Here is a 112,824-nt window from a genome sequence, read left to right on the forward strand (position 1 = left end):
ACTCAAGATGGCCATGGGCATGCCCGGTTTCGCCCTCGGCTGTGGCCCGAAACAACGCGGAAACATCGTTGTGTCCCTCAATATCGGCTTTCTGGGCAAAATACAGATAGCGGCGGTTCGCCTGTGACTCGGCGGCAAAAGCTGCCTTGAGATTCTGTTCCGTTTTTGAATCTTTTAATGACATCGCTGGATCTCCGGGGTCTGGCGGCAAGGCAAAAACATATAACGCCTGAACATATCTCAGATATTGACGTCATTCTAATGGTTTTTTTCGTCATCTGGCGGGCGCTTAGTCAAACTAAGCGGGGAGACGTATTTCTTCGCCGGAGCAATCTGCTAGAATCGATCATCCTGACAGAGAGAGATCGGTATGACTGACACCAAAACCAAAGCATCACGCACTAAAAAAGCCGACACAAGCGCTGACAAACCTGTTAAAAAAGCCACGCCTGCGGCAAAGGCATCAACGACAAAAACGAGCGCGGCTAAAGCATCGGCAGCAAAAACCAAGAAAGCCGCTGCCGGAAAAGCTGCGCCCGCCGCTTCTGCTGCCAAGAGCGCGACCAAAACCACTGCCAAAGCGGCCGCGCCGGCAAAGAAAGCAGCCCCCAAAACAGCAGCAAAAGCCAAAGCGGCGCCGAAAGCGCCTGCAGCTCCAAAAAAGGCCGCAGCTCCCAAAAAGCCTGCAGCTTCCAAAAAGGCCGCAGCTCCGAAAAAGGCCGCAGCTCCGAAAAAGCCCGCAGCAGCCAAGGCCGCGAAAACGACCAAAGCATCAACGACGGCAGCTAAACCAGCGCCTGCGACCAAGAAAGCGCCTGCTGCCCAAAAAGCACCTGCAGCAAAGAAAGCGCCCGCGGCCAAAGCAGCTCCTGCTGCAAAAAAAGCCCCTGCGGCCAAAGCAGCTCCTGCTGCGAAAAAAGCACCTGCTGCCAAAAAAGCCCCAGCTGCAAAGAAAACTCCGGCGGCCGAGGCCACGAAACCCGCCGAGCAAGCCCCCCGGCAACGAGTTGAAGGCGCCTCCGTCAATTACTCCAGCGTACAGGAACCACCAGCGCACCTGACCATGCGCGTGGACACAAATCGGGTTGTCGCCTTCCATTATCGTTTGTGCGAAGTGCGCCCCGATGGCAACCGCTCGCAATGGCTGGAAGCGTCCTTTGGTCGCCAGCCCTTGCTGTATCTGCACGGCCACGGCAATGTTGTGCCAGGTCTGGAACAGGCCATGGTGGGCAAAAAAGCCGGCGATCGTATCGAAATTACGCTGTCTCCGGAGCAGGCCTATGGGCCACGCACCTCTAACGAGTTGCTGCGTGTTCCCATCAAACATCTGCAGAACGCACCTGAACGCAAACATCTGGTGCCAGGTGCCATTGTCTCGGTTAAAACCAATCGCGGCTTAAAAAATGCGCTGGTGATCAAGGCCGGCAAGTTCAATGTTGACCTGGATACCAATCACCCTTATGCAGGCCGAACGCTTCACTATCAGATTGAAGTGCTGGGTGTGCGTCAGGCAACCGCGGAAGAGGTGGCTCATCGCCACGTACACGGTCCGGGCGGGCATCAGCATTAAGTGTTTAATAAACCAGTATAATGAAAAATAATGAAAAAGGTGGGTTTATGAAAATCAGGAATGAGACAGCAGCCTTGAGTGGAGAAACAGCCTTGAGCGGAGAAACAGCCCTGAGCGGAGAAACAGCCAAGAGCGAGAAAGCAGCCGTCAATGAAGGCCGCAGAACCATGCTGAAAGCCGGCCTGGGCGCGGGTGTCATGGCGGCCAGCGCCGGCTTCCCGTGGCTGGCACTGGCCCAGGGCGAAGAGGTAATACCCTTTCTTGACGTGCCCGAAGGTTACGACCCTGGTCCGCGCCGCCCCGGCATGACCCACATTATTGATACCCGGCAGATCGACAACTTCTACAGTGATGACTTTTACGTGGTGCAACACTACGGTCAGCCCGAGCTTGATGTCAGCAACTACCGCCTGACCATCACCGGTCTGGTGGATCGTCCACTGAGCTTCACCCTGGATGAACTGATGGCGCTGCCTGATCAGTCACTGGACGTCGGCTTTGAGTGCGGTGGAAATGGCAACCGTATGTATCACGGGCTGGTGGGCAATGCACGCTGGCGCGGTATCAATCTGAAAGCGCTGCTGGAGCGCGCTGGCGTTCAGGAGAACGGACGCGAGGTGGTCTTTTTTGGTGGCGATATCGGCCAGGAAGAAATTCGTGGACGCGAGGTCGACAAGGCCTTTGCCCGCAGCCTGTCGTTGGAAGATGCCATGCGCGAAGACAATATGCTGGCCTTTGAAATGAACGGAGAGCCGCTGGCAGTGCATCATGGGCGACCACTGCGACTGCTGGTACCCGGCTTCTATGGTGTCGCCAACGTCAAATGGTTAACCCAGATTCATGTCCAGGACACACGCTACATGGGCCGCTTCATGGGACGTGATTACGTGACCCTGAAAAAAACCATGGTCGGCGATCAGGAGCGCTGGGTGGAAAACTCGGTGGCACGCATGAACCTGAAGTCGGTCATTGCCCGCGTTACCCGCCTTGGTAACAGTCACCGTATCAGTGGTTTTGCCCTGAATGACGGCACACCGTTGCGCAGCATTGAGGTTCGTGTTGATGATGGCCCCTGGCAGCAGGCGCAGATAGATCCACAGGCGTCGACCTATAGCTGGAAGCCGTTTCATTTCGATTGGCAGGGTGCCACCCCGGGTGAACATACGGTGGTCTCACGGGTCACCGACATTAACGGCAATACGCAGGCAGTGACTGCCGATCTGCCCGAGCGGGTCAGTTACTGGGAAGAGTTTGGGCAGTTCCCGCGCCGCATCATGATTGGTGCCTGATAAGAGTAGTGGTCTATGAAAACATATCTGGTACTGACGCTGATCGGCAACGATCAACCCGGGCTGGTTGAGTCGCTGGCACAGATTGTTGCTCAGCATCAGGGCAATTGGCTGGAAAGCAATATGTCCCGGCTGGCCGGCAAATTCGCCGGCATTCTGCGCGTCAGCGTGGACGAGGATAAATCGGACGCTCTGGTCTCGGCACTGGATGCCCTGTCACCGCGATTGAAGCTGATCGTTGAGCACTCAGCGCAGCCCGAAGCGGATCAGCCCCAGCGCAGCCTGCGTCTGAGTCTGGTGGGCAACGACCGGCCGGGTATCATTCGTGATATTTCAGGTGCGCTGGCGCGTCAGAAGGTGAATGTAGACGACCTGGATACCGAGTGTGTGCCGGCACCCATGTCGTCGGATATTCTGTTCCGCGCCGAGGCGGTGCTGCATATCCCCGCCGATCTGGATATCGAGGCGTTGCGCGCCGAGCTGGAGCGACTGGCCGACGACCTGATCGTGGATCTCAACCTGATCGCAGACTGATAATGCGCCAGCCCTGTTCTCGGGCATGCTGGCGCAAGCGCTCATCGGGATCAACTGCCACGGCCTCGCCCACGACTTCCAACAACGGAATATCATTAAACGAATCACTGTAAAAAACCGCGTTCTGCATGGACAGCGAGGCGTCATTGTGGGTGTCCAGCCAAGATTGGAGTTTGCCTATTTTACCGGCCTGAAAGCAGGGTTTGCCGTCGATTTTGCCTGTCAGGACGCCTGCGGTGTGAGCCAGGTCCGTGGCTATCAGGTGCTCTATGCCCAGCCTGTCGGCGATCGGTCCGGTAATGAAGCGGTTGGTCGCGGTAACGATCAGGCAGATGTCCCCTGCCGCTTTATGGTCATCAATCAGTTTCTGCGCGCTGGCCTGCAGCATCGGTTCAACAAATTCGGTCATGAAAGCGGCGTGCAGCTCCGTCAGACGGGTGACCGGCAGGCCCACGACCGGCGCGATGGCAAATTCACAGTACTCATTCATGTCCAGCACGCCCTGCTTGTATTGCTGATAAAAGGCGTCGTTGCGTTGTCGGTGCGCCTCGGCATCAACCAGGCCGGCATGGCACAGATATTCCCCCCAGGCGTGGTCGCTGTCGCCTGCCAGCAGCGTGTTGTCGAGGTCAAAAATCGCCAGTTTTGTCATGAAGTCAGTCCCTGCTATCGGCATTGGTGGGGTAAGCGGGTCGGCATTATAACCTGAGACGGGCGCTTTTTTGCCGAACGAAATTGTGAAACAATGCAGAGTGGACATCGCGCGACTGTTCTGTCACTGGGTAATACGGGAATCAATGAGACACCAACATGATTGATGCTGAAGGCTTCAGACCCAATGTCGGTATCATCATCTGTAATCCCAGAGGGCAGGTGTTATGGGCCAAGCGTATCGGACAGGATGCCTGGCAGTTTCCGCAAGGCGGGATTCGTCAGGGTGAACGTTTGCAGCAGGCGATGTACAGGGAATTAAAAGAAGAAGTCGGGCTTGAGGCCAGGGACGTGGAAATTCTCTCCAGCACACGGGACTGGCTGTACTACCAGTTACCCCGGCACTATATCCGGCAGAACTCCAACCCGGTGTGTATCGGTCAAAAACAGAAATGGTTTTTGCTGAGGCTGCGAGGAGAAGAGTCGCGTATTTGTCTGGCCAATCAGAACATGACGCCGGAGTTCGATGACTGGCAGTGGGTCAGTTTCTGGTATCCACTTAGTCAGGTGATTGATTTTAAAAGAGAAGTCTATCGCCAGGCATTAAAACAGCTGGTCAAGCCCCTGAACCGGTACATTAACTCGTGAGATGCTGCCAGTCAGCCCCATATGCTAGATAGATTGCGTGACATCGTTCAGGCGGTGAATTCTGCCCGGGACCTTCAATCCGCGCTCGACGTTATTGTGTCGAGCGTGCGCGATGCCATGGCCACGCAGGTCTGCTCGGTGTACCTGCTGGATACTGACATCGGCAGTCATGTGCTGATGGCCTCCGAAGGCCTGCGCAAGGAATCAGTTGGTCATGTCAGCTTGCAGCTGGACGAAGGTCTGGTGGGTCTGGTGGCCCGCAATGCGGAACCGGTCAACCTGGAAGACGCGCAATCCCACCCAAATTATCACTACCTGTTGGAAACCGGTGAAGAAGCCTTCAGTTCCTTTCTGGGCGTGCCCATCATTCACCATCGTAAAGTGTTGGGCGTGCTGGTTGTACAGCACCGGGAAAAACGATCATTTGATGCCGGTGAAGAAGCCTTTCTGATTACCCTGTCGGCTCAACTGGCCGGCGTTATCGCCGCCGCCGAAGCCACCGGCGCAATTCAGGGCGTCAGCCCCTCCGGTCAGCGGCGTGCCGACAGCAGTTTTTCGGGTATCTCGGGAGCCTCTGGCGTGGCCATCGGCCATGCCGTGGTGGTATTTCCACATGCCGACCTGAGCATCATTCCCAGTCGCCAGATCAGTGACATCGATGCCGAGCTGAGTGCATTTGCCACCGCATTGTCCTCGGTACGTGACGACATACGCGCGCTCAGTGAAAGCGTCGGTCAGCAGTTGCGACCGGAAGAGCGCGAACTGTTCGATGTCTATCTTCGCATGCTGGATGACGATGCGCTGGGCCGTGAGGTCAATGAACTGATCCGCCAGGGTAATTGGGCGCAGGGCTCACTGGCCGATGTCGCCACCGACCACGTCAAATCCTTTGAACAAATGAAAGACCCGTATCTGCGCGAACGTGCCGCGGACATCAAGGATCTGTGCAGCCGTGTACTGGCCTACCTGCAGGAAACCGAAAGCACCAAGCAACGCGAGTATCCCGAGAACACCATTCTGGTCGGCGAGGAGCTGGCGCCGTCCATGTTGATGGAAGTACCCCGGGAAAAACTGGTAGGCATGATTTCCGTGAAGGGGTCAGGTAACTCTCACGTTGCCATTCTGGCGCGCACCATGGGTATTCCGACCGTGATGGGCGTGATTGATCTGCCCTATCGCAAGCTCGACGGTCGGCCACTGATTGTTGATGGCTACAACGGCACGGTGTTGACCAGTCCATCGGAAGCGACGCTGGCGCGCTACGGCGAAGTGCTGAAGGAAGAAGAACAGTTTGTTCGTGGCCTGGAAGCGCTGATCGACCTGCCGTGTATCACGCCCGACCATCATCGTGTCAGCCTGTGGGTGAATACCGGTCTGATGACCGATGTGGTGCGATCGCTGGATCATGGTGCCGAAGGCATCGGGCTGTTCCGAACCGAAGTGCCCTTCCTGCTCAGCGAGCGATTCCCCAGTGAGCGCGAACAGGCCGACATTTATCGTGAACAGTTGCAGGCGTTCTCGCCCAAGCCAGTGACCATGCGGACCCTGGATATCGGTGGCGACAAATCGCTGCCGTATTTTCCGATTGAAGAAGCCAACCCCTTTCTGGGCTGGCGCGGGATTCGTGTGACACTTGACCACCCGGAGATTTTTATTGCCCAGACACGGGCGATGATCCGTGCCAGTGAAGGGCTTGATAACCTGCAGATCATGTTGCCTATGGTGTCCAACCTGCAGGAAGTCACCAGCGCCATCCAGATTATCAAGCGCGCCCTGCGCGAGCTTCAGGAAGAGGGACTGGACGTCAGCATGCCACCTATCGGTGTCATGATTGAATTGCCGGCGGCAGTATACCTCACCCGTGCCCTGTGCCAGATTGTTGATTTTGTGTCGGTGGGCAGCAATGACCTGACCCAGTACCTGCTGGCGGTCGACCGCAACAATCCCCGGGTGGCAGACCTGTACTCAGCGTTTCATCCGGCGGTGCTGAATGCCTTGCAGCATGTGGTGACAGCTGCACATGCCGAAAACCGGCCGGTCAGTATCTGTGGCGAAATGGCCGGAGATCCGGGCGCGGCCGTCCTGTTGATGGCCATGGGCTTTGATACCCTGTCGATGAACGCCTCTACCCTGCTCAAAGTGAAAGCCGTGATCAGGGCAATGACATTGAGTTCGGCCAAAGCCCTGCTCAACGATGTCATGCAAATGAACGATGCCGAAAGTATTCGCAGCTGTGTCGACCTGGCGCTGTACAATGCCGGCGTTGATCGCCTGCTGCGTTCTTCACGAACCAACTGACCCTGCCTGAGGACACTCGATGCTGACTTACCCTGATATTGATCCCGTAGCGTTCTCTCTGGGACCATTGACGGTGCACTGGTACGGTATCATGTACATCGTCGCGTTTACCGGCGCCTGGTATCTGGCCCGCGTTAGGGCAAGGCGTGCTGCCGCCGGCGGCCCCGGCCATGACAAATTCCGGTTCACGGATGAACAGCTGGCGGACCTGGTATTTTATGGTGCCCTGGGTGCCGTGCTGGGTGGTCGTTTCGGGTCGGTCGTGTTCTACAATTTTGACCGCTTCATTTCTGACCCGTTATGGTTGCTTCGCATCTGGGAGGGCGGCATGTCCTTCCACGGTGGTTTCCTGGGCGTGATGCTGGCGTTTTATATCTATTCGCGGCGTATCAACAAACACTATTTTGATGTGCTGGACTTTATTGCCCCGCTGGCGCCCTTCGGCCTTGGTGTTGGTCGTCTAGGCAACTTTATTGGCGGCGAACTCTGGGGCCGCCCGACCGATGTACCCTGGGGCATGGTGTTCCCGCATGTGGACCAGATGGCGCGTCACGCCTCACAGCTTTACCAGGCAGTGCTGGAAGGCGTGGTGCTGTTCGGCCTGATGTGGTGGTTCTCGTCCAAACCACGTCCCCGCTACGCCGTTTCCGGGCTGTTTGCAGTCGGTTACGGTGTGCAGCGATTCTTTGTTGAGTTCTATCGCGAGCCCGACTCCTGGTTGGGTTTTGTTGCGCTGGACTGGCTGACCATGGGGCAGGTTTTGTCAGTGCCCATGATAGTTGCCGGTGCCATATTGCTGGTTATTGCGTACCGAAATCCAACTAAGGCATGAAACGAGCAGTGTACTAACAGCCTTCATCCAATTCCAGGGAAGCAAAAAGCCCCAAAGCAAGAGGGGTTCTCACCTTGGGACTCGATAGCGGGGGTGTTACAGACTCAGGTCAAGGCGCAGATAGACGCTGCGGCCGTCTGTGTCATACGGTGCGTTGCGTGAATAGATCAGTCCGCGGTTGGCCTGGAACTCAGCCTCGTCGGGATACTGGTCGAACACATTCTCGGCGCCCAGGCGAACAGACAGTTGCTGCGTAGCCTGCCAGGTAGCTGAGACATCGGTGAAGGATTCGGCACCGAACTTCTGGTGAATATCGCCATCGGCGTTAAAAGAAAAGTCAGTCCATGAGCCGTAGTAGCGAACGCGACCCATGAAATCAAAATTCCCCACCAGGTAGTTCGCCGACAGATTCAGCGTTTGCTGCGGCAGGTTCTCTTCAAAACGGATTCGGTTGGTTTCATTGTTTTCGAAAGATCCGCCCACCACCTCTGTCTGGTTGTAGTTAAACGAGGAAGACAGAGCCAATTGCCCGGCCCCTGCTTCCATGGCATAGCCAACGACCAGGTCAACGCCGCTTGAGCGTGTGTCGAAATCATTCTGGAAGAAGTTGACCCGGGTGATACCTTCGCCCCCCGGGACGCCCAGTGCAGACAGTTCGGCGCGCTCGGCGTCAGTCAGCGTGTAACCTGCCGACGTACCAAAACGGTTGTCGACTTCGATGCGATAGACGTCCAGTGAGGAATTGAAGCCGGCATCATTCCGGAAAACGATACCGGCACTGATGTTTGTGGACTCTTCTGCATCCAGCGGTTTGATATCCACCCCTGCCCGGTTGGAAACAATGCGTGCCACGTCACCCGTTGGCGAGAAACGGCCGTTTGTGAAGATATTCAAGGTCACCGTATCCAGGCCCTGCGAGGTACGTTCGCTGAACAGTTGACCTGGCGTCGGAGCCCGGAAGCCATTGGACAGTGTGGCGCGCATGGCCAGATTGTCGTTGATGGCATAACGGCCAGTCAGTTTACCCGTGAAGATGCGATCGTCGTGCTCGGAATAATCTTCATAACGGCCTGCAACGCCGACAGTAAGGGCATCGTTCAACGGCATCTCAAGATCGACGTAGGCAGAAAGACTGGACTGGCTGGACTCGCCTGCCTGCTCGGGGCTGAAACCCGGGAAACCATTTGAGCCTGAAGGCAGTCCGGCGTTGGCGCCTGGCCCGATAGCATAGGACGCTACGTCACCCGTCTGAACCTCATAGGTTTCTTTTCTGCGCTCCAGACCAAATGCCAGGTTGCCGATAGCGATTACATAGTTGAAGTCCAGATTCAGGTTCAACTCGCTCTGCTTTAAGGCGCCGATGTCAAATGTCGTCGGGCTTTGTGGGCCCAGAGACGCATTGATGCTGTTGGCCATGTTGTAATCGATGCGGTTGCTGCCAAGGCCAGCGCTCAGGTCCCAGCTTAGATCAGGATTGATGTCGCCGCGTATACCCACAGTCAGCGAACGGTCCTCATCTTCCTGGCCAAACTGAGGGGAAAAACCGGCCGGATAAAGGGTGCGCAGGTCGAAGCCAGGGAAGACATCAGTGATGTTGAAGGCACTGGTTGAATCCGGGTTACGCCAGTTGAAATCCGACAGACCTTCGCCACTGCCTATGGAGCCGAAGCCATACAATTCCAGATCTGAACTCAGTGAGTAGGCGCTGTTGAACATGAAGCGCAGACTCTCAGTCTCGGGCTGTCCCCAATTCTGTACCGGGTTGGGTACGACCACATTCGGGTTCTCTGCCTGAAACTGGATGGCATCTGGGCGTTGGCGGCTGCGTGAGGTTTTTTCGGCGTCGGCATACTCCATGGTGGCAGTCAGGAAGCCCGCGGTACCAAGAGGAAGGCCCGACTTCAGTCCGAAACGGGTGTTTTCACCATCACCCTCGCTGTACTCGGAATATTGAACAAAACTTCTGAATTCAGTGCTGTTGTCCAGAATGATGTTGATCACGCCGGCAATGGCGTCTGAGCCGTACTGGGCGGACGCGCCATCACGCAATACCTCGACACGCCCGATGGCGAACGTGGGAATCTGCGCCAGATCGGGTGACTGGGCCCCATTGCCACCAAGCAGGGCCGAGCGGTGACGGCGCTTGCCATTGACCAGTACCAGTGTATGGTCAGGAGAAAGCGCGCGCAATGTAGCAGGGCGAACAAACACCTGGCCATCGGCCATGGGCAGGCGTTGCACCTTGTAAGATGGAACCAGTTGCGCCATGACATCGGACAGATCTTCCGACATTGCGCTGTTGATTTCGCTGGACGACACAACATCAATGGGTGCTGTGGATTCAAAGATCGTTCTTTGCGAGCGCCGTGTGCCCGTCACAATGACGCTTTCGATGGCAGGATCACTGACGTCGCGTGATGTGGCAGGCTGTGAGAATGCGACACTGGACTGGGTGAGCAGGATCGCAGCACCCAGGCAGATGGCCGGCACTGCAGGTTTCTGGTTTGACATTATTTTACCCCTGTTCTTTGTTATTCAGATAGAAAGTCGTCGCGAGTATAGGAGCAGGCCGTGACATATTCGTGAAAAATGCTAAGTCAATAAATCTTCATGTTTCTGTCTTATTAGGTGAAATACTACCGTCACACAGATGCGCTAGACTGAATCTCTAATATCCGGAGGCGTTATTGTCATGAAAAAGACATCAGGAACCTTTACGAGACGACAGGTGCTTGGCGGCCTTGCCGTCGGGGCTGGCAGCTTGGTATTGCCAGGTGTACGAGCACAACAGTTCATGGGGGGATCTGAGTCGACCGCGAATTCCGACAGGCTTGCTATGGATGAGGCATTCTGGCGTGATGTGGGCAGCCACTATGAACGCGCTGATGGCATCATCAACCTTGAGCACGGTTATTGGGGAAAGATGGCAAGGCCCGTGCTGGAGCGATATATTGCTGCCACTCAAATGGTAAACAAGCAGTTGTCTGTCTATGCCCGCAAGCATTACGGGCGTGATATGGCGGAGAGTGTAGAGCGCGTTGCCGGCGCACTGAACGTGTCTGCCGACGAAATCGTATTGACCCGCAATGCGACCGAATCCATCCAGAACCTGATTCGTCAGTATCAGGGACTCACGGCCGATGACACAGTACTTTTTGCCGATATTGATTACCCCAGTTTTCAACAGACCATGCAATGGCTTGCTGACACGGAGGGCACAACAGCGGTTGTGGTGAATCTGCCGGGCCGTGCCTCGCAGCAGATGATCTTTGATGCCTACATCAGTGCATTTGATGCCAATCCGAACCTCAAGCTAATTCTGCTGACGCACGTCAGCAATCAGCATGGGCTGGTGGTGCCCGTGGCCCGCATTGCTGCGGAGGCCCGGACACGTGGCATCGACGTCATCTGCGACAATGCGCAATCATGGGGGTTGCTGGACTACACTATGCCAGAGCTTCAGGTCGACTGGGCGGGCTTTAATCTGCACAAGTGGATAGGCGCACCCGTGGGTGTGGGCGCTTTGTATATGCGTCGGGGGACTCTGGAGAAAGTACTGCCGTATCCGGGGGAAACGGATCACGACAATACGCGCATCGGCGCGCGTGTGCACACCGCCACGTCCAATTTTGCTGCCATTCTGGCGGTGCCCGCAGCGCTTGATTTTCACGAGTCAGTGGGCGGAGCCAACAAGGAGGCGCGACTGCGCTACCTGCGCGGCTTGTGGACCACCGAGGCGGACACCCTGCCACATATTGAAGTGCTGGGTGGCGCTGATGAAACGTCGTGGACGGGCATGGCTTCCTTTCGCCTGCGTGGACAATCCAGTCCGGCTGAGGTCAGGGCACTGCAGCAGCGTCTGGAACAGGAGTATGGCATCTTTACCGTTGCCCGTTACGAACTCAGCAGTGGTGCCTGCATCCGTGTGACGCCTCAGGTGTTCACAACGCCGGATGAACTGGCGCAACTGGTGGCTGCGCTGAAGACGTTGCAATAAAGCGGAATAAAGAGTTCACCGTTCTGCAATTGAGTCAGCTTCTGATCGTGGCAGGCACATTGAGCAAATCCGTGTCGGCGTTGACGCATTAGATTGCGACCGGCGCCTTGATGTGGGAAGCAGGGTCGTAGCCAACAATCTCAAAATCTTCAAACCGGTAATCATAAATCGATTCAGGTTTCCGGTTGATTTTCAGTTTCGGCAGTGCTTTTGGTGAGCGTTGCCGTTGTTCCGCGATCTGCTCTTCATGATTAGAGTAGGCATGAAGGTCGCCAATCGAGACAACTATCTCAAAGGGTTCGAGATCGCACTGCTGTGCCAGCATATGTGTCAGTAGCGCTAAAGACGCAATGTTGTATGGCAGCCCCAGGAAGCTGTCGCTGCTCCTGATGTACAGGTGCGCTGACAACCTGTTTTCAGCCACGTAGAACTGGTACAGCAGATGGCATGGAGGCAGGGCCATGCGGCCGTTTCTGGCATTCTCCTGCGGCGAAATCGTTTCGTCAGGCAGGTATTCCACGTTCCAGCCGTGAAATAAAATTCGCCGGCTGTTTGGGTTATTCTTGAGAGTATCAACAACGTAGTCGATCTGGTTTATTGTTGAGCCGTCTTTTGTCGGCCAGGCTGTCCATTGTTTACCGTAGACTGGGCCAAGATCACCGTTCTCGGTCGCCCACTCGTCCCAGATGGAGACGCCATTCTGCTTGAGCCACTGAGTGTTGGTGCTGCCACTCAAAAACCAGATAAGTTCATTTGCAATGCTTTTGAAATGAAGCTTTTTTGTTGTGAGTAGAGGAAAGCCTTTCTGAAGGTTATGCCTGAATTGTCGGCCAAACACGGAGGTGGTACCGGTGCCCGTTCTATCACCTTTTTTTACACCGTTCTCTTGGATGTCTCGTAAGAGCTCCAGATACTCTTTCATAAGGTAGTTCCCTGGCCATTCTGTTCGACTGATTCAGCTGATATTTGCAGCCCTGTCAGTGTACGCTGTTTGCCCCGCCTAGCTCAACGAGTTTGGCACCTGACACGGGCTTCCCAATCAGGCGCTCGACCTGATTAGAACCGACCGGGGAAACAGGGTAGAATCCCCTGTGCTCCAACAGGCGACGCTCGACAATGATCTGCAGCGGTCGCCGCTTAATACGAATAACTGGAACGACTATGAGACTGGCATTAATCTGGGCCATGGCCCGCAACCGTGTGATTGGCCGTAATAACGCCCTGCCCTGGTATCTGCCCGAGGACCTGCGCTACTTCAAGCAGGTGACCATGGGCAAACCCATCATCATGGGGCGAAAAACCTGGGAGTCTATCGGTCGGCCGCTGCCCGGTCGCACCAATATCGTGATCAGCCGGGATCCGGAGTTCAGTGCCGACGGCATCAAGGTGGTGCAATCGCTGGAGGCCGCGATTACGCTGGCTGAGCATGTCACCACCATAGACGGCGGGGATGAGGCAGTGGTGATGGGTGGTGCGCAGATCTACGAAATGGCGCTGCCCATGGCCGACCGACTGTACATGACGCAGGTTCATGCCGATGTCGAGGGTGATGTGCTGTTCCCCGAATTTGAACTGTCGGCATGGCATGAGCTGGGCCGTGAAGACTTTTCAGCGTCCGATCCCAATCCCTACGACTACAGTTTTGTGGTGCTGGAGCGCTAGTATTTAACTCAGGATTTTGCGGAATGCCTTGGAGTTGCGCTGATAGTTATACATCTCCTGCTTCTTGATAGGCAGGTCAGCAATCTCGATGTGTGTGAACCCACGTTCCATAAACCAGTGTGCGGTCTGGGTGGTAAGTACAATGACATTGCTCATGCCCTGCTTGCGTGCTTCTTTCTCCAGCGCGCGCATCAGATGATCACCGCGCCCGGTTTCCTGATAATCCTTGTGAATGGCGATGCAGGCGATTTCGCCGCTGTCTTCATCCAGCGGATAAATGGCTGCACAGGCGATGATGGTGCCTTCCATTTCGATCACTTTGAAGTAATCGATTTCCGCCTCCAGCAGTTCGCGTGAACGATGCACCAGCACGCCCGCTGCTTCCAGCGGGGCGATCAATTCCAGAATGCCGCCAACATCTTCAATGCTGGCCTGCCGCAGCAACTCAAAGTTGTCGCGCGACACCAGCGTGCCGTTGCCGTCACGGGTGAACAGCTCTTCAATGAGGGCGCCGTTGTCGGCAAAATTGATCAGATGACAACGGTGCACGGTTTTACTACTGGCCTTGATTGCCGCCGCCAGTGACTCGCGCACGCCGTTTTTGGCCTGATCATTGGCGTCGTCAATACTCTCATGCAGCGCACCAGCGGCCACCGGGCTCAGTGTGCTGACCAGGTTGTTGTTCGCATCCATGACGCCGCGTTGGGGTCCGAACAGAACCAGTTTATCGGCGTGCATGGCAATCGCGACCTCGGTGGCCACTTCTTCTGCCGACAGGTTAAAGACCTCACCGGTGGGCGAGTAGCCGAGATTGGACAGCAGCACAATATTGTTTTTGTCCAGATGTTGCTGAATCGCCGTGGCATTCACTTTCCTGACCACACCGGTCAATGAAAAATCGACACCGTCGATAATGCCCAGCGGCCTGGCGGTGATGAAATTGCCCCGGCTCACCTTGATATCGGCACCGTGCATCGGCGAGTTGGCCAGGCCCATGGAGAACTGCGCTTCCATATCAATGGACATGCCGCCAACCACGTGTTTGATCGCGTGCAGGCATTCGGCATCGGTGACGCGCAGGCCGTTGTGATAGTGCACGGCGAGTCCGGTCTGATCCAGCGCCTGGCTGATCTGCGGGCGGGCGCCGTGCACCAGCACCAGTTTTACACCCAGGCTGTGCAGCAGCGTGATGTCATGCACTATATTGCTGAAATTATCGTGCGCGATGGCCTCGCCGGTGAGCAATACCACAAACACCTTTTTGCGATGTGCATTGATGTAACTGGATGAGTGCCTGAACCAGTCGATGTATTGCGTCAGATTTTCCATGCCGTTATTTCCTGCCGGGCGGTTCCTTGGGTATCAGTGCCTGATTTGGCGAATCAGCGATTGTAACGCGATTTTACGCCGCCGTGGCGTTGCCTTTGACACAATAGTGAGTGATCAGCTCTTGCAACAGGTCGAGGCAGGGCTGAATGCGGTCGAGTCCCAGGTATTCGTCAGGTTGATGGGCCTGCTCAATGTCGCCGGGTCCCAGCACGATGGTGTCCATGCCGATTTTCTGCAGCCAGGGTGCCTCGGTGCCAAAAGCGACCGTGCCAACGCTGTGCCCGGTCAGTCGTTCTGCCGTTTTAACCAGATCACTTTCCGCCGGGCACAGAAACGCGGGCGCGCCGGGGAACAGGGGTGTTAATTCAAAACCGACCTGCCAGCGCCGGGCCAGCGGCTGCAGGCGTTCATCAATCAGGCTGCGCATGGTCTCAACTTCCATGCCCGGCAGCAGGCGTATATCAAACTCCAGTTCACAATGCCCACAAATGCGGTTGGGGTTATCGCCACCGTGAATACAACCCAGGTTCATGGTGGGCAGCTCGATGGCGAATAACGGATTACGGTACTTTTCCTGTAACTCGGCACGAAATTTCAGCAGTTCGCCAATCACATCATGCATCGCTTCCATAGCGTTGATGCCCAGACTGGGGTCAGAGGAATGGCCACTGCGACCCTGAAGCCGAATGGATTCCATCATCACACCCTTGTGGGCATGGATGGGTTTCATGCCCGTGGGTTCGCCGATAACGGCGTAACGTGCCTTGGGTCGCCCCAGTTCGGCAAGCTTGCGGGCACCAAACATGGAAGTCTCTTCGTCCGACGTGGCCAGCACGATCAAGGGCTGCTGCATGGGGGTGTCAACAAAGGCGCGCACCGCCTCCAGTATCAGGGCAAAAAACCCTTTCATGTCGGTGCTGCCGAGGCCGTAGATGCGATTGTCCCGCTCCGTCATCTGCAGCGGATTGACTGACCACAGGGCTTCATCCATGGGGACGGTATCGGTATGGCCGGCCAGCACAAGACCGCCGGGACCACTCCCCAGCGTTGCGATCAGGTTGGCCTTGCCCTGCTCGCTGCTGGATTCACAGGGCATGATTTCGCATTCAAAACCCAGCGCCGTGAACTGCTCCGCCAGATAATTGATAACCGGCAGGTTGCTCATGTCGATGCTGCTGTTGGTAGAACTGATGCTGGGCAATCGCAGCACTGCATCCATGTGTTGCATCAGCGAGCGTGTGTTGCGCATTGGCCATCCCCAAGGTGTTCTAAACGAATGCTTCCAGTACAGTGTTGAGGAACTGGTAGCCGGTGTCAGTGGTACTGATATGGTTGCCGTCTACGCTCAACAATTGTCGTTGTTGCAACGAGTCTACCTGCTTTCCGATCACGCTGAAAGGCAGGCCGGTGCGTTGCTCAAACTGTTCGTGGGTAAAGCCTTCGCGCAGGCGCAGTGCATTAAGGACAAACTCCAGAGCGAGCTGATCCGTCTCGATGGGGCCGGCATCCGCCAGGTAGGGGTAGCGGTTCAGCAAATTGCCCGGGTTCTGATTCTGTGCCTGCTTCTTTGCTGCTGCAGCTGCCTGCAGGTAGTGGCCGGGTTGTCGGCGCTTGTGCATGCGCAGGATACGTTGACGTGAGCGCTGGGTGATTTTGCCGTGGGCACCGGCGCCAATGCCAAGGTAATCGCCAAAACGCCAGTAATTGACATTGTGGCGGGCCTGTCCGCCCGGGCGGGCAAAGGCCGATACCTCGTAACGCGCAAAGCCATGCTGTGACAGCAATGCCAGACCACTGTCCTGAATCTCGATCAAAGTGTCTTCAGGCGGCAATGGCGGTGGCTGCTTATAGAATACGGTATTGGGTTCAATGGTCAGCTGGTACCAGGAGATATGTTCGGGCTCGGCGGCTATCGCCTGCTGCAGGTCTGACATTGCCGCTTCGGTTGCCTGCGCCTGCAGGCCATACATGATGTCCAGATTGAGTCGCCTGAAGCCGGCGTTATGCGCGTATTCGATGGCGCGCGCGGCATCGTGTTCATCATGGATGCGGCCGAGCTGCTGCAACTGTTGCGGGTCGAAACTCTGAATACCCAGGGACAGGCGGTTGATGCCGGCGTGAGCGTAGTCGGCAAATTTCTCCCGCTCTGCTGTGCCGGGGTTCGCTTCCAGTGTGATTTCAATATCGCTGGCAAAGGCTGCCATTGCGTCCAGGCCCGTCAGCAGTCGCTGGTAGGCGCCTGCTGACAATAGGCTGGGCGTACCGCCACCTATAAAAATGGTGCTGATGTCACGCTTTTGCACGTAAGGCAGATCATGGCGAAAGTCATCCAGCAGCGCGTCGACATATTCATCTTCGGGAAGCGGCCCTTTCTGCTCATGCGAGTTAAAGTCACAGTAGGGGCACTTGCGCACACACCACGGTACATGAATGTACAGGCTCAACGGTGGCAGTTCCAGCTTGGGTGCTGGCGATGGAGGTGTCATGTCACTCACAAGCGTGACGACAACTGTTGCATCAGTGACTTCATGGCAATGGCACGATGACTGATGGCATTCTTCTGTTCTGCACGTAGCTGTGCCGAGCTGCAGTTCATGTCAGACACATAAAACAGCGGGTCGTAACCGAAGCCGCCCTCGCCTGCTGGCGTGACCAGAATCCGGCCATGCCAGATGCCATGCGCAACCAGTGGTGTCGGATCCTGAGCGTGGCGCAGAAAAACGACAACGCAATGAAACTGTGCGTTTCGTTCGCTGTCACTCAAGCCCTCAAGTGACTGCAACAGTTTCTGGTTGTTTGCTGAGTCGCGGGCCGCGCGATCAGCACCGGCTGGCGACTGAGCGAAGCGGGCCGAATAAATGCCCGGTGCGCCGCCCAGGGCATCAACCGCCAGGCCGGAGTCATCTGCCAGCGCCGGCAGGCCGCTGGCTTCACTGGCATGGCGCGCCTTCAGGATGGCATTCTCGATAAATGTCAGACCGGTCTCGTCTGCATCGGCAATGCCCAGACTTTTCTGGGTCACCAACTCGACATCAAGCTTGCTCAGCAACTGTTGCAGTTCGCGGAGCTTGCCTTCGTTGCCCGAGGCCAGGACAATTTTTTTAGTCGTACTATTCATATTTCTCATGCCCACAGATGGGCCGGATCAGGGCCCCGGCGCGCGTGAAAAATGGTAAATGGCAATTTCACTGAGCAGGTTGGGTGCGGCCCGGATGAACCAGCTATCGCGGTGTTTGTAATCCACCACCGTGCGGCTGATCACGTCGATGTTTTTGTCTGCACAGAACACATCAAAGTCACGCACGGTACAGAAATGGATATTGGGTGTGTTATACCATTCATAGGGTATGTACTCCGACACCGGCATGCGGCCCTTCACCACCAGGTGCAGGCGAGCACGCCAGTTGCCAAAGTTGGGAAACGTCACGATGCAGTTTTTACCGATGCGCAGCATTTCTTCCACCAGCAGGTCGGGGAAATGCACCGCCTGTAGCGTCTGTGTCAGCAGCACGGTATCAAAACTCTGTGATTCAAAATTCTGCAGGCCTTCGTTGAGGTCCTGTTGAATAACGCTGATGCCTTTGGCAAGGCAGGCGTCGATTCTGTCTTCATCTATTTCCAGGCCTGTGCCAACGGTCTGCAGATTGTCCTGCAGATAGCGCAGCAGACTGCCATCGCCACAGCCCAGGTCCAGCACCCGACTGCCTGGTGCGATCCAGCTTTGAATAATGTCCAGATCCGCTCGCATCAGGCGGCCACCTCGTGCTTGATGACATTAAAATACGTAGTCATCGCCTGCATGTAACGCGGCACCGGCAACAGGAAGGCATCATGGCCCTGGTCTGCTTCGATTTCCAGGTAGCTGACCTGCTTGCCGGCTTTCAGCAGCGCGGTGACAATTTCCCGGGTGCGCTCGGGGGGAAAGCGCCAGTCAGTACTGAATGACATCAGCAGGAAGCGACAGTTGCTGTTGGCAAAGGCTTTGCTCAGGTCACCGTCATAGTCGACTGTTGGGTCAAAATAGTCCAGCGCTTTGGTCATCAGCAGATAGGTGTTGGCGTCGAAGGTTTCCGAGAAACGTTCGCCCTGATAGTGCAGGTAACTCTCTACCTGAAAATCGACATCAAATCCGAAGCTGAGTTTGCCTGCGCGCAGGTCCCGGCCCAGATTCATTGAAGCCTGTTTTAACTCATCGGACACCTTGCCGAATTTTTCACGCATGGCACTGTCGGAAAGATAGGTGATATGGCCCACCATACGCGCCAGCATCAGGCCTTTTTTGGGCAGCACTTCATGCTCACGATAACGCCCGGCATGAAACTCAGGGTCCGCTGTGATGGACTGGCGCGCGACCTCGTTAAAGGCGATGTTCTGCGCCGACAGCTTGGGGGCGACCGCAAGCATGACGGCGTGGCGCACACGCTCCGGATAACTGATGGCCCAGCGCATGACCTGCATGCCACCGAGGCTGCCGCCGACCACTGCTGCCCATTGTTGAATGCCCAGCCGATCCGCCAGCCGGGCCTGACTTTTCACCCAATCGCGCACGGTAACCACAGGAAAGTCGGGGCCGTACCAGGTGCCGGTATCGGGATTGATGGAAGCCGGGCCGGTACTGCCGGCGCAGCCACCCAGATTGTTCAGGCAAACCACAAAAAAGTGATTGGTGTCGATGGGTTTTCCGGGCCCGATGCATGAATCCCACCAGCCCGGTTTGCGGTCGTCCATGCTGTGAAAGCCGGCGGCATGATGATCACCGCTCAGGGCATGGCAGATCAGCACGGCATTGGACGCGTCGGCGTTCAGTGTGCCGTAAGTTTCCACCATCAGGTCGTAAGCTTTTAGCGATTTGCCGCTGCGCAGCGGCAACGGCTCCTCGAAGCGATAAAGCTCGGGAGTGACCAGGCCAACAGAATTGTCCGGCAGGGTGTCGGGCATATTACAGACCCGGCACAAACACGGGGTTGGCGTTAACCGGCGCTATCAGCACGATGCGGATGATCTGCAGGCTCAGGAAAACAAAAATCGGCGACAGGTCCAGTCCACCCATGGACGGCAGCAAACGTCGGAAAGGAGCCATCACCGGTTCCACCAACTGGCGGACCAGCACCAGCGCCGGGTGGGCACTGTAGGGGGCAATAAAGCTGGACACGATGGAGATCAACAGGCCCCAGAAATAAATATTGAGGACAAAACTGAGCAGTCCCACCAGCGCCCAGGTCAATATCAGTCCGGGGTCCGGCAGGGCAATGCCGGCAAAGAAGATCAGCGCCGTTATCAGCAGACACTGCACCAATATGGCAAAGACCAGCGAGGAGAAATCGATACCGCGAAAGCCGGGTATGAATTTGCGGAATATCTGTACCCCGGGGTCAGTGGCGCGCACAATCATCTGTGTGATCGGGTTGTAAAAGTCAGCGCGTGACAGCTGCAGCAGAAAGCGCAACAGGATGGCCAGCAAATACAGCGAGCCCAGCGTGGTAACCAATAAGGAGCCGATACTGCCAAGTGAGTTCATAATGTGGTCTCTTGCTGTCGAATTATTTGGCCAGCTCGGCGGCGCGGTGTTGTGCCGCCAGCATGGCGTTGGCTACGGTGGATTCAAAACCCTGATTGGCAAATGACAGCAGGGCCTGCTCAGTGGTGCCGCCGGGTGAGGTGACCCGACGTCGCAGTTCATCCGGTGCAACATCGCTGGCGGCGGCGAGTTTGCCGGCGCCCAGGGCGGTCTGTATGCTCAGTTGCCTTGCCACATCCGGTGCCAGGCCCATGGCAACGGCGGCTTTTTCCATGGCTTCAATCATCAGGAAGTAGTAGGCCGGTCCGCTGCCTGACAGCGCGGTCACCGTATCAATGTCTTTTTCGGCCTGCAACCAGCAGGCAATACCGACTGCGCTCATGATAGCGCCGGCCAGGGTTTTGTGGTCGTCGTTGCAATTGGCGTTGGCGTACAGGCCGGTAGCACCGGCGCCGACCAGAGACGGTGTATTGGGCATGCAGCGAACAATCGCCCGTTCCTCACCCAGCCACTGCGCCAGTGATGCCACCGGAATGCCGGCAGCAATGGAGATGACCAGGCAGTCAGGTTTGGCGATGAGCGGTTTTAATGCGGCGCATACCTGCGCCATCACCTGGGGCTTCACGGCCAGAATGATGACGTCCGCTACCGCAGCAACAGCCGCAGTGTCGCCGGTCTGGATGCCACATTCGGTCTGCAGCGACTGCAGTTTATCGCTGTCAATATCGCTGGCGTGAATGTGACTGGCGGCAACATCTTTGGCCAGCAGTCCGCGTATCAGGCTGTTGGCCATATTGCCGGCACCGATAAATGCGATCTGGCGATTGTTCAAGGTCTGCTCCTGCATCGGGTAGTGGCGGTGGCGTTATGGGGCCACGGCGCCGCAAAACCCGTATTCTAACTCACGCGGCGGCGCCTTGCAGCTAACACCTCAGCGATTGAGGTCCTGACTGAAGGTGGCCCAGAAGCTGATAAACAGGGCAGCGATCAAGGGGCCAATGACAAAACCGTTGATGCCGAGCAGGCTGATGCCGCCCAGGGTGGAAAACAGCACGACATAATCGGGCAGTTTGGTGTCGCGGCCCACCAGGATGGGGCGCAGTACATTGTCCGCGAGACCAATGATGATGGCGCCGTATGCCACCAGAATCGAGCCCTGTACGACCTCGCCGGTGGCAAACAGGTAGATGGCCACCGGCACCCAGACCAGGGCGGCGCCAACAGCGGGAACCAGTGACAGGAAGGCCATCACCACGGCCCACAGAACCGGCGCCGTGATACCCAGCAACCAGAAAATCAGGCCGCCCAGAGCACCCTGCACCATCGCCACCACCAGATTGCCTTTGACGGTGGCGCGCACAACCTCGGTAAATTTGCTGAACAGCAGTTGCCGCCGGTCGTTCTCCAGCGGCACCGCTGTGCTCAGCCAACCCATCATTTTGTCGCCGTCGCGCAACAGAAAAAACGTCAGATACAGCATCAGAACCAGCCCGACGGTAAAGCTGACGGTATTACGACCAAAACTGAGCGCCTCCTGTGACAACTGGCGGCTCAGGGAGACGGCTGAATCTGACAGGTAGGAGCGGACATTGGACATGTCGATGTCCAGGCGGTCGAGCACATCCGGGATGATGGGGACGGCGCTGCCGATGCGCTCGAGAAGCTGGTCGGGTTCGATTTCCTGATTTTCAATCAACTCGTATAGCTGGGCACCCTCGGAAACAAAGGCAAAGGCGATCATGGTTACCGGTATGACGACCAGGAACACGCCGGCCAGCAAGGTTGCCAAAGCCGCCAGCGTATCTCTGCCGTTGAATTTCTTCCGTAAACGACGTTGCAGCGGGTAAAACAGCAGCGTCATGACGCAAGCCCAGAAGATGGAACTCCAGAATGGCAGCAGAATGGTCAGAAATGCCAGGGTGATCAGCCCAAGTACAATGATGAACGCTTTGCTTTGAACCGTCTGACGTGACATTCGCCTCTCCTGGCTATCGCTTGGTTCTGGTTCTGGTTCTGGTTCTGGCTCTGGTGTAAGTCCTGATACCGGGTCAATCGGTTGAGCGACGCAGCATGCGCCAAAGCTCGATGATACGGGGTGGCTGACCCGAACGCAGGATTCCCTGCCGGAACACCCGACCAGACAACCACAGCACCGCCGCGGTTGTCAGCACCAGCACGATGGTGGTTCCTACAATATCAATCATGGGCGGTTGTGCCGCCGCCCGGTTCATCATGGTAAACGGTGTGAACAATGGAATCCATGACATCACGCGTGCCAGCGTGCCATTGGGGTCCTGGGCGATGAAACTCATGGTAAGGATGGGGACCACCAGCACCGCCATCAGCGGCATCATCAGGCTCTGGGCTTCCTTGAGGGTGTTGCACAGACTGCCGATCGCGAGAAAAATGCCGGCATACAGGGCATAACAACTCAGGTAGTAAAATATGAAATAGGGAATCAGGTCCGAGCTCAACAGAACATCAAGCACCTGCACAATCATCGCGGTTTCAACCGTCTGATACAGCCGGATAAAGACAAAGAACGCAACGATCCAGGCCAGTATGGTGGTAATGCCGGTAATGCCGATGCCGAGCAGTTTGCCCATCATCAGTTCACCGGGGGTCACCGAGGCCAGTAGTACTTCGATAATGCGGTTGGATTTTTCCTCGATGGTATTGCTGAGCAAGTATTGCACGCTCTGCATCAGGGAAATAAAGATCAGGTACACAAAACCCATGGGCGCCCATTGCCGGAAAGTGTCGGCCAGGCTCACAGCTTCGTCGCCCTCTGCCTTGCCCGGATCGAGACGACTCAGCGGCAGGCGGGTACGCTGGACATTGCGTACGGCAGCGACATCGATGCCCTGACTGGCGTACTCCTGCTGGCGAATAGCACTGTTGATGCTGCTCTGGATGGCACCCGAGAGTCGGGTGTCGGTCAGATTGCCGGCCCAGTACTGCACGCCGCGCGGTCCGCTATCGGGTGTCATCAGCCCGGGAAGAGTGGCGGGTCGCACAATATCCTGGTCAACATTCTCCGGAATCAGAATCAGGGCAAACAGGCTGGCGCTATCATCACCCACATTGATGCGGCGTTCGCCATTGAGATAGGGCCGCAATTGCTCGACGACCAACTCTGCATCGGCGTCCGGGTCCACTTCGGGCGGTACGCTGGCTTCAACAAATTGTGGTCGTGGTTCAGTAAAGCCGGGGGCATCATCGCGCAGGTAAGGCTGTGCCATGGTCAGTGCATAATCCAGGCCGCCATTGTTGAGCCAGGAGTCAAGCGCGGCCACTTCGTCATTGTCATAGTCATCCAGCAACTGGTTAAGTTGCGCTGCGGGTTCTGCGCTGAAGCTGGCGGTTTCGGTATCACGGCGGTGCTCCTGCAGGTAGCGCATGAAGTCCAGCATGACACGACGCTGATGCTCGCGACGGATCGCGGTTTCCACGGCGGCGGCGTAATCGCCGGACTGATCAATCAGCAGGTAATAACGTGTGGGTGTTGCGGTTGCCAGGCGGCTGGAGACGTGGAATATCAAAAAGAACACGATGGGCACCAGCAGGACACCAATCCAGAACCCCTTGGTTTTGACATTCTCCATGTATTCGCGCCAGGCGATCAGCAGCGTGACTCTCATGAACAAGCTCTCATGAATAAACTCTCATCGGAAATTGTGCTCCCTGGCTTCCTGCCCGACCAGATGCACAAACACGTCATGCAACGTGGCCTGGGTAAAATCAAACCGGCTCAGCGACACGCCGCTTTCAAAACAGTGTTGCAGAATCAGTTGCGGGTCGGTCTGTTCCTTGACGTAGAGTTCCCATTGCCGCGTGCCGGGCAGGCGAGTCTCGTCATCAACCTGATGTTCCTGTACTGAGAGAACACCATTGAGTGAACGAATCGGGGAGATGTCGTCGCGGGTCTCCAGCACAATTCGGCGGGGAATGATGGCGCGGGCTTCATCAACGGTGCCATCAAAAACCTTGCTGCCCTGCGTGATCAGCAGCAGTCGCTCGCACAGGCGTTCGGCGTGCTGCATGACATGGGTGGAAAAAATCACGGTCTGGCCATTGCCTGCCAGATCACGTATCAACTGTTCCAATACTTCCTGGTTGACCGGGTCGAGGCCGGAAAACGGCTCATCCAGAATGACCAGCTCCGGGTCATGTACAATCGATGACAGCACCTGAACTTTCTGGCCCATGCCCTTGGACAGAGACTCCACGCTGGAATTGGCAAAGTCGCTGAGACCGTATGTTTCCAGCAATGAGCAGGCTTTTTCTTTCGCCTGCCGTCGACTCAGCCCTTTCAGGGTGCCGAAGTAGGCAATGATGGCCCACACCTTCATTTTTTTATACAGGCCTTTTTCTTCTGGCAGATAGCCGATGCGGTCACGTACTTTCATGGCCGAGCTGGCGCCCAGCACTTGAACCTGGCCGGCGTCGGGGCGCAGAATATCCAGAATCATGCGGATGGTGGTGGTTTTGCCGGCGCCATTGGGGCCCAGAAAGCCGTAGACAGAGCCTTGGGGAATACTGATATTGATTTTGTTAACGGCAGTGAAATCGCCGTAACGTTTGGTGACCTCGGTCAGTTCCAGTACTGGTGTGCTCATCCTGCAAGTCCGCCGTCAGGGATCCGGCAATCATGCTGGATCCGATGTTTCTGGGAGTGTAGCACAGGGTTTGTGGCAGTGTTCTAACGTTGTTGACAACAACGTTCACTGAACCGTGACACGCTGCGGGATGTGCGGTCGGCCTGATTGGCCCGGCCGCACATCGTCACAGGAAAGCGGGATCAGGCACCCAGGTATGAATTGATGGCGTCAGCCACCAGACGCCCTTCGTCGATGGCACGAACCACCAGCGACTGACCGCGTCGGCAATCGCCGGCGGCAAAGACTTTCGGGTTGTTGGTGCGGAAGTCCTTGTACTCGGCTTTGTAGTTGGAGCGTTGATCCAGTTCCAGTCCGAGCGGGTTGCTGACATAGTGTTCTGGCCCCAGGAAACCCATGGACAGCAGAATCAGCTCAGCTTCCCAGAACTTGGTAGACCCGGGTACTTCCTTGAAATTGCCATCAACTTCAACGGTGTTGATGCCCAGCAGTTTGCCGTGCTCGTCGCGGACAAACTCTTTGCCGCTGATGGAGTATTCGCGCGGGTCATTGCCATCGCGATGTGCTGCTTCTTCGTGGCCGTAATCGACACGATGAATTTTTGGCCACAGCGGCCAGGGGTTGTCGGCGGGCCGCTCGCGTGAGGGCTTGGGCATGATCTCGAAGTTGACCAGAGATTTGCAGCCGTGGCGCAGCGAGGTGGCGATACAGTCAGTCCCGGTGTCACCGCCACCAATCACAATCACGTTTTTGTCTTTGGCCGTGATGTACTGGCCGTCTTTCAGCTCGGAGTCCAGCAGGCTCTTGGTGTTGGCGGTCAGGAATTCCATGGCGTAATGCACGCCCGGGCCTTCGCGGCCGGGGATGCCCAGATCGCGCGCGGTGGTGGCGCCGGTGGCGAGACACATGGCGTCAACATTGCCCAGCAGTTCGTCGGCCGGAATGGCGTTGTCGCCTTTGCCGCCGATATCTGCACCGGTGACAAACTTGACGCCTTCTTCTTCGAGCAATTTGACACGGCGGTCAACAACGTCTTTTTCCAGCTTCATGTTCGGGATACCGTACATCAGCAGGCCACCGATGCGGTCAGCGCGCTCGTAAACGGTGACTTCGTGACCGGCCTGATTCAGTTGCGCGGCGGCGGCCAGACCGGCAGGGCCTGATCCGATGACAGCCACTTTTTTGCCGGTGCGCAGTGTTGGCACATGGGCGCGCACCCAGCCGTTTTCGAAACCTTTGTCGATGATGGCGTTTTCAATGTTCTTGATGGTCACGGCCGGTTCGTTGATGCCCAGTACACAGGAGCCTTCACACGGTGCCGGACAGACACGGCCGGTAAACTCGGGGAAGTTATTGGTTTTGTGCAGGCGGTCCAGGGCATCGCGCCACTGACCTTTATAAACCAGGTCATTCCATTCCGGAATCAGGTTGTAAACCGGGCAGCCATTGTCAGACTGGCAAAATGGTACACCACAATCCATGCAGCGAGCGCCCTGGGTCGCCAGGTGCTGTTCGTCGTGCTCGGTGTAGATTTCCTTATAATCAAGGAGTCGTTCCGCTGGCGCACGATACGGTTCAGTCTTGCGCTCAAATTCTTTAAAACCTGTTGGCTTACCCATGTTTTAACCTATTCTTCGAAATTTATATCCTGGCAGGCTGTTCACAAACGGCCACACCCAATGGTCTTGTTCGCCTGTTCTGCGAACCGTCTGTTGTACCCAGACTAAGTTGTACCCAGACTAAACTGCGACCGCCTGTTCTTTTGCTGCCATTTCCGCCAGTACGCGCTTGTAATCGCTGGGCATGACTTTGACAAACTGTTGTACGGCCTGATCCCAGTTATCCAGAATCTGCTTTGCCACTGCTGAGTCGGTATAGTGCAGGTGGTTGCTGATCAGTGTCTTCAGCTCCTCCAGGTCGGCAGCATCGCTGACGCCTTCCAACTCGTAGGACTCGGTGTTGCACTGGCGGGCGAAGCTCTTGTCCTGATCCCAGACATACGCCACGCCGCCACTCATGCCGGCGCCGAAGTTGCGGCCGGTCTGACCCAGAATGACCACGCGGCCCCCGGTCATGTACTCGCAGCCGTGATCACCGATGCCTTCAACAACGGCAGATGCGCCGGAGTTACGCACCGCAAAACGTTCGGCGGCGATGCCGCGGAAGTAGGCTTCGCCACCGGTGGCGCCGTACAGATTGACGTTACCGGCGATGATGTTTTCTTCAGCCTTGAAGCTGCTGTTTTTGGGCGGGTACACCACGATGCGGCCGCCAGACAGACCCTTGCCGACAAAGTCGTTGCAGTCGCCTTCTACGGTGATGGTGATGCCCTTGGCCAGCCATGCACCCAGGCTCTGTCCGGCCGAGCCGTTCAGTTTGATATTGATGGTGCCGTCGGGCAGCATCTGCTCGCCCCAGCGCTTGGCCACTTCGTTGGACAGCATGGTGCCGACCACGCGATTGATATTGATCACCGGCAGTTCGATGTCGACTTTCTCGCCTTTCTCCAGCGCCGGTGCGGCCAGTTCGATCAACTGATTGTCCAGCGCCTTGTCCAGGCCGTGGTCCTGAGTCAGCGTCTGGTAAGTGCCGGTGTCGGGGAACACTGCCTTGGCTGGTGCCAGTATCCTGCTCAGATCCAGGCCTTTGGCTTTCCAGTGATCAATGGCGATGTTGCTTTCCAGCAGATCAACACGGCCGACCATTTCGTTCAGCGTGCGAACACCAAGACGCGCCATGATCTCGCGCAACTCTTCGGCCACCATGAACAGGTAGTTGACCACGTGTTCAGGTTGACCCTTGAATTTCTTGCGCAGGGCCGGGTCCTGTGTGGCAATGCCGACCGGACAGGTATTGAGGTGACACTTACGCATCATGATGCAGCCCAGTGTGACCAGCGGTGCAGTGGCAAAACCAAATTCTTCCGCGCCCAAAAGTGCAGCAATGGCAACGTCGCGACCGGTCTTGAGCTGACCGTCAGTCTGCAGCACCACGCGTGAGCGCAGGTTGTTCATCACCAGTGTCTGGTGGGTCTCGGCGACGCCCAGCTCCCACGGCAGACCAGCGTGCTTGATCGAGGTCAGCGGCGAGGCACCGGTACCGCCATCATGGCCGGCAATCACCAGGTGATCGGTCTTGGCTTTGGTGACACCCGCAGCAACCGTACCCACGCCGATTTCGGAGACCAGCTTGACACTGATGCGAGCCTGACGGTTGGCATTTTTCAGGTCATGGATCAACTGCGCCATGTCCTCAATGGAATAGATGTCATGGTGTGGCGGTGGTGAGATCAGACCCACGCCCGGGGTTGAGTGCCGGATACGGGCAATCTGCTCGTCCACTTTGCCGCCGGGCAACTCACCGCCCTCGCCTGGCTTGGCGCCCTGGGAAATCTTGATCTGAATTTCGTCAGCGTTGCTCAGGTACCAGATGGTGACACCAAACCGACCGGACGCCACCTGCTTGATGGCAGAACGCTTGGAGTCGCCATTAGCCATGGGCTGGAAACGAATCGGGTCTTCACCACCTTCACCGGTGTTGGACTTGCCGCCCAGTCGGTTCATGGCAACGGCCAGCGCTTCGTGGCTTTCCTCGGAAATGGAACCAAAGCTCATGGCGCCAGTGGCGAAGCGTTTGACGATGTCCTTGGCTGATTCGACCTCTTCCAGCGCGATTGCCGCCGTATCCTGACGGAAGTTCAGCAGGCCACGCAATGTGCAGGCGCGGGTTGTCTGTTCGTTGGTGTACTTGGCGAACACCTTGTACGCGTCCGGGCTGTTGGTGCGCGCTGCATTCTGCAGGTTAAAGATCGCGCTGGGATCCCACATGTGGCTGTCGCCACCGTTACGCCAGTGGAAATCACCCGGGTTATTCAGCACCGGAATGCGGTTTTCGTCCTTGGCCGGGAAGCCGAGACGGTGACGGCGTTCGGTTTCTTCAATCAGGGTGGCAAAATCCACGCCCTGAACGCGGCTGGCGGTGCCCACAAAACAACGGGCAACGATGTCATCGGCCAGACCCACGGCTTCAAAAATCTGCGCGCCTTTATATGAATGCAGGGTGGAAATGCCCATTTTGGCCATGACCTTGAGCATGCCCTTGGCCACTGCCTTTTTATAGGCATACACAACTTTGTCTTCGGTGTCGTAGTCGGTGCCGATCAGGCCATCAAGCTGCGCCTGCCACACTGCCTCGAATGCGAGGTAAGGATTCACTGCGTCTGCACCGTAGCCGGTGAGCAGGCAGAAGTGATGCACTTCACGGGCCTCGCCGGTTTCCACAATCAGACCGATGCGAGTGCGCTCGTGAGTCTTGATCAGGTGGTGGTGAACCGCGCCACAGGCGATCAGTGCGCTGATGGCAGCCCGGTTTTTGCTGATATTGCGGTCAGACAGGATGACAAAGGCATAACCGTCGGCAATGGCCTGGCTGGACTCGGTGCAGATACGTGCCAGGGCGCCCTTGAAAGAATCATCGGCAGTGACGTCATAAGTGATATCGATGACTTTGGTGCGCAGGCCGTTGTAGTCCATGTTGGCAATGGTCTGCAGCTGCTTGTTGGACAGGATCGGGTGCTTCAGGCTGAGTCGGTGTGCCTGTGCTTCAGTGGTTTCCAGCAGGTTGCCTTCCGGGCCGATGAAACATTCCAGCGACATGACAACTTCTTCGCGGATGGAGTCGATAGCGGGGTTGGTTACCTGTGCAAACAGTTGCTTGAAGTAGTCATAGATCATGCGTGGCTTGTCGGACAGACATGCCAGTGCGGAGTCGTTACCCATGGAGCCGAGCGGGTCACGGGCCTGGGTGATCATCGGCAGCAGCATGAACTGCATGGTCTCAGTGGTGTAACCAAAGGCCTGCATGCGTGCCAGCACATTCTCCGAATCCAGCGAATGCGCTTCATTGCCGTCCGAGAGTTTGTCCAGGGTGACTTTCTGGTTCGACAGCCACTCGCCGTAAGGGCGCTTGGCAGCAATGCTCTGCTTCAGTTCGGCGTCGGGAATCAGGCGACCCTGTTCAAAGTCGAGCAGGAACATGCGGCCCGGTTTCAGGCGACCCTTCTCCTTGACGTTGGCTGGATCCACTTTTACCACGCCTACTTCTGACGCCATGATGACCTTGTCGTCATGTGTCACATAATAACGGCTTGGGCGCAGGCCGTTGCGATCGAGTACGGCGCCGATGTAATGGCCGTCAGAGAACACAATGGAGGCAGGGCCGTCCCAGGGTTCCATCAAGGCGGAATGGAATTCGTAGAAATCCTTTTTGTCCTGCGTCATGTTGACGTCGGACTGCCAGGCTTCCGGAATCATCATCATCACCGCTTCCTGCAGTGAGCGGCCGGACAGCAGCATGAACTCAAGAACGGCGTCAAATGAGCCGGAGTCCGAGCAGTCGGAGTCGATGATAGGGAACAGGTCTTTTAATTTGTCATCAAACAGATCGGTGTTCAGCGTGCCTTCTCGTGCCACCATCTGGTTGACGTTGCCGCGCAGTGTATTGATTTCACCGTTATGGCTCATGAAACGGTTAGGCTGAGCACGATCCCATGACGGGAAGGTATTGGTGCTGAAACGTGAATGCACCATTGCCATGTGGGTTTCACAGGTAGGGTTGGTCAGATCTTTGTAGAACGGGAACAACTGACCCGGTGTCAGCATGCCTTTATAGACGATGACTTTGGTGGACAGGCTGCAGGCGTAGACCATTTTGGCCTCGCTCAGTGATTTGTCACCGCGCAGCTTGTGGGTAAATCGCTTGCGAATAATGTACAGCTTGCGCTCAAAGGCTTCTTTATCGAGGCCGTCAGCGGCGCCTATAAACAGTTGCTCGATCTGTGGCTGTGCCATGCGCGCAGCCGGGCCGACATCGGCGCCGTCTGCATCAACCGGTACTTCGCGCCAGCCCAGCAGGGTCTGACCTTCTTCGGCGATGATCTGATTGATGGCATCGCGGCAGAATTCACGCTCTTTGCTGATCTGGGGTAAAAAGATGTTGCCCACGGCGTACTGGCCGGCGGCGGGCAGCTCGGTGCCCAGCTCGTTTTTGGTGACATCGGCAAAGAAGGAGTGCGGCAATGCCATCAGGATGCCGGCGCCGTCACCGGTGTTGGCTTCAAAGCCACAACCACCGCGGTGATCCATGCGCGAGTTCAGATGGTAGGCATCCAGCATGATCTGGTGACTGGGGCGACCCTTGATATCTGCCACAAAACCTACGCCGCAGGAGTCTTTTTCACTTGCCGGATCATAAAGTCCGGTTTGTTCGGGGAAACCAAACTTGTAGGGGTGTTGGGCTTGTTCAGTCATAGGTCGCTAAGTCTCGTTAATTCGTTATAGTGTATCCGCTTCGGCAATCGTTAACGTTCCTGGCCGACACGATCGATCTTCAAGCACTGCAGGCAGGGAGATGCGTGGGTTTTGGGTTTTGGTTTGACGCGGCTCGGTGAAGCTGCCTGCACCCCGGTCGGCGTATCCGGCATAGTCTGAACAATAGTCCGGACGGTAGTACCACCACAGTACGCTGTAATACGGGGGCTGGACACAATACCACCGAACGAAAATATGTCAAGCTGTGACGATACCGGTCCGGGGCGTATCTTGGCTTGATAAATGTTCATGTCTGGATTAACCTTCTTCTCCTGTATGCCCCCTGAATCCCTAGGCTGTACAAGCATTTTACAGGGTACTGACGCACTTGCTTAACGTCAGTGGAGGCGACCGGCGTCAGCGTGGTTACTGCGAGGCGGCCCGGAAAGCGTCAAGCAGGCTCGGCGGATTGAGCACCGTCGCGTGCATGTAGGTCACATGGTGTCTGGAAAACGCCTTAAAAAACAATATATTACAATTGAGGGGAAATCGCGTGGAAATCGTACGTTATAGACGGGATGTATGGGGTGATGAGGTCATTCTGGGTGTGTCCTGGGATCTGCTGTGGGTCGTCGCCGTTGCAATACTGGTGCTTCTCGCTGCCCATGCCATTTTTATGGCTGCACTGGCCAAGAAAAAAGCCAAGCCCTCACCCGAAGGTCGCAAAGTCAGCCGTCACGACGTCATCGACCGCGCCTTTCACTGGATAATGGCCGGCTGTGTGCTGGTTCTGATCGTCACCGGTGTCATGCCCATTATTGGTCTGCGCTTTGCGTGGCTGGATATTCACTGGATTGCCGGCCTGCTGCTGACATTCGTGGTGATCTTTCACATCATCCGTGCCTCGTTCTGGCAGGACTTCAAGTCCATGCTGATGACGCCCTCAGATTTTGCCGAGCCGTTTGATGAAAACCGCAAGCCGGGCAAATACTCGTTTGAGCAGAAAGGTATGCACTGGGCGATGACCGTGCTGGTACTGCTGGTGATTGTGACCGGCATCATCCTGTTCATGAACATCCGCACCCCGTTCTGGGAGCGTCCGTCGGTGGCTGATGAAGCGCAACTCGGCCTGATGTTCTTGCTGCACGGCCTGGCGACACTGGCGCTGGTGGCCTTTACGGCGATACACATCTACTTTGCGGTGCGTCCGGAGAAGATCTTCTATACCCGTTCAATGGTGAAGGGCTGGATCTCCGAAGATGAAATGCGCGCGAATCACGACACAAGCAAATGGAAGGTGAAAGATTGACCGACGTAAAGAACCTGGAAAAAGATATTGAGGTAGTCGAGTCCGGCTACGAGTTTCTGCTGGCGTATGCTGCTCAAGGGCGTCCGCCGCATGACGAGTCGACGTATCCGACACCTCACGCCCGGCCGACGCTGGAAGAGATGCTGGCGTCCATGCAGAATGTGCTGGCCGCGCTGGGAGATACCGAGGACGAGTATGAGCAGGTGGTTGCGGAAGATATTCGCAAGGCCAGCGCTACGCTTCGTTTTGTGCTGGCGCAGCCGTTGATGAGCTCGGAGCTGGTGGACAACCTGAATGCGTCCATCCACCTGCGCGCGGTGTTAACCGATTTCTTCCTGTACAGTGAGATTTTTAAACCGTCTGCGCAGAGCAAGCCCACTGCCCAGGAAGAGCCGCTGTTCAAGAAAGCCTGAACGTGCAGTTGAGACGCAGTAAAAAAGCCACCTAAACCCGGTGGCTTTTTTTTGCCTGTGTCTTCTTTCTCGGCGAATTTTGTGCGCGCGGTTTTATCCGTGCGATCAGGCTCTGGTTGATGGTGGCCTGATCAATGGTGTCCTGATTAAGCATTCACCATGGTGATGAAAACGCCCGCCGCCAGAGTCAGGGTGAGCAGGAACATGAACACCTTAAATCCTTTTCCGCGCTTATTTCCCCAGTTGTAGCCCTCGTCCTCAATGAAGATGGGATTGATGCTGCGTTTGAATAACCTCATTGGCATACCTCGTGTCTACTGCTAACTACTGACGAATGACATCGGCCGTGCTGAGCTGTCGTCACCGGCCTTCATTTAATAGGACAACAATATGAGCAAAAAATTTGCGATGAAATATGGCAATGTCATGTCCAATTCTGACAATCGCGCAATTATGGCGCATTGTGACAAAGTGAAACGCGCCCGCGTTTCTGGCAGGTGGCGGCTGGTGGCCGTCAGGCAAGCTGATATAATCGCGCCAAACTAAAAATAAGGTAGCAGACCATCATGCCGGTTCTCTCTGTCAGAGCACTCCATCACGCCCCACTGTTCCGAATCGCGGGTGCGCTACGCACACTTTCTATCGCCCTGTTCTCTGTGTCTGCTGTTGTGACTGCGCCCATGGCCTCTGCCCAGAGTGCGGCCGATGTTCTGCAGATGCCCAAGATTGCAGATGACGTTGCTGATATCGAACTGGATGGTTTCCTGACTGAATCGGTGTGGCGGGACCTGACCCCGTTCGATGGTATGCGGGTCATCAATCCCGATACGCTGGAACCGGCTTCGTTGCCTACCGATAGCCGCATTTTCTACAACGATCGCGGCATCTATGTCGGTGTCATGAATTTCCAGCCGCCCGAAACACTGGTCGCGCGCATGAGCTCGCGTGACGACGGTGTGCAGCGTGATGGTTATGTGATTTCCGTAGATGCTTCCGGCGAAGGCCTGTACGGCTACTATATGCGCATCAATCTGGGCGGCACCATGTCGGACGGCACCATTCTGCCGGAAAAGCAGATCAGCCGGGATTGGGATGGTCCCTGGCAGGCCGTGACCCAGGAGCTGGACAATGGCTGGTCCGCCGAGATCTTTATCCCCTGGAGCATGATGGCGCTGCCGGATGCCGGCGACACCCGTCAGATCGGTATTTACACCGAGCGTATGCTGGCCTCGGAAAACGAGACCTGGTCATGGCCCGCTCTGCCCAACACCAACCCTGAGTACCTGTCGGCGTTCCAGAAATTCGAATTGCAGGGTGTCACGCCCAGTACCCAGTTCACCTTTTATCCCTATGCGTCGGCGACCTATAACAATATCACCGGTGACAGTGAAGGTCGGGTCGGTGCTGACGTGTACTGGCGGCCAAATTCCAACACGCAGCTATCAGCCACGCTAAACCCGGATTTTGGCACCGTTGAATCCGACGACATCGTCGTCAATCTGGGCGCATTTGAGACCTTTTTCTCGGAAAAGCGCACCTTTTTCCTGGAAGGCCAGGAAGTGTTCACCGCGTCGCCGCGTGCCAGTGGCGGTCCGTTTGGGCCCACCACCGTGCTCAACACCCGGCGAATCGGCGCCGCGCCTGATTTCGACATTCCGGCCGGCGTTGAAACACGCACCACCGAACGCAACACGCCCACTGAGTTGCTGGGCGCCGTCAAGATCACTGGTTCCCAGGGCAACTGGCGTTACGGCTCGCTGCTGGCCAGCGAAGACGATACCGTGATTCGTGGCACCGCCGCTGATGGCTCGCGGGTCAACGTGCAGGCGCAGGGGCGTGATTTTGCCATTGGCCGGTTGTTATACGAAGACACCAGCGGCGGCGGCCGTCGTGGCATCGGCTGGATTGGCACGCGTCTGCAGCACGCGGACCGTGATGCCACGGTCAACGGCGTTGATGTGGCCTGGTTCTCGCGCGACACGCGCTGGGTGTTTGATGGTCAGCTTCTGCATAGTGATGTTGATGACGAAACTGGCAAAGGCGGCTTTTTTGACCTCAACTACCGGCCCTCGCGCGGTATTGATCACTCCATCACCGGCACATTTCTGGATGACAAACTGAACATCAATGATGTCGGTTATGTACAGCGTAACGATCATTACGTGCTGGATTACCGCCTGAGCGTCACTGAATCCGGGTTGACCCGCTACCGCAGCCGCCAGCGCAGCATGAGTGTCATCAACCAATGGAACGGTGACGGCAGGCCTGTGCGGCTGGGGTTGTTCTTTGGTCAGAACGTCACCTATCAGAACAACACCTCGCTGAACCTGAACTTTCGTTACTTCCCACCTCGCGTGGATGACCGTTTGAGTCGTGGCAATGGCACCTTCAAGATTCCTCACCGCGTGGCCTATGATTTTACCTGGCGCAGTGACCGCTCGTTGCCGCTGAGCTACAGCGTCGGCATCAGCAATTCCGAAGAAGACCTGGGTTCCAACAACATCAACTACAGCCTGGGTCTGGAGTGGCAGCCCAATGACCGCTTCTCGACCGGGCTCGAAGTCGATTACCGGGTGCGCGATTCATGGCTGGTGCATCAGGGCGACAATCGCCTGACCGCATTCACCGCCGTGGGCTGGTTCCCGGAACTGAACGCCAGTTACTTTATCAATGCCCGTCAGCAGTTCCGCGTGTCCATGCAATGGACCGGCATCAAGGCGCAGGAAGATGAGTTTTACCTGATCGACCAGACCGATGTCCGGCATCTGAATCAGGTGGCACGACCGGGCTGGGCATCGGGTGATTTCAACGTCAGCCAGATGAGCTTCCAGGCTCGTTATCGCTGGGAGATTGCACCGCTGTCGGATCTGTTTGTTGTCTATACCCGAGGCAGCAACCTGCCCCGCAATGCAACGGGGGATTATCAGGACCTACTGTTTGATGCCTGGAGTGAGCGGATAACAGATACCGTGGTTATTAAGCTCCGCTACCGCCTGGGAAGCTAGGGAAGCTACCGTCGTTGCCATTGCTTCGTTAAAAACAGGCTTAAGATGCTCACTTACTTACAGTAAGCTCCGCGCTTACGCCTGTTTTTGCCTTGCACTGGCGGCCTCGCTTACGCTGCCCTTAATGTGGCAAGCGTCAGTGAATTGTCATAAAAGTGTTGTAGACTGGATTGTCGGCGGCACCAACATTTATGGTTAAAAAGGGATACACTGATGGCAACTGCAGCAATCAAGCGAATTCTGAGCGGAGTCCTGGTCATGGGTCTGGTCACGGGAAATGTAGTGCCGATTGAGCCTGCTTACGCCCAGCGCGAGGCGGCGGACAAGATTGTGGTGGCGCACCGTGGGGCCAGCGGTTATCTGCCCGAGCACACCCTGCCGGCCGTTGCCATGGCCTACGCCATGGGCGCCGACTTCATGGAACAGGATGTGGTGATGACCCGCGACGATCAGCTGATCGTGTGGCATGACCTGACGCTGGATCGCAACACCGATGTCCGTCACCAGTTCCCGGGCCGTGCCCGCGACGATGGCCGCCACTATGTGGTGGATTTTGATCTGGCCGAGCTACGTCAGCTCAAGGTCACCGAAGGCTATCGCCTGGACGACAACGGTGTCGAACAGCCCATCTACCCGCAGCGCTTCCCGTTGTGGCAAGGCAGCTTTCAGGTGCATACCTTTGCCGAGCAGCTGGAGATGGTGCAGGGCATGAATCGTGCCTCCGGCCAGGACATCGGCATCTACCCGGAAATCAAATCACCGGCCTTTCATCACGAAAACGGCAAAGACCTCAGCACCGCCATGATCCGTGAGCTGAAGCGCTTCGGTTACACCAGCAAAGACAGCAATGTGTATGTGCAGACCTTTGAGTTTGATGAGCTTAAACGCGTACATGATGAGGTGCTGCCAGCGCTGGACGTCGAGCTGAAACTGGTACAACTGATGGGTGACGACGAGTCCTATCAATGGATGCTCAGTGCCAGCGGCATGCGCGAGCTGTCTCATTACGCCGATGGCGTGGGGCCGGAAAAAGGCATGATCATCAGTTACGACTCTGCTCCTGATGGGCTGATGATCAGTTCGCTGGTCAGTGATGCCCATCAGGCCGGCATGCAGGTGCACCCCTACACCTTCCGTCAGGATGATGGCCAGGTGCCGCCTTATGCCGACAGTTTTGAGCACATGCTGGAACTGTTTCTGTTTGAAGCCAATGTTGATGGTGTGTTTACCGATTTTCCGGACCGCGCCGTCGACTTTTTACGCGACCACGACTGACAGCGCGGCCAGGGCGCGGTTCGCAACAGGGTGACTGCTGTACGTCAGAGTGCTTCTGGCGTATAATCGCCGCCCTTTTATTGAATTCCCCGCGCCTGCAGGCACCATTATGTCGACGACACCCGTTCAGGATCTCAGCTTTGCTGAGCTTGATCTTCCCGCATTTCTGTTAGAAACACTCAACAAAGTGGGTTACGAAAAACCCTCGCCGATCCAACAGGCGACCATTCCGGCCTTGCTTCAAGGCAACGACATTGTGGGCATGGCACAGACCGGCACCGGCAAAACCGCTGCCTTCGCGCTGCCCGTGCTGGCGCATATTGACGTCACCAATCCCAAAACCCAGGCGCTGGTGCTGTGTCCCACGCGCGAGCTAGCCATCCAGGTGGCGGAAGCGTTCCAGACCTACGCCCAGAACATGCGCGGTTTCCATGTGCTGCCCGTTTACGGTGGCCAGGAAATGGGCCGGCAGTTACAGGCCTTGCGCCGTGGTGTGCACGTTGTGGTGGCCACGCCGGGTCGTCTGCTCGACCACCTGAACCGAAAATCGCTGGATCTGGGTGATATCAAGACCCTGGTGCTGGACGAAGCCGATGAAATGCTGCGCATGGGTTTTATCGACGACGTCGAGCTGATCCTGCAGAAAACCCCGCCCAGCCGTCAGGTGGCGCTGTTCTCTGCCACCATGCCGCCAGTGATTCGCCGCGTTGCGGAAAAGTACCTGAGCAGCCCGGTTGAAGTCAGCATCAAGACCGCCACCAGCACCAATGCCAACATCGAACAGTTTTACTGGCTGGTGCAGGGCACCAACAAGCTGGACGCTCTGACGCGCATGCTGGAAGTGGAAGAGTTCGACGGCATGATCATTTTTGTGCGCACCAAGAACAGCACTCAGGAACTGGCCGACAAACTCAATGCGCGCGGTTTTTCAGCCGCCGCTCTCAACGGTGACATGAACCAGCAGTTGCGTACGCGCACCGTCGAACAGCTAAAGAACGGTCAGTTGGATATTGTGGTAGCCACCGACGTTGCTGCCCGCGGCCTCGACGTTGAGCGTATCAGCCACGTCATGAACTATGACATCCCCTACGACAACGAAACCTACGTGCACCGTATCGGCCGTACCGGTCGTGCCGGGCGCAGCGGCAAAGCCATTCTGTTTGTGGCGCCGCGCGAACAACGCATGCTGCAGTCCATTGAACGCACCACGCGCAAAAAAGTCACGCGCATGGAGCTGCCAACCCGTGGCGAACTGATTCTGCATCGCAGCCAGCAGTTCAAGGAAACCATTGCCGCCGCGCTGGCCAATGACAACCTGGACTTCTTCCAAGGCCTGATCGCCGATCTGTGCAGCGAACACAATTGCAGCATCGAAGAGGCCGCTGCCGCCATGGCCTGGTTGCTGCAGAAAGACCGTCCACTGGAGCCTTCGTTCAAAGATGTCGGTTCGGCCAAATCCGGCTACGGCAAAACGCCAGCCGTGAAAGCCGGCAAGTCTGCGGCCAACACGCCCGATGTTGACGCGTTTGTGGCCAGCGCACGCGACTCAGCAAAAAGCGCGCCGGCGGAAAAACCAGCGCGTAAAGTCAAAAGCAAACCGCCTATGCAGGATCTGTTTGGTGCCCTCAATGACGACGAGTTTACCGGTGATCCTGTGTCTGATCGTCCCGCTCGCAAGCGTCGTGAAGCACGCGAGTTCGACGACGGTGAAGACGTGGCCATGGAGCGCTTTCGCATCAAGGTCGGTCATGATCATGGCGTGACGCCACGCGAGATTGTTGGTGCCGTTGCCAACGAAGGCGGCATTGAAGGCCGTTACATCGGTCGCATCCAGATTTATGACGACCACACCACCATTGATCTGCCGCACGGCATGCCCGATGACGTGTTCCAGACGCTGCAGCGCACACGTGTCTGCAATCAGGCGCTGGATCTGGAGCGCATGAGCGCCGCCGAAGCCGCCGCTGAAAAAGACACCCGGCCCGAGCGCAAGCGCCCGGCCTTTAACAAGGAACGCCGCGACAGTGCTGGCGGCGACTTCAAGAAGCCCGGCTTCAAGAAAGACGGGTTTAAGAAAGAGGGTTTCAGGAAGGAAGGCTTCAAGAAAGAAGGCTTCAAAAAGGACGGTGCAAAGCCGGAAGGTTTCCGCAAGAATCGCCCCGACCGTTCTGACGGTGCCCCGGCGGCTGCCAGCGAACGCCCAGCGCGACGCCCGCGTGAGGATTTCAGTGAACCTACCACCGCACCTACCACCGCGCCTGCCGGCGCGCCCGGTGAAAAGCGCTTTACGCCCAAACCCAAAAGCAAGAAGCGCGGTGGCCCCAAAGTACGCATGGACAAAAACAAGGGCAAACGCCGGGCGCCCAGCAAGAAGCCCTGAGGGTAGGCAACAACCGTGAGCCTGACACTCGCCAGCCTGATCGCATTGTCCGGCGCCATGCTGGTGCTGGCCGCGATGCCCAGCATCAGTGTACTGGCAGTGACTTCACGCGCACTCAGTGGCGGTTTCCGCCACGGTGCCGCCGTCAGCGCTGGTGTGGTTAGCGGCGACATCCTCTTCATATTGATCGCCCTGGTCGGGCTGGCTCTGGTTCAGGATACTGTCCGTGACTGGAGCATCAATCCCGAATTCCTCAGCTACCTGAAGTACGTCGCAGCCGCCTATCTGCTATGGATGGCACAGGCACTCTGGTGCTCGCGTAACAACACCGGCGCGTCCGACGCTGCATCACAAAACTCGCCACCGGCCGTGTCACTGATGTCCAGTTTCGGCAGCGGCCTGATGCTGACACTGGGTGACCAGAAGGCCATCTTCTTCTACCTCGGCTTTTTCCCAGCCTTCGTCGACCTCGACGCGGTTACGCTGACGGATATTCTGGTTATTTGCCTGATTACGTTGGTCACGGTTGGCGGCGTCAAACTGCTGTATGCCTGGCTGGTAAGCCGGGCGGGGCGGGCGCTGGCGCAATCCTCAAAGGCACAAGAGCTGACACGGCTGTTGAACGTGCTGGCGGCGCTGATACTGGTGCTGGCCGCAGCCATGGTGATTCTGCGATACTGAGGTCTCATCATCAGGAGGCCCCGTGAAAATCGTCTACCGAGCCAGTGACATCATCGAAGCCCATATCGTGGCTGGCATGCTGCGCGCCCATGACATTGAGCCCCATGTTGGTGGTCACTATCTGCAAGGCGCGGTGGGCGATCTGGCCATGGACGGATTCGCCAATGTGCTTGTTGCCGAAGATGATTACGACAATGCCATTGATCTGGTGCGCGAGTATGACAACAGCGCCGAACAGGCCGATGCTAACGAGGCGGGTGCCGACAAAGTCGCAGACTACAAACCCTGGTTGGCTTGAGTGGTCGGAAGCAAAGCGGGCACCACAACAATAACGCACAAACGGAGAGCTCCTGCATGATCAAACGCATCGGCGACACTGATATACAGGAATTTCACCCGCTCAGCTGCCACTGCGGTGCTGTGCAGATGGAGATGCACTTGCCCAAAGGCGTGGTTGATCCCAAACGCTGCGACTGTTCCTACTGCCGTCGCCGCGGTGCCATCATGGGCACAACCACTCTGGCCCAGATCCGGATTAAACAGGGTGAAGATAAACTGGGCTGCTACCAGTTCAACACTCAGGTCGCGAAACACTACTTCTGCCAGGTCTGCGGCATCTACACACACCACCAGCGCCGCTCCAATCCCGCCGAATACGGCTTCAACATTGCCTGTCTGGAGGGCGTGAACCCGTTTGCGCTCGACGACGTCATTGTCATGGACGGCGTCAACCACCCGTCCGACCGGCCTAAACCAGTATGATTGGACCAACATGATTCGATTCACCACACTACGAGGGACGTTTATGTCACGCCTGATCAAAGCCTTGCCCCTGCTGCTTGTTGCCCTGTTCACTCTGGGTGCAACTGCCCAGTCCTGGCAATGGGCGCCAGACTTTTCCGAAGGCAGCAAGCTGCCACCAATCTCCGCGCAAGACCAGAACGGTAGCGTGCACACACTGGCCGACCTGACGGGTGAGAAAGGTCTGGTGCTGGTGCTCAGCCGTTCTTTTGACTGGTGCCCCTACTGCATCAGCCAGCTGCAACAACTGGTGGAAGTAGCGCCCGAGTTTGAAGCCATGGGCTTCAATGTCGCCACCATGACCTACGACGCACTGGAAACCCTTAAAAACGCCGAGATAGACTACGGCATCGACTTCCCGCTGCTGCGCGATGAAGAAACCCGGCATTTCAGCGCGCTCGGAATCCTGAACGACCAGTACGAACCCGGCGAGCGAGCCTACGGTATTCCATACCCCGGCATCTTCCTGCTCAACGCAGATGGCACCATTGAAGCCAAGTTTGCCGAGGTCGATTACCGCGACCGTCCCGACTTCAGTCTGGTGCTCGACGTGGCAGAGGCGCTGTAGGCCGCACTCAATGCCTCGAGCTATATCCTGCCACGGCAGAATATGCTATCAACCTGTCTGGTGCGTGTTTTTGGTACAAGCGCACCAGAACCTGACGCAGAGCCCCAATAAGGTGTCATGCACCTTACTGGCGGTAGCGTGCCTGAAGGTCTGAGCCCTGAGCTCAAATCAGCCGGTCCAAAGGACTGGCGATTCTTACGCCCTTTGCCGTCGCGCACTGTTATGGAGAGGCGATCAAAGTCAACGTCCTGAACTCACAGCCGCAGACATTCGTTGATACGCAGCCCGCTTCCGTAGAGGACCCCAATGATCAGACGGTTGCGGCCGGTCAGCCGGTTCAGGATGCTTCGCACCTCATTCAACGACATGACAGTTGGCAGTTGACGTTGTTTGGTAGCCAGCGTGAAGCCCAGTTCGCCGAGTTCTTGGTCAAGAAACTTGTGGTAAAGATAAACCAACGCGTTGAGCGCCACCTTTTGAGTATTTATCGCAACTTTGCGGTCGGCTGCGAGAAAAGTCAGAAAAGCGCGAACATCATCAGCGCCCGCGTCTGTCGGATGACGGCGATCAATAAAGTAGATGTAGCGTCGGATCCAGTGCAGATAGGTTTTCTGTGTACGCAGGGCGTAGCCACGAAGCCGCATGTCGCGGACGAGCTCCTGAAGAAACGGGCTTGGCATTGAGCCTCCATGTTCAGACAAGTCTTGAGATAGTGTTATAGCACAGTTATCCAGATATACGAGGGCACGCTGAACAGGGGTAATTGGGGACATAAAGTCAGAGTTACTTTTGTGTTCAGATAGTTGAAAGTGGGTTTTGAAGTATGACTGTATTGAGATTACGTGCAGGAACGTCTATTAATCGTGCGTGCGCACGATACAAATAATGATATGGACGCCCCTCTTAACCTTGTAGTCTGAAGTACCGTTCAACTACAAAAAGAGGGCATCAACGATGGAGATCAGTGCGATAGGCATAGATTTGGCGAAGAATGTTTTCCAGGTGCACGGTGCAGACAAATTTGGAAAGCCTGTACTTCGACGAACTCTTTCTCGCGGAAAAGTGATTGGGTATTTTTCAAGGCTGAAGCCATGCCTTGTTGGAATGGAGGCTTGCAGCAGTTCACATTACTGGGCGCGCGAGTTAATAGCGCTAGGGCACGAAGTGAAACTTATGCCTCCACAGTATGTGAAGCCATATGTTAAGACGAATAAGAATGACGCGGCAGACGCCGAAGCGATTTGCGAAGCGCTGGTCCGACCGACAATGAGATTTGTTGAAGTAAAGAGCCCGGATCAGCAGGTGCTCATGCTCGTTCACCGCGAGAGAGAAGGTGCGATAAAAGAGCGCACCGCACTAATAAACAGGCTGCGAGCAACGCTCGCTGAGTTCGGGATAACTATTCCGGCCGGCCCCTCGCGAATGAAGCGCTGGTTTAGTCAGGAATACGGGTCGGTCGAGCACAATTGCTCTGAGTTGCTGAGGCGTCACGTGCGTAAGATGCAGGATCGACTTGAGTCATTGGAGCAGTACATCGCATCGTTAGACCTAGAGATTGATCAGTGCAGCCGTGAAAACGAAGCGTGTAAGCGGCTCGAAAGCGTTCCAGGGATCGGCCGGCTAACGGCGTCGGCGCTTGTTGCATCAGTTGGTCAGGGTCACGCATTTAGGTCTGGTCGCCAGTTTGCAGCATGGCTAGGGCTTGTCCCTAAACAGTATTCGAGTGGCGGCAAGCAGCGCCTGCAGGGTATAAGCAAACGAGGTGATTCATATTTGAGGCGAATGTTGATCCACGGCGCTAGAGCGGTCATCAGGCATATGAACCCGAAGCGGGCCACGACAGATTGGCTAGTCAGCCTTTCACTGCGGGCACACAAGAATGTGGTCATTGTAGCATTAGCGAATAAGTTGGCACGGATTGCCTGGGCGCTACTGAGCAAGGGAAGTCGATATCAGGAGATGACGGCTTAAACCGAAAATTTACGATTTTGACGTCAAGGTTTGCGTAGGCATTATAAAAGACGACGAAACAGGTAGGACCGTGGACCGGGAAAGCTGTCCCTAACATCGTGACTTCAAGCACGACCAAATGATTAGCACCAGTCCAGCGAAGCTCATCCGGGATCGGGCCGAGGCCTTAAAATGAATCCGAATAGATGGCTGCAATACCAGATTCGTTGTAGAAATAGTGCTTGCACAAAATGGGGCGTCCATAGATGTTACATGCCTTATGGAATCTGAGATTATTGCGTTTGTATCCGAGTTTACTGGCGTAAAGGCGGAGAAAATATCACCCGACACGTTGATCAACTTTGATCTCGGTGTCGACGGAGATGATGGGACTGAGCTACTTGAGGAGTTCTCAGCTCGGTTTGGTGTGGACCTTAGCCCAATTCCTGAAACCTATTTTGGTCCTGAGGGGGTTTCGGTAGGTTTTCTGGTTCTTTGGCCGTACTATTTATACCGGCGAATCAAAGGTTATAAGCCTAAAGGCATCGCTCCGCTATCGGTAGGGCTGCTCGTAAAGTCAGCGGAATCTGGAAAATGGGCCAGCATGTAATAAACGGCATCAGTCGGACACCCTACACTACGCAGTTTTGTGTTACTCGCTGGCGCTCAAACATTAACACAATACCGCTACGTTACGGCTGCCGCTGTGCCGGGCGTTAGGTGTAGTAACATGGAAAACGTGAGATGAGCATAAGATCATTAGTTCTATTTCTATTAGTCGCCAGTTTTTCTAATAAAGTACTCGCATACTGTAGTTCACCAAATATATATTCCGATGCTCCAGATCCACCTAGTTCCTATCTGAAGCCTAATCCTCCGTATTGTCTTTCGGGCTATCAGTTCAGTGGGTCCCACACTTGTAGTGAATGGGAAATAAATTCGTATATTGATCAGATCAATACGTATCTTTCAAAACTATCGAGCTTTGTAGAAGACGCAGAAAAGTTTGCTAATGAAGCGCAAGATTTCGTAAGCGAAGCTATTCGCTACGCAAATTGTGAAGCCAAAGAAGTAAAGAGCAACATTGAGTGAGTAGATTAACTAGCATCAGAATAAAATGGCTTTCACACCTAACAAATCAATCAACTTCGCGCCTATGGCGCCGGACGCAGCAAAGCTGCGCCGGTTATTGAGGCGTTAACAAGCGTATCTAAAGAGAGGTAAATTTGAAGTGAAGAAGCTTTTTCTTGTTATCTGTCTAATCTTTCCAGTTTCTACACTGGCAGACGGGTTCGAAACGAAAGAAAGGCTCAGGGATTTTTCAGATAATCTGATCAGTATGTTTGTTGCTTTAGAGTTTCAGAAGGGTCTGGATTCCATAAAGCCGTACTGGCCAATCCCGCCGGCAGAGATTGATTCGATGGCGGCGCAAGTAAAGGCGCAGTGGCCAACTTTGGAAAGCCGTTTTGGTGCCTCGGTAGGTACTGAGTTTGTTAAAGAAGTTGGTGTCGGTCAATCTCTTACCCGCTACTACTACCTTCAAAAATTTGAGAATCACGCTATCTATTGGCAAATCGATGCATATCGCCCGAATGACCTTTGGCAAATCAATAGCGTGTCCTTTAATAATTCACTTGAATCCCTATTCGAGTAGCGCTCGCTAACAATCAGTTCAATCGCCCGCAAAGCGGCCTTTAGGACAAGTGGCTATGCCACTTGCCTATTAACAAGAGCGTTATACGACAAGGAACATGAAATGACTTTCCCAACATATGATCTAACTCTCCACAAGACATACTACGAAAAAGGGTTTTTCAATCTCGGCGTATCTGTCGATAAGTATGTAAGGCCTCAGAGCGGAGAGGTGAAGCTGTTTCTCGGTTCGTCTAAGCGCATATTAACTGGAAAGGTGAATCGAGAGGCTAACCTGAACGGAACACCCAGGATTCATGGTGGTTCAGAACTGCGAGATTGGTTCTTCAAAAACTTCAAGATGAAGGATCAGGTTGTTGTAACAGTCTTAGCACCAACCGAAATTCAGATCGGCTAGAGCGAGGGGGATGACCTTTTTCGGGCTGAGGCATAACAAATAATTCCTGAGCATCGTTCGGCTTTGCCTATTAAAGGAGCATTGTGTCTAGTATAGAAGCAGAGGACTTCTCCCAACGAATGAGAGCAGCAATCTCCCTCAGCTGGGTGATGTTTTCCAGAAAAGTGGGGAACGGTCTGATTTCGATCAACAAAGAAGCGTCAATGCAACTTCAATATGCATATGTCTTGCAACAGCTTCTTCCTTTGATCACCTTTCATGATGCAGAGAAGTTTGAAATTGAGCTCGAAACAGGTGTACGGGTAAAAGACCGCAGTCGGGAAATCGATCTCCTGTTCAGCGGCGAGTTTGAGAGCCAGCGACATATCATAGCGATTGAAATGAAGTGCTATCGTACATTGGCGGCTTCTGGAGGTAAACGTGGGGCAACAGATATCTTTATGAAGGACGTCTATGAGGATCTACACCTCCTTGAGCAATACGAATCAGAAGGCATTGTTCAAGAAGGAGTGGCTCTGGTCATGAATGATATGAAAAGGCTTATACACCCACCACGAAAGGATGCGAAATGCTGGGATTATGATATTTCACACGGCTCATCATTTGGACCGATCCAGTTGTCGACTCCGATCGGAGGACGGGAGATAAGCATCAATCTTGAGAAGACGTACTCGTTGGATTGGATAAATTACGGTAAATTTTGGTTTCTTGAAGCGCAAGGGAGAAACGTATAACAATGCGATGCAGACGGACAAGACCAAGCCGGCACACCTTTGGCTGACGCAAAAGCTGCGCCAGCTCGATCTTGCCGCTGATCTGCGGCGTTAGCTTACACGGAGAATTATGTGCTTGAATTTAAGGAACAAATAAAGGGAATCTCTGCTATTAAGGAAGTTATCTTTAGCCTTATGGGTGTCGGCGAAGCATATAAAGGTGCAATGGAAGACCTACGTGTATCCGCTGAAGTGGGTGGAAAGTTGATAATCGATAGCGAAATTATCAAGTGCCAGTTTGCGATTCACCACAATAGAGCTGAAGTGCATATTATGTGGGAAGATTATGGGTACAAGGCATACAAAGCTCTTGGGCTATTTGGCAGCATGAATACCGATTGGCAATACTTAAGCACTCTAAGAGATGGCGTGCTAGAAATTAAGGACAAAGAGGGCACCTACAAAATCACAGTCAAGTATGCAAGCTAACAAGGTGTTGTTGTCGCAGCGAGAAAAAGGCCGCACTGCTCGGACGCCTTCGCTGGCGCTCCGGCGCCCCAAAACACGGCGTTAGGTCACCAGGTCGAAATCAATGCGAGTGTTCCATTTCAGAGATGCAGAATTTGGGTTGAAATCGATTAAAGAGCGTCGCCTTAAAGTAGCGAGGATACTGGAGCTTAATGACCCGTTTGAATTTCTAGGCGCAAATCTCAAGGACCGAGAGTTCCGCAGAGCAATGAATAATATTAAGGAAAAGCTATCTGAAACTAAAGGGTTGCTCTGCTTCAGCAAAACATGGAACAACCCTGTCTTGTGGTCTCACTATGCTGACCATCATAGAGGGGTTTGCTTGGAATTCGAAATACCTGAAAAGAACCTCTCCAAAGTAGATTATGTGGAGGAGAGAATTCAATACTCCGGGGATATAGATACTTCTTTGATGAGGAGATTTCTGACAACGAAATTTGAACATTGGTCTTACGAGCAGGAATACAGAGCATTTATAGGATTAGATCTAGAATCTGCAGAGGATGGTCTATATTTCATGGATTTTGATGACAATCTGGTTCTAAAGAGTGTGATTATTGGTCATTCTTCATTAGTAACACGGCTTGATGTATCTACGGCTCTGGGAAGCATCAAAGGCGAAGTTGAAACATTTAAAGCCAGAGCTGCATTTACAAGATTTGAAGTGATAAGAAACGAAAATGAGAATAGGTGGACCTAACAAATAAATCAATCAGGGACAGGGCTTCCGCCCTGTCCATTATTAAAGGCGTTATAAGGCATAGCAGAGCATCGTGGTACTCGAAGTCGCAATACTCAACGTAAGGCGTACCCAAGAAGCTGACTTCGAGCACGCTTTCGGCAAGGCGCAGCGCATTATTTCCGCAATGCTTGGTTATGTATCTCACCAACTCCAGCGGTGCATTGAGCAGCGCAACCGCTACATTCTCCTGGTGAACTGGGAAACGCTAGAACATTATACGGCTGGCTTCCGGCAGTCCAAGCCGTACGAAGAGTGGAAGGAGCTTCTTCATCACTTCTATGATCCGTTCCCCGAGGTAGAGCACGACGAAAAGGTATACGATAGTGCCAATGCCTTATAACCATTACATCAAGTGCGCTCCCTTAGGTCGCCGGATGCAGCCTGCGGCTGCACCGCTTATGAAAGGGCGTTATGTTGCAGGATATGGGCATGCATAAGAGAAATGCCAAATTTGGCTTCGGCGCAACAGGCGTAATTTTTGGCGCCCTATGCGTGGCTCTCATATGGGCTATCGAAGTCTATGGGCCAGGATCCAATACTGCGACAGGCTCTGGCGCCTTATATGCTGACGGCGCAGTTGTAATGGAAGTTGAACGTCCACTCCTACCTCTAATCGCACGCGCCGCATTCTACACTTGCTTGGTATCCACGCTGTTCGGAACTGCTAGCATTATGAGGAGGGAAGCACTAAGTGTTTCCCTCGGGGCTATAGCCTTTGGAATCGCACCAATCCTTATATACACGCAAGGAATAGTATTTGCGTTCGTACTATATAATGGGCTGATGGTGCTAATAGCAGGGTTCGAACTGTATAGAGTGCTAATACAACATAACAAACAAAAGCAGGCGGACGCATAAATGCGCCGCTGTTTTGAGCGTTATGTAGTGAGGATTCATGGACGATCATAGTGACGAGCAAGGTATGGCAGAAAACGAAGTCGTTATCCGTAAAGCCTTGCTGTGGTCCATCCCGCTTCTGATGATGACTTTTATCCTACCGATTTTGTCGTTCAACGGCTTTATGGTTCCAACAGGGGAGTCCAATGCTCTCTGGTTCCAGAGAAGCGGTTCACTCATGGTGATCTGTGCTGTTTGGGTTGAGTTCAAACTATTCCGAATCAGCGGCGATATTTTTCTCTCGGGGCTCTGGACCAGTCACGAAGTGGTCATTGCCGAACGCTACAAGACGCCTTTCCAGGCCGTAAAATACATTGCCTTGGCAGGTGCCGTATTAGGCACTGTAATCTGGGGTTATGGAGATATTCTCCGGAACTTCACTACATAACAAATAATTCCAGTACATTACGGGCCTGAAGGCCCTCCATCGGACGCCCTTTTCTCCGCTTCGCTGCAAAAAGGTCGCCGCTGAACAATGGCGTTATGCGGTAAAGTAACGCTCTGCCAGCGGCATTCACGTATTCATTTGGAGCAAAGGAAGATTATGAAAAAAACATGGTTCATCACCGGAGCATCCAGCGGGTTTGGTTTGTCAATTCTTAAATTACTTCTGTCTCGAGGCCACAAGGTTGCGGCTACTGCTCGAAACCTGGAGCCGTTAGGGCGTATTAAAGAACAATATCCAGATAATCTTTGGATCATGGAGCTTGATATAAAGGATTCCAATCTAGTTCACAACGTTGTAAATGATGCTTTTAATCATTTTAAGACTATAGACGTTGTTGTGAATAACGCTGGGTATGGGCTGTTTGGTGCTGCTGAAGAGATCACTAATGATCAAATTGAACGAATAATAGATACGAATTTGATGGGTTCTATTCGAGTCATTCGAGCCTTCTTGACTCATTTCAGGAAACAGAACGGCGGAAGGATTTTGCAAGTATCCTCTGAAGGTGGCCAAGTAGCTTACCCAAACTTTAGCGCTTACCATGCGAGCAAATGGGGTATCGAAGGTTTTGTAGAATCGACGGCGCAAGAAGTCAGCTCATTTAACATAGAATTTACAATTGTTGAACCAGGTCCGACACGTACCAGTTTCGGCAAGAGCCTCGATACAGCAGAGCCTATTGAAGCATATAGAAATACGGTTTCTGGCAAAATGCGAGAGTCTTTTAGTAATGGCATTTTTACTCCTAAAGGAGATTTAGAAAAAATGGCAAATGCCATTGTAAATTCCGTGGACGTCACGCCAGCTCCTTTTCGGTTAGCTTTGGGGGCAACTGCATTTGAGAATATCAATAACGCACTGAACGAAAGATTAGCTGTGCTCCATGCAATGAAATCCGTTACTTTGAATGTCGATGTAGACGCATAACAATCAGTTCTATAAAGGACAAACTGCTACGCAGTTTGCCTATAAACAAGGGCGTTATGTGTATACCAGATAGCTAAGCCAGTAAATTTAGTGGAGACCTAGATCGAAAATGCCTTTGCCGCAGGAATACCAGAGAGCTTCTGACCAGTTTTATAGTTTCCTAACAGAGCTTCGTGATTTATCCAATTTCGGAAGCTCCCATCAGACCTACACAATGGTTCAGGGAGTGTTTCAAGTTTTCCGAAAAAGACTACAGGTCAGAGATGCCATCAAGTTTGCAGATGCTTTACCAGCCATATTACGCGCGATTTTTGTATCAGATTGGGACACAGAACAACCCATAGAACCATTCTGCGATCTCTTTGAGATGAATGCAGAGGTAAAACAACTGCGGGCAGAGCACAATTTCTCCACCGATACCGCAATTCAAGACGTTGGGAATGTTCTAAAAAAATACGTCGATGAGGAAAAATTCACTTCTGTAGTACGTGATCTGCCAATAGAGGCGCAGCAATTCTGGCAATGGGATAAGTAGGTATCAAACACATAACAATCAGTTCAATCGCCTCTGCGAGGCTATAGGACAAGTGGCGCTGCCACTTGCCTATTAACATGGGCGTTAGCAAGCAGGTCGCACCACTAAAGTAATAACACCTAGTTTTAAGGGCGAAATCGTTAAGGAGCCCGATGTGTTGGCAAGAGTTGCATTAGTAATTCAACTGTTATTTCAAGTATCTTGTGTTGGATCTTCAAGAGGTCAGGATACACCCGAGTATTGGGCTGAAATTTTTAGACAATACCCGTCTGGAGAAGTACACCAGAAGCTAAATAATTTTCTTGGCGAAAAACCAATAGCTGAGCAGATGGAGTTCCGCGACAGAGTTACTGAGGCACGCTTGAGTACCATTAGAGCTTCATCGCTTGAGGAAGCTGGCTATCAGAGCTACGAAACGGCGTATTTAGATCTTATAGATGTCATAAATAGAGCGGAGGACGCAGGTGATCCAATTCATGGGTTGGAAAATTACTGGCGAGAGATGAAATTGATGCTTGATAGCCCGTTCCGATTTTATGGCGGCGAGGTTGTAAGCCTTATCCCCGTTAGCAGAATGACTGCGGAGCAGCAGAGACAGTTGGCATTGGTGACAGCTGCCATGAATTTTTCTTACGCGAAGAATCTAGCGGTTGAAGGCGTGCCTCTCAGACTAACTGAATCAACCGAAGAAATGGCTGTCTGGATAGGTGGGTTACCTATAATTGGGTACGGGAGCGTTCTATATAGCGCAAAGATTGAATTGGCCCTCCAGTCAGGGGAACCGATTCAGATAGTTCACCGATAGCATTCGGGCGAAGATGAACATTTTAGATACCTGAATATGCTCGGGAAGTAGTACTTGTTGAAGGACCAGACCAAATTCCGTTCATAGAGATGCTAACAATTTGTTATACCGGACCCAGCTACGTTCCGCCAGCTTGTGGTTCGCTTCGCTCACTTTTACCACAAGCTGCCTCCACTACGCTGGGCCGGTAAGCAAGGCGTTACGTGTACACCGCTTTAGTAAAGATCATCACCATCTAGCGAGAATCGCATTGAAGAAATACATGGTTGTAGAGAAATTTAAGCCCGGGTGTCTTGAGCAAAATTACGCTAAATATAATGAGGGTGGCCGCTTGCTCCCTGAGGGTCTTTACTATTTAAACTCTTGGGTAAATCGCGACGACAACATTTGCTTCCAGCTAATGGAATCCAATAATCCTGAGCTATTTCAAGAGTGGTTCGCAAAATGGTCTGAGTTCGTGGACTTCGAGCTGTATCCGTTAGACTAAAAATGAAAACACGTAACAATCAGTTCAATCGCCCGCCAAGGCGGGCTTTAGGACAAGCGGCTACACCGCTTGCCTATTAACAAGGGCGTTAGGCGATCATGAGCTCAAATTCGTCGCAGTACTATAGCCAAGAAAGCTACAACGAGGCCCTGATGACTCTCCAAGGAGCCATCGTTGCGGTAATCTATGAGTTCGCTATGCGGCCATGCGATACGAAGCACCTGATCCTCAGAAATACACTTTCCAGAAGCAGTATGAGTTTGAAAGCAATATTTGCACTTTGGGATATATCCGATTTTCAGGGCGGCTGGACCATACATAGAACCTTGCTTGAGCGCCTATTTCACATTATTGATTTGGATGCTAATGACTCGTACAAGGATTTCGAGGAATGGTCCTTTTATGAGCAATACAAGGCTCAGAATAGGGTAAAGAGTGATCCTAATTTTAAGCATGAGGCTACCGAACCTTTCTACAAACTGAGCCCAGAAAAGTCTGATCGTGCAAAAAAGCTATCCAAATCACCTCCAAAGTGGAGGCGAGCTAAGGCAGAAGATGTGGCGAAATCCGTAGAGCTAAGCTTTCTCTATAGATTTGGATATGACTTTGCATCTATGCATGTACATCCCATGGCTAACGATGGCGAGCAGGACTTCTTTACTGTGACGAGAATAGAGGCTCCGGCACTCTTCCCCGATCAAATGTCGCTACTTTCCAACACGCTTCTAGCAGCAACTTTGATACTGCAGGAAGTTCTAAACCAAAGTGCCTATAAATGGCGTCGAATCTTGTGGGACTATATTGACGGTGTTCGCCATTTTCTTGGCACTGGAGACGATTCATATAAGGACCTATTTACAAGGTTGCTTTTGGTGGGCAAGGATCAAGGTTTATGTGACTCGCCTGCCTAACAATAACTTTCAGTAGGACAAAGTCTGGCTGGCAGGCCTTTCGCTTGCGCGAAAGCCCTGCCAGCCAGATTTCGCCGCTGAAGCAAGGCGTTATGAATCACCGAGACCATGGATTTATGACTGAATTTAGCGGTTGTAAATTAGCCTTGATCCTTAACGGCAAATTGCTTGTCTATAAGCGGGATTTTAGTGACTCTATCCCGTTTTCAGGCATGTACGATTTGCCGGGTGGTGGCAGGGAAGGCGAAGAAAGCCCTGTCGAATGTGTGCTAAGAGAGCTTGAAGAGGAGTTTGGCCTACAAGTTTCAGAAGAGCGCCTCTCCTATTGCGAAAAGTATGCTTTATCTTCGGGCAGTTATGGCTATTTCTATGCCGCTAAAATTTGTGAAGAGGAATTGAACATGATCTCGTTCGGTAATGAAGGAGTTTCTTGGCAAATGATGTCCATTCATGACTACTTGTCGAAAACAGACAGCATTCCTCATTTGAAAGAGCGTATTCATAAATATTTGGAGAGAGCGTTATGAGTCACCTTAGATATGAGTAATCGTCCAGAAATTCTATTCGTTTTCCCAGCAGTGTTTTTCATTGCTGGTATCTTCCTACCAGTCTATCTAATTGGGCTTAAAACTGACGAGATAGAGTGGGGGGAGCGGACAGCGATTGTAATGTATATCTCATTGCTCATTCTTATCGCATGGCCAATATCGAAATTCCAGAAAAGAAATGCAAGCTTCAAGTACTGGACCACCGATACTGTTTTAGGCGTCTCAGCTGTATCATTTGCTTATAGTTTCATAATTTCGCTCATAGTTTGCCTATATCTTCTTTTACCCATATCAGGACTAATACTATTTGCGCTCTCTATTGGGTTTAGTTTTGGGGCATTTTTTGCTTTTATGGAAATGGGCAGAGTTAATGACTCATAACAATCAATTGCACACGACCAGCAAGCTGGCGCGTGAATACGGGCGTTATGCATCTTTGGAGAGTTAGGTGAATATTCTAGAGTGGTCGGCTAGCGTGATTGATTCTATTGTATGGCCATGCACGGTTCTCGTAGTTGTGTGGTGGCTACGTACACCTTTATCAAAGCTGCTACCCACTCTTAGTAGATTTAAATGGAGAGACCTAGAAATTGATCTCTCAAAAGAGATAGAGAAGATATCTGAAGAAACAAACGCGCTATCGACTGAAAAAGACAGCGTGCTATCGGATGATGAAGTGTCAGAGATTGAACAACTTCAGAGCGAAGTAGAGGAGGTCGCAAGGGTATCTCCCCCAGCAGCTATAACATTAGCTTGGACCGAACTTGAAAGAGAGATTTTGACGACCGCCCATAGGCTTGGAATGCAATCAAAATCAAGAGCTTTTGTAACGTCACATAAGGCACTTAATACTTTAGTTGGTAGTGAAAAACTGAGCCGTGAGGAACTTAGATTATTGAAAAAGATGCAGATGCTAAGGAACCAGGCAGCCCATCACTCACGAGAGCTGCAGTATCTTACCCAAGATGATGCTGTTCAATATTTAGCTAATGTGTTACTCCTCATAAACAGGTTAAGAGCAATCGATGCATAACAAACCGATCCTGAGCGACCAAAGCGCGCCGTCATGCCTTTTGCTTGCGCAAAAGCCTCGCCAACACACTTTGGCGCCAGATCAGGGGCGTTAGGAGGAAGTGCTTGACCGATAGAATTTCGAAAATATCAGATTTCATGTTTCAACTAGATGCATTGAAATCTATTAATCGACGAACATACATCAATGGTGGGGAGAGGGTCGAAAACTCGGCTGAGCATTCTTGGCATCTAGCAATGGCATGCTGGGCTTTCGCTGATATGCTAAACGACGATTACGATACACAAAAACTCCTTAAGCTTGCACTAATCCATGATCTTGGTGAAATTGGGGCTGGAGACACATATCTCTACAGTAGTAATAGAGGTAATGCCCACGTTAAAGAGCGTGAGTGCGTTAAACAAATTGCCTCGCACCCTGGCAATCCGATTAGCGATATTGTCGAGCTTTGGGAAGAGCAAGAAGCCGGTGATAGCAAAGAAGCAAAACTACTAAAGGTCATTGATCGCTTGTTGCCTTTCCTTCACAACATTACCAGCGAAGGTCGTGCATGGAAAGACAACGGTATACATAAAAACCAAGTGCTTAAAATGCACCGATTTATTGAAACTGAAAGTCCGGAGATACACAGCTGGTTTCTAGAAAAACTCGAATATGCGGTAGAGCGAGGTTGGCTGAATGACTCCTAACAAAAAGCTGCACGCGGATATATATTGCTACACTCTTTTTGTGTATGTCGCAGTGCTCCATTCTTACACAAAAACGCTCTCCGCAATATCTACCGGTGAGCTTGGCGTTAGCCGCTAAGAGGAATATCGGAGATACGAGCATGGTTGATCTGGTCACATCTGTCTCTCTTTGGGAACTAATCAAGCACGCTGGTAGCTGGGTTGTGAACCTTAAGCGAGCAAGCGCAGCGCGTAAGGAAGAATCAGTAAACGCACTCCGCCAGGTTATTCTTGCTGCACAGAAGACGTCTGTATATATTCGTCAGATTAATGAGACCGGACTTAAGGATCATAATACAGAGGCTGAGTTGAGCATTGCCTGGACAGAACTAAGTTTTAAGTTGGAGGATCTGGGCATAGACGCATTGGCTAAGCGTTGCAGGATGAAGGGAAAGCATTGGGCGAACCCTACCCAGTTTGCAATTGAGGAACTCGAAAAAGCAGATATAGGTCTTGAAAAAATGGAGTCGCTGGCAAATGAAATACTTTCTGAAGTTCGCAGCTAACCAAGTCATCAACTTCGCGCCTACGGCGCCGGACGTCCACTGCGTGGACGCCGGTTATGAACGGCGTTAGGCAATCAATGGAGCACGATTATGTACCGTAGAGGATTTTTACTAGCATTGATGTTTGCTGTTGCTGGCTGTGGGACAACTCAGATGTCCGTCACTGGAACCGGCCCCGTCCAGACTGTATCTAGACTTGCTATAGCACCTGGCTCTGGTGTTTTCGGGGATGCCTTGGCAGTTGAATTATTTAACTCTGGACTTACCATCATCGATGCAAATCAGGCAACAACCCTTGTCGGGAGAGCTGGGCTGAGTGACTTCGAAATCACGAGTACTGCTGGGTACTCAGCACTTCAACAGAGCGGGATAGATGCCGTGCTAACAGTTCGCTCAGTTGATGCCGAGGACGGCACCCCTGAAAGCGCGAGTATTCGGGTAAATTCGACCGCTGATGGCTCAGTGCTCGCTGGAGTAACCTGGCAAAATGGTTGGGGTGGGCAAAGAGGCTCGATTGCAGACAGAACCATGAGAAAGAACCTGTCTGACGCCACGAGGGATATTGCGGCGGAAATAATGACGCGAATTAAGGCCCCTTAAAGAGTTGTCGGTATGTCGAATGCACCAGATTTGACTTGGTACTCCAACCGGAGCAAGGAAAGCGGGGAATCTATTAGGTGCCCATTCGCTACGGTTTGGGCATGCCCGCGGTACTACCAAAGCCTGTCGCTTTCATCCGAACTAGGATCAACACAAATTTCAGAAAATGAAGATAAGCTGCTTCTGAAGGTGTGGGAAGCAAGTGATCTTTGGCCAAGGACAAAAGAGCTTGCTTCATCCGTTTCGACTTTCGGAAGTAACTTTTCGAGCATTTCTCGATTTTGCCCAGAAGTAACATACGAGCGACTTGGACCATTCTGTAGTTCACTGCACAGTTATTCAGGCGAAATCGACCAAGATAATGCTCACAAAGTACTGGGCGAGCAAGGGGCTGCAGCTAGCGACTTCCGTTGGAACTGGCAGCACACAGAAGCGCAGCACTACTTGGACTGCCCGATCTATGCCGTTCTTAAGGCAAGGCCAATCGCTCAGCACGAGTCTCCAGTTTCACCTTGGTGGCGAGAACAGCTGGCACAGATCGTGTTGGGGGTTGTTGTGGCTGTTGCAGCTGCTTTCATTGGACTTTGGGTAAGATGAAATTGCCTAACAAATTCTTACAGACGGACAAAATCATGCTGGCATGCCTTTTGCAATAAAACGCAAAAGTCACGCCGCCATGCTTTCGCCGCTGAAGAAAAGCGTTATGCGCACCTGATTCGTAACATTGGCGACTTTCGACATTATTAGTAAATAAAAGCAGAATGAGGCTAGAGTAAATGGCTATGCTGGAGGTCAAGGAGTCACCGTCAAGTCTCTATCATTACACTGATCTGCATGCTTTGATTAGTATTCTGACGAATAGTGAACTCTGGTTAACCGATGTCAATTTTCTGAACGATCATGCTGAGTATTCCGTAGGTCGAAAGTATCTCAAAGAGAAGCTCAATGACTTTGTAGAGAAGGTGACTCACGCAGTTTCAGGAGTAAAGCTTGGCTATGATTTTGAATTTATCGATGCGATATTTGATAGATCTGTGTATCTGACATCCTTTTGCATGCAAAAGGATCTCTTGAGCCAGTGGCGTGGCTATTGCCCGCAAAGCGGAGGCTATGCCATTGAGTTCTATGGTCAAGGAATCGCAGACAGCGTATCTGGCAACAAAGACTCTGCATTCCTGATATGCAATTACGACAGCAAATTAAGTAAATCCCATCTAGATGAAGTTTTATTAGAAGTTCTAAAAATTATTACCGAAGCTTATTTGAAGAAAGAAAAGCCTGAGTACGACAGAATGCTAGAGCAAGTTGAAAAAATGAATACGATATTGTTTTCAACTCTTGTCCAGAAACACGAGAAATTCTATGAAGAAAAGGAAGTGAGGTTGGCGTGTCAAAGTACGTTAAGAGAAAAGAAGTTTAGAGTGAAAAATTCGGTATTGGTACCATATGTGCCCTTTAAATTTGATGTAAACACTGTAAGCAAGATTATTATCGGTCCAATGGCGGACCAAGCAATTGCTGAAAGAGGGTTGTCCCAGTTCTTAGAGTCTCTAGTGGCTAATAAAGATCACCCACTTAGTAAACTCCCTGTTATCGAGCACTCCGATATTCCTTTTAGGTTCATTTAGATTGCGTTACACCCATTGTGAACAGCTTGGCGAGCAGTGGCGTGAGCATAACAATCGGCTGCACAGCGACAATTTTTCCGCTGCGTTGCAGCTACAAATTTGCGCGTGAGCGCGGGCGTTAGGCAACTTCCATGAGCGTGAACTACGACACAATAGCACCAGAGTATGTCAACTATAGAATACCAGATACTCGCATTGATGCGGCGATCCGCAGGCATATTGTGTCAGGTGAAAAGGTCCTAAACGTTGGCGCGGGTCAAGGCTCATATGAGCCTGTTGACTGTGATGTAATTGCCGTTGAACCGTCACGTGAAATGATAGCGAGACGGGCGGCGACAAAGGCAAAAGCGCTGCAGGGTTTAGCTGAGCATCTGCCTTTTGACGATAATAGCTTTGACACGTCTCTAGCGATTTTAACCATCCATCACTGGTATGACATTCAGAAAGGCCTGCGGGAATTGAAACGCGTTACGCGCGGCAAAGTCATCGTCCTAACTTGGAATGGAGATTTCGGTGATTTTTGGCTGCCCGACTACCTCCCGGAGATTGCTAGTATCGACGCCGAGCTATTTCCATCAGTAAATCAGCTTACTGAATGGCTGGGGGCGAATACTACCGATGAGGTTTTGGAAATTCCGTATGATTGCACTGATGGATTTATGTGCGCATATTGGCGGCGTCCTGAAATGTACTTGATACCAGCCGCTAGGCAGGCAATTTCGACATTTTCAAGAGTTGGAGACATCAGAAGCGGACTGAGTCGTCTCAATACAGATATTGAGTCCGGTAAGTGGCACAAGAAGTATCAATCGCTGCTGGGGAAAACCAGCTTAGACTGCGGCTACAGGTTGGTGGTACATGGAAATAGTGTTGCCTAACAAAGTCATCAACTGCGCGCCTTCAGCGCCGGACACGGCCTGCGGCCGCGCCGGTTATGAACGGCGTTAGCTTCTTAAGTCGTTTCAACTGGCCTCGGCTACCCCTTTTGATGAGTGTCTAGATCCAATGAGTCAAGCTGAAAACCCAGATTATATACGTGAGAAACTGACTGACGAAATCGATAGTCTGAAGCGAGTGAACAAACAATTTGTCGCGCTGAGAAATTGGACTGTAACTATTTGTCTCGCCAGCTTGGCATTTGCGATCACTACGTTTGTTCAAATTCGATTAGGTGGGGTTATGCTGTATGCATGGCTAGCCGCCATTGCTTTGGCCAGCCTGGCCATTTCAACAGCGGGCGCGTTCTACCTACGGTTATGTCACGAGTTCGGCAATTTGGCGTCTGATACAATCCAGCTGGATTCTCTTGCTCCAAAGCTTATTGAGCTCGCGCAGAGCTCGGATGCTCCTCCGGAGGAATTCGAAAAGCTCAAGAGGCTACTGGAGCTTATGACTGATAAGCAAAAGAAACTGGAGATAACCGAAGAAATCGATCCCTATGGAGAGTTAAGGCGGTTCCTTTTTACTGCAGCATTCTTTGCAGTCGGGCTTGTGTCGTTTCTTCTATATCTTTTTATATATCTGTTCACCGGATGAAAGCTAACAAAGTCCTCCAGCCGGACAAAACCATAGTGTCATGCCTTTTGCAAAATGCGCAAAAGGCACGCCACCATGATTTTGCCGCTGAGGAACGGCGTTAATGAGCAGGTTTGGAAATCGTGCCCACATTAGAAAAATGAATTGATAATCGAGATTAAGGGGGGTGTGAGTGCGAGAGTTTGTAGTAACTACTTATGACTGGGTTCCCGAAGTACCACGCGGCTACGTAAGGGATTTACGCATACGTTGGGCCTTGGAAGAGGCCGAACTGCCTTATCGGGTAGAAGCGACATCGTTTCGTGACCGCGGCGCCGAGCACTTCTTGCACCAACCTTTTGGGCAGGCTCCCTGGCTTACCCACGGTGAAATTTCCATTTCCGAAAGTGGAGCAATATTGCTCTATATAGGTGAATTCAGCCAGCATTTGATGCCCACTACCCCAAAAGAACGCGCGAAAGTAATCGAATGGGTTTTCGCGGCATTAAATTCTGTAGAAATGGCAAGCTTGCCTTGGTCGCTATTCAAATTTACAAACGATGAAGAGATGACCGCAGGTCGAAACCTTATAGAAGGATTTCTGAGCACTAGACTAAAACATATGGAGCAGGTCTTCGAAGATCGTGAATGGCTCACAGAGGCATTCTCAATTGCAGACATACTGATGTCAGATGTGCTCCGACTTGTTGATCGCTTTGATGGACTAGCTGAATACCCTTTATGCCACTCCTTTGTTGAAAGAGCCACTGCTCGACCCGCGTTTGCAAAAGCTCTTGAAGATCAGTTAGCACATTTTGCTGCTTCAGATTAATGGATGGTGCATAAGCTCATTAACTAACAGTTCAATCGCCTGCTAAAGCGGACTTCAGGACAAGCGGCTGCGCCGCTTGCCTATTAACCAGGGCGTTATATGCCAGAGAGCACGAAATCGACAGCAGCGATAATTTCAGATCGGTAATGAGTAAGATCGCAAAATTCACGGCCAAGCTGGTTACGATCTATACCAGCCATATCTTGCACCATTGCTGTATAGCGGTTGCCACTTATATCTAGCACAGGATTCAGCTTTGAAATGGTGATATTAGCGACTGACTCCGAAGGACTTAGTGGCACCACAATGGTAGTACGCAGATCGTCAAGCAGGTTGCTTTGGATATCCAACAAGTAAGGGAACTGCTTGCGGCTAGTGGGATTCGGGTTCTGATAGGCAACGAATTGAGCCATCAGAACTTCCTTACAGAGTCGCTAAATGTGCCATGCTTTTCGACATGGTCGTTATAGGCCTGGATGGCCGACGCGTTTTCCTGGCGCCATTGAGCCCGCCGCTGTGCACGCAATTGCTCGGTAAGTGCTCGTTCAAGTGTCGCTGACAAATTGATTTTCAGGCTTCTTGCTTGGCTAAGTAAATCGCTGTTTATGCTGACATTAGTCGGTTTTTTCGGTGCTTCAACATTGTAGAAATCTGTCATAGTACGAGCCTCCGCATACCACATGCACATAGTTTATGCGCATAATAATTGCTGTGCAAGGCATATAGCAATTCGATTAACTACGCGCCCTTCGGGCGTTATGTGTTCATGCGTGACTGGAGGGACCAATGAATACTATTTTCCCACAGCTGATCGTTATTGGCGCTAAGGATTAAAGGCAGTGACAATTTTTAAGGCCACACATATTCAAGCCATTAAGTTTGCGCACTTTGTGTGCCGGACCTCGTTTCACTCGGCCACTTATGGCGGGCGTTGGGCGGCAAGGCCGCGATCGCTCTACTTGTCTAGGAATCTTGGGAGAGAACCGGGTTGAAGCAGGGACGAATCAGCCAGGCGGCGCTCAAGGTGGCTCTCAGCCTTGTCACGCTGAGCGTTAAGGATGACTGGGCGCTGCGTCTTCCACCCGGCATGGTAGATATGATCGAGCGACTGCTCATGGCGTCGACACCCTCTGCCTCAGACTCGCGCCACAATATCCCCATGTGCGGTTCTTCGAGGTCGACCATCCCGCCCGCACCTCATCCCGAAGCCGGTTAGTGTTCACGCACGCTATTCCCGGTCAACGCAAGATGCTCTCGATCATGACGGGCCTGATTGGGGAGACGTGGAAGTCCGCCGTCCGCAGCGAGGACCTGCCCGAGTACGTCGAAGGAACCGGTTGGACGATAATCTCCGATGTCGACACCGACTCAGCGCACGGAGTCGAGCGCTTTGCGGTCGCGGAGCGGCGCTGAATGTCCAGTCGAGAGCCTGACCTAGCAGTGCCGGGAACAGAACGACGCCCAACAATGGGCTGCAGCGAACCGGCCCACTCGTCACACCTTTTGCCTTATTGCTACAAATCTGCCTTTAAAGCGGAGTGATATTGTAAATGCGACTAACACGCAACAAAGCAAGCAACCGGAACATTTGCTACGCTGCGTTTCAAAATTGCCCGTCTTGCAGCGTTATGCCTAAAAGTTCGTAGTGCCTGGCAATAATATGTTAAGAGGCTATGACTCCGTTTACAAAATTAAACTTCGCTCTGCTGGTTACCGGTTAGCCTATGAGGTTGTTGACGATGAGTTGTTTGTATATGTAATTTCCGTAGGTAAACAGGAAAAGGGCAAGGCCTACTCATCTCTTAAAAAGCGAACGTGACATGATACACAGCAGGCATAACAATCAGTTCCAGACCGACAGCGTGCATTGCGAACATTTGTGTCGCTCGCTGTTGCCCATACAACCACACAGACGCCGCTCGGTGCTAGCAGCAGCTGAACTGGGCGTTAGATGCGCCCCCGGGATCGAGGTATGAGCAAAGAGAACCACAATAAGAAAATCGTAGGTAGAGAAAAGACCATTGGAGTAGGTGTAAGCATCGGTGTTGTAGTTGGCGCAGTTATCGGGCAATTGTCCGGAGATGTCGGGCTTTGGATTTCTATCTGTATTGCAATTGGCGCTGGTATTGGCGCGACAACTAGCGACCGGAGATCCGCTAAGTCAGATGATACTGGCTCTGAATAGTGCAGCCTCTATCAAGTTTCTGCACACGAAAAAATGCTCACTGCGCCTCCAATTTTTTTCCAGTGAGCAACGCGTTAGGTGTTTCATTGAGCATAGTGATATTTATATGTCTAAGTGGTAGTTTAAGTTTTTATAAATCTTATTTTTAAATTAAAAGGAATCGTTATGACTTGGGCAGCAGTAGGTGGAGTAGTAGTTGTATTTATCATTATATTCATAGCAGTCTCATCTTCAAAAAAGAAAAAATAAGGCAGCTTTAACAATATAAAGAAACATTTAACAAGCCAAGTCAGCGGGAATTTGACTCGCTGAAAAACACTTATAAAATCCCCTGCTTGGGGCGTTAGATAGCTAAACATGGATTCGATTTCAGCTGCACAATGTAATATGCGTGAAGCCTACTACGGTGGAGCCCCCGGCATTGTCTCCTCTGGAAGTGCGTGGCTGTTAGCTGCGATAGTTGCAGCCTTGGTATCGGAGCGGGCAGGTGTTATTGCGCTAGTAATGGCGGGGATGCTTATTTTCCCTGTGTCGGTTGTATTTTGTCGACTGCTTGGGTGCACCGGAAAGCACAACAGGGGCAACCCTCTCGCTCCGCATGCCATGGAGGGAACGATCTGGATGCTTCTCTCTATTCCCATAGCAATAGCTGCTGCTATGTATAGGATCGAGTGGTTTTTCCCGGCAATGCTTTTAGTAATTGCCGGCCGTTATCTCACTTTTTCCACTTTGTACGGGATGCGCATTTTCTGGGTATTCGGAGCAACATTGGTGACCTCTGCGCTGGGTCTGATTTATTTGCAAGCCTCTGTGTTTCTAGGTGCATTGACAGGCGCATTAGTTGAGTACATATTCGGCGCAGTAATTTTCGTGACTTTCCAGACATCGCAACCTAACCAGGCGCTCAACTCGCAGGCTGCGCCTGCTGGGACGCCGCGAGATGACGCCCGTTAGCGCGGCGTTATGAGTGCTACAGATGAGCATTACTTTCCGACCTCTTACGAAACATGATGCGAACTATTGTAAGGCTATTGATCTCTATATGAGAGCGTTTCCTGGAGCTCAGCGTATACCAGCATGGATGCTGCGGTATAAGCTTAGAAACGGAAAGGCAGGCTTCAATGTAGTTTACTGGTGTGATAATTGGATCGGCCTTATCTATATCACTGAGTATCAAGACATTGCGTTCATGCACTTTCTGGCCATTTCGGAATCCTGCCGCTCTGTCGGTTATGGCATCAAGGTAATGAATGCAATTAAGGACACTCATGCCGGAAAAAGGATCGTAGCGAATATTGAGAAACCAGATGAGCAGGCAAAAAATTACCAGCAGAGAATTAAACGTAAATCGTTCTATGAAAGGTGCGGCTTCAGTTCCTCGGGGTACTTGGTGAAAGAGCCCGGAGAGCAACTTGAGATGATGATATTTGGCGGACTTATCAGTAAAGAGGATATAGAAGAATTTTACGACAACCTCTTTGGCGGAGTCCTTGGTTTTTTTGTCAAACCTAAAGTCACAAGAATATGAAGCAAGACCTTTGCCACGCACTTCGTAACAAATCGCTGGAGCGGGACGTTTCTTCCGCTACGCGCTTCGCTCCATGAACGCCCCTCGGCTCAGGCGTTATGAATACAGGGCAAGATCGTGCCACTAAGCATAGAAAAAGCGAGAGAAGAAGATGAGGCATGGCTGTTCGAGCTTTATCGCACAACCATGAAGGAGTACGTGGAAAAAACATGGGGTTGGGATGAAGCGGTACAGCATGATGGGTTTACTAACCATCTCGGCGTAGCCAACTTTGTCATATGCTTGCATGATAATGATACGGCTGGCTGCTTCTGCCTTAAAGACGAAGGCGACCATCTTTGGCTGTATCTGGTCCTCATTGACCCTCAGCTGCAAAATCGCGGTATTGGTCGTGCCATAATGGAGCATATCGAATCTATCTCAAGTGCCGCAGATAAGCCTATGCGGCTTTGCACTATGAAGGTGAGCCCAGCAACAGAGTTTTACCGTCATCTTGGCTACATACAGTACAAAGAAGACGAGGCGTGTGTTTATTTCAGCAAAAACCCATAACAAACGGCTGCACCAAGGAGAGTTCAGTGTCTACTGATAAAGTTGTCATAATCACCGGTGGCGGCAGAGGGATAGGCGCGGCTACGGCAGAATTGTTTGCCATGAAAGGGTTTGCAGTTTGCATTAACTACAAATCAAATTCAGATGCGGCCACTGAAGTAGTAAGGTCTATCACTAATAAGGGTGGGCTGTGCGTTCCGATTCAAGCAGATTGTTCTGTCGAAGAAGATGTGGTGCGGTTATTCACCACAGTTGACCGTGAGCTAGGCGCGTTATCTGTGCTCGTGAATAATGCTGGAATTATAAGACCTCAGTGTCGACTGGAAGACATGGACGCTGATCGCATAAATTCGCTTCTGATAAATAATGTGACCAGTTATTTCTTATGCTCACGCGAAGCGGTGAAGCGAATGTCTATTAGACGCGGTGGACAAGGTGGAACTATTGTAAATGTTTCTTCTGGGGCGTCCAAAAGTGGTTCACCCAATGAATATATTGATTACGCATCCTCTAAAGGAGCGATAGATACTCTAACGAAAGGCCTTTCTATTGAAGTCGCTGATGAGGGTATTCGTGTAAATTGCGTTCGACCAGGGCTTATCTACACCGGGATGCACGCCGATGGAGGTGAGCCTGACAGGGTAAATCGGCTTAAAGATGTGATACCGATGAAAAGAGGCGGTGCTCCCAAAGAGGTTGCTGAGGCGATTTATTGGCTGGCCTCAGAAAAGTCATCTTTTGCTACCGGAAGTTTTATCGATCTAACGGGAGGGCTATAAGTGCATAACAATGCCAAACACAGGGACGTTGAACTTCGGCGTTACGTGTATTGGAATAGGAGATTATGTGGAGCCTGAAATACAAGAAAAATTGGCGACATATCCCACTGAAGCGCAAAGGCTGCTTAAAGCTGTACGTCGGCTCATTATATCTGTTGCGGAAGAAAACAATTTAGGTGCAGTTGAAGAAACACTCAAGTGGGGTGAGCCCAGTTACCTTGTAAAAGGTGGCACTACGATCCGGATGGACTGGAAGCCAAAAGATCCAGAATCCATAAAGGTATATTTCCATTGTCGAACCAGACTGATCGAAACCTTCAGGGAAATATATCGCGACGAGTTCGAATATGAAGGAAAAAGAGCGATTGTTGTCCCCTTGGGCGCTGATATCAAAGAGGGGCCACTAGGTCATTGTCTTCAAATGGCACTGACCTACCATAGCTTGAAACACCGCCCATTACTTGGAGCGTAAAGTGATAAACACATGTAACAAAGCCATTAAATTCGCTTCCTTCGGTCGCCGGACTTCATTTCACTCGGCCGTTTATGGCGGGCGTTAGTAAAAATCACAGCCATAATTGCGAGTAAAAAATGAAAATTGTACCGTACGACGAATCATTTCGGGACCAGGTCATCGCTCTAACCCTGGACGCATGGCGCCCTGTATTCCCAAAAACCAGGGCTGATGTACCCCTGTTTGTATATGAGAACTTCTGGCCACAAGGCTGGGAGATCCGGCAGGAAACTGATATCGGTGCACACATAGACAGCAATCCCGGTGAGGTATGGCTGGCGATGGAGGATGATGTGCTGCTGGGGTTTGTTGGTGCTGCCATCCATCCGGAAGACAGGATGGGAGAGGTGACGATTATTGCGGTGTCGCCGGACCACCAGCAGCGCGGTATAGGCAAGGCGCTGCTGGCGTTCGCCGAGTCTTATATCAAAGACAAGGGTATGAAAATGGTCATGGTTGAAACGGTTGGCGATTCAGGCCACGAACCCGCTAGAAAAGCGTATGAGTCACAAGGCTATGTGCAATGGCCTGTGGCTCGATATTTTAAGGAGTTATAGCCAGCTAAGGTATAAAAGCGGGCCTGTGATCTCTTGAGGCTCAAACCCAATTGACTGAGTATTCAACTGAGAATCTACCATGATCTTCAACTATCTCGTCACTGCGCTCCTGTCCATCCGCAAGCAACCGGTGTTCGCTGCCATCAAGATTCTCAGCCTGACGCTGGGCCTGGGTTGCAGCACTCTTGTCCTGTTGCATGTGCAGTTCGTACAGAACACCAACAAGCACATCGAAAATTGGGATAGTACTTACCGGCTTGTCACCCACATGATGGTTCGTGATACCAACACCCCTTACCGAACCTTTACCACGGCTGATACTTACCTGGGTTTCCTGCGTCAGGACTATGGCGACCTGATTGAGTACAGTGCCCATATTCGTGGGGGGAACGCATTGTTCGGCCGAGGCACCGAGGCCACAGAGAACAGCCTCCACTGGGCCGATCCGGACGTTGTGCCGATTTTCGATCTGGAGTTTGTTCAGGGGGATGCAGCGGGCGCATTGCTTGAGCCGAACACAATGTTGCTGACAGAGTCGACGGCGGCGAAGTACTTCGGCAACGAGAATCCCATCGGACAGGTGTTGACCTACAATAATCAGGTAGACATACAGGTTATCGGCGTCGTCAGAGACGTGCCTGCCAGCGCCACCGTGCAATTTGAGATGTTGATCTCGATACCCACGGGCAGGCAATTGTTCGGCGAAAACTTTATGAATGGCGAAGGCTGGATCTCGTTCAGTGGTACGCAAACGTATCTGCGTTTCCGCGATGCAGCGTCCGCCTACCAACTTGAAAATGATCTGCGTAACTTCATCGACAGGAATATGCCCGAGAATTCGGTGACATTTGCGAGGCAAAACAATTTTGGCCTGTCACTGCAACCCCTGGATGATATTTATCTCAATCCTCTGGATAATTTCGGGGCCCCGGAAAACTCCAGCACGCAGCCGGTACTGTACGGGCTGGTGGCTTTTGCCGTGCTCATACTGGTGACTTCGTGCATCAATTATATCAATTTGTCCCTTGTGCAGATCACTCAGCGCGGCAAGGAAATTGGCGTACGAAAAACGCTAGGTGCAGGGCGCGCTCAGATCATCTCCCAGTTTCTGCTCGAGTCTCTGCTGCTCACCTTCATCGCCCTGCTACTGGCAGTTCCCATCGTGCTTCTGGCATTGCCGGTGTATGCGAATTTCACAGACATCTCACTGATGCGTGCCGACCTGTTCGCCTCCGATTTTTTGCCCATGATGCTCGCGCTTGTTTTGCTGACGGGTGTGTTGTCGGGCGTACTGCCTGCGTTATCCCTGTCGCGGATGCCGGCTATCAACGCGTTGAAAAGTGCAGCGAAATCGTCTCGTGCCGGCAAGTTGACCAAGGCTGCTGTGACATCCGTGCAGTTCACGCTGTCCGCGGCGCTGATTCTACTGGCGATTGCAATCTATCTGCAGACCCGCCATCTGCAGGAACTTGACGTGGGGTATAACAAAGACAATCTGATCATCGTGGATAGTCGCTTCAATAATATGGAGAGAGATGCCTTTAACTATTCTGCATTGCTCAACGACCTCCGGCAGCATCCGGGCGTGGTGTCGGTAGCCAGCTCGGAGAACCGGCCGCCAAGTACGGGTGGCATCAATCCCTGGCGACTGCCCCGGTTTGAACCCGATGAATCCATCACTGTCGCTCACGTCGGCGTGAGCCCGGGCTTCATTGAAACCTATCAGATGGAGCTGCTGGCGGGGAGAACGTTCTCGGAAGAGTATGCCTCCGATTTCACGCCCGATGGACCCATAGCTACCGATGTGGTTTATAACATGGTCATCACGGATTCACTGGCACGTCGCTTCGGGTTTGCCACGCCAGAAGATGCGCTCGACCAGCCCTTTAGTTTGTTCGACTACAATTTCCGGGTTATTGGCGTCATCAAACGCTTTCAGTTCAGCAGCGGTATGGAAACAGAAGCACGTTCAATTGGCATTTTGCGTTCCACCCTGCGTCCCATGCGCTACCTGCATATCAGAGTCGTGCCACAGCAAGCTGACGCTGCGCTTGCTCACATAGATGAAGTATGGGCGAGGCATCGCCCGAACGTGCCCATCGACCGTACATTCTTCTCCCAGACCTTCGCTGACATTATCGAGAACCGTACCAGTGGATTGAGAATTGCCGCCCTGATGGCAAGCATCATAACGGTATTAATAGCGGGCTTCGGCTTGTACGCGCTGGCCTCCTATTCGAGTCTGCGGCGCACCAAGGAAGTTGGTGTGCGCAAGACCCTGGGCGCCAGTACGGGCGCCATTGTAAGATTGCTGGCGTGGGACTTTGTCAAACCGGTGCTGCTGGCTTGTGTACTGGCCTGGCCATTGGCATGGTTTGCCATAGACCGTTTCTATCAGACTTTTTCGTCTCAGGCAGAGTTTCCCTTCATGATTTATGCTGTGGTTACCCTGGCAGTAATAGCATTGGCATTGATGACCGTGGCCATGCAATGTTTCAGAACGGCCAATACTGATCCGGTGAGATCGCTGCGTTATGAATAGAGCAGATGACATGTAGCAGCACTCATGCCTTTGTTTCGGACATCGCCTCTATCTGTTACCGTACCGGCTAGGAAGGTAAAGGAGGTTGATATGAGCGATCAGAGACAACCTTTGACGGTCTATTACGATGGCGCCTGTCCGGATTGCGTAAAAGACCGCGAAACGTACGAACGTATGGCCGCCGACGATGCCAACGTGCACTGGTACGACATTACCGGTAAAGATGACGAGTTACGCAAGCGGGGGATTGATCCTGAGCGAGCACTGCGTGAGCTTCACGTCGAGGACGCCAGCGGGAAGATTTATCGCGAACTGGATGCTTACCAGCTGTTGATGCGACGCGCGCCGCGTCTGCGTCCACTCGGCTGGCTGATTGGCCTGCCGCTGATAAAACCGATGTTGTCGTGGCTATACCGAAAAATGGTGGATCGCCGATTGCGGCGCACCGGGCGGGGGTAGCGGACATGAACATGAAAATATGTGATGCAATGTTGTCCGATGTACCTGGCATCTACGCCGTTGATCGCATGGCGGCTGAAGACGGCAGTCGAGGGCAGCAGATACGGGACTGGGTTGCCACTGCCCTGATCACCCGTCTCGAACAGATCTGCAAGACCGAGAAGCTATTCACTACAATCGGCTGAGAAGACACTCAACGTTGGGCCATGTGAGTCCGGCAGAGTGCAAAAGGAATGCAGCCCTGGCTGCTTAATTAGGGTGTCTACTTTTTGTGGGTAGGGCCAATTTTACGAGGAGTCAGATGAGTAAATATTTCCTTTACATACTTGCCTTATGTTGGCTGCCAGGTTTGCTGGCGAGTGAGAGTCTTGATTTCGATAACTTTTTAGTTGACACCATTTTAGATCAGAAGGTGCCTGTAATTGACATTTCTTCCCATCCAAAAGGCGAGGTGTTTAAGGAACAACTTCAAAGCGCTACTGGCAATACTATGAACTATGGTGGCCAGTACTATATGCTTCAGACAGGATGCGGCACTATGTGCCAGGTATTTCTTGCGGTTGACATTACTTCCGGAAAATTGGTGGGCATGGAAGACTCTAATCTAGGCGGTTGCTTTCAGGAAAATAGTAAACTACTTATTCTTAACCCATTTCTATCCACATATTTTGAAGGCCACATCCCTGAATGGGCTTACACGTACTATTACGAGATCACTGAAAACGGTTTTTCCTTATTGAGTAAAACAAAAAAGAGTTTTACTGGTTTATGCAAGTTTGGGCAATAACCTAGAAAACCAAGCCAGGTCGCAACTGCGTTGGGGGACAAATTTCACGCGCCTCCAGCGCTAAAAAGTAAACTTGCCCCTGCTTAGGGGCGATATGCGTCCATAAAAATTAAAGTTAGGAGAGGAATATGCCAGATTGCATCACGAACTTTTTCGACGCGTGGCAAATTGAGGAGGCTGAGACTCGACGTGCCAAATTAAATAGTTCCGTAGTAGAAACTATACAGTACGATGATCCTCGTACACCAGAAACCATAAATGGCATCGCATCATTAGATAGCTATGTGGGTTTGTTTAGTGCAAATGCTCCGGGTTGGTCAGCAAAGGTTATTAGAACTGATACGGTCGCGGGTGTCATCCGTGTCGGCGTCGCTTTCTGTGGAATGGGGCCTGATGGCTCTGAACAAGTCCAACTCGGTCAGTATTTTGTGGAAAAAGACGGAGATCTAATATCCCGGATGGTAGGGTTTGTTGGCATGGGTGATCGGGATTAAATTTGTGTGGCGAGGCGTAGCAAAGAGTGATTTAAAGTTCTCAGTGGGCTTAAACTGGTTAAGGAGCTGAAATGAACAATTCGAACAAAAATGATGCATCTGGAAAGTATGCAATTGCATCTGGCCTCGGCGTAGGTATAGCTATCGGGGTAGGTATTGGTGCAGCTATGGGAAATGTGGCACTGGGCATTGGAGTTGGAGTTGCCATCGGTGCCGCTATTGCATCGGAGAGTAAGAAAAAGCAGAAAAGAGATGCAATTAAGTGAGCCTGAATTTTCGCCAGGAGGAAAGGATGGTCACTGCACATATAAGGAGGTATCGCCATGTTGATCAAATTCTACAGTGAGCAGTCGGCGGAATTCGTCATGCTTGATAGTACCGCAAAGCAATTGCTGACCATGATGGGACATGGTGACAGCACCGAAGGCTCCGTCAGTGGAGAGGCGCTTAACTCCGCATTGGACCGGTTGTCCTCAGCCATTGCGCGCGAGCCGGATTCGTCGGGCAGCGCCAACCCGGATGAGCAGAAGGGTGCCGACGGCTGGGATGAAGATGACGATGCTGATGACCCGGAGGAAGTGGCGATCCCTGCGCGTGCTGCACCGCTGATCGACATGCTTGGTCGCGCAAAGGATGAAGATGGCTATGTGATGTGGCGTCCGGAATGAAGGCTTTGGCGCCTGCCCTGTCAGAATGAGCAAGCTTCAAATAAATCCGCTATTATTGGGCCTTGAGTCCAAATCCAGCCACATTAATCCGTCTATATCAGGGGTAGCCGTAGTGAAGAATATCCTGTCTGTTCTAAGCCTTAGCGTCATTGTTATGATGAGTGCCCAAACCTGGGCCCAGGAAGATACCGTCCGTTATGAATGGGATCTGACCGATATCTATAGCGATGTATCAGCCTGGGAGGATGCCATGGACACCGTCGCCGCGCGTATTGACGGTTTGTCTGAGTATCAGGGCACGCTGGGCGACAGCGCCGAGTCCATGCTCGCGGCGTTCCGCGAAATCTCCGCGACCAACAAGGAAGCCGTACGGGCCTACGTATATACCTCTCTGGAGCGCGATGCTGATCAGCGCGAGGCTGAAACCCAGACCCGGTTTGGCCAGGCCCGTCAGTTGTTTACCAACCTGGGTGAAGCCACATCCTGGCTCAGCCCCGAGGTACTGGAAGTGGGGGCTGATCGGGTAGAACAGTTTATTGCCGAAGAACCGGGCCTGGCAGATTTTGAGGTCATGTTGCAGGACATGCTGCGCCGGGCGCCGCACACCCTGGATCAGCAAACCGAGGCAATTCTGGCCCAGGCCGGCATGGTGCTGTCTGCACCGGAGCAGATATATGAGAATTACGCCAATGCCGATATTCCATGGCCAACGGTGACGCTGAGTGACGGTCAGGAAGTGACGCTGAGCCAGGCCGGTTACTCATTCTGGCGCGCTGCGCCTAACCGCGCTGACCGCAAGCTCGTGTTTGATACATTCTGGGAAACCTGGAATCAGTTCGCCGATGGCATGGGTGCGACACTGGCCAGCGAAGTCCAGTCAAACGTCTTCACGGCGCGTGTCAGAAATCACGACAGCGTATTGGCCCACAACCTGTTTGATGACGGTCTGCCGCCAGAGGTCTACACCCAACTGGTGACGCAGGTGAATGATGCTTTGCCCGTCTTTCATCGCTACCTGAAACTGCGTGGCCGTATGCTGGGTGTGGACGACTTGCGCTACTATGACATTTACCCGCCTCTGGCGGACGTCGATACGGGCGAGTTTGGACTGAAGCGTTCGGAAGAGATCACCTTTGCAGCGCTTGAGCCGTTTGGTGACAGATATCTGGAACTGCTGGCATACGGCCTGTCCCAGGACTGGATGCATAGCCATCCGCAGCCAGGCAAACGCTCTGGTGCCTATATGAACGGCTCGGTCTATGATGTGCATCCCTATGTGCTGCTGAATCATAACGATGACTATAATTCACTGTCCACCTTCGCCCATGAGTGGGGTCATGCGGTGCATTCGTTGCTGGCAAACGAAAACAATCCCTACGAGAACGCTAACTACTCAACGTTTATTGCCGAGATGGCATCGACCATCAACGAAATTCTGCTGGAAGAGTACATGATCGCCAATGCCAGCACCGATGAGGAGAAATTGTTCTATCTCGGTGGTGCTTTGGAAAGCATACGTGGCACGTTTTTTCGACAGACCATGTTTGCCGAGTTTGAACTGGAAATCCATCAGGCGGCAGAAAGCGGTGAGCCACTGACAGGTCCTCGCTTGTCAGAAATTTACGGTGAATTGTTGAAGCGTTATCACGGTCATGACGAAGGCGTACTGACGATTGATGAGCCCTATGCCGTGGAGTGGGCCTACATTCCCCATTTCTACTATGACTTCTATGTGTTCCAGTATGCCACCTCCATTTCCGGTGCGGCCTGGTTTGCTGAACAGTTTCTGGCCGGTGACACCGAGGTTCGGGATGACTTTATACGTGTACTGAGCGCCGGGGGTTCGGACCACCCCCACAATATCCTGCTTAAAGAAGCCGGTCTGGATATGACTCAGCCAGAGGCATTTGAGCCAGTGCTGCGTCGCATCACTGACCTGATGGATCGTATTGAGGCTTTGTTGTAATCAGCGATGAGAAGTAAATCACAGGGAGAATTCTAAAAATATGAAATCGATTACATACATTGCTCCACACAAAACTGCATTGACGGTCGCAGTGTTACTTGCAATAGCGTCTCTGATTTTTATCATTCCGATGGCAATCCTGCTGAGTCTGGTCACCCCTGAGGGCGCAGGGCTTCCGATTGGGATGATGCTTGCGATGCCAATTATCTACTTCGTGATGGGATATTTGTCGACCGCGTTAATGGCCTGGATTTATAACAAAGTCGCTAACTATACCGGTGGTATCACTTTCAAAATTTCAGAATGAACTCGGGTTTGGCTGGGGCTCAAAGGTTATAACACAATCCATCTGTGGCACACATTTGTTCTATCACCTGCTGCCGGCGAATGAGTACATTCTGCCAGCAGGGCTGTTCGAAGATGGCTCCGACTTCAAGATGACCAGCCAGATTTTTATCGACGAGAAGCCAGGCTACTACGAATTTTCCAACGCCACTCCGGAAATGACGGGCGAGCAGGTATTTGCCCGGTTTGCTGAATCGAGTAATTGAGCGCGTCCCGGGACAGAGTTTTCAAGAGGTTTATATGAGACCGGAAAAGTTTCGAATGGGACGACTCGATCACGTGCATATCCGCGTGCCCGATCGTGATGAGGCAGCTCGATGGTATGCCGAACACCTGGGCTTTGAGGCCGTCGCGGCTTACGATTTCTGGGCCAAAGGCTTTGATGGCGGGCCCCTGCAGATATCTGCAGATGGCGGGCAAACCATGCTGGCGCTGTTTGAGGCCAGTGAAGGGCATCCAATGGTACCGCAGAAAACCGGTGTTGCATTCAGTCTCGACGCGGAAAGCTTCCTGGCATTCGCCCGCTCGCTTCCGAACGGTATCAATGATACAGCCGGAAAGCCCCTGCAGATCGCTGACATCGTCGACTTCGACATGTGCTGGGCATACAATCTGGCCGACCCCTGGGGTAACCAGTATGAACTCAACTGCTACGAGTACGAACGAATCAGGGAGGCGCTTGTAGGGGATGATGGCGTCGAACCGGTGCGATACTGGCCGCGTGCTCTGTATGAGGAGTACAGAAGATGACAATCGAGAAAATAAACTACATTGAACTCCCGGCCACCGACATTGACGGTACCAAGCAATTCTTCGCCAACGTATTCGGCTGGCAATTTGTTGACTATGGGCCAGAGTACACTGCGATTACAGGGGCGGGGATCGACGGCGGTTTTTATAAGTCGAGTTTGCGGGCCACAACGGATACCGGCAGCGCATTGGTGGTACTTTACAGCCAGGATATCGAGTCTTCACTCTCGAGAGTTGAAAGTGCCGGCGGCAAGATCGTCAAGCCCATATTCTCATTTCCTGGTGGTCGTCGTTTCCATTTTAGTGACCCAAGCGGCAACGAGTATGCAGTCTGGTCGGAGTGATGGGCGTGCCACTAATGCTTGATAAAAATGGCTGGGCACGCTTGCTGTTGATAACAAATAACAAATGAAAGGTCCAATAAAGAGGCAATCTATGCGTGCTCGCTGGCTGATCATCGCGGTTATTGTTAGCTACTTCATTATGCTGATTGGCGGCGGGGCGCTGAAGCCCGGCTACTCGCATGTAGGCCAGTTTATCAGCGAGCTTAACGCCACCGGTACCCCGAACGCACAACTCATCGGCTGGCTCGGTTTTATGCCTTTTGGCGTGCTCTCGGCATTGCTCATTATATCGCTGTCAGGTATTGCGCCAGTTGCAGGCGCCAGTCGCGTCGGGTACTGGTTGTTGCTGATGGAGCCAGTTGCCTATATTGGCTCTGCGTTCGCACCGTGTGATATCGGTTGTCCGGTTGAAGGCAGCGCCAGCCAGATGATTCACAATTCACTTGCGGCTGTTACTTACATATTTACCGCTGTTGGACTTGTGTTGCTTGCTTCGTCGGCAAAGTTGCCGGGGCGTGTGCGCGTACTTCTGGCTGGATTGGCCGTCGTCTGGCTGACGTTATTTACAATCATGCTGGACAGTTCGCTTGAGCCGTGGCGAGGACTTCTTCAGCGACTTGCCGAGTGGATCGTTTACGGTGCATTGCTTATTCTTGCGTGGAAACTTTCTGCTGACGATTCTAAACTAAATGATGAAGCAGCAATGAAGGCGCTGTAGCGTCGTTCACATAGCGAAATGAATTAGGCCGAAAGCAGGGAGGAATGACAGAATGTATGTGCCGAGCCACTTCAGGGAGGATGATATTGGTAAGCTACATCAATACATCCGTGACATTGGACTCGGTCTACTGATAGTCGCGGATGAGGATGGCATTGAAGCGAACCACATCCCTTTCCATCTCAGTATCGAACAGGACGGCACATTTACCCGGCTTCAGTGCCATGTGGCAAGAAGCAATCCTGTCTGGAGCCGCCTGAAACCGAATGCGCGAGTGCTCGTTGTTTTTCAGGGGCCCGATGCTTACATTTCACCTTCGTGGTATAAAACCAAAACAGAAACAGGCCGTGTAGTTCCAACCTGGAACTATCTGGCGGTGCACGCAGAGGGCACCGCTCGCACTGTCGAGAATCCGGTGTGGCTTAAAGATCACTTGCATAAATTGACTAGTCAGCAAGAGTCGGACATGGACCAACCGTGGTCTGTTGACGATGCTCCCGCGGACTACGTCGACCGTCTAGCACAGGCGATCGTTGGTATAGAAATCGACATCGAAACGCTAACCGGCAAGTTGAAAGCAAGCCAGAATCAGCCTGAAGCAAACCGTGTAGGTGTTAAAAAAGGCTTCGAAAATCGAGGAGAAAAAGGCGATTGTATTATCGCTTCTTTTATTCGTTAGCATAGAGTCGTAGCAGATCAGTAGATAAGACATCGATGTTTAAAAAGTCCCGGGAATTTCAGTTGATCGGATTCCGTTGTTAGTCAGAGGTAGAGAATGAAAGCTGGATCACTGACGTTTTTCAGTGGCAAGATGGGAGCCGGTAAAACGACCCGGTCCCGCCAAATTGCGCAAGAACGGAATGCGGTACTACTGTCAGAAGACGAATGGCTTGAAGCGGTCTATCCCGGCTGTATTACATCGCTGGACGACTATATTCACTATTCCGCGCAACTTCGGCCGCAAATAAAAAAACTGGTGCAATCGATTCTGGTTGCGGGAACAGACGTAGTGATGGATTTCCCGGCAAATACGATCACGCAAAGAAACTGGTTTCGCAGCATATTCTCCGAAGTCAAGGCGCAGCATGAGCTGATCTATATCGATTTACCGGACAGTGTGTGTCTGGAGCAGATCGGGCAGCGGCGAATCGAGCAGCCAGCGAGGGCGAGAACTGATACCGACGCGATGTTCGTGCAGGTGACAAAATACTTTGTAGCGCCCACGTCTGATGAGGGCTTTAATGTCGTCAGCTAGTCGTGAGATATAGTACACTGGAACGTATGGTAATAGTGAGTAAAGTTAAAGTCAGGATGAAAAGAGCTCTGGCGAAAATTTCAACTATGTATTGGAAGAAGTACTGACGAAGCCCGAAGAATTAGAATCAACCTGGTGTAAAACAACGCAGTGCACCCAGGTGCCAAAAAGGAGATCAAGGATGTTCAAAGTAATTTCTACCGCGCTCATCACCGCATTCATGTTGCTGCCTTTGGCGAGTGCCCAATCCGAGTCGCCTGTCGGCGACTGGCATGGAACGCTTAGTAGCCCTGCCGGCTCATTACGACTGATTTTCCAGGTAGAGCAGGTGTCAGACGAATACAGTGCCAGCATCGTTAGCGTGGATCAGGGCGGGGCCGTTATACCCATGATGATAAACGTTGATGGCAGTGCGGTTCATTTCACCAACACCCAGTACGATATCAACTACCAGGCGGAACTAAATGGGAACGAGATGACCGGTACGTTTAGGCAGTTTGGTAATGAATTTCCCGACTTTACACTGGTGCGTGAGGAATGAACCTCGAAACGTATCTCAGTGAACAGGAGTTAAAAAAAGGATTCCAACATATTCAGGGGTCTCCGCCCGACAACGGCGTGGTCGAAATGATCGTCTGCAGGCCTGGCACGGGTGAGCGAAGTGAAATGCAGTCTTGTGAGCTGGATCGGGAGCAAGGACTGATAGGCGACAACTGGCTGGCCAGAGGCTACAAAAAAACTGCAGACGGCTCTGCGCATCCCGACATGCAGATTAACATCATGAACGCCAGAGCTGCTGCGTTAGTCGCCGGTTCCAGAGACCGTTGGAAGCTCGCGGGAGACCAGCTTTATATTGATATGGATCTGAGTGCGGACAATCTTCCCCCAGGTACACAGCTGCAGGTAGGTGATGCAATCGTCCAGGTTACGGGGGAGCCGCACCTTGGCTGCAAAAAATTCATGGAGCGATTTGGTCGGGACGCCACGTTATTTGTTAACTCCGAACAGGGTAGATTAGTCAATATGCGGGGTATAAATGCCCGTGTTATAAAGTCAGGTCGTGTCAACGTGGGGGATAGGGTAGTGAAGAAAGCATAAATGCATTTCTCATCAAGCCCTTTTTGAAAAGTACGGCCTGATGGAGCGTGATAATGAGGTTTTATGAAAGCATTTGATGTAATTGGCAAGGCTATGGAGTCCGCAGCAATGCTTCCGGGCAGCCATGAAAATTGAATATCTGGCAGACAGGCCTGATGCGATTGATCTGGTTTCACGCTGGTATGTCGAAGAATGGGGCGGGTCGAACTCAGGGCTTACGCTTGAAAGTGTCTCCAGAAATCTCACTTCGAGCATGAATCGCGATAGCCTGCCGCTGATATTGTTGGCGGTGGAGCAAAAAAGAGTGGTTGGCGCGGTTGAGTTAAAAATTCGCGAAATGAGTGTCTATCCTGACAAAGAACATTGGCTGGGCGGGCTGTATGTCGATCCGGCGCGTCGTGGCTCCGGCATCGGTCGGCAGCTGATTGAACACGCTATTGCACTGGCCTCAACACTCGGAATATCAACGCTTTATTTGCAAACAGAGCGACTCGATGGTGGTGTTTATGCCAGCCTTGGCTGGAAACCATATGAGCAGGTTAACAATAAAGGAATCGACGTCCTGATCATGGGAAGAGATGTTTAATTGTCGCATTACTTGAAGAAACCGGGGAAACATGGAATTTATAATAAAAAATTTTAAATGGGTCATGCTGGTAACAGGTGCTCTGACTGCCATGATGTTTTATGGTTTTTTTGCACCCCAGATGGCTCTTGAGTCAATGTTTGCGACATCGTTCGGCGGCGAGCTGGAAACGTTGGTCGCGCGGAGCTGGTCAGCGCTTATCGGACTGATTGGTGCGGTTTCTATTTATGGCGCATTTGTCGAACGGCATCGTGTCTTTGCTGCGGTGATCGCAGCAGCAAGTAAGGCAGTCTTTGTGCTTTTGATGCTGATTTATGGCCAGGACTATCTGGCTGCGGCTGCTCCGGCGCTGACAATGGATGTTGCCGTTATTGTGCTGACCCTGGTTTTTCTGGTGGCCATCAGGGCTCGCGGCGTTCCGACAGGCAGTGCCCGCTAAAGCGTTTTGTGCTCAGGGAGATTGGTTTTGCCCAGGATTACACTAAAAGGCCACATCGTGGTGCCGGACCATGACCTGCAGGCGGTTATGGCGGAACTACCCGCTCATATAACGCTGACGCGCCAGGAAGAAGGCTGTTTGCTTTTTGAAGTGCATCAGGACCCCGATACGCCCAATTTTTTTTCGGTGCATGAAGAGTTCACTGATCGCGCTGCCTTCGATACGCACCAACAACGTATCCAGACGTCAGACTGGGGGCGGGTCGCGTCATCGGCCGAGCGGCATTATGAAATAACAGAAACAGAGTAGAGTCACCGGACAATGGCGCCTTTATGGTGCGCTAATAGTGGCTTCTGCACGATCCGCGAACACAATACGCCCTGTTGAGTGTGTAGTTGTAATATAACGTGGCGTTTTGATCGCACTTCCCCCTTTTACCGCTTATTTGCTTTACCATGGTTTGGTCTTCTCGGCGCTACGTGGCGGTGTTCTTTAGTTTTGTGACTGCCAAGAAAGCCCCATTCAGGCTGGAGAGACAATCTAAACCTATGATTTTCCGACTGTCAGTGTTTTTTGCTGACGCAATCGCCGGACCAACAGGAGGGAAAGATTGTGAAGACCGACATGCAGACTTTTTGCCAGGAGTTCTCCCAAAAGCTCGAACCTTTCGCGGACGAACTGAGGCAGGCGCTAAACGAGCTGCCGCCGCGCGAAAAACTGAATCAGATTGATACGACAGTGCTGCAGCTTCAGGAAGTGCAGCAACGCCTGTCTACGCTGAGAGAGAAAGTCAGCGACCAAAGCACCTTCCTGCTTATCTTCGGTCCGCTGAAAAGTGGAAAATCTACGCTGATGAATGCCCTGAGTGGCGCCTATGTCAGCGAAGTTTCCAGCCTTCCTGCCTATCCGGCATTGGTCTATGTCAAAAATGGCGATCAACACCGTTTTCAGGCCACTGACTATCTGGGGGAGCGACGCGAATTTGCTGACAATGTTGCCTTGGCTGAGGCAATACAGACAGACCACTCACTGTTAGCCGATGCCATAGTTGCTGCGGAGAATACCAGCGCAAGCTTCGACCCCCAGCAGCATTATCCGCAAGCTATCAGGCGAATGGACATAGAAATACCCGCCGCCCACCTCGCCGACTCCGGCTCTGTTCTGGTCGACACGCCAGGCCTTTACAGTCGAATGAAGTTCGGTTACGACCAAATGACGCGGGACTTTCGTGATACCGCTGCCTGCGCCATCTTTGTGGTTAAAACCGATAATCTGTTCTTTGAAAAAGTGTTCGAAGAATTTGAAGAGTTGTTGAGCTGTTTCAGTCGCATATTTCTTGTCGCCAATATTGATTCGTCAAAGCAGGATCTGCGCCCGGACGGCACGCTTGAGCCCAGTCTGGAGAGCAGTGATCCGAATAAAATCATCGAGTCATTCCGATCCCTGTCCATGAGTGCGACCTTGAGTGGCGCCATTGATGAAGGCCGCCTGAAAATCTACCCGGTCGACCTGCAAAAAGCGGCGACCAGAACGCTACGTGAGGCTGCCGGCGAGGCTTCACTGGTGGCAGTGAATGACAGCGAAGCAAATGAGGATCGGGATGATGGTTTTGACGAGTTTGTTGATGACCTTACCGGTTACCTGAACAGCAGTGACTATCTGCACGACTTCAAGTACGACAGCTTGCGACTGGCACAGGACCTGACCGCCGAAACCTGCGATCTGGTTTCGGACGACGCGTCGGCTGCATTGAGCCGGGAAAGCGAACGGATTCGCGAAGAACTTGAACGCGACCGTACTCGGCTCAATGCCTTGCAGACACTGGAACGACAGAGCTGGGATCTTGCCTTCAACACCCTGTCGGCGTCCAGAAACAGAATGCCTGAAGATCTAACCGAACAGAGTGACGGGCAACTCGAGCAATCCTGCCAGCAACAAATCACTGCCTGGATGGAAAGCGATGAAAGCTGGAACCAGTTGCTGGCGCGCCTTAACCCCGAGCTTGAGCAAGAGGGCAGGCGACGTTCCGGGCTGGTACTCGATCATATCCGCGCACAGCTACAGGGTGGGTACGCGGGTGCAGAGTTCTCCGACACACAGCTGTCCGCTTTCCGTGACGCCGGCCTGCAGGTAGAACAATCGTTGGCAGGATGTCTGCAGTCACTGGGCGACTCAACTCAGGTTGTGACCCCAACGTTGGAGTTAGCCACCGAAGACATACCTGTGAAGCGCACATTGGGCGACTACCTGTTATTGCGCAGTCGTAAACGGGTACGGCAGGGTATTTTCGGCGAAGACGGCAATCGTAGTGTTGAGGCTGCCGTCAAGCAGAAGCGTCTGGGCGATGCCAGCCTGGAGAAGTTGCATATCATTGTGCGCGATACGGTTGGCCGGGAGATGCCCGAGCTGCAAGCGCAGTATGCTGATGCGCTGGTGGAGGCTCATATCGTCAGATGCAGCGAGGCAGTTCACCAAAGCATCACACAAATCAGCGAAGGCGTGCAGGATTCAATCGCGCCACGGGAATCAATGTTGCGGCTTTGTCAGCAAGCGCAGGATGTATTTAAGCGCATTGAGCAAAGCAGCGAACGTTTCAGTGCCGACCTTAACGAACTTCAGCGTCAGTTTGATCTGAAGAAACCTGAATCGGCTGACGATCACGAGGATGTGCTTGCAGAGGCGTATCCTCAGTAGAGTCAATCGTCAAACGCTGGTGAGCCGGAAGGCCGCCAGCGAAGTTCAATCCCTGTGCCCGCCAGAGCGTCAGATCTGCAGTGCTTAGTATGACGCTTGCGTCATTCTCAACAGTTCTGTTCTGTGCCATTGCAAGCTCCTGAGTGCCCGTGGGCAATAACTGTTTTTGCCGTGACAGGTGTCGGTGGGATAGAATAATGAGTATGCAAAAACACAACGAGATAAGGCAAACAATAAATGCAATTGGCAGCGCGTTCTCCGAGCTGGATTTCGACGCCTGGCTGTCACATTTTTGTACGCCACGCACAGTAATATCGCAAGGTACTGTGTTCTCGTCTTCCTCAATTGAAGACACCCGAGAGTTCATGGGGCCGGTCTTCGACAGTCTTCGGCAACGCGGTTTCAGCCATACCCGGCTGGATACCTGTCATGTCAAGTTGCTAGGCGATACCACGGCCATGGTAAGTACCGTCTGGACCCGATTTGGCCACGACGATACGGTTATTGAAACGCTGGGCGCTACTTATTTGCTGGTGTCCATAAACGCAAGCTGGAAAGTCGCCGTGGTGACGTCGCACAGGGCTGATGTGCTCGCGATTGAGGCGGAAGGTTGATTGTCTGCAAGTGCACCGGGAGTTTGAGTCATGTCGATTTTTGAATGGGTTGTCGCCGCAATTCAGCTGGGTTTGCCGATGGCGGTCATGAGCTGGCTTATGTTCAACTGGCTTTACGGTGCCGGGCAGTTGCCGCGCGATGCGGGGCACAAGGCCATTCGTGAGCATCTCGCCAAGCTTAAAAAGCAGCACAAGAAAAGCAAAAGCAGAAGCGGTAACTACTTGTATAAACAGTGGTTATTCTTTGGTGGTGGCTTCTACGGCCTTGCTGTTCTGTGGACCTTGCTGGTGATCGAAGTCAGTGAGCTGATTGGTTTTATTATCAGTTTTGATCTGACTGCGCTGCTGGAAAACGGAATCATTGCACTGATGGTAAGTGTGGTGGTGGCGCAATTTGGCAACATTCTGGCGGCAATGCTCTGGTTTAGTTATTGGCCCAGTGAGCAAGGGTCAACCGTCGTGATCTGGTTCTTGATGGCCTATGGCGGGTACCTGCTCGGCATTCATTTCGCTCGCGAAAGACAGACCCTGCATCAGGCCTCTGACCTGATCAGCAAAAACAAATGGCGGCGCAGGGGTGAATAAGCCTGTGTCAGACGCGTCACGGTGAGCGGGTCGTCATCGCAGATTCAAAAATACCCGATGGGCTGGCGCGTGTTGCATTGGCTTATGGCGGTAATGGTCCTGACTCTGATTCCAGTTGGACTGTGGATGTCGTCGCGAGCGGAGGCAGATAACTGGGGGCCGTTGACGGATGTTCTGTATAGCTCGCACAAAGCCGTCGGCTTTAGTGTACTGCTGCTGATGGTCGTACGAATCCTGGTAAAACTCCGCGTAAAATCCCCACCCTACCCGTCGACATTGCCGCGTCGGTTGCAGCTTGCGGCAAAAGGCCTGCACCATCTGATCTACCTGTTACTGGTGCTGACGCCCCTGTTTGGCTGGGCGGGCGTGACGGCATACCCGGCGCTGGTCACTGTGGCCGGGTATCACCTGCCGGCCATGCCGTTGGTACCACAGGACAGCGCCCTGGCGGAAAAGCTGTTCGCTGTCCATGGTGTACTCGCCATCACCCTGAGTATCCTGATCGCTGGCCATATTGCAGCAGCATTCCGTCATATGCTGCGCAAAGACGGCATCTTTCGTAGAATGCTGTAAGCAAGCGTTATCAGCGTTCGAAATGTGCCATCAGGCGGTTCATGCCCAATACATGCGGCTCCACTTTCTGCAGAAATTCTGCCAGCTCCAGGCCGTTGTCCAATGAAAGCTCAATATCCAACGCCAGTACCCAGAAAAAATAGTGGTGCCGGCCGTGCCCCTCGGGTGGTTTCGGGCCGCCGTAACCAACTTCGCCAAAATTATTTTTGCCTTTGGCATAATCCTGGCAGCCTTGCTGCAGTTCAGTCGTAGTCGGCGGAATATTGTAAACCAGCCAGTGCGTGAAACCGTAGGTGCCCGGGCTGGAAATCAATGGTGCATCCGGGTCATGGCAAAAGACAGCGATCGACTTGGTGCCGTCCGGGGTTTTTTCCCAGTACAGCTGGGGTGAAATGTTGTCACCGTCGTAGCTGTGCATTTCGGCAATTTTATCACCCTGTTTCAGGTCGTGACTGCTGACTTTCATGTCGGATAGGGCAAATGTCATAAGCGCTCCTTGAGTGTTGTTTGTGGTTTCAGTAAAACACGGCCAGCGCTGCGCCTCCGGCTAGCCAGAGTGCAGCGATAACGGACAGAATCCGAAGCACCCTGTCGGTTAGCGAAGGGCCGCCGTGATCGTGATGGTGGTGACCGTGATCGTTGTGCCGGGCCTGTCGATAAAGCCAGACCAGCACCGCGGTGGCCATCAGGAAAACAATGTTCAGACCCAGTTGGTAATTTACCTGAAAGAACTCACGTTCTCCCGGAGCACGGGCGCTCTCAAGGTCGGGCAACATGCCCAGTGCTGCCAGGCCATAATGCATGACCAGTGCTACAGTAATGATGCCTATCAGCATGATGCCCAGAATGTAGAGCGCCATCTTCCAGCCATAGTAGGCCGCATTGATGCGTAGTACCGGCAGCACCACCAGGTCCGAGAATATGAACGCCATAACACCGGCAAAGGTGACACCCTGGCCGAACAGGACGGCGGCCAGCGGTATATTGCCCATGGAGCCAATAAAGGTAAAGAATGCGGCCAGCGGTGCCACAACAGCTTGCTGCAAGGTCAGCCAGAAGCCCGGGTTGGCAGCGTTATCGCCGCCAGAGCCAAGAAACAGGGCCTGAAAGAAGCTTTCTGGTACCGCTGCAGAGATGATGCCGGTGACCGTAAAGCCGATCAATACATCCTTCCAGACCATTTGCCACTCCATGACATAGGTCATGCCGATTTTCTGCCAGTATTGGCGGCTCTTGAGCTTCTCCTGCCAACTGACGCTCTCTGCGTTGCCCTCATGGTCGTGGCTGTCATCTACATTTTTGCGGGCCAGTGCCTCCAGACGACGCGGTCGGGTGATGCGTATCAGAAGCCATGTCACCAGAATCAACAGGATGCCACCAACGTACTCGCCGACAACAAATTGCCAGCCAAGAAAAATCGCTATCACCATACCCAGTTCGATGACCAAATTGGTCGAGGCCAGCATGAACGCCAGAGAAGGCGCCAGGCCAGCCCCTTTGCTGAACAGGGCGCGTGTGGTAGACAGCGCAGAGAAACTGCAGGAGCTGGACAGGAAACCGAAAAAGGTGCCAAGCGCGACACTTCTGGGCCCATCTTTGCCCATGGTCTTTTGCATACGCTCTTTGGTAACCAGCACCTGGATCAGGCTGCTGATCAGGTAGCCGAGCATGAACGCCCAGAGGGCCATCCAGAAAAAGCCCGCGCTGGTGGTGGCTGACTCTTGCCAGATTGCCAGAATATCCTGCATACATCATCTCCTTTGCAATTGCCCCGTGGTCTGGGGCATCCCATTTGACAGGTTATCACTCAGTCGATTTCATATTCGCTACCATCGATATTGACAGAATCCTGCGTTAATTCAACGTTGCCTGTTTCTGCAAACGACCGCGTGTTGTTGTTTTTTGGGGCTAAAATCCGTCGAAATGAACGAAAGTGGCGGCCATCCTCGGTAACTTGAATTAAAGTCCGGAATCGTTGATGATGTCTTGATAAGTCTGAATCTCTGTCATGCAGGGCCGCGCTGGAGAAGCATGAATTACGATGATTTTAATCAGTTTTGTGATTCGTTGCCGGCAACAACGCACGTCGTGCAATGGGGGAGTTCACATGTCTGGAAAGTGGGGGGCAAAGTGTTCGCGATTGGTGGCTGGGCACCAGACAGGCAGCCAGCTTTTACTTTCAAGGCCTCAGATCGGAACTTTGCCTATCTTCGTGAGCACGAGGGCTACAGACCGGCACCCTATTTTGCCAATCGAGGCATGCAATGGATCCAGCAAACAGAAACGTCAGGCGTGCTGGATGAAGAGTTACGGTACTACCTGACTGAGTCCTATCGAATTGTGTTGCGGGGACTCAGCAAGCGTAAACAAAAAGAACTGGGAGCAGACCAGTTCCTGGCTACTGTTACTGAAACTTCTGGAGATCTACCATGAAGCAGATTTATACGCATGAAAACATCGTTATTCTGCACTCAGTCAGAAATATTCTTGCCATGAATGATATTGAATCGTTTGTAAAAAACGAACATACCATTCCGGCCGGCGCCAGACATGGCATCAATAATATATTCCATGAACTCTGGATCCTGAACGATCAAGACTACGACAAAGCGGCAGCGCTCATCGACACTGAGATTGAGAACCCGATCGTCAGGGATCCGTGGGTGTGCGGTGATTGCAACGAAGAGAACGAAGGCAGCTTTGACGTCTGCTGGAAGTGTCAGTCAGTCCCGGCATAGCCTGTTTCTGACGTGTCAGTCCCGAGTTAGTCATTTCCGTCGTCAGAGGACGTTTTTGACGAGAACGTTGCTGAGAAAGCCGCTGCTTTGCGCACAGCTGCAATGTCTTCCGGATGCGACATGGCGCGTTCCGAGCGAGCCAGCGCTGCGCGCGAGTGCGCACAGGCAGCCGCCGTCATCGACTCGTCACCGGTTTCAGCCAGCGCATGCAATGCTTTCTGCAGTCGGATTGATACCTCGAAAAAACCGGCGCCGTCTCTGGCGATAGCGGTAAAGGCATCGTCGAACATGTCCGACAGCATAAGCTCGGGCACATGAACCCGCTTAAACGTAATCTCATCGAGCTCATCATTGGTCAGTGGCGCCTGCCACTGTGTGAAAAGCCGGACCAGGGTGCCCACGACATTGATAGCTGTGCCCGGATCATTGATGCCGGGGGATAATGCCTTGTCGGCAATCTCTGACAGAGCCAGCAAGCCAAAGCGTGGGTCATCTTCAAAAGTGCGGTTGTCGCCAATCTTGAATGCACTGACAAAATCCTCGGTGCTACCCTCGCTTTTGCCTTCGATACGTAGCAATGCTCGTTGAGGCGTCACAAATGTGCCGGGCAGTGCGGTTACCCGGACACGACAATCAAACTCTTCCGCGCAGATCTGCAGCGCCTCCATGTCTATGTTCTGGATGTATCCCACGGTAGAAGAATAGACGGCTGTACCGGTTGTATCACTCTGATTTGCTGTCACCGGCTGGGCACACAGTGTTGGTGACCGGCGTCGGCGCTTCAGGGCATTGCTGGCGGCGTGTTCCACCTGCCCGATTGTGTTCACGACACGGCCCAGGCGCGCGATGCGGTCAACCCAGCGCACAAAGGTGACAATAACGATAATAAACACCAACAGGGTCAACGTGAAAATCGCGAAGCGACCGGCTTCGCCAAACAGTCCGTTCTGCGCCGCGATCAGGGAAACCAGGCTGAAAATGAACGCGCCAATGAATGCCGACAGAGCGTTCTGGGTGACGTCATCGGCAATGACCAGGGGAATGGATCGGGGCGTTGCGGCAGTGCTTGCAGAGGCATAGGCGGCAACCATGGAGCCAACGGCAAAGGTCGCAATAACCAGCATGCTGGACGCCATGATGGACAGCAGTGATTCAACCGAATCCGGGTTGATATCTGGCACCACGTCCGCAAGTCCGGTGTCGTCAGCCAATCTGGCAACGAAGGTAGCCGCTATCGACAGCACGCAAAGCACGAGTGGCCTGATCCATAACCGCTCCTGAATTCGGCTGACAAAATAGCGCAGGCGATCCGGGCTAAACAGGGTAGATGATCGGGCCATACCAGTGTCCTTCGCAGTTCCATTGACAATTGCGTGTTCGGGCCGGGTAGCCAGCAACAGGCCAACGTTATACCATAAATTCACGCGCAGTGACCGTGCGTCGACCAACAAGGAAAAAGCCAATGGAGAATACGCTGAAAGGTAAACGCGTGCTGATCACACAGGCGTCCGCATTCATGGGACCTGCCTTCTGTGAGGTTTTTGCCGAACAGGGTGCTGAGCTCGTCAAGAGTGAACTTGAACTGTCAACGCCTGGCAATGTCGAGTTGATGATGCGCGAGGCGGGCGATCTTGATGTCATCGTTGCCAATTTATCCATGCTGGCACCCAGCACGCCGGCGCCCGATGTTGAAGAGACTGAGTGGCGCAATGTGTTTGCTGCTCTGGTAGACCCGTTGCCGGGGCTGGTCAGGGCAGCGGTGCCAATGATGCGAGCGCGAGGCAGTGGCAAGATTCTTGTCGTGGGCAGTGCGTCAGCCCTGAGGGGCATGAAGCGAGCGTCCACTTACAGCGCCGCTCGCGGTGCGCAGGTTGCCTACGTGCAGGCCGTGGGTGTGGAGCTGGCGCCGCTGAATATTCAGGTTAATGCGATAGCCCAGAATTTTGTTGATAACCCGACTTACTTTCCGGAAGAGTTGCAGGCCAATCCGAAGTTTCAGGACAGACTGGCGCGCGAAGTGCCGTTGCAACGACTGGTCAGCGCGCGTGAAGATGCCATGTTTGCCGCTTACCTGTGTAGTAGTGCAGCGGACTGTTTTGTCGGCCAGGTGTTTCCGGTGTGCGGGGGCTGGGTTGCCCGCTGACATTTTCTACGCGGCCCGTATCCAGTCCACAACCAGTTTGAACGGACCCTCGCGTTTGTCGACCAGCATGAATCCCATCTCTTCCACATCAGCAGGACTGAACGCTGGTCCCGATAACGTGCGGCCACGAAAGACGGGTTGCAACTGGCTGAAATGCAATCGCAGCTCTAGCCATTCGTTGTCGATGGTCTGGAAGGATGTTGCGTAGGCAATGCGGGAGCCCTGAAAATGGGCCTTGGTATAGAGCCTGAACTGATAGCTGCGCCCGTCTCCCTTGATGCGTATCAGCACGCTGTCGGCAGCACTGAGATCATGATGTTGTCCGCGCGCCCGGACAGACGCGAAACCGCCATTGTTTGCCAGCGAGATATCACCCTGAAAGTGCAGCTGCCGGTCAATGACCTGTGGTTCGCCCTGTGATTCCCCGCCCATAACGTCGTCATTGATGGCCTGCCACATTGAGCTGCTTTCCGGCTCGGCAAAATCCATCAGCGTTAGCGGTTGGTATGATTCTGTGTTCATGTCGGCGTTTTGTTCCCGGGTTCGCCACGATCTGGCGCTCTCTGGCATCTCGAGATGACAGATTCGTTGGGTGTGCGTTACTCTGGCTTCCGGTTACGATAAACAAACAGGCTGTCGCTGTCGACAGCTGACAACGAGGAGAGAAGGAATGTTCAGCCACATCATGCTGGGAGCCAATGATATCGAGACTTCAAAGACGTTCTATGATGCGACTCTGGGAGCGCTGGGGGTCCAGCCCGGGTCAGTTGATCCCAAGGGACGTCTGTTCTACCGAACCAAAACCGGTGTGTTTGCCCTCAGCAAACCGATAGACGGTGAGCCGGCCTGCAATGGCAATGGCAGCACTATCGGTTTCGCGGCTGAGAGTCCTGAAGCTGCTGATGCCTGGCATAAAGCTGGCCTGGCCAATGGTGGCACAGACTGTGAAGATCCGCCCGGTATTCGTGAAGGGGCGGGTGTCAAGCTGTACCTGGCTTACCTGCGTGATCCGTCTGGCAACAAGATCTGTGCCTTGCATCGCGTCGCGTAAGCCGACTCCGATTCGGGTGCAACGTGCCGCCTGCGACAGCAGGCGGCACACAGATCACTCCTGTTCTACAGCCTCTTCCAGGTCATCGTCCAGGTCCACTGCTTCTTCTTCATCGTCTTTCCGTTCCAGTGCCTCGGTATGACGCAGGTAGTCTGCCTGATCACCATAATAATCATCGACCGCATGCTCCGACGCTACCGGACTCAGGTAGAAAGACTCCGTCAGGCCTTCTTCGCGCATGGCCAGGCCGGTCAGGCAGGCCTTGATGACATGGGCGCTGTTCAGCGTTGTCATGTAGGTGGGGTCCAGATAAGGGTGCAATTCCACCAACTCAAACCCCACCACGTTTGCTTCGGCGCACAGTCGACGCACAATGGTGATGGATTCGCGCATATCAAGGCCACCTGACACCGGTGTGCCGGTGGCGACCGCAAATGCCGGATCAATGACATCGATATCAAACGAAATATACAGCTTACGTCCTTCCTCGCTGGCTTCTTTCACAACACGTTCCAGCGTTGCGTCCCAGCCGCGCCGTTCGACTTCTGCCATGGTGTGATAACGCATGCCATTCTCACGCATCCATTTGAAGGCGGCTTCATCGGGTCCGCTGGAACGCAGACCGACCTGAATGTAGTCTTCCATGCGCACGTGTCCCTCATTAAGCAGACGGTAGACGGGGGCGCCATGGCTGATCAGGTGCGCGCTGCCCCACCAGGCATCGTAATGAGAATCGAAGTGGATAACCGATACCCGTTCCTTGCCGTGAACGTCGGCCATCGCCGCCACGTTGGAATAGGACAGCGAATGGTCGCCGCCAACGATGACGGGCACAGCGCCGGTGTTGCCAATTTCGCGCACAACTTCACGGATGTGCTGCATGGAACGCTCAGTGCTGGCATTGTCGATGGCAATGTCACCGTAGTCTACGATGTTGAGCACGCTGCCGGGATTGACCTGAACGTATTGATCAGAGCCGCCCAGGGCACGGCCCATGACGCGCATATCGGTGGTGGCCTGTGCGCCTGAATCGCGCCAGCCCGAACCCATGTTGAGGGGGGTGCCGACGATGGCCACGTCAACTTCGGCGGCCTCCAGGTCTTCCGGTGTCAGTGCCAGCGGGAAACCCCCGAATGTGGGAGGCCCGCCACCACCATTGTATCGGCCCAGCGAAATTGTGCCGGGTTCACGCTCCGGATCCATGGATGCCGGCCGGCGCAGTCGCCAGGCGTTAAACATGGGTGAGTCGGTATTCAGTGCTATATTGGGTGCGTCCCTGTCTTCATCGTAGCGTTGGGCGCTGATCACACCCTGCATGGCTTCAACCCAGGTCAGGATGTGTTCGGGTGTATTCTCTTCCAGGTATTCAATGGTTTTTTCCAGGTCGCCGCGGAAACGACCGGCGTCGCCACTTTCCAGAAATTCGATCTGTTCGTCACTGAGTAGCGCCAGTTTGTCTGACACACTGTCTGGCAGTTCGATGCCCGGGCGGTCGTTTTCACGCGGGTCTTCGGTGGGGTACGGATAGGCGTTGGTGCCGGTTACATGTTCCGGTTCATCACCTGCCGGTTGCGCTGACAGTTGTGCGCTGGCGCTCAGGCCTGCCCACAGGATGGCCGCGGTGAGTGGTAGCAATCGGGTGTTGGCGAATGTTTTGGTGTTTGTTGTTTTCATCATACGTTTTCCAGTCATCAGTGCAGGTTTGAGGACGCCATCTAAAACGTGGCTGTTCGTCATGGGTTCAGTCCTGACCATGGTCAAGTGCCAGTGGATGAATCTCATCCGGCGCAAAACCCGCCTTGCGAGCTGCCATGCCGACGAGGCAGGCATTGAGCACGGCATTGGAGTTCAGTGCAGACAATCTGGAAAAATCCAGTGCCGGCGCCATGTCGGTGATTTCAAACCCGACTATTTCACGTGCTGCGCAGAGATGTCGTACCGTTGCGGTAACGTCGTTGATGCTCAGGCCATTGGCAGAAACCCGACCGGCCGCAACAAGATCGCCCGGATCAATAACACTGACGTCGATAGAAACAAAAAGTTGTTCCGGCAATGATATTAATTCATTGACCACACGATCCATTACAGCGCCGTAACCGTTGCGATTAACTTCGGCCATGGTGTGGTAGCGTACGCCACTGTCTTTAAGCCATTGCAGGGTGGTCTCAGTGGCGGCATTGCCGCGCAGTCCCACCGTGATCATGTCAGAGCCATTGACGATGCCTTCATCCAGTAGCATGAACAGTGCCTGATCGTCAGAAATGGTATGCACGGCATCGCGTCGGGCATCCGGGTGGGCGCTGAAATGCACCAGCCCGAAACTGCCATTGCCGTGGTTACGCGCGACGCCCTTGACTGCGGGATATAGAATGGAAGTGTCACCGCCCACCATCATCGGCGTGGCATTGGTAGCGGAGGTTTCCGCGACCATGTCGGTGACATGGTCAACTGATCGTTCGATGCTCATGTTGTCAACACGAAAGTCGCCGTAGTCAACAACAGTCAACGCCTTCATCGGATCAATCAGCGTCTGTATGTCGAGTTCGGCGATGGTGTTCAGGGAGCGCATAACATTGGGGCCTGCTTCCGCGTTGCGTCGGCCACTGCTCATGTCGCTGGGGATACCAACGATGGCAACATCCACTGAGCCGGCTGTGAGATCCTCTGGCCAAACGGCAACCGGGGCGCCAGCGAAGGTGGGAATGCCAGACTCAGGAAAGAGATAACGGTGCACACTGAACGGGCCGGGACTGCGTTTGTCATCACGAAGGATGGCTGGCAGCAGAATGCCACTGTTAAAACCGGTTGATGTCAAATTGAGAGGCATGGCGCCCATGTCACGGTTGGCGTCGTAACCCATCTCGCCAGCGACGGCCATCAGGTCTGTGATCAGCGTTTGCATACTGGCGGCATCGCGGCTGGCCAGTTCCAGCTCCATCTGCCGCGCTGGCATGAAAGGCAGGAAGCTGCCATTAACAACAAAATTGCGCTCACCTGACGGCAGGTCCTGCAGTTTGCTGCTCAGCTCGTCCGGCAGTTGCCAGTTTTCAGCTGCGCCTGCCAGGCCACTGCACAACAGGGCGCAGGCGGCCAGTGTTCTGAGTCTGTGAACCCGTCGGGGTTTAAAGGCGGACCTAGTGATGTCGGGTGTAGCTATCGTACTGGGCATGCGGCGTTGCTCCTGACCTGATCAATTTTCAGATAGTTGGATTAAGCAAATTGGGTGCCATAGGCTGCCGATCGTCGATCTGGGGACGAAACGGATTGCGATGCCTCTTTATATATCAGGGGTTGCCGGCTTTCGATGCGTTAAACAACGGTGGTGGGGGTGCCTGTAGTACTCAGGCTGGCAATAGCGTGTGATGGGGCGCGGGTACGGTCAATGCACTGTTGCAGTGCGTCATAGCGGCTTTATTTGTGACACCGGGCGCAGCCACTGGCAGCCTGCGCCCGGGTTTGCAGAGTCCTTATGCCAGATCGAATCGATCGGCATTCATGACTTTGGTCCAGGCAGCCGCGAAGTCCTTGACGAACTTGTCGCGGGAATCGTCCTGGGCGTAGAGTTCGGTCAATGCACGCAACTGCGAGTTGGATGCAAAGATCAGGTCGACGCGGGTACCCGTCCATTTCACTGAGCCACTGGTACGGTCACGGCCTTCAAATACATCGGCATTGGTTGGGGACGGTGCCCATTCAATGTCGGTATCAGTCAGATTGACAAAAAAGTCGTTGCTCAGTTTCCCGGGTGTGGTGGTCAGAACGCCGTGTGCTGTCTGCCCGTAGTTGGCATTCAGCACCCGCAGACCGCCCACCAGTACCGTCATTTCCGGCGCACTGAGCGTCAGCAATTGTGCCTTGTCGATAAGCATCTCTTCATCAGAGACGGTGAATGCGGTGCGCCGATAATTGCGGAAGCCGTCGGCCTCAGGCATCAGGGGCTCAAACGACTCTGCATCGGTCTGCTCCTGAGTAGCGTCGGTACGCCCGGGTGCAAACGGAACAGTTACATCATGACCGCCATCATGCGCTGCCTTTTCTACCGCGGCAGTACCACCGAGCACAATCAAGTCGGCGAGAGAGACGCGCTTGTTACCACGTTGGGCGCCATTGAAGTCGTGCTGAAGTGTTTCCAGTGTTTGTAGCACTCTGGCCAGCTGCTCAGGCTGATTGGCGTCACAATCCTTCTGTGGCGCCAGCCGGATACGGGCGCCATTCGCGCCGCCACGCATGTCGGAACCACGGAACGTCGACGCCGCTGACCACGCCGTGTAGACCAGCTCGGACACAGAGAGGCCGGAGCCAAGAATTCGCTTCTTGAGCTCTGCGATATCCTGCGAGTTGACCAGCTCGTGGTCCACTGCAGGGACAGGGTCCTGCCAGATCAGGTCCTCAGCCGGTACTTCAGGCCCCAGATAACGAGATTTTGGGCCCATGTCCCGGTGTGTCAGTTTGAACCAGGCACGGGCGAAGGCGTCAGCGAACTCGTCCGGGTTTTTGTGGAAATGCTCGGAGATCTTGCGATAAGCAGGGTCTTCGCGCATTGCCATGTCAGCCGTGGACATCATGATTTTTACGCGCTTGCCCGCATCTTCGGCATCCGGGGCATGATCTTTCTCGGCCAGGTTTTTTGCTTGCCACTGGTTCGCGCCGGCCGGGCTCTTGGTCAATTCCCACTCATAACCAAACAGAACATCAAAATAGCTCATGTCCCACTGGGTCGGCGTAGGTGTCCAGGCACCTTCCAGACCGCTGGTAATGGTGTCGCGACCCTTGCCGCTGCCAAAGCTGTTTTTCCAGCCCATGCCCATCTGTTCAATGGGGGCGGCTTCAGGTTCGGGACCGACATACTGGTCCGGATCGGCGGCACCGTGGGTTTTACCGAAGGTATGACCGCCCGCAGTCAGTGCCACTGTCTCATAGTCATTCATGGCCATACGGGCAAAGGTCTCGCGGATATCGCGGGCGGACAGCAACGGGTCCGGGTTGCCGTCCGGGCCTTCCGGGTTCACGTAGATCAGACCCATTTGCACGGCGGCCAGTGGGTTTTCCAGATCTCGCTCGCCAGAATAACGGCTGTTGGGTTTGTCGCTGGTGGCCAGCCATTCGTCTTCGGCGCCCCAGTAAACGTCTTCTTCTGGCTGATAAACATCCTCGCGACCCCCAGCAAAACCGAAGGTCTTGAACCCCATGGTTTCCAGTGCCACATTACCGGTCAGGATGTACAGGTCAGCCCAGGACAGGCGATTGCCGTACTTCTTCTTGATTGGCCAGAGCAGGCGACGGGCTTTGTCCAGATTGCCGTTGTCAGGCCAGCTGCCCAACGGTGCAAAGCGTTGATCGCCGGAGCCGGCACCACCGCGACCATCACCCAGGCGATAGGTGCCGGCGCTGTGCCATGCCATGCGGATGAAGAACGGGCCGTAATGGCCGTAGTCAGCAGGCCACCAGTCCTTGGAATCGGTCATCAGGGCTGCCAGATCTTTTTTGACGGCGGCCAGATCCAGTTTGCTGAATGCATCGGCATAGTCAAAATCGTCGCCCATGGGATTCGATCTGGGCGAATGCTGGTGCAAAATATTCAGGTTGAGCTGATTCGGCCACCAATGCTGGTTCGCGGTAGCGTTGCCCCCCATTTTGGTGCGGGAGCCGTGCATTACCGGGCATTTACCGGCGCTGTTGCCGCTGTTGTTGTCCATGTCTGTCTCCAAAGATTGATGGGGTCGAACTAATTCTTGATCATGGACTATACATCATGTCCAATTGGGCACTGAAAGACGTTTTATCGACCACAATGATAGAGATTCTCTATCGAAGACCCTGTTTGGTCACCGACGCGCCACAACTGACAACCAATCATCGAGCACTGCACTGACCATGAAACTAGCGATACTGGACGCCGATATTCTTTATGACTCGCTGAAACCTCGTTATGACAGTTACGGTGTCATGTTCGAGCAACTGCTTGCGCGACCCGACGATCAACTGCAGATGTCGGTATTTTGTGTGATAGAAGGTGAGTATCCGCCAGATCCCTCGCTGTTTGATGCATTCCTTGTCACGGGTAGCAAATTCGACAGTTTTGCCGACGATGCCTGGATTGAGGCGCTGAGAGTGTATGTACGCAGGCTGTATGCTGAGGGCAGACCGATGGTGGGCGTTTGTTTCGGTCATCAACTCCTGGCACATGCGCTGGGTGGGCGTGCCGGACGTTCAGATGCTGGCTGGGGTCTTGGCGTCATGCAGTATCAACTGGATCAGCAGCCCGGTTTTGTGGGGAGTCGAACCTCGGTCAACCTGATTGTCAGTCATCGCGACCAGGTGCTGACGCTGCCGCCCGATGCTCAGCGCCTGTGGAGTAATGATTTTTGTCCGAACGCCGCGTTTGTTATTCCGGGTAAAGTGCTGGCGATACAGGGCCACCCCGAATTCAGTGTTGATTACGCCCGTGATCTGCTCGCGTTGCGTGCTGATCAACTGCCCCCGGCGATGTTGGAAAAAGTGGATGCCAGCTTTGCCACGCCGCATGATGGTGATCTGGTGGCAGGCTGGATAAGACAGTTTCTGGAACAGAATATCAACAAATGACAAGGTGAGGCTGATGCATAGAATAAGGGAAGTTGCTGCGATGGGAGCGCTGGTGCTGGGCGGACTGGCAATGGGCAGTGTGACGACGTTTGCCAATGCGCAGGACTGGGTGCCATCGCGTTATGGCGCTGATGACCGTATGGGTGCTGCCAACAACCTGAGCGCAGACGGCGTACTGGCAGCATCACAGTTGATTACTACCGGCAAGGTCTACTCGCTGGGCATTGATACTGAGGAAGGCGCGCCCGCGTACGGCGGGCGTACCTATGACATTGATATCGTCGCATCGGGTGCCAATGTGGAAGTTGGTACCGATGTAGTGACATCCAATGATGAGCGAGTTACCACCAGTTTCGGCATCGGTTCACAGGTAGACGGCCTGGGGCATCTGGGTATCGGTAATCAGTATTATAATGGTCTGACCGCCGCCGAGATTGTTCGCGATGATGGACTGGCAGAGCTGGGCATAGAATCGATTCCGCCCATCGTCACCCGTGGTGTACTGCTTGATATGACCCGGCACCTGGGTGTGGCGATGGTCCCCGAGGGCACCGCATTCAATCGTGCTGAAATCGATGCCGCCGCGCGCCAACAGGGAGTCGAGATCCGGCATGGCGATGTGGTTCTGTTTCATACTGGCTGGATGCAATTACTGGGCGTTGACAATGAACGTTATATTTCTGCTCAGCCGGGAGTGGGCGTTGCCGGTGCCGAGTACCTGGCGGGTCTTGGGGTGGTGGCTATCGGTGCTGATACACCGGCGCTGGAAGTGATTCCCTTCGAGAATCCACAACGGGCATTTGCTGTCCATCAGACGCTGCTGGCCAAGCAGGGTGTCTATATACTGGAGAGCATGAACACAGCAGAACTGGCGGGCGATGGTGTGCAGGAGTTCATGTTTGTGTTGGGGCAACCCAAATTCAAAGGTGCTGTGCAGGTGGTGGTGAACCCGATAGCCATCAAGTAGACTGACCGCCCTAACGTCCACATTCGCCTATATTTGAGGAGATTGCATGAGTGATCAAGCCTATACGCCGCCCAAGGTCTGGACCCCTGATACAGATAGCAATGGCCGGTTTGCCAGTATCAACCGCCCGATAGCCGGGGCTACCCACGACAAAGAATTGCCTGTAGGCAAACACCCGTTTCAATTGTATTCACTGGCCACGCCCAATGGGGTCAAGGTTACTATTTTACTGGAAGAGTTGCTGGCAGCAGGGCACTCGGGTGCGGAGTACGATGCTTTCCTGATTAATATCATGGAAGGTGATCAATTTGGCAGTGGGTTTGTGGCTGTGAATCCGAACTCAAAAATACCAGCCATGATGGACAATAGTGTGTCGCCGCCCGTGCGCCTGTTTGAGTCCGGCGCCATGATGTTGTACCTGGCAGAAAAATTTGGTGCTTTCATTCCTGAAGACGTCGCTGGACGAGCGGAATGTTTGTCATGGCTTTTCTGGCAGATGGGCAGCGCGCCATTTCTGGGAGGTGGGTTTGGCCATTTCTATGCCTATGCTCCGGAAAAGTATGAATACCCCATCAATCGTTATGCCATGGAAGTAAAACGGCAGCTGGATGTGCTGGATCGTCAATTGGCGACGACCCGGTTCATTGCCGGCGACGATTACACGATTGCGGACATGGCCATCTGGCCCTGGTATGGCGCGCTGGTGAACAACAAGGTATACAACGCGGCTGAGTTCCTGCAAACCCATACTTACAAGAATGTTGTTCGCTGGACACAGGAAATTGAGCAGCGCCCTGCCGTGCAGCGCGGCAGAATGGTCAACCGTTCATGGGGGGAGCTGCATGAGCAATTGCGCGAACGCCACAACGCCAGCGACTTTGACACAAGCACTCAGGACAAACTGGGTTCGAACAAGTCAGACTAGAGTGGCCGCAGGGCAATGGTGCGCAACGCAGCCGTAAACAGACACACGGTGCCGCTTAACTGAAGTGTCTCTTCCCATAACTGACTGTGAGCAGTGGGCAGAGGCACAACAGACTTGTCGAAGAACCACGATGACATGTAGAGCATGACACCCAGCCCTGTCAGCACGCTGGTCGGTGTCCACAAGACTTCGACTTTGCGTAACCACACGCGATCTCTGACGCGATAGACACGAACCAGCAGCCAGACCCAGACCAGTCCACCAGCCACTCTGATCATATTCTCGGCGAGGGCCCAGCCAGGTTGTGGTCCGAATTTGTCGATGTCAATTTCCCGAACCATGATGGATAGACACAACATGCTCAGGACGGCGTGACAGAGTCGGCCGACGCGGGCGTGGCTGGGTTGCCGGCTGCATTGCAGTGCGTGCAGTACGGTCGCAATGGACAGGAAAAAAACCTGCGTATTCTCCAGAAGCCTGTTTTCGTGAGCGATTGATACGTCCTGATGCCATAGCTGTCTGGCGACAATCGCGCACAGTGCGACCATGATAAGGGTCAGTAAAAAGACCGGGCTGGTTGTTCTGGATACCGCCCAGGGTTCTTGTTTTTGTGTGTTCGTCAAGGTGATTTTTACTTCTGTCGGTATTGAGTAGGACGCGATTCAGAATACCAATACTGACGCGCTTATGGTACCCGTCGCTGGCTGATGTTCCCCAACTGCTCTACTATACCAGCTTTCCAGATACGGCTGTTCCGGGTCAAACGACGTAGCAGCCTCTTAGCGAGACAGCCACCATGACGGAATATTTCATTCAGGCGTTTGTATACCTTATAGCTGCGGTCATTGCTGTGCCGCTGGCGAAGAGGTTTGGTCTGGGGTCGGTTTTGGGGTATCTGGTCGCTGGTGTAGTGATCGGACCATTGACCGGTCTGGTGGGTCAGGAGACCACGACCATTCAGCACTTTGCCGAGTTTGGTGTCGTGATGATGTTGTTCCTGGTCGGCATGGAGCTGGACCCCAAAGCGTTGTGGGCCATGAGGTTGCATTTGCTTGGCCTGGGCGGCCTGCAGGTTACCCTGACCACCGCAGCGGGCTGGTCGATTGCGTGGTGGCTGGGCCTGCCCTGGCAAACGTCCTTGGCCGTGGGGCTAATTTTTGCATTGTCATCAACGGCAATCGTGCTGCAGACCCTGAGTGAAAAAGGACTGGTCAAGACTGAAGGCGGTCGGGGCGCATTCTCGGTGCTGCTGTTTCAGGACATCGCAGTGATTCCGATGCTGGCCTTGTTGCCCTTGCTTGCGTTGCCGGTACTCGGCGCCAGCGATGCTGTTGATAGCGGCCACCATGGAGACTTGAGTCTGGTGTCAGGATTACCTGGCTGGGCGCACGCTCTGGTTGTCATTGCAGCGATTGCGGCGGTGATTGGGGGCGGCTCCTATCTAAGCCGACCCCTGTTCAAATATGTTGTCCAGTCGGGTCTGCGTGAAGTGTTCACTGCCGCTGCGTTGATGTTGGTAATTGGCATTGCTGCATTGATGAGTCTGGTCAACCTGTCGCCGGCACTGGGCGCATTTCTTGCGGGTGTGGTGTTGGCAAACAGCGAATTCCGCCATGAGCTGGAGGCCAATCTGGAGCCGTTTAAGGGATTGCTGTTGGGGCTGTTTTTTATCACCGTCGGCGCCGGCATCAACTTTTCTGTGCTGGCAGAAGAATGGGTTCTGGTGTTTTCCCTGGGCGCCGCTGTTATCGCTATCAAGGCTGTGATTCTGCTGGCGCTTGCGTTGCTGTTCCGCATTCGCGGCAGCAACGGTTGGCTTTTTACTCTGGGACTGGCACAAGCGGGTGAGTTTGGGTTTGTGCTGCTTACCTACAGCGTTCAGAGTGATGTCATCAGTCCTGAGCTATCCCAGATGCTGGCGCTGGTAGTGGCGCTTTCCATGTTCCTGACACCGGTTTTGTTCATTCTTTACGACCGCGTTGTCTTGCCACGGTATCGCGCTTCACAGAACGCCCGTGAAGACGATGACAGTATTGATGACCTGGCGCCTGTCATCATCGCCGGTGTGGGGCGATTCGGACAGATCATCTGTCGCTTGCTGCGCGCCAATAATGTGCCGATTGTGGTGCTGGATCATGAAATAGAACAGATAGAGAATGTCAGGCAGATAAATATCAAGAGCTATTTTGGTGACGCCAGTCGTTCGGAAATGCTGGAGACTGCGGGCATCTCCAAAGCCATGGTACTGGTGGTGGCTATTGATGACCGTGAACGAGCCGTACGTATGGTCCAACATGTGAAACAGTACTATCCGGAAGTGTGGGTGCTGGCGCGAGCCTTTGACCGTGGCCATGGTTATCAGCTACGTGATGCCGGGGCCAACGATATAATCAGCGAAACTTATCATTCGGCACTGGAGCTTGGTGGCCGCACGCTGACCGCGATGGGAGTGCATCCTGAGCGCGCCCGGCGTATGACCAAAGCCTTCAGTGACAGTGAGGCAGCGCATGCAGATGAACTGTTTGAGGCGTGGAAGGACATCGAAGAAGGCATCAGTTTCAGTCCGCGATTTGGCGAATTGTTTCTGAAACTGGAGGAGTCACTGAGCTCAGCGATGCAAAAAAATGCGGAAGAATTCGAACAGGACGAAGCGCTGAAGTGGACACCGCCAGACGTAGCAGATGAACCAGACGCGCATCAATCTCCGGTAGGGACGGGTTAATGAATTCAGTATGGACAAAAAGTATTCCCTCCGTCCCCATATCTGTGGTGCCGTTTTCGGCGTTGGCATGCCCGCTGGATGGTGACGTACTGGTCAAGGCCGGGGGCAGTTGGCAGTGCGTGCAGGGGCACAGCTTTGATGTAGCGCGTCAGGGTTATATCAATCTGCTGCCAGTGCAAAAAAAACGCTCGCGAGATCCCGGTGACAGCAAGGACATGGTGGTTGCGCGGCAGCGCTTTCTGTCTGCAGGCTATTACGCACCCGTCGCTAACGCGATCAATGCGGCGCTATTAAAAGGCGTCGCGGCTGATAAAGAGATCAGTGTACTGGATGCGGGTTGTGGCGAAGGTTACTATTTGCGCCAACTGGCAGGTGCGTTGGGCGCTTCACCTTCCCTGCAGGTGCTGGGACTGGACATATCCAAGTGGGCGATACAGTCTGCCGCCAGGCAGCATGAGGCGATCCGTTGGGTGGTGGGCAGCAATGCCAACCTGCCGGTTGTGTCAGGGTCACTGGACCGGGTCTTGTGCATGTTTGGTTTCCCGGTATACAGTGAGTTCGCAAGGGTTTTGCGTGAGGACGGGTTGCTGGTGCAACTGGATCCGGGGACGGCGCATTTGCGTGAACTGCGGGAAATCATTTATCCCAGCCTGAAACCGGTTCGCGACAACAAAGACACAATACCGGCCGGATTTGAGAGTGTTTCCACAGAGACCATTCACTATCAGGCGGAAATACAGAGCGCGGCAATGGTTCAGGACCTGTTGACCATGACGCCACATTTGTACCGGGCCAACGCGGAAGGTCGGGCCCGCGCAGCACAACTGACGTCATTGTCAGTTACCATCGAAGTCACTCTGAAGACATTACGCAAGACAACCAGGACGGATATTGAATCATGAAAAACGAGTTGCGGAATCTTTGCCGGCCGGTACTGGCCTTCTTTGAAAAAGGAGAGCCTGCTGAGAGTTACCGAGCCTCGCATCGCAAGATCCTGCTGGCGGTAGCCGTACTGTTTCTTGTCCTGTTTGGTCTGTCGTTGTATCTGGCGTTTGCTGCCGGCCAGTTTGCTGCGTTGATTCCCGTGGGTGTGTTTTTTGTCGTGAGTATGGTCGCCTTGATTGTAGCATCCCTGGGTACCGATGCCGCGGTATCCCGCATCTGGGGGCTGAAGTAAGCATGCGATTTCCGGATTCGTGGCAAGGTCAGGCATTCAATCAGGTGCCTGACTCAGACAACCGAATTCATTCGGACGAACTGGCGCGTGAGTATGGCTTTACCGGAGCATTGGTTCCGGGCGTCACTGTCAGCATGTATCTGATTCATCCTGCGGTAAACGCGTGGGGATTGCACTGGCTGGAACGCGGCGCGGTACATGCGAGCATCAAATCTCCGCTGTATGATGAGCACGAGTTTCGGGTCGATGTCGATCCTGACACGGTGGCCGATCGCTATCAGGCCCAACTGTTCAGTGACGAACGCCTGTGCGCGAGCGCTGAAGTCTGGCTACCAGCGGCGCTGGAAGTTGAACCCGAATGCCAGGGTCAAGCTCTGATCAGTGATGACTACGTAATGCCGGATGCCACTCCCGACGTGATGGCAACGCTGCGTAAGCAGGGTTGCCCGGCGAAAGCTTTTCTGTGGTCTGCTGACCACGAAATGGCCACCTACCTTCGACAACAATCGAAAATGGCCGCGTTGCTGCGTACATTGGACGCGGAACCGAGGAAAGAAAACGACAGTGGTTTTGCCAACATGGCATTCCTGCTGGGTTGTGCCAATCGCCACTTTGCGGCTGTCGCCCGCATGAGCCCCTGGATTCATCTGGAGGTGCGGGCACAGAACTTTCAGGCGGTGCCTCTCAATACTTCACTGATCAGCGAAATGACCATTACCGATCTGTTTCAGAAAAAAGGCCATGAATTTGCCGACTGTGTGTTCAATATTTTCCTGGCGGACAGTGGACGTTGTGTGTGTTCAATACAGCAACGCGCCATTTACCGAATGCGGGGAAGCTGACAGTAGCACACGGAAGTCGGCAAGCCAGCGAGGGAACTGAATGAAATACTTGTTTGAGGTTCACATCAAGCCCGGCCATACCGCTGAAGAGTATGCCGATGCCTGGGTCCGCGCCAGCGAAATCATTCAGCAAGCGCCCGGTGCCCGGGGTACCGAGCTGCATCGCAAGCTGGACGACCCCAATGTCCTGATCGCCATTGCCAGCTGGGATAGCAAGGCCGATCGCGATGCCATGGAGAGCAGGCACAATGCTACCGTGGCCGATATTATTAAAGGTGCGGCACACCTTTGTGATATCCGGCCTCTGGGAGAGTTTGATGACCCTGACTGGGTGGTCAGGCCGGAAAAGTGATATCTGACGCTAAACTAGTTGTACGACCCATATGAGGAGCCTAAGCAGGAGGGAAGCCCAAGATGAAGAATCGCGCAGACACCGATGCCATGTTCCGGGCCGAAGTTCCTTCGCCGCCATCAGGGCTGGACAAACTCAAATGGTACGGTCCGGGCCTGTTGTGGATGCTGTCTGCAGTCGGCACCGGTTCAATTCTGTTCACCCCTCGAGTCGCGTCTGCCTACCAATATGAATTACTTTGGGTACTGCTGTTAGTTGTCTTTTTTATGTGGGTCATGATTCGTGAAATGGCCCGTTTTTCCGTAGTGACCGGACGTTCCATGCTGGAAGGCATGCATACCCTGGGCGGCCCCCGGGATTGGGCCGTGTGGGTGGTTTTTGTTCCACAACTGTTTGCCGCCGCCGTCGGTATTGCCGGGTTGTCAGCGATTGTGGGTAGTGCTTTGCAGTCGTTTTTGCCGGGCAATAGCATCATATACAGCGTGCTGATAGTTGTTCTCTGCACGGTCATCACTGGCAGTGGACACTACATGACCATCGAGCGGTTGAGCCGTTTTATGGCGATGATCCTGATGTTGCTGGCGACCGTCGCCGCTGTCGTTGTGTTTTCGGACTTTCAGGGTGTTGCCACCGGTTTGACTTTTCAGCTGCCCGAAGATCCCGATCTGTACATTATCCTGCCATGGATAGGCACGATCCTGGCTGGCTCCATGGGGATTGTGTGGTTTGGTTACTGGACCGCAACCCGTGGTTATGGCGGTGGCCTGATTGAACAACATGATGCCGGAGGCTCTGCGCCGGAGCAGTCCTTTGACAACAGAGTAGAGAAGGCGCGAGCCTGGATGCGGGTGATGACCGGCGCCGCGACGCTGGGCGTGCTTGGCGGACTGGCTGTGATCTTTTCGTTTATGGTGTTGGGCGCGGAGTTGCTGGCACCCGAAGACATCATGCCCGAAGGCAGTGATGTCGCCAATGACCTTACACGCCTGTTCTCTGAAACCTGGGGTGTGACAGGTGAAATAATGATGCTGGCGGCCATCATCATTGCCCTGGGGGGCAGCATCCTGGCAAACCAGGACGGCTGGGGCCGGAGCTTCGCCGATATGACACTGATTCTGTTGCGTGGGAAAGCGGATGCCGGTAAATCGCACTGGTCAGCCAGTTTTCTGGACTGGGTAGAAAAACGCACGCGCTCGCCAGTGCTTCATCGGCGCTCTCTCAAGCGTGCATTTATTGTGCTGGTCACCGGTCTGGTTCCCGTTATCATCATTCTTGTGTTCGAGGACCCGGTACAGATAATGTCGGCTTCGGGCATTATCGCCGCCGTGCACACGCCGTTTATTGTCCTGACCGCACTGTTCGTCAACCGTAGTCGTTTGCCAGCCGCGCTGCGGCCCGGGTTGTTTTATTCGGGTGTCATGCTGCTGTCAGGGCTGTTTTATCTGGGTTTTGCAGTGCTGTATCTGGTTCAGCTGGGGTCAGGCTGAGTCGCAATTCGGGTTTGGATACGATATTTCGAAATTATCTTTCTCTTTTTCGACGGATAATATTAAATCTGTCGTACAGGGGGTAGATATATACGTAGTTGATGCCCCATTACCCTAATAAGAGCACTCACAATGGCTGTGTATTCTCCCTTTATTGCAGCTAACAAGCTGGGCCTGGGCCTGCAACCAGGTGAACTGGGTGAAATTGGCAAGGACCCACGGGGCTGGCTGATTGGCCAGTTACCCAAGGCAAGTCGGCTGCCGCCCAGATACGAGGGCCTGGCTCACTCTTCACAGTTGATTGAGGAAGGGGGTAAAAACTATCTGGAGCGCCGGAATATTCTGGGCGTTAAAAAATTCACGAATGAAGTGAAGCAGAAACTGGCCGCCATTCAGGCCCGTGAGTCAGAACTGCTGCGTATGCAGGCTAATCACCGGCTGGCGGTTGCCATTGAGTCAGATACGCCGTTTACCGAGCGCCTGGTGCGATTCTGGTCAAATCATTTCAGCATTTCCGCCACCAGCAACAAGCCGACAATACACTACGCGGGTCTGGCATACGAGAATGAAGCCATTCGTGCCAACATGACAGGTAGTTTTGCCGACATGTTGATCGGAGTCGCGTCGCACCCGGTCATGTTGTTCTACCTCGACAACACCAACTCAATAGGACCGAATTCCCCGGCCGGGCTGCAGAGAAATCTGGGGCTGAACGAAAACTATGCGCGGGAAATGCTGGAGCTTCACACCCTTGGCGTTTCCGGTGGTTATACCCAGAGCGATGTCATCGCACTTGCCAAAATGTTGACAGGATGGACGGTCAACCTGTCGGCTGAATACAAAGCGCTCCCCAACCCGAGCGAAGCGGCCGGTACTTTCCTGTATTTACAGTACGCGCATGAACCCGGCACGCAACAGTTATTGGGCAGGTCCTACTCTGCACCGGACTGGCAGCAGGCGGTTGCGGCCATGCGTGATCTTGCCTTGCATCCCTCGACAGCCACGTTCATAGCTGAAAAGCTTGTCCGGCACTTTATTTCCGATAATCCGCCGGCATCCGCTGTCGCCAGGTTGGCTAAACGTTTTACTGAGACCCGAGGCGATCTGCCCAGCGTTCACCAGGCCCTGGTTGAAATGGATGAAACCTGGGATCCTGGCTGGCAGAAATTAAAATCGCCGGAAGATTATGTAGTCTCTTCCATCCGCGCGCTGCCGGGTGTGCCGCTCAGTGACGGCGTGCTGAAAGTTCTGAATGATTCGTTGGCCAGTTTTAATCAGATGCCCTTTACGGCAGCATCGCCGGCGGGCTGGCCCGAGCAGGCTGAACACTGGGGCGGCCCCGACGCGCTTATCAAGCGCGTCGAATATATCAATATGGTAGCCGGCGCCGTGGGTCGGGATTTTGATGCCAGAGATCTGGTTGCACAAATTCTGCCCGAGAATGCAGACCTGGAGACAGCCGTTCGTCGATCCGAAAGTAAAACCCAGGCGCTGACCTTGTTGCTCGCCAGTCCGCAATTCCAGTGGAGGGCATGATATGTCCAGTAAACATTTCAGTCGCCGTCAGTTCATCAAATCCGCCGCCGTGCTCGCAGGCGCCGGCAGCATTCCCGGTCTCAGCTGGGCAAACAGTGCGCTGTCCGGCGACAACAAACTGGCGGTGATTATTCTTCGCGGTGCCATGGACGGTCTGTCAGCCGTCATCCCTTATGGTGATCCGCACTTGAGTGGCTACCGGGCGGCATTGATTCCGGAAGAAAATTCCTTGTTAAAACTGGACAACTTTTTTGCTCTGCATCCGGCGTTCAGTGGTTTGTATCAATTGCGGCAATCGGGTGAGCTGGGCATTGTTCATGCCATTGCCAGTGCCTACCGGGAGCGTTCGCATTTTGATGGGCAGAATGTTCTGGAAAGTGGATTCGACGTTGCCATGCCCCATTCTTCTGGCTGGCTAAACCGGGCCATTCAGGGTCAGAGCCAGCAACAGGCGATGGCGTTGGGTCAGGCTGTGCCGTTAATTCTGCGAGGCGAGGCCAGCGTTGGCTCGTGGGCGCCACCGGTGCTGCCCGCGATTAATGATGACACCATGGGACGACTCAGCAGGCTATATGATAGTGACAGTTTTCTCGGTCCCAGATTGCAGGAGGCCCTGAATGCACGTCAGGTAGTTGCTCAGGACATGACTGAAACATCCGCGAATCAAGGCTTTCCTGCGCTGGTAGAGGCGGCGGCCAGTTTCCTGCGCGCGCCCGGCGGCGCCAACATTGTGGTGCTGGAGAATGATAACTGGGATACGCATGCCAACCAGGGTGGAGGGCAAGGCGCGTTGCAACGCAAATTTACCGAGCTCGACACCAGTATCATGCAGCTGAAACTGGGTCTGGGCGCAAGCTGGAAAAACACGGTTGTGGTGGTCATGACCGAATTCGGCAGAACGGTGCGCGTCAACGGCTCATCCGGCACTGATCACGGTACCGCCAGTGCGGCATTTGTGGCGGGCGGGGCGATGCCAAACTTTGGTCGCCGGCCTGCTGTTATGGGTCCCTGGCCCGGCCTGGGTGAAAGCAGTCTGCGTGAAAATCGTGACCTGCAGCCCACCAACGACCTGCGGCATTTACTCGCTGAGATATTGCAGTCGCACATGGGTTTTTCCAGCGAACTGGTGCGAAATACGGTATTCCCGGGCTTGTCAGTCGGCGGTTTCAGGCTTTCATGACAGCCCACCTGCCACAAGTGGGTTTCAAATTCGGACAATGGCTGCATGTCCGTAATTGGCAGGTATTGCTACCTGGTTGACTCACTGTCGGGCGGAGGCTAATCTGACCGACTGAGTCAACACAGCCTGCAATCCGCAGGCCCGGAGCGCAGTCCCATGTTCACCAATGCATTTTCTTCTTTCCTTAAGTCCCTGTCCCTGGTTGTCACACTGCTGGGTCTGACCCTGACGCTGTCGGTGCCGGTACAGGCAGAAACCACTCGCAATGTTGTTTACGGCCAGAAAGATGGCCTGGCAATGGTCATGGATGTCTACCAGCCTGAGGCTAATGCCAATGGTGCGGCGGTTGCCTACATGATCAGCGGCGGCTGGATGTCCAGCCCGATGATGCAGAGGGCCTACGAAACCATGTTCATGCCGCTGGTTGATGCCGGTTACACGGTGTTTGCGGTGCGTCACGGCAGCAGCCCACGCTATAACGTGCTTGAAGCGTGGAGCGATGTGTCAACCGCGTTCCAGTACATCGGTAACAACGCCGGCGCCTATGGTGTCGACCCGGCGCGTATCGGTGTCTCGGGCATCAGTGCCGGTGGTCATCTGTCGCTGATGTTGGGTCTGTCCACTGATGACCAGCCTCATCGCCCGGCAGCAGTGGTGGCCTACATGCCACCCACCAACCTGCGTGGTATGACCGGTCCGAATGATAATTTTCCGGCATTGAATTTCAGTGACGAACTGGCGCCTACTGTGTCTCCAGTCGATTTTGCCAGCGCCGGTGATCCACCTGTCCTGTTGGTGCATGGCGATGCTGACGATCTGGTCAATATCAGTCACAGTGAAAACATGTACAGTGCATTGCAGTCGGCTGACATTGTCAGTGACTTTGTTGTGATCGAAGGCGCCGGTCATGGTCTGTTCACCGACGCGGACGGCGTGACCGCTGCCAATGCGTTGAAGGGCTGGTTTGACCAACACCTGTGAGGTTCGCTTGACGTGTTGTCACTAAGCTACCGCTTCAGTGCTACCAACAGGAGTGTTTATGACTGATAGAAAAGTCGCACTGGTCACCGGTGCTGCATCCGGCATCGGGCGGGCCAGCGCCATCGCACTGGCTGCTGCCGGTTTCACCATCGCTGTCAATTATCGCAGTAAAAAGTCGGAGGCGCTGGCTCTGCTAGACGAGCTTGCCGGGGACGGCCACCAGGCATTTGCCGCTGATGTTGCCGATGCCGTTGATGTGGCCAGACTGGTTGCAGAGGTTCTTGGCGCCTATCAACGGCTGGACGTGCTGGTTAACGCCGCTGGTCAGTTCACACCACAGGATATCAAGAGCGGTGACTATGATGAATGGCAGACGGCCTGGCAGCACAGTCTGCAGCTGAATCTGATGGCACCGCTGAATCTGGCTTTTCAGGCTGCCAGGCCCATGATGAAACAAGGTGCCGGAAAAATCATCAATATAACGTCACGTGGCGCTTTCCGCGGGGAGCCGAACGCACCGGCGTATGGTGCAGCCAAGTCAGGTCTGAATTCGGCAACACAATCACTGGCACTGGCATTGGGTGAGCATGGCATCTGCGTTTACGCGGTGGCGCCGGGCTGGACGGAAACGCCGGCGGCATCGCCACGTATCCGCAGTCAGGGCTGGGACGATGTTGCCGCTCAAAGCCCGTTGGGGCGTATCGGCCGACCGTCAGAAATTGGCAACCTGGTTGCTTTCCTGGCTGGCAATGAAACTGATTACCTGACCGGCGCCATCATTGATGCCAATGGTGCATCGTATTTGCGAAATTGACAGCGCCATTTCTATTGAGCGCAGTCACCCACCGGAGAGGTTCTATGTTCAGGATTGTAAAACAGGCAGGTTTATTGCTGGCGGCTTTGTTGTTGAGTCCGGCCGTATTTGCGCAATTGGATACTGCCGTCTTCGAAGCGGCAACTGCCGAGAAAGCATCCATGATAGAGACCATGGAGCGCCTCGTCGGCATTGAATCCGGTAGTGGTGACCGGGAAGGTCTTGAGCAGATCGCGGCCATGATTGCGGACGAACTGACAGCGCTGGGTGGAGACACGGAGCTGCTGGAAGTCGGTGACGACGTGTATCCCATGTTTGATACGCCAGACCAGCTGGGCCCGATGGTTCACGCCCGCTTCACCGGAACCGGCGATAAAAAAATCCTGTTGATTGCCCACATGGACACGGTATATCTGCGCGGCATGCTGGCGCAGCAGCCGTTCCGTGTCGACGGTGATCGTGCTTACGGTCTGGGTATTTCGGATGACAAGCAGGGGGTGGCGTTGATCATCCACACCATCGCCATGTTGCGTGCGCTGGCATTTGATGACTACGGCACACTTACCGTGCTGATAAACGGTGATGAAGAAATCAGCTCGCCCGGCTCACGCGCGACACTCACTCGTCTGGGCGCGGAGCATGATGTGGTGTTGTCAGCAGAGCCGACCCGAATCGACAACGACTCGCTGTCCCTGGCAACGAGCGGAATTGGTGCGGTGACCATGTCTGTCAAGGGTCGTGCCTCACACGCCGGCGCCGCGCCCGAACTGGGACGCAATGCGTTGTACGAGATGGCACATCAATTATTGCAGCTGGATGACCTGTCCGACCCCGACGTGGGATTAAAGGTGAACTGGACACTGGCTCAGGTGGGCACCAAGCGCAATGTGATTCCGGCTGATGCGGTGGCGACTGCGGATGTGCGAATGCTCCGGCTGGAAGATTTTGAGCGACTTGAATCGCGCATTGAAGAGCGGATCAGTAATCGCCTTATTCCGGATACCGAGATCAGCTTGCGCTTCGAAAATCGTCGGCCGCCGTTGCAGGCGAATGATGCATCCCGTGCTCTGGCAGCGCACGGCCAGAACATCTATAACGAACTGGGCATGAGCCTTGTTGTTAATGACCAGGCCGAGGGTGGTGGAACAGATGCAGCGTTTGCCGCGCTGGAAACCGACGCCCCGGTCATTGAACGCTTCGGGTTACAGGGCTTTGGTGCACATTCCAGCAATGATGAATATGTATTACTGAGTTCGATCGAGCCACGGCTTTACCTGCTCGCCCGCATGATCATGGATGTGTCCACGGGCGTTGCCCCTGAGGTAAAATAGGTGACGAGTCACTGACAGTAGGGCGGCGGCAACAGTCGTTAGCCAAAAAAATCGTCAATATTGGCGGAGATAGAGGGAAATAGATGATTATAAAGCCAAAATACCGCGGATTTATCTGCACCACTACGCACCCATCAGGCTGCCACAACAACGTCAAGGACCAGATCGCAGTGAGCCAGCAACAGGGCGTTCACAGCAACGGTCCCAAAAAAGTGTTGGTGATTGGCGCTTCCAGTGGGTATGGCCTGGCAGCAAGAATCACGGCGGCATTTGGTTTTCAGGCCGACACTGTGGGTGTGTTTTTTGAGAAGCCCGGCACCGAAACCAAACCCGGTACCGCTGGCTGGTACAACTCCTGGGCATTCGAGGAAGAGGCAAAACAGGCCGGTCGATACGCCAAATCAATTAACGGCGATGCTTTCTCCAATGAAGTACGAGAGCAGGCAGTGGCGCTGATCAAGGAAGACCTGGGCGAGGTCGATCTGGTGGTGTATTCGCTGGCATCACCGGTACGCAAGCTGCCGGATACCGGTGAAGTGAAGCGCTCGGTGCTGAAACCGATTGGTGAGGTCTATCAGTCAACGGCAATCGATACCAACAAGGATCAGATCATTCACGCCGAAGTTGAACCAGCAACCGAGCAGGAAATTGCTGACACCATCACCGTGATGGGTGGCGAAGACTGGGAATTGTGGATGCAGGCGCTGGACGATGCCGGCGTTCTGGCCAAGGGCGTGAAAACGGTTGCCTTCAGCTACATCGGCACCGAGATGACCTGGCCAATCTACTGGCACGGCGCGCTGGGCAAAGCGAAAGAGGATCTCGATCGGGCGGCAGCGCAGCTTGACGCCAGTCTGGGTAAAAAATACGGCGGCAGTGCCAATGTCGCAGTGCTCAAGTCTGTGGTCACACAGGCATCGGCGGCAATTCCGGTGATGCCGCTTTATATCGCGCTGGTATATAAAGTGATGAAAGAGAAAGGGCTGCACGAAGGCACCATCGAACAACTCAATCGACTGTTCCGTGAGCAGCTCTATCGCGACGATGGCCAGGCCATTGATGTTGATGATACCAACCGTATTCGCATGGATGACAAAGAACTGCGCGATGATGTACAGGCCGAATGCAAGCAACTCTGGCAGCAAGTGAATAATGACAACCTGTTCCAGTTAACTGACTATACTGGTTACAAGCACGAGTTTCTCAAACTTTTTGGTTTTGAGCGCAGCGATGTCGACTACGAAGCCGACGTCAGCACTGACGTTGACTTCAAGACTTACTGACGGCGGTTGAGGGGCGGATTGAAGGACGGGTTGAAAGGCTGGTTGAATGGCTGGCTAAAGTGCCTCGACTAAAGGGCCGGTAGCATTAGCGCCGGCCCTTTTTTGTGTCTACGCTGTCGCCTTGACGTCAGATGAGCGAATGATCACGGGCAGCTCGGTGTAGCCTTTGACAAAGCTGGAATAGATACGTGCCGGTTCGCCCACAACTTCGATTTCGTCAAAGCGCCGGCTTATTTCCTCCCACAAAATACGCAATTGCATTTCTGCCAGGCGGTTGCCCATGCATCGATGAATGCCGAAGCCGAAGGACAGATGCTGGCGTGCGCGCGGCCGGTCAATGATGAATTGATCGGGATTGTCGATGGCATCGTCGTCCCGGTTGGCGGACGCGTACCACATCAGTAACTTGTCTCCGGCGCGAATGTGTTTTCCACCCAGTTCGGTATCCACTTTGGCCGTGCGCCGCATATACGCCAATGGCGTCTGCCAGCGAATAATCTCTGACACCATGGACGGTATCAACGACGGGTTGTCGCGCAGTTTCTGATATTCCTCCGGATTTTCATTGAGTGCCAGTACGCCGCCGCTGATGGAGTTGCGGGTGGTGTCATTGCCGCCGACGATCAATAAGATCAGATTGCCCAGGAACTCTCTGGGCGGCATATTGCGCGTGGCTTCACCGTGCGCGAGCATGGATATCAGGTCATCACCTGGCGCCTTGCCGGCACGCTCCTGCCATAATTGTGAGAAGTAGGCCAGACACTCTTTCAGGATTTCGAAACCTTCTTCGTAACTGTCAATCAGGCCGGCACCCGGTATGGCCGTTGCCACATCCGACCAGTACGTCAGTTTGTGCCGGTCTTCGAACGGGAAGTCAAACAACGTGGCCAGCATCTGCGTGGTCAGGTCGCGTGAGACCAGGTCTACCCAGTTAAAGGTCTCATCGCGTGGCAGTGCTTCAAGAATGTTTATGACGCGCTCTCGAATCAATCCTTCCAGGTTTTTTAAGTTGGCGGGAGCAACAACGCCCTGCACTGTCTTGCGTTGCTCTTCGTGTTTGGGTGGATCCATTGCGATAAACATCGGCAATGTGAACTCGGGAATGACATCCACGATGCCGATGGTGGGCTCGGATGAAAAAATATGCGGCGCCGCTTCCATAGTCATGATGTCTTTGTATTTCATCACTGACCAGTAAGGACCCAATGGCGATGTGGCGCAATAGTGAACCGGGTCGTCGCGGCGCAGTCGCGCCAGAAAAGGCAGGAACTCGTTGGCCTGCCAGATGCCCGGGTGCGCCAGGTCGATTTCATCCAGCGGTGTTGTCCAGGGGTCGCGGCCTACGAGGCTGCGACTGGGTCGGGTGTCGGCAGCTTTTACGTCATTCATGTCGGGCACTCCGTGAGCGTATTTGCGCTAGAACTGGTATTCCGGTAGCCGTACCACCAGTCCGTCGAGTTCGTCACTGATATCAATCTGGCAGGACAGCCGGGAATTAGCGCCGCGTTCAGGGTTAATGTCCAGCATGGGCTCCTCAAACTCACCGGGTTCGCCCACCGCCTGTTGCCAGGCTTCATCAACAAAGACATGACAGGTGCCGCAGGAACA

General features: G+C 53.5%; 125 protein-coding genes (2 of these 125 running past the window's edge). 93 read left to right on the forward strand and 32 right to left on the reverse strand.

Features of this window, described 5'->3' with window-relative positions:
• Positions 1 to 184, reverse strand: partial view of a rubrerythrin family protein gene (locus PHACT_RS09845; RefSeq protein WP_070117482.1) — the 5' portion only. The gene continues 236 nt to the left of window position 1, outside the view; 184 of the gene's 420 nt are visible here — the first part of the coding sequence; its start codon is at positions 182 to 184; its stop codon lies beyond the left edge, outside the window.
• A gap of 152 nt (positions 185 to 336) precedes the next feature.
• Entirely contained in the window at positions 337 to 975 is a 639-nt protein-coding gene (locus PHACT_RS16435) for a hypothetical protein (protein WP_211284390.1), read from the reverse strand.
• 88 nt (positions 976 to 1,063) lie between these two features.
• Here PHACT_RS16435 and PHACT_RS09855 point away from each other — a divergent pair, with 88 nt between their 5' ends.
• Genes PHACT_RS09855 through PHACT_RS09865 form a run of 3 tightly spaced genes read left to right on the forward strand, consistent with a single transcriptional unit; the run spans position 1,064 to position 3,393 of the window.
• The gene (locus PHACT_RS09855) at positions 1,064 to 1,570 is read left to right on the forward strand and encodes an FKBP-type peptidyl-prolyl cis-trans isomerase (protein WP_070117486.1); all 507 of its coding nucleotides are present in this window, start codon (positions 1,064 to 1,066) and stop codon (positions 1,568 to 1,570) included.
• Between the two features lie 47 nt (positions 1,571 to 1,617).
• Complete coding sequence (locus PHACT_RS09860) at positions 1,618 to 2,859, forward strand: sulfite oxidase (RefSeq protein WP_169819437.1); 1,242 nt, start codon at positions 1,618 to 1,620, stop codon at positions 2,857 to 2,859.
• A 15-nt stretch (positions 2,860 to 2,874) separates the two neighbouring features.
• Complete coding sequence (locus PHACT_RS09865; protein ID WP_070117488.1) at positions 2,875 to 3,393, forward strand: glycine cleavage system protein R; 519 nt, start codon at positions 2,875 to 2,877, stop codon at positions 3,391 to 3,393.
• Here the strand turns inward: PHACT_RS09865 and PHACT_RS09870 are convergent.
• On the reverse strand, positions 3,374 to 4,045 hold the full coding sequence (locus PHACT_RS09870; RefSeq protein ID WP_070117490.1) for a histidinol-phosphatase: 672 nt from the start codon (positions 4,043 to 4,045) through the stop codon (positions 3,374 to 3,376). The genes PHACT_RS09865 and PHACT_RS09870 overlap by 20 nt on opposite strands.
• Positions 4,046 to 4,203: 158 nt before the next feature.
• On the opposite strand from PHACT_RS09870, the gene rppH reads away from it, so the two are divergent.
• From rppH to lgt, 3 genes are read left to right on the forward strand one after another with little or no spacing between them, the layout of a single operon-like run.
• Positions 4,204 to 4,692 (forward strand): RNA pyrophosphohydrolase, encoded by a 489-nt coding sequence (gene rppH, locus PHACT_RS09875; RefSeq protein WP_070117492.1) that lies wholly within the window; start codon positions 4,204 to 4,206, stop codon positions 4,690 to 4,692.
• 21 nt (positions 4,693 to 4,713) lie between these two features.
• Positions 4,714 to 6,990 (forward strand): phosphoenolpyruvate--protein phosphotransferase, encoded by a 2,277-nt coding sequence (gene ptsP / locus PHACT_RS09880; RefSeq protein WP_070117494.1) that lies wholly within the window; start codon positions 4,714 to 4,716, stop codon positions 6,988 to 6,990.
• A gap of 19 nt (positions 6,991 to 7,009) precedes the next feature.
• The gene (lgt, locus tag PHACT_RS09885) at positions 7,010 to 7,822 is read left to right on the forward strand and encodes a prolipoprotein diacylglyceryl transferase (RefSeq protein WP_070117500.1); all 813 of its coding nucleotides are present in this window, start codon (positions 7,010 to 7,012) and stop codon (positions 7,820 to 7,822) included.
• Positions 7,823 to 7,918: 96 nt separating this feature from the next.
• On the opposite strand, the gene PHACT_RS09890 is transcribed toward lgt, so the two are convergent.
• The gene (locus tag PHACT_RS09890) at positions 7,919 to 10,333 is read right to left on the reverse strand and encodes a TonB-dependent receptor plug domain-containing protein (RefSeq protein WP_083264498.1); all 2,415 of its coding nucleotides are present in this window, start codon (positions 10,331 to 10,333) and stop codon (positions 7,919 to 7,921) included.
• Between the two features lie 181 nt (positions 10,334 to 10,514).
• Here PHACT_RS09890 and PHACT_RS09895 point away from each other — a divergent pair, with 181 nt between their 5' ends.
• Entirely contained in the window at positions 10,515 to 11,819 is a 1,305-nt protein-coding gene (locus tag PHACT_RS09895; RefSeq protein ID WP_083264499.1) for an aminotransferase class V-fold PLP-dependent enzyme, read from the forward strand.
• An 88-nt stretch (positions 11,820 to 11,907) separates the two neighbouring features.
• Here PHACT_RS09895 and PHACT_RS09900 read toward each other — a convergent pair whose 3' ends face one another.
• On the reverse strand, positions 11,908 to 12,741 hold the full coding sequence (locus PHACT_RS09900) for a thymidylate synthase (RefSeq protein ID WP_070117505.1): 834 nt from the start codon (positions 12,739 to 12,741) through the stop codon (positions 11,908 to 11,910).
• Between the two features lie 239 nt (positions 12,742 to 12,980).
• Between PHACT_RS09900 and PHACT_RS09905 the strand changes: the two genes are divergently transcribed.
• Positions 12,981 to 13,481 carry a dihydrofolate reductase gene (locus PHACT_RS09905; RefSeq protein WP_070117507.1) on the forward strand — a complete coding sequence of 167 codons (501 nt, stop codon included), beginning with the start codon at positions 12,981 to 12,983 and terminating at the stop codon, positions 13,479 to 13,481.
• 3 nt (positions 13,482 to 13,484) lie between these two features.
• Here the strand turns inward: PHACT_RS09905 and argA are convergent, their stop codons facing one another.
• The 13 genes from argA to gltB form a co-directional block, all read right to left on the reverse strand.
• Positions 13,485 to 14,801 carry an amino-acid N-acetyltransferase gene (argA, locus tag PHACT_RS09910; RefSeq protein WP_139141567.1) on the reverse strand — a complete coding sequence of 439 codons (1,317 nt, stop codon included), beginning with the start codon at positions 14,799 to 14,801 and terminating at the stop codon, positions 13,485 to 13,487.
• Between the two features lie 82 nt (positions 14,802 to 14,883).
• Positions 14,884 to 16,059, reverse strand: a complete 1,176-nt coding sequence (gene argE, locus PHACT_RS09915) for an acetylornithine deacetylase (protein WP_070117511.1) — start codon at positions 16,057 to 16,059, stop codon at positions 14,884 to 14,886.
• A gap of 19 nt (positions 16,060 to 16,078) precedes the next feature.
• Positions 16,079 to 17,296, reverse strand: a complete 1,218-nt coding sequence (hemW, locus tag PHACT_RS09920; RefSeq protein ID WP_070118289.1) for a radical SAM family heme chaperone HemW — start codon at positions 17,294 to 17,296, stop codon at positions 16,079 to 16,081.
• A gap of 5 nt (positions 17,297 to 17,301) precedes the next feature.
• Positions 17,302 to 17,928, reverse strand: a complete 627-nt coding sequence (gene rdgB, locus PHACT_RS09925; protein WP_070117516.1) for an RdgB/HAM1 family non-canonical purine NTP pyrophosphatase — start codon at positions 17,926 to 17,928, stop codon at positions 17,302 to 17,304.
• Positions 17,929 to 17,955: 27 nt separating this feature from the next.
• Positions 17,956 to 18,558: a methionine biosynthesis protein MetW gene (metW, locus tag PHACT_RS09930; RefSeq protein ID WP_070117522.1), complete on the reverse strand. Its 603-nt coding sequence runs from the start codon at positions 18,556 to 18,558 to the stop codon at positions 17,956 to 17,958.
• The gene (gene metX, locus PHACT_RS09935) at positions 18,558 to 19,748 is read right to left on the reverse strand and encodes a homoserine O-succinyltransferase MetX (RefSeq protein ID WP_070117528.1); all 1,191 of its coding nucleotides are present in this window, start codon (positions 19,746 to 19,748) and stop codon (positions 18,558 to 18,560) included. Before metX ends, metW begins: the two co-directional genes overlap by 1 nt.
• A 1-nt stretch (position 19,749) precedes the next feature.
• Positions 19,750 to 20,328 carry a YggT family protein gene (locus PHACT_RS09940; protein WP_070117534.1) on the reverse strand — a complete coding sequence of 193 codons (579 nt, stop codon included), beginning with the start codon at positions 20,326 to 20,328 and terminating at the stop codon, positions 19,750 to 19,752.
• Between the two features lie 22 nt (positions 20,329 to 20,350).
• Positions 20,351 to 21,160 carry a pyrroline-5-carboxylate reductase gene (gene proC, locus PHACT_RS09945; protein ID WP_070118290.1) on the reverse strand — a complete coding sequence of 270 codons (810 nt, stop codon included), beginning with the start codon at positions 21,158 to 21,160 and terminating at the stop codon, positions 20,351 to 20,353.
• A 99-nt stretch (positions 21,161 to 21,259) separates the two neighbouring features.
• Positions 21,260 to 22,303: an AI-2E family transporter gene (locus PHACT_RS09950; RefSeq protein ID WP_070117541.1), complete on the reverse strand. Its 1,044-nt coding sequence runs from the start codon at positions 22,301 to 22,303 to the stop codon at positions 21,260 to 21,262.
• A 73-nt stretch (positions 22,304 to 22,376) separates the two neighbouring features.
• A complete protein-coding gene (locus PHACT_RS09955; RefSeq protein ID WP_070117547.1) occupies positions 22,377 to 23,969 on the reverse strand; it encodes an ABC transporter permease in 1,593 nt (530 codons plus the stop codon).
• A gap of 24 nt (positions 23,970 to 23,993) precedes the next feature.
• The gene (locus PHACT_RS09960) at positions 23,994 to 24,947 is read right to left on the reverse strand and encodes an ABC transporter ATP-binding protein (RefSeq protein ID WP_070117552.1); all 954 of its coding nucleotides are present in this window, start codon (positions 24,945 to 24,947) and stop codon (positions 23,994 to 23,996) included.
• A gap of 182 nt (positions 24,948 to 25,129) precedes the next feature.
• Positions 25,130 to 26,566, reverse strand: a complete 1,437-nt coding sequence (locus tag PHACT_RS09965) for a glutamate synthase subunit beta (protein ID WP_070117557.1) — start codon at positions 26,564 to 26,566, stop codon at positions 25,130 to 25,132.
• Positions 26,567 to 26,686: 120 nt separating this feature from the next.
• A complete protein-coding gene (gltB, locus tag PHACT_RS09970; protein WP_070117561.1) occupies positions 26,687 to 31,255 on the reverse strand; it encodes a glutamate synthase large subunit in 4,569 nt (1,522 codons plus the stop codon).
• A 553-nt stretch (positions 31,256 to 31,808) separates the two neighbouring features.
• On the opposite strand from gltB, the gene PHACT_RS09980 reads away from it, so the two are divergent.
• Together PHACT_RS09980 and PHACT_RS09985 are read left to right on the forward strand one after the other, a co-directional pair.
• Positions 31,809 to 32,564 (forward strand): cytochrome b/b6 domain-containing protein, encoded by a 756-nt coding sequence (locus tag PHACT_RS09980; protein WP_070117567.1) that lies wholly within the window; start codon positions 31,809 to 31,811, stop codon positions 32,562 to 32,564.
• Positions 32,561 to 32,977 (forward strand): hypothetical protein, encoded by a 417-nt coding sequence (locus PHACT_RS09985; protein WP_139141497.1) that lies wholly within the window; start codon positions 32,561 to 32,563, stop codon positions 32,975 to 32,977. The genes PHACT_RS09980 and PHACT_RS09985 overlap by 4 nt, the downstream gene beginning before the upstream one ends.
• A 146-nt stretch (positions 32,978 to 33,123) precedes the next feature.
• Here PHACT_RS09985 and PHACT_RS16340 read toward each other — a convergent pair whose 3' ends face one another.
• Entirely contained in the window at positions 33,124 to 33,276 is a 153-nt protein-coding gene (locus PHACT_RS16340) for a hypothetical protein (protein ID WP_169819438.1), read from the reverse strand.
• 91 nt (positions 33,277 to 33,367) lie between these two features.
• Between PHACT_RS16340 and PHACT_RS16345 the strand changes: the two genes are divergently transcribed.
• From PHACT_RS16345 to PHACT_RS10020, 8 genes are all read left to right on the forward strand, one after another.
• A complete protein-coding gene (locus tag PHACT_RS16345; RefSeq protein ID WP_169819439.1) occupies positions 33,368 to 33,523 on the forward strand; it encodes a hypothetical protein in 156 nt (51 codons plus the stop codon).
• Between the two features lie 20 nt (positions 33,524 to 33,543).
• Entirely contained in the window at positions 33,544 to 35,982 is a 2,439-nt protein-coding gene (locus PHACT_RS09990) for a DUF5916 domain-containing protein (protein WP_070117571.1), read from the forward strand.
• A gap of 213 nt (positions 35,983 to 36,195) precedes the next feature.
• Positions 36,196 to 37,257, forward strand: coding sequence for a glycerophosphodiester phosphodiesterase (gene glpQ, locus PHACT_RS09995; RefSeq protein WP_070117573.1), 1,062 nt, complete (start codon positions 36,196 to 36,198; stop codon positions 37,255 to 37,257).
• 109 nt (positions 37,258 to 37,366) lie between these two features.
• On the forward strand, positions 37,367 to 39,637 hold the full coding sequence (locus tag PHACT_RS16785; RefSeq protein ID WP_070117576.1) for a DEAD/DEAH box helicase: 2,271 nt from the start codon (positions 37,367 to 37,369) through the stop codon (positions 39,635 to 39,637).
• Positions 39,638 to 39,652: 15 nt separating this feature from the next.
• On the forward strand, positions 39,653 to 40,318 hold the full coding sequence (locus PHACT_RS10005) for a LysE family translocator (protein ID WP_083264500.1): 666 nt from the start codon (positions 39,653 to 39,655) through the stop codon (positions 40,316 to 40,318).
• Positions 40,319 to 40,340: 22 nt separating this feature from the next.
• Complete coding sequence (locus PHACT_RS10010) at positions 40,341 to 40,616, forward strand: putative signal transducing protein (protein ID WP_070117579.1); 276 nt, start codon at positions 40,341 to 40,343, stop codon at positions 40,614 to 40,616.
• A gap of 56 nt (positions 40,617 to 40,672) precedes the next feature.
• Positions 40,673 to 41,080: a GFA family protein gene (locus tag PHACT_RS10015; protein WP_070117585.1), complete on the forward strand. Its 408-nt coding sequence runs from the start codon at positions 40,673 to 40,675 to the stop codon at positions 41,078 to 41,080.
• A gap of 43 nt (positions 41,081 to 41,123) precedes the next feature.
• Positions 41,124 to 41,687, forward strand: a complete 564-nt coding sequence (locus tag PHACT_RS10020) for a peroxiredoxin family protein (protein WP_070117590.1) — start codon at positions 41,124 to 41,126, stop codon at positions 41,685 to 41,687.
• A gap of 254 nt (positions 41,688 to 41,941) precedes the next feature.
• Here PHACT_RS10020 and PHACT_RS16060 read toward each other — a convergent pair whose 3' ends face one another.
• A complete protein-coding gene (locus PHACT_RS16060; protein WP_317622259.1) occupies positions 41,942 to 42,367 on the reverse strand; it encodes a phage integrase N-terminal SAM-like domain-containing protein in 426 nt (141 codons plus the stop codon).
• A gap of 274 nt (positions 42,368 to 42,641) precedes the next feature.
• On the opposite strand from PHACT_RS16060, the gene PHACT_RS10030 reads away from it, so the two are divergent.
• The 23 genes from PHACT_RS10030 (at position 42,642) to PHACT_RS10155 (ending at position 60,070) form a co-directional block, all read left to right on the forward strand.
• Complete coding sequence (locus tag PHACT_RS10030; protein ID WP_070117596.1) at positions 42,642 to 43,658, forward strand: IS110 family RNA-guided transposase; 1,017 nt, start codon at positions 42,642 to 42,644, stop codon at positions 43,656 to 43,658.
• A gap of 259 nt (positions 43,659 to 43,917) precedes the next feature.
• A complete protein-coding gene (locus PHACT_RS10035) occupies positions 43,918 to 44,247 on the forward strand; it encodes a DUF1493 family protein (RefSeq protein ID WP_070117599.1) in 330 nt (109 codons plus the stop codon).
• Between the two features lie 621 nt (positions 44,248 to 44,868).
• Positions 44,869 to 45,291: a hypothetical protein gene (locus PHACT_RS10040; protein ID WP_070117601.1), complete on the forward strand. Its 423-nt coding sequence runs from the start codon at positions 44,869 to 44,871 to the stop codon at positions 45,289 to 45,291.
• 102 nt (positions 45,292 to 45,393) lie between these two features.
• The gene (locus PHACT_RS10045; RefSeq protein ID WP_070117603.1) at positions 45,394 to 45,687 is read left to right on the forward strand and encodes a hypothetical protein; all 294 of its coding nucleotides are present in this window, start codon (positions 45,394 to 45,396) and stop codon (positions 45,685 to 45,687) included.
• 83 nt (positions 45,688 to 45,770) lie between these two features.
• Positions 45,771 to 46,421 carry a hypothetical protein gene (locus PHACT_RS10050; RefSeq protein WP_211284391.1) on the forward strand — a complete coding sequence of 217 codons (651 nt, stop codon included), beginning with the start codon at positions 45,771 to 45,773 and terminating at the stop codon, positions 46,419 to 46,421.
• Positions 46,422 to 46,532: 111 nt separating this feature from the next.
• Positions 46,533 to 46,889 (forward strand): hypothetical protein, encoded by a 357-nt coding sequence (locus tag PHACT_RS10055; RefSeq protein ID WP_070117605.1) that lies wholly within the window; start codon positions 46,533 to 46,535, stop codon positions 46,887 to 46,889.
• 139 nt (positions 46,890 to 47,028) lie between these two features.
• Complete coding sequence (locus PHACT_RS10060) at positions 47,029 to 47,628, forward strand: DUF2971 domain-containing protein (protein WP_169819440.1); 600 nt, start codon at positions 47,029 to 47,031, stop codon at positions 47,626 to 47,628.
• 73 nt (positions 47,629 to 47,701) lie between these two features.
• The gene (locus tag PHACT_RS10065) at positions 47,702 to 48,010 is read left to right on the forward strand and encodes an antibiotic biosynthesis monooxygenase family protein (RefSeq protein WP_070117609.1); all 309 of its coding nucleotides are present in this window, start codon (positions 47,702 to 47,704) and stop codon (positions 48,008 to 48,010) included.
• A 555-nt stretch (positions 48,011 to 48,565) separates the two neighbouring features.
• The gene (locus PHACT_RS10075; RefSeq protein ID WP_070117613.1) at positions 48,566 to 48,955 is read left to right on the forward strand and encodes a hypothetical protein; all 390 of its coding nucleotides are present in this window, start codon (positions 48,566 to 48,568) and stop codon (positions 48,953 to 48,955) included.
• Between the two features lie 156 nt (positions 48,956 to 49,111).
• Positions 49,112 to 49,942 (forward strand): SDR family oxidoreductase, encoded by an 831-nt coding sequence (locus PHACT_RS10080; protein ID WP_070117616.1) that lies wholly within the window; start codon positions 49,112 to 49,114, stop codon positions 49,940 to 49,942.
• Positions 49,943 to 50,051: 109 nt separating this feature from the next.
• Complete coding sequence (locus tag PHACT_RS10085) at positions 50,052 to 50,477, forward strand: DUF2267 domain-containing protein (protein ID WP_070117618.1); 426 nt, start codon at positions 50,052 to 50,054, stop codon at positions 50,475 to 50,477.
• A 154-nt stretch (positions 50,478 to 50,631) separates the two neighbouring features.
• Positions 50,632 to 51,282, forward strand: coding sequence for a hypothetical protein (locus PHACT_RS10090; protein WP_070117621.1), 651 nt, complete (start codon positions 50,632 to 50,634; stop codon positions 51,280 to 51,282).
• Between the two features lie 262 nt (positions 51,283 to 51,544).
• A complete protein-coding gene (locus PHACT_RS16790) occupies positions 51,545 to 51,769 on the forward strand; it encodes a DUF3303 domain-containing protein (RefSeq protein ID WP_245730677.1) in 225 nt (74 codons plus the stop codon).
• Positions 51,770 to 51,966: 197 nt separating this feature from the next.
• Entirely contained in the window at positions 51,967 to 52,680 is a 714-nt protein-coding gene (locus tag PHACT_RS10100) for a DUF5677 domain-containing protein (protein WP_281201744.1), read from the forward strand.
• A 44-nt stretch (positions 52,681 to 52,724) separates the two neighbouring features.
• On the forward strand, positions 52,725 to 53,207 hold the full coding sequence (locus tag PHACT_RS10105; protein WP_245730679.1) for an NUDIX domain-containing protein: 483 nt from the start codon (positions 52,725 to 52,727) through the stop codon (positions 53,205 to 53,207).
• A 496-nt stretch (positions 53,208 to 53,703) separates the two neighbouring features.
• A complete protein-coding gene (locus PHACT_RS10115; protein WP_139141499.1) occupies positions 53,704 to 54,261 on the forward strand; it encodes a hypothetical protein in 558 nt (185 codons plus the stop codon).
• Positions 54,262 to 54,365: 104 nt separating this feature from the next.
• Positions 54,366 to 54,950, forward strand: coding sequence for an HD domain-containing protein (locus PHACT_RS10120; RefSeq protein WP_070118294.1), 585 nt, complete (start codon positions 54,366 to 54,368; stop codon positions 54,948 to 54,950).
• 140 nt (positions 54,951 to 55,090) lie between these two features.
• Positions 55,091 to 55,495: a hypothetical protein gene (locus tag PHACT_RS10125; RefSeq protein WP_070118295.1), complete on the forward strand. Its 405-nt coding sequence runs from the start codon at positions 55,091 to 55,093 to the stop codon at positions 55,493 to 55,495.
• A gap of 612 nt (positions 55,496 to 56,107) precedes the next feature.
• Positions 56,108 to 56,692: a hypothetical protein gene (locus PHACT_RS16225; protein ID WP_139141500.1), complete on the forward strand. Its 585-nt coding sequence runs from the start codon at positions 56,108 to 56,110 to the stop codon at positions 56,690 to 56,692.
• A 179-nt stretch (positions 56,693 to 56,871) separates the two neighbouring features.
• The gene (locus tag PHACT_RS10140) at positions 56,872 to 57,723 is read left to right on the forward strand and encodes a DUF2971 domain-containing protein (protein WP_070117658.1); all 852 of its coding nucleotides are present in this window, start codon (positions 56,872 to 56,874) and stop codon (positions 57,721 to 57,723) included.
• Between the two features lie 131 nt (positions 57,724 to 57,854).
• Positions 57,855 to 58,601: a class I SAM-dependent methyltransferase gene (locus PHACT_RS10145; protein ID WP_070117663.1), complete on the forward strand. Its 747-nt coding sequence runs from the start codon at positions 57,855 to 57,857 to the stop codon at positions 58,599 to 58,601.
• Between the two features lie 127 nt (positions 58,602 to 58,728).
• Positions 58,729 to 59,259 carry a hypothetical protein gene (locus PHACT_RS10150; protein ID WP_070117668.1) on the forward strand — a complete coding sequence of 177 codons (531 nt, stop codon included), beginning with the start codon at positions 58,729 to 58,731 and terminating at the stop codon, positions 59,257 to 59,259.
• A gap of 172 nt (positions 59,260 to 59,431) precedes the next feature.
• Complete coding sequence (locus PHACT_RS10155) at positions 59,432 to 60,070, forward strand: glutathione S-transferase family protein (RefSeq protein WP_070117669.1); 639 nt, start codon at positions 59,432 to 59,434, stop codon at positions 60,068 to 60,070.
• A gap of 95 nt (positions 60,071 to 60,165) precedes the next feature.
• On the opposite strand, the gene PHACT_RS10160 is transcribed toward PHACT_RS10155, so the two are convergent.
• Complete coding sequence (locus PHACT_RS10160; protein ID WP_070117670.1) at positions 60,166 to 60,483, reverse strand: CcdB family protein; 318 nt, start codon at positions 60,481 to 60,483, stop codon at positions 60,166 to 60,168.
• The gene (locus PHACT_RS10165) at positions 60,483 to 60,728 is read right to left on the reverse strand and encodes a type II toxin-antitoxin system CcdA family antitoxin (RefSeq protein ID WP_070118298.1); all 246 of its coding nucleotides are present in this window, start codon (positions 60,726 to 60,728) and stop codon (positions 60,483 to 60,485) included. Before PHACT_RS10165 ends, PHACT_RS10160 begins: the two co-directional genes overlap by 1 nt.
• A 330-nt stretch (positions 60,729 to 61,058) precedes the next feature.
• Here PHACT_RS10165 and PHACT_RS16230 point away from each other — a divergent pair, with 330 nt between their 5' ends.
• The 33 genes from PHACT_RS16230 to PHACT_RS10320 all read left to right on the forward strand — a co-directional run bounded on the left by PHACT_RS16230 (position 61,059) and on the right by PHACT_RS10320 (position 83,102).
• The gene (locus tag PHACT_RS16230) at positions 61,059 to 61,286 is read left to right on the forward strand and encodes a hypothetical protein (protein ID WP_139141501.1); all 228 of its coding nucleotides are present in this window, start codon (positions 61,059 to 61,061) and stop codon (positions 61,284 to 61,286) included.
• A 756-nt stretch (positions 61,287 to 62,042) separates the two neighbouring features.
• The gene (locus tag PHACT_RS16235) at positions 62,043 to 62,255 is read left to right on the forward strand and encodes a hypothetical protein (protein WP_139141503.1); all 213 of its coding nucleotides are present in this window, start codon (positions 62,043 to 62,045) and stop codon (positions 62,253 to 62,255) included.
• A gap of 165 nt (positions 62,256 to 62,420) precedes the next feature.
• Positions 62,421 to 62,504 (forward strand): GGIII-like transmembrane region-containing protein, encoded by an 84-nt coding sequence (locus PHACT_RS16795; RefSeq protein WP_397389519.1) that lies wholly within the window; start codon positions 62,421 to 62,423, stop codon positions 62,502 to 62,504.
• Positions 62,505 to 62,612: 108 nt separating this feature from the next.
• The gene (locus PHACT_RS10180; RefSeq protein ID WP_070117673.1) at positions 62,613 to 63,209 is read left to right on the forward strand and encodes a DUF7010 family protein; all 597 of its coding nucleotides are present in this window, start codon (positions 62,613 to 62,615) and stop codon (positions 63,207 to 63,209) included.
• Between the two features lie 88 nt (positions 63,210 to 63,297).
• Complete coding sequence (locus tag PHACT_RS10185) at positions 63,298 to 63,783, forward strand: GNAT family N-acetyltransferase (protein ID WP_245730681.1); 486 nt, start codon at positions 63,298 to 63,300, stop codon at positions 63,781 to 63,783.
• A gap of 117 nt (positions 63,784 to 63,900) precedes the next feature.
• Complete coding sequence (locus PHACT_RS10190) at positions 63,901 to 64,335, forward strand: GNAT family N-acetyltransferase (RefSeq protein WP_070117675.1); 435 nt, start codon at positions 63,901 to 63,903, stop codon at positions 64,333 to 64,335.
• Positions 64,336 to 64,361: 26 nt separating this feature from the next.
• Positions 64,362 to 65,114 (forward strand): SDR family oxidoreductase, encoded by a 753-nt coding sequence (locus tag PHACT_RS10195; RefSeq protein WP_070117676.1) that lies wholly within the window; start codon positions 64,362 to 64,364, stop codon positions 65,112 to 65,114.
• Positions 65,115 to 65,181: 67 nt separating this feature from the next.
• The gene (locus tag PHACT_RS10200; RefSeq protein WP_070118300.1) at positions 65,182 to 65,586 is read left to right on the forward strand and encodes a DUF1801 domain-containing protein; all 405 of its coding nucleotides are present in this window, start codon (positions 65,182 to 65,184) and stop codon (positions 65,584 to 65,586) included.
• A gap of 119 nt (positions 65,587 to 65,705) precedes the next feature.
• Positions 65,706 to 66,185, forward strand: coding sequence for a GNAT family N-acetyltransferase (locus tag PHACT_RS10205; RefSeq protein ID WP_070117677.1), 480 nt, complete (start codon positions 65,706 to 65,708; stop codon positions 66,183 to 66,185).
• A gap of 79 nt (positions 66,186 to 66,264) precedes the next feature.
• A complete protein-coding gene (locus tag PHACT_RS10210; RefSeq protein ID WP_070117678.1) occupies positions 66,265 to 68,727 on the forward strand; it encodes an ABC transporter permease in 2,463 nt (820 codons plus the stop codon).
• A gap of 90 nt (positions 68,728 to 68,817) precedes the next feature.
• Complete coding sequence (locus tag PHACT_RS10215) at positions 68,818 to 69,186, forward strand: thiol-disulfide oxidoreductase DCC family protein (protein WP_070117679.1); 369 nt, start codon at positions 68,818 to 68,820, stop codon at positions 69,184 to 69,186.
• 5 nt (positions 69,187 to 69,191) lie between these two features.
• On the forward strand, positions 69,192 to 69,371 hold the full coding sequence (locus tag PHACT_RS16240) for a hypothetical protein (RefSeq protein ID WP_139141504.1): 180 nt from the start codon (positions 69,192 to 69,194) through the stop codon (positions 69,369 to 69,371).
• Between the two features lie 116 nt (positions 69,372 to 69,487).
• Positions 69,488 to 69,973 carry a hypothetical protein gene (locus PHACT_RS10220; protein ID WP_070117680.1) on the forward strand — a complete coding sequence of 162 codons (486 nt, stop codon included), beginning with the start codon at positions 69,488 to 69,490 and terminating at the stop codon, positions 69,971 to 69,973.
• 128 nt (positions 69,974 to 70,101) lie between these two features.
• Positions 70,102 to 70,467, forward strand: coding sequence for a hypothetical protein (locus PHACT_RS10225; RefSeq protein ID WP_070117681.1), 366 nt, complete (start codon positions 70,102 to 70,104; stop codon positions 70,465 to 70,467).
• 71 nt (positions 70,468 to 70,538) lie between these two features.
• The gene (locus PHACT_RS10230; RefSeq protein WP_070117682.1) at positions 70,539 to 70,733 is read left to right on the forward strand and encodes a hypothetical protein; all 195 of its coding nucleotides are present in this window, start codon (positions 70,539 to 70,541) and stop codon (positions 70,731 to 70,733) included.
• Positions 70,734 to 70,790: 57 nt separating this feature from the next.
• The gene (locus PHACT_RS10235) at positions 70,791 to 71,135 is read left to right on the forward strand and encodes a DUF1840 family protein (protein ID WP_070117683.1); all 345 of its coding nucleotides are present in this window, start codon (positions 70,791 to 70,793) and stop codon (positions 71,133 to 71,135) included.
• A gap of 112 nt (positions 71,136 to 71,247) precedes the next feature.
• Positions 71,248 to 73,101: an oligoendopeptidase F gene (pepF, locus tag PHACT_RS10240; RefSeq protein WP_169819441.1), complete on the forward strand. Its 1,854-nt coding sequence runs from the start codon at positions 71,248 to 71,250 to the stop codon at positions 73,099 to 73,101.
• Positions 73,102 to 73,141: 40 nt separating this feature from the next.
• Positions 73,142 to 73,408: a hypothetical protein gene (locus tag PHACT_RS10245; RefSeq protein ID WP_070117685.1), complete on the forward strand. Its 267-nt coding sequence runs from the start codon at positions 73,142 to 73,144 to the stop codon at positions 73,406 to 73,408.
• Positions 73,409 to 73,463: 55 nt separating this feature from the next.
• Entirely contained in the window at positions 73,464 to 73,652 is a 189-nt protein-coding gene (locus PHACT_RS10250; RefSeq protein WP_317622260.1) for a hypothetical protein, read from the forward strand.
• 34 nt (positions 73,653 to 73,686) lie between these two features.
• Entirely contained in the window at positions 73,687 to 74,196 is a 510-nt protein-coding gene (locus tag PHACT_RS10255; protein WP_083264504.1) for a VOC family protein, read from the forward strand.
• Positions 74,193 to 74,540, forward strand: a complete 348-nt coding sequence (locus PHACT_RS10260; RefSeq protein ID WP_070117687.1) for a VOC family protein — start codon at positions 74,193 to 74,195, stop codon at positions 74,538 to 74,540. Before PHACT_RS10255 ends, PHACT_RS10260 begins: the two co-directional genes overlap by 4 nt.
• 91 nt (positions 74,541 to 74,631) lie before the next feature.
• Complete coding sequence (locus PHACT_RS10265) at positions 74,632 to 75,258, forward strand: DUF998 domain-containing protein (protein ID WP_070117688.1); 627 nt, start codon at positions 74,632 to 74,634, stop codon at positions 75,256 to 75,258.
• A 52-nt stretch (positions 75,259 to 75,310) separates the two neighbouring features.
• Positions 75,311 to 75,937: an FMN-binding negative transcriptional regulator gene (locus PHACT_RS10270; RefSeq protein ID WP_070117689.1), complete on the forward strand. Its 627-nt coding sequence runs from the start codon at positions 75,311 to 75,313 to the stop codon at positions 75,935 to 75,937.
• A 96-nt stretch (positions 75,938 to 76,033) separates the two neighbouring features.
• On the forward strand, positions 76,034 to 76,513 hold the full coding sequence (locus PHACT_RS10275) for an AAA family ATPase (RefSeq protein WP_070117690.1): 480 nt from the start codon (positions 76,034 to 76,036) through the stop codon (positions 76,511 to 76,513).
• A 181-nt stretch (positions 76,514 to 76,694) separates the two neighbouring features.
• Positions 76,695 to 77,054 (forward strand): hypothetical protein, encoded by a 360-nt coding sequence (locus PHACT_RS10280; RefSeq protein WP_070117691.1) that lies wholly within the window; start codon positions 76,695 to 76,697, stop codon positions 77,052 to 77,054.
• Positions 77,051 to 77,611, forward strand: a complete 561-nt coding sequence (locus tag PHACT_RS10285) for an MOSC domain-containing protein (RefSeq protein WP_070117692.1) — start codon at positions 77,051 to 77,053, stop codon at positions 77,609 to 77,611. The genes PHACT_RS10280 and PHACT_RS10285 overlap by 4 nt, the downstream gene beginning before the upstream one ends.
• A gap of 124 nt (positions 77,612 to 77,735) precedes the next feature.
• Positions 77,736 to 78,197 (forward strand): GNAT family N-acetyltransferase, encoded by a 462-nt coding sequence (locus PHACT_RS10290; RefSeq protein WP_070117693.1) that lies wholly within the window; start codon positions 77,736 to 77,738, stop codon positions 78,195 to 78,197.
• Positions 78,198 to 78,228: 31 nt separating this feature from the next.
• On the forward strand, positions 78,229 to 78,636 hold the full coding sequence (locus PHACT_RS10295; RefSeq protein ID WP_070117694.1) for a hypothetical protein: 408 nt from the start codon (positions 78,229 to 78,231) through the stop codon (positions 78,634 to 78,636).
• A 27-nt stretch (positions 78,637 to 78,663) separates the two neighbouring features.
• Positions 78,664 to 78,945, forward strand: coding sequence for a putative quinol monooxygenase (locus tag PHACT_RS10300; protein ID WP_070117695.1), 282 nt, complete (start codon positions 78,664 to 78,666; stop codon positions 78,943 to 78,945).
• Positions 78,946 to 79,248: 303 nt separating this feature from the next.
• Positions 79,249 to 81,330, forward strand: coding sequence for a dynamin family protein (locus PHACT_RS10305; protein ID WP_070117696.1), 2,082 nt, complete (start codon positions 79,249 to 79,251; stop codon positions 81,328 to 81,330).
• 197 nt (positions 81,331 to 81,527) lie between these two features.
• Entirely contained in the window at positions 81,528 to 81,944 is a 417-nt protein-coding gene (locus PHACT_RS10310; protein WP_070117697.1) for a DUF6841 family protein, read from the forward strand.
• A gap of 30 nt (positions 81,945 to 81,974) precedes the next feature.
• The gene (locus PHACT_RS10315; protein ID WP_070117698.1) at positions 81,975 to 82,529 is read left to right on the forward strand and encodes a hypothetical protein; all 555 of its coding nucleotides are present in this window, start codon (positions 81,975 to 81,977) and stop codon (positions 82,527 to 82,529) included.
• A 57-nt stretch (positions 82,530 to 82,586) separates the two neighbouring features.
• Complete coding sequence (locus PHACT_RS10320) at positions 82,587 to 83,102, forward strand: cytochrome b (RefSeq protein WP_070117699.1); 516 nt, start codon at positions 82,587 to 82,589, stop codon at positions 83,100 to 83,102.
• A gap of 10 nt (positions 83,103 to 83,112) precedes the next feature.
• Here the strand turns inward: PHACT_RS10320 and PHACT_RS10325 are convergent, their stop codons facing one another.
• Positions 83,113 to 83,589, reverse strand: a complete 477-nt coding sequence (locus tag PHACT_RS10325) for a YbhB/YbcL family Raf kinase inhibitor-like protein (RefSeq protein WP_070117700.1) — start codon at positions 83,587 to 83,589, stop codon at positions 83,113 to 83,115.
• 28 nt (positions 83,590 to 83,617) lie between these two features.
• Entirely contained in the window at positions 83,618 to 84,850 is a 1,233-nt protein-coding gene (locus tag PHACT_RS10330) for a permease (protein ID WP_070117701.1), read from the reverse strand.
• A 283-nt stretch (positions 84,851 to 85,133) separates the two neighbouring features.
• On the opposite strand from PHACT_RS10330, the gene PHACT_RS10335 reads away from it, so the two are divergent.
• Together PHACT_RS10335 and PHACT_RS10340 are read left to right on the forward strand one after the other, a co-directional pair.
• Positions 85,134 to 85,535, forward strand: a complete 402-nt coding sequence (locus PHACT_RS10335) for an MmcQ/YjbR family DNA-binding protein (RefSeq protein WP_070117702.1) — start codon at positions 85,134 to 85,136, stop codon at positions 85,533 to 85,535.
• Positions 85,532 to 85,840 (forward strand): putative signal transducing protein, encoded by a 309-nt coding sequence (locus tag PHACT_RS10340; protein ID WP_070117703.1) that lies wholly within the window; start codon positions 85,532 to 85,534, stop codon positions 85,838 to 85,840. The genes PHACT_RS10335 and PHACT_RS10340 overlap by 4 nt, the downstream gene beginning before the upstream one ends.
• A gap of 26 nt (positions 85,841 to 85,866) precedes the next feature.
• On the opposite strand, the gene PHACT_RS10345 is transcribed toward PHACT_RS10340, so the two are convergent.
• Positions 85,867 to 87,180 carry a DUF2254 domain-containing protein gene (locus PHACT_RS10345; protein WP_070118301.1) on the reverse strand — a complete coding sequence of 438 codons (1,314 nt, stop codon included), beginning with the start codon at positions 87,178 to 87,180 and terminating at the stop codon, positions 85,867 to 85,869.
• A gap of 122 nt (positions 87,181 to 87,302) precedes the next feature.
• Between PHACT_RS10345 and PHACT_RS10350 the strand changes: the two genes are divergently transcribed.
• Positions 87,303 to 87,983, forward strand: coding sequence for an SDR family oxidoreductase (locus PHACT_RS10350; protein ID WP_070117704.1), 681 nt, complete (start codon positions 87,303 to 87,305; stop codon positions 87,981 to 87,983).
• Between the two features lie 6 nt (positions 87,984 to 87,989).
• On the opposite strand, the gene PHACT_RS10355 is transcribed toward PHACT_RS10350, so the two are convergent.
• Entirely contained in the window at positions 87,990 to 88,505 is a 516-nt protein-coding gene (locus PHACT_RS10355) for a CIA30 family protein (protein WP_070117705.1), read from the reverse strand.
• A 148-nt stretch (positions 88,506 to 88,653) separates the two neighbouring features.
• On the opposite strand from PHACT_RS10355, the gene PHACT_RS10360 reads away from it, so the two are divergent.
• Positions 88,654 to 89,034 carry a VOC family protein gene (locus tag PHACT_RS10360; RefSeq protein ID WP_070117706.1) on the forward strand — a complete coding sequence of 127 codons (381 nt, stop codon included), beginning with the start codon at positions 88,654 to 88,656 and terminating at the stop codon, positions 89,032 to 89,034.
• Between the two features lie 54 nt (positions 89,035 to 89,088).
• On the opposite strand, the gene PHACT_RS10365 is transcribed toward PHACT_RS10360, so the two are convergent.
• The 3 genes from PHACT_RS10365 to katG all read right to left on the reverse strand — a co-directional run bounded on the left by PHACT_RS10365 (position 89,089) and on the right by katG (position 94,730).
• The gene (locus PHACT_RS10365) at positions 89,089 to 90,711 is read right to left on the reverse strand and encodes an agmatinase family protein (RefSeq protein ID WP_245730685.1); all 1,623 of its coding nucleotides are present in this window, start codon (positions 90,709 to 90,711) and stop codon (positions 89,089 to 89,091) included.
• 64 nt (positions 90,712 to 90,775) lie between these two features.
• The gene (locus PHACT_RS10370; RefSeq protein ID WP_070117708.1) at positions 90,776 to 92,203 is read right to left on the reverse strand and encodes an arginase family protein; all 1,428 of its coding nucleotides are present in this window, start codon (positions 92,201 to 92,203) and stop codon (positions 90,776 to 90,778) included.
• Between the two features lie 298 nt (positions 92,204 to 92,501).
• On the reverse strand, positions 92,502 to 94,730 hold the full coding sequence (gene katG / locus PHACT_RS10375; protein WP_083264506.1) for a catalase/peroxidase HPI: 2,229 nt from the start codon (positions 94,728 to 94,730) through the stop codon (positions 92,502 to 92,504).
• A 178-nt stretch (positions 94,731 to 94,908) separates the two neighbouring features.
• Here katG and PHACT_RS10380 point away from each other — a divergent pair, with 178 nt between their 5' ends.
• The 3 genes from PHACT_RS10380 to yghU are packed head-to-tail and all read left to right on the forward strand — an operon-like array spanning position 94,909 to position 97,511.
• On the forward strand, positions 94,909 to 95,619 hold the full coding sequence (locus PHACT_RS10380; RefSeq protein WP_083264507.1) for a glutamine amidotransferase-related protein: 711 nt from the start codon (positions 94,909 to 94,911) through the stop codon (positions 95,617 to 95,619).
• Between the two features lie 13 nt (positions 95,620 to 95,632).
• Positions 95,633 to 96,586: a cyclase family protein gene (locus PHACT_RS10385; RefSeq protein ID WP_245730694.1), complete on the forward strand. Its 954-nt coding sequence runs from the start codon at positions 95,633 to 95,635 to the stop codon at positions 96,584 to 96,586.
• Between the two features lie 46 nt (positions 96,587 to 96,632).
• Positions 96,633 to 97,511 carry a glutathione-dependent disulfide-bond oxidoreductase gene (gene yghU / locus PHACT_RS10390; protein ID WP_070117710.1) on the forward strand — a complete coding sequence of 293 codons (879 nt, stop codon included), beginning with the start codon at positions 96,633 to 96,635 and terminating at the stop codon, positions 97,509 to 97,511.
• Here yghU and PHACT_RS10395 read toward each other — a convergent pair.
• A complete protein-coding gene (locus tag PHACT_RS10395; RefSeq protein WP_070117711.1) occupies positions 97,508 to 98,059 on the reverse strand; it encodes a hypothetical protein in 552 nt (183 codons plus the stop codon). The genes yghU and PHACT_RS10395 overlap by 4 nt on opposite strands.
• Before the next feature lie 248 nt (positions 98,060 to 98,307).
• On the opposite strand from PHACT_RS10395, the gene PHACT_RS10400 reads away from it, so the two are divergent.
• From PHACT_RS10400 to fabV, 12 genes are all read left to right on the forward strand, one after another.
• Positions 98,308 to 100,233: a monovalent cation:proton antiporter-2 (CPA2) family protein gene (locus PHACT_RS10400; protein ID WP_070117712.1), complete on the forward strand. Its 1,926-nt coding sequence runs from the start codon at positions 98,308 to 98,310 to the stop codon at positions 100,231 to 100,233.
• Complete coding sequence (locus PHACT_RS10405) at positions 100,233 to 101,135, forward strand: putative RNA methyltransferase (protein WP_317622261.1); 903 nt, start codon at positions 100,233 to 100,235, stop codon at positions 101,133 to 101,135. The genes PHACT_RS10400 and PHACT_RS10405 overlap by 1 nt, the downstream gene beginning before the upstream one ends.
• Positions 101,132 to 101,410, forward strand: a complete 279-nt coding sequence (locus PHACT_RS10410; protein WP_070117713.1) for a hypothetical protein — start codon at positions 101,132 to 101,134, stop codon at positions 101,408 to 101,410. Before PHACT_RS10405 ends, PHACT_RS10410 begins: the two co-directional genes overlap by 4 nt.
• 2 nt (positions 101,411 to 101,412) lie before the next feature.
• Complete coding sequence (locus tag PHACT_RS10415; protein WP_070117714.1) at positions 101,413 to 102,252, forward strand: hypothetical protein; 840 nt, start codon at positions 101,413 to 101,415, stop codon at positions 102,250 to 102,252.
• 40 nt (positions 102,253 to 102,292) lie between these two features.
• A complete protein-coding gene (locus tag PHACT_RS10420) occupies positions 102,293 to 102,604 on the forward strand; it encodes an antibiotic biosynthesis monooxygenase family protein (RefSeq protein ID WP_070117715.1) in 312 nt (103 codons plus the stop codon).
• A gap of 62 nt (positions 102,605 to 102,666) precedes the next feature.
• A complete protein-coding gene (locus PHACT_RS10425) occupies positions 102,667 to 104,091 on the forward strand; it encodes an Nramp family divalent metal transporter (protein WP_070117716.1) in 1,425 nt (474 codons plus the stop codon).
• A gap of 132 nt (positions 104,092 to 104,223) precedes the next feature.
• Complete coding sequence (locus PHACT_RS10430) at positions 104,224 to 105,627, forward strand: DUF1800 domain-containing protein (RefSeq protein ID WP_083264508.1); 1,404 nt, start codon at positions 104,224 to 104,226, stop codon at positions 105,625 to 105,627.
• 1 nt (position 105,628) lies between these two features.
• Positions 105,629 to 106,807 carry a DUF1501 domain-containing protein gene (locus tag PHACT_RS10435; protein ID WP_070117717.1) on the forward strand — a complete coding sequence of 393 codons (1,179 nt, stop codon included), beginning with the start codon at positions 105,629 to 105,631 and terminating at the stop codon, positions 106,805 to 106,807.
• Between the two features lie 156 nt (positions 106,808 to 106,963).
• Positions 106,964 to 107,788 (forward strand): alpha/beta hydrolase, encoded by an 825-nt coding sequence (locus PHACT_RS10440; RefSeq protein WP_070117718.1) that lies wholly within the window; start codon positions 106,964 to 106,966, stop codon positions 107,786 to 107,788.
• A gap of 58 nt (positions 107,789 to 107,846) precedes the next feature.
• Positions 107,847 to 108,602 carry an SDR family NAD(P)-dependent oxidoreductase gene (locus PHACT_RS10445; protein WP_070117719.1) on the forward strand — a complete coding sequence of 252 codons (756 nt, stop codon included), beginning with the start codon at positions 107,847 to 107,849 and terminating at the stop codon, positions 108,600 to 108,602.
• A gap of 44 nt (positions 108,603 to 108,646) precedes the next feature.
• Positions 108,647 to 109,933: a M20/M25/M40 family metallo-hydrolase gene (locus PHACT_RS10450; RefSeq protein WP_070117720.1), complete on the forward strand. Its 1,287-nt coding sequence runs from the start codon at positions 108,647 to 108,649 to the stop codon at positions 109,931 to 109,933.
• Positions 109,934 to 110,016: 83 nt separating this feature from the next.
• A complete protein-coding gene (gene fabV / locus PHACT_RS10455; RefSeq protein ID WP_070117721.1) occupies positions 110,017 to 111,216 on the forward strand; it encodes an enoyl-ACP reductase FabV in 1,200 nt (399 codons plus the stop codon).
• Between the two features lie 108 nt (positions 111,217 to 111,324).
• Here the strand turns inward: fabV and PHACT_RS10460 are convergent, their stop codons facing one another.
• The gene (locus tag PHACT_RS10460) at positions 111,325 to 112,605 is read right to left on the reverse strand and encodes a cytochrome P450 (RefSeq protein ID WP_070117722.1); all 1,281 of its coding nucleotides are present in this window, start codon (positions 112,603 to 112,605) and stop codon (positions 111,325 to 111,327) included.
• Between the two features lie 27 nt (positions 112,606 to 112,632).
• Positions 112,633 to 112,824, reverse strand: partial view of a 2Fe-2S iron-sulfur cluster-binding protein gene (locus PHACT_RS10465; RefSeq protein ID WP_070117723.1) — the 3' portion only. The gene runs 129 nt beyond the window's last position; only the last 192 of its 321 coding nucleotides appear in the window; the start codon falls outside the window, past its right edge — the gene reads right to left on this strand; it ends in the stop codon at positions 112,633 to 112,635.

It is taken from the genome of Pseudohongiella acticola, from assembly GCF_001758195.1.
In the GTDB taxonomy this organism is placed as follows: Bacteria; Pseudomonadota; Gammaproteobacteria; order Pseudomonadales; family Pseudohongiellaceae; genus Pseudohongiella; species Pseudohongiella acticola.

Bases quoted from the DNA above. Each gene is read 5' to 3' on its own strand.
- PHACT_RS10325 (WP_070117700.1), bottom strand. From the start codon at position 83,589: ATGACATTTGCCCTATCCGACATGAAAGTCAGCAGTCACGACCTGAAA.
- fabV (WP_070117721.1), top strand. From the start codon at position 110,017: ATGATTATAAAGCCAAAATACCGCGGATTTATCTGCACCACTACGCAC.
- PHACT_RS10150 (WP_070117668.1), top strand. From the start codon at position 58,729: ATGAGTCAAGCTGAAAACCCAGATTATATACGTGAGAAACTGACTGAC.
- PHACT_RS10295 (WP_070117694.1), top strand. From the start codon at position 78,229: ATGGAATTTATAATAAAAAATTTTAAATGGGTCATGCTGGTAACAGGT.
- katG (WP_083264506.1), bottom strand. From the start codon at position 94,730: ATGGACAACAACAGCGGCAACAGCGCCGGTAAATGCCCGGTAATGCAC.
- PHACT_RS10260 (WP_070117687.1), top strand. From the start codon at position 74,193: ATGACAATCGAGAAAATAAACTACATTGAACTCCCGGCCACCGACATT.
- PHACT_RS09905 (WP_070117507.1), top strand. From the start codon at position 12,981: ATGAGACTGGCATTAATCTGGGCCATGGCCCGCAACCGTGTGATTGGC.
- PHACT_RS16345 (WP_169819439.1), top strand. From the start codon at position 33,368: ATGAGCAAAAAATTTGCGATGAAATATGGCAATGTCATGTCCAATTCT.
- PHACT_RS10380 (WP_083264507.1), top strand. From the start codon at position 94,909: ATGAAACTAGCGATACTGGACGCCGATATTCTTTATGACTCGCTGAAA.
- PHACT_RS10370 (WP_070117708.1), bottom strand. From the start codon at position 92,203: ATGCCCAGTACGATAGCTACACCCGACATCACTAGGTCCGCCTTTAAA.
- metX (WP_070117528.1), bottom strand. From the start codon at position 19,748: ATGCCCGACACCCTGCCGGACAATTCTGTTGGCCTGGTCACTCCCGAG.
- PHACT_RS10230 (WP_070117682.1), top strand. From the start codon at position 70,539: ATGAACAATTCGAACAAAAATGATGCATCTGGAAAGTATGCAATTGCA.
- PHACT_RS10365 (WP_245730685.1), bottom strand. From the start codon at position 90,711: ATGATGAAAACAACAAACACCAAAACATTCGCCAACACCCGATTGCTA.
- PHACT_RS09855 (WP_070117486.1), top strand. From the start codon at position 1,064: ATGCGCGTGGACACAAATCGGGTTGTCGCCTTCCATTATCGTTTGTGC.
- PHACT_RS10270 (WP_070117689.1), top strand. From the start codon at position 75,311: ATGTATGTGCCGAGCCACTTCAGGGAGGATGATATTGGTAAGCTACAT.
- PHACT_RS10405 (WP_317622261.1), top strand. From the start codon at position 100,233: ATGAATTCAGTATGGACAAAAAGTATTCCCTCCGTCCCCATATCTGTG.
- PHACT_RS10340 (WP_070117703.1), top strand. From the start codon at position 85,532: ATGAAGCAGATTTATACGCATGAAAACATCGTTATTCTGCACTCAGTC.
- PHACT_RS10440 (WP_070117718.1), top strand. From the start codon at position 106,964: ATGTTCACCAATGCATTTTCTTCTTTCCTTAAGTCCCTGTCCCTGGTT.
- PHACT_RS09965 (WP_070117557.1), bottom strand. From the start codon at position 26,566: ATGGGTAAGCCAACAGGTTTTAAAGAATTTGAGCGCAAGACTGAACCG.
- PHACT_RS10165 (WP_070118298.1), bottom strand. From the start codon at position 60,728: ATGACAGATTTCTACAATGTTGAAGCACCGAAAAAACCGACTAATGTC.
- PHACT_RS09865 (WP_070117488.1), top strand. From the start codon at position 2,875: ATGAAAACATATCTGGTACTGACGCTGATCGGCAACGATCAACCCGGG.
- metW (WP_070117522.1), bottom strand. From the start codon at position 18,558: ATGCGAGCGGATCTGGACATTATTCAAAGCTGGATCGCACCAGGCAGT.
- PHACT_RS10100 (WP_281201744.1), top strand. From the start codon at position 51,967: ATGCGGCCATGCGATACGAAGCACCTGATCCTCAGAAATACACTTTCC.
- PHACT_RS10225 (WP_070117681.1), top strand. From the start codon at position 70,102: ATGCCAGATTGCATCACGAACTTTTTCGACGCGTGGCAAATTGAGGAG.
- PHACT_RS16240 (WP_139141504.1), top strand. From the start codon at position 69,192: ATGAACATGAAAATATGTGATGCAATGTTGTCCGATGTACCTGGCATC.
- PHACT_RS10160 (WP_070117670.1), bottom strand. From the start codon at position 60,483: ATGGCTCAATTCGTTGCCTATCAGAACCCGAATCCCACTAGCCGCAAG.
- PHACT_RS10215 (WP_070117679.1), top strand. From the start codon at position 68,818: ATGAGCGATCAGAGACAACCTTTGACGGTCTATTACGATGGCGCCTGT.
- PHACT_RS10350 (WP_070117704.1), top strand. From the start codon at position 87,303: ATGGAGAATACGCTGAAAGGTAAACGCGTGCTGATCACACAGGCGTCC.
- PHACT_RS10395 (WP_070117711.1), bottom strand. From the start codon at position 98,059: ATGGTCGCACTGTGCGCGATTGTCGCCAGACAGCTATGGCATCAGGAC.
- PHACT_RS10075 (WP_070117613.1), top strand. From the start codon at position 48,566: ATGGACGATCATAGTGACGAGCAAGGTATGGCAGAAAACGAAGTCGTT.
- PHACT_RS10045 (WP_070117603.1), top strand. From the start codon at position 45,394: ATGACTTTCCCAACATATGATCTAACTCTCCACAAGACATACTACGAA.
- rdgB (WP_070117516.1), bottom strand. From the start codon at position 17,928: ATGAATAGTACGACTAAAAAAATTGTCCTGGCCTCGGGCAACGAAGGC.
- PHACT_RS10125 (WP_070118295.1), top strand. From the start codon at position 55,091: ATGGTTGATCTGGTCACATCTGTCTCTCTTTGGGAACTAATCAAGCAC.
- PHACT_RS10275 (WP_070117690.1), top strand. From the start codon at position 76,034: ATGAAAGCTGGATCACTGACGTTTTTCAGTGGCAAGATGGGAGCCGGT.
- PHACT_RS09860 (WP_169819437.1), top strand. From the start codon at position 1,618: ATGAAAATCAGGAATGAGACAGCAGCCTTGAGTGGAGAAACAGCCTTG.
- PHACT_RS10235 (WP_070117683.1), top strand. From the start codon at position 70,791: ATGTTGATCAAATTCTACAGTGAGCAGTCGGCGGAATTCGTCATGCTT.
- PHACT_RS10335 (WP_070117702.1), top strand. From the start codon at position 85,134: ATGAATTACGATGATTTTAATCAGTTTTGTGATTCGTTGCCGGCAACA.
- PHACT_RS16790 (WP_245730677.1), top strand. From the start codon at position 51,545: ATGGTTGTAGAGAAATTTAAGCCCGGGTGTCTTGAGCAAAATTACGCT.
- PHACT_RS10265 (WP_070117688.1), top strand. From the start codon at position 74,632: ATGCGTGCTCGCTGGCTGATCATCGCGGTTATTGTTAGCTACTTCATT.
- PHACT_RS10255 (WP_083264504.1), top strand. From the start codon at position 73,687: ATGAGACCGGAAAAGTTTCGAATGGGACGACTCGATCACGTGCATATC.
- PHACT_RS10435 (WP_070117717.1), top strand. From the start codon at position 105,629: ATGTCCAGTAAACATTTCAGTCGCCGTCAGTTCATCAAATCCGCCGCC.
- PHACT_RS10180 (WP_070117673.1), top strand. From the start codon at position 62,613: ATGGATTCGATTTCAGCTGCACAATGTAATATGCGTGAAGCCTACTAC.
- PHACT_RS10145 (WP_070117663.1), top strand. From the start codon at position 57,855: ATGAGCGTGAACTACGACACAATAGCACCAGAGTATGTCAACTATAGA.
- PHACT_RS10400 (WP_070117712.1), top strand. From the start codon at position 98,308: ATGACGGAATATTTCATTCAGGCGTTTGTATACCTTATAGCTGCGGTC.
- PHACT_RS10410 (WP_070117713.1), top strand. From the start codon at position 101,132: ATGAAAAACGAGTTGCGGAATCTTTGCCGGCCGGTACTGGCCTTCTTT.
- PHACT_RS10360 (WP_070117706.1), top strand. From the start codon at position 88,654: ATGTTCAGCCACATCATGCTGGGAGCCAATGATATCGAGACTTCAAAG.
- PHACT_RS16785 (WP_070117576.1), top strand. From the start codon at position 37,367: ATGTCGACGACACCCGTTCAGGATCTCAGCTTTGCTGAGCTTGATCTT.
- PHACT_RS16795 (WP_397389519.1), top strand. From the start codon at position 62,421: ATGACTTGGGCAGCAGTAGGTGGAGTAGTAGTTGTATTTATCATTATA.
- hemW (WP_070118289.1), bottom strand. From the start codon at position 17,296: ATGACACCTCCATCGCCAGCACCCAAGCTGGAACTGCCACCGTTGAGC.
- PHACT_RS10310 (WP_070117697.1), top strand. From the start codon at position 81,528: ATGAGTATGCAAAAACACAACGAGATAAGGCAAACAATAAATGCAATT.
- PHACT_RS10205 (WP_070117677.1), top strand. From the start codon at position 65,706: ATGAAAATTGTACCGTACGACGAATCATTTCGGGACCAGGTCATCGCT.
- argE (WP_070117511.1), bottom strand. From the start codon at position 16,059: ATGCGCAACACACGCTCGCTGATGCAACACATGGATGCAGTGCTGCGA.
- PHACT_RS10085 (WP_070117618.1), top strand. From the start codon at position 50,052: ATGCCTTTGCCGCAGGAATACCAGAGAGCTTCTGACCAGTTTTATAGT.
- PHACT_RS10220 (WP_070117680.1), top strand. From the start codon at position 69,488: ATGAGTAAATATTTCCTTTACATACTTGCCTTATGTTGGCTGCCAGGT.
- PHACT_RS10210 (WP_070117678.1), top strand. From the start codon at position 66,265: ATGATCTTCAACTATCTCGTCACTGCGCTCCTGTCCATCCGCAAGCAA.
- PHACT_RS09890 (WP_083264498.1), bottom strand. From the start codon at position 10,333: ATGTCAAACCAGAAACCTGCAGTGCCGGCCATCTGCCTGGGTGCTGCG.
- PHACT_RS10320 (WP_070117699.1), top strand. From the start codon at position 82,587: ATGGGCTGGCGCGTGTTGCATTGGCTTATGGCGGTAATGGTCCTGACT.
- rppH (WP_070117492.1), top strand. From the start codon at position 4,204: ATGATTGATGCTGAAGGCTTCAGACCCAATGTCGGTATCATCATCTGT.
- lgt (WP_070117500.1), top strand. From the start codon at position 7,010: ATGCTGACTTACCCTGATATTGATCCCGTAGCGTTCTCTCTGGGACCA.
- PHACT_RS10290 (WP_070117693.1), top strand. From the start codon at position 77,736: ATGAAAATTGAATATCTGGCAGACAGGCCTGATGCGATTGATCTGGTT.
- PHACT_RS09900 (WP_070117505.1), bottom strand. From the start codon at position 12,741: ATGAAAGAGTATCTGGAGCTCTTACGAGACATCCAAGAGAACGGTGTA.
- yghU (WP_070117710.1), top strand. From the start codon at position 96,633: ATGAGTGATCAAGCCTATACGCCGCCCAAGGTCTGGACCCCTGATACA.
- PHACT_RS10185 (WP_245730681.1), top strand. From the start codon at position 63,298: ATGAGAGCGTTTCCTGGAGCTCAGCGTATACCAGCATGGATGCTGCGG.
- PHACT_RS09990 (WP_070117571.1), top strand. From the start codon at position 33,544: ATGCCGGTTCTCTCTGTCAGAGCACTCCATCACGCCCCACTGTTCCGA.
- PHACT_RS10450 (WP_070117720.1), top strand. From the start codon at position 108,647: ATGTTCAGGATTGTAAAACAGGCAGGTTTATTGCTGGCGGCTTTGTTG.
- PHACT_RS10285 (WP_070117692.1), top strand. From the start codon at position 77,051: ATGAACCTCGAAACGTATCTCAGTGAACAGGAGTTAAAAAAAGGATTC.
- PHACT_RS09940 (WP_070117534.1), bottom strand. From the start codon at position 20,328: ATGAACTCACTTGGCAGTATCGGCTCCTTATTGGTTACCACGCTGGGC.
- PHACT_RS10330 (WP_070117701.1), bottom strand. From the start codon at position 84,850: ATGCAGGATATTCTGGCAATCTGGCAAGAGTCAGCCACCACCAGCGCG.
- PHACT_RS10420 (WP_070117715.1), top strand. From the start codon at position 102,293: ATGAAATACTTGTTTGAGGTTCACATCAAGCCCGGCCATACCGCTGAA.
- PHACT_RS10015 (WP_070117585.1), top strand. From the start codon at position 40,673: ATGATCAAACGCATCGGCGACACTGATATACAGGAATTTCACCCGCTC.
- PHACT_RS10280 (WP_070117691.1), top strand. From the start codon at position 76,695: ATGTTCAAAGTAATTTCTACCGCGCTCATCACCGCATTCATGTTGCTG.
- PHACT_RS16340 (WP_169819438.1), bottom strand. From the start codon at position 33,276: ATGAGGTTATTCAAACGCAGCATCAATCCCATCTTCATTGAGGACGAG.
- PHACT_RS09895 (WP_083264499.1), top strand. From the start codon at position 10,515: ATGAAAAAGACATCAGGAACCTTTACGAGACGACAGGTGCTTGGCGGC.
- gltB (WP_070117561.1), bottom strand. From the start codon at position 31,255: ATGACTGAACAAGCCCAACACCCCTACAAGTTTGGTTTCCCCGAACAA.
- glpQ (WP_070117573.1), top strand. From the start codon at position 36,196: ATGGCAACTGCAGCAATCAAGCGAATTCTGAGCGGAGTCCTGGTCATG.
- PHACT_RS10425 (WP_070117716.1), top strand. From the start codon at position 102,667: ATGAAGAATCGCGCAGACACCGATGCCATGTTCCGGGCCGAAGTTCCT.
- PHACT_RS10080 (WP_070117616.1), top strand. From the start codon at position 49,112: ATGAAAAAAACATGGTTCATCACCGGAGCATCCAGCGGGTTTGGTTTG.
- ptsP (WP_070117494.1), top strand. From the start codon at position 4,714: ATGCTAGATAGATTGCGTGACATCGTTCAGGCGGTGAATTCTGCCCGG.
- PHACT_RS10020 (WP_070117590.1), top strand. From the start codon at position 41,124: ATGTCACGCCTGATCAAAGCCTTGCCCCTGCTGCTTGTTGCCCTGTTC.
- PHACT_RS10140 (WP_070117658.1), top strand. From the start codon at position 56,872: ATGGCTATGCTGGAGGTCAAGGAGTCACCGTCAAGTCTCTATCATTAC.
- PHACT_RS16225 (WP_139141500.1), top strand. From the start codon at position 56,108: ATGTCGAATGCACCAGATTTGACTTGGTACTCCAACCGGAGCAAGGAA.
- PHACT_RS10355 (WP_070117705.1), bottom strand. From the start codon at position 88,505: ATGAACACAGAATCATACCAACCGCTAACGCTGATGGATTTTGCCGAG.
- PHACT_RS09960 (WP_070117552.1), bottom strand. From the start codon at position 24,947: ATGAGCACACCAGTACTGGAACTGACCGAGGTCACCAAACGTTACGGC.
- PHACT_RS09955 (WP_070117547.1), bottom strand. From the start codon at position 23,969: ATGAGAGTCACGCTGCTGATCGCCTGGCGCGAATACATGGAGAATGTC.
- PHACT_RS10035 (WP_070117599.1), top strand. From the start codon at position 43,918: ATGGAATCTGAGATTATTGCGTTTGTATCCGAGTTTACTGGCGTAAAG.
- PHACT_RS10460 (WP_070117722.1), bottom strand. From the start codon at position 112,605: ATGAATGACGTAAAAGCTGCCGACACCCGACCCAGTCGCAGCCTCGTA.
- PHACT_RS16060 (WP_317622259.1), bottom strand. From the start codon at position 42,367: ATGCCAAGCCCGTTTCTTCAGGAGCTCGTCCGCGACATGCGGCTTCGT.
- PHACT_RS10415 (WP_070117714.1), top strand. From the start codon at position 101,413: ATGCGATTTCCGGATTCGTGGCAAGGTCAGGCATTCAATCAGGTGCCT.
- PHACT_RS10245 (WP_070117685.1), top strand. From the start codon at position 73,142: ATGAAATCGATTACATACATTGCTCCACACAAAACTGCATTGACGGTC.
- PHACT_RS10315 (WP_070117698.1), top strand. From the start codon at position 81,975: ATGTCGATTTTTGAATGGGTTGTCGCCGCAATTCAGCTGGGTTTGCCG.
- PHACT_RS10385 (WP_245730694.1), top strand. From the start codon at position 95,633: ATGCATAGAATAAGGGAAGTTGCTGCGATGGGAGCGCTGGTGCTGGGC.
- PHACT_RS09950 (WP_070117541.1), bottom strand. From the start codon at position 22,303: ATGTCACGTCAGACGGTTCAAAGCAAAGCGTTCATCATTGTACTTGGG.
- PHACT_RS16235 (WP_139141503.1), top strand. From the start codon at position 62,043: ATGAGCAAAGAGAACCACAATAAGAAAATCGTAGGTAGAGAAAAGACC.
- PHACT_RS10430 (WP_083264508.1), top strand. From the start codon at position 104,224: ATGGCTGTGTATTCTCCCTTTATTGCAGCTAACAAGCTGGGCCTGGGC.
- PHACT_RS10030 (WP_070117596.1), top strand. From the start codon at position 42,642: ATGGAGATCAGTGCGATAGGCATAGATTTGGCGAAGAATGTTTTCCAG.
- PHACT_RS09870 (WP_070117490.1), bottom strand. From the start codon at position 4,045: ATGACAAAACTGGCGATTTTTGACCTCGACAACACGCTGCTGGCAGGC.
- PHACT_RS10445 (WP_070117719.1), top strand. From the start codon at position 107,847: ATGACTGATAGAAAAGTCGCACTGGTCACCGGTGCTGCATCCGGCATC.
- PHACT_RS10345 (WP_070118301.1), bottom strand. From the start codon at position 87,180: ATGGCCCGATCATCTACCCTGTTTAGCCCGGATCGCCTGCGCTATTTT.